Source organism: Kribbella sp. NPDC051718 (assembly GCF_040681515.1).
Classification (GTDB): domain Bacteria; phylum Actinomycetota; class Actinomycetes; order Propionibacteriales; family Kribbellaceae; genus Kribbella.
Genome location: NZ_JBFAYZ010000002.1, coordinates 903,319 through 1,012,951 on the forward strand (window position 1 = coordinate 903,319; position 109,633 = coordinate 1,012,951).

Annotated in this window: 115 protein-coding genes, 3 tRNA genes and 1 riboswitch (2 of these 119 running past the window's edge); of the genes, 52 read left to right on the top strand and 66 right to left on the bottom strand. The window is 67.7% G+C overall.

What is annotated here, in order from left to right:
* Positions 1-4, bottom strand: partial view of a helix-turn-helix domain-containing protein gene (locus AB0M15_RS10925; RefSeq protein ID WP_363816262.1) — the 5' portion only. 686 nt of this gene lie to the left of the window's left edge; 4 of the gene's 690 nt are visible here — the first part of the coding sequence; the start codon lies at positions 2-4; its stop codon lies off the left edge, out of view.
* 57 nt (positions 5-61) lie between these two features.
* Positions 62-400: a metalloregulator ArsR/SmtB family transcription factor gene (locus tag AB0M15_RS10930; protein ID WP_363816265.1), complete on the bottom strand. Its 339-nt coding sequence runs from the start codon at positions 398-400 to the stop codon at positions 62-64.
* Between the two features lie 80 nt (positions 401-480).
* On the opposite strand from AB0M15_RS10930, the gene AB0M15_RS10935 reads away from it, so the two are divergent.
* The gene (locus tag AB0M15_RS10935; RefSeq protein WP_363816267.1) at positions 481-1,908 is read left to right on the top strand and encodes an FAD-dependent oxidoreductase; all 1,428 of its coding nucleotides are present in this window, start codon (positions 481-483) and stop codon (positions 1,906-1,908) included.
* Positions 1,909-1,926: 18 nt separating this feature from the next.
* Here the strand turns inward: AB0M15_RS10935 and AB0M15_RS10940 are convergent, their stop codons facing one another.
* Positions 1,927-2,484 carry an N-acetyltransferase gene (locus AB0M15_RS10940; protein ID WP_363816269.1) on the bottom strand — a complete coding sequence of 186 codons (558 nt, stop codon included), beginning with the start codon at positions 2,482-2,484 and terminating at the stop codon, positions 1,927-1,929.
* Positions 2,485-2,635: 151 nt separating this feature from the next.
* Here AB0M15_RS10940 and AB0M15_RS10945 point away from each other — a divergent pair, with 151 nt between their 5' ends.
* The 3 genes from AB0M15_RS10945 to AB0M15_RS10955 all read left to right on the top strand — a co-directional run bounded on the left by AB0M15_RS10945 (position 2,636) and on the right by AB0M15_RS10955 (position 5,265).
* Positions 2,636-3,565 carry an ABC transporter ATP-binding protein gene (locus AB0M15_RS10945; RefSeq protein ID WP_363816272.1) on the top strand — a complete coding sequence of 310 codons (930 nt, stop codon included), beginning with the start codon at positions 2,636-2,638 and terminating at the stop codon, positions 3,563-3,565.
* On the top strand, positions 3,562-4,356 hold the full coding sequence (locus tag AB0M15_RS10950; protein WP_363816274.1) for a hypothetical protein: 795 nt from the start codon (positions 3,562-3,564) through the stop codon (positions 4,354-4,356). Before AB0M15_RS10945 ends, AB0M15_RS10950 begins: the two co-directional genes overlap by 4 nt.
* A 189-nt stretch (positions 4,357-4,545) precedes the next feature.
* Positions 4,546-5,265: a class I SAM-dependent methyltransferase gene (locus AB0M15_RS10955; protein ID WP_363816276.1), complete on the top strand. Its 720-nt coding sequence runs from the start codon at positions 4,546-4,548 to the stop codon at positions 5,263-5,265.
* Positions 5,266-5,635: 370 nt separating this feature from the next.
* On the opposite strand, the gene AB0M15_RS10960 is transcribed toward AB0M15_RS10955, so the two are convergent.
* From AB0M15_RS10960 to AB0M15_RS10970, 3 genes are all read right to left on the bottom strand, one after another.
* Positions 5,636-5,711: transfer RNA gene (locus AB0M15_RS10960), tRNA-Arg, on the bottom strand.
* Between the two features lie 73 nt (positions 5,712-5,784).
* Complete coding sequence (locus AB0M15_RS10965) at positions 5,785-6,339, bottom strand: hypothetical protein (protein WP_363816278.1); 555 nt, start codon at positions 6,337-6,339, stop codon at positions 5,785-5,787.
* A gap of 35 nt (positions 6,340-6,374) precedes the next feature.
* Complete coding sequence (locus tag AB0M15_RS10970) at positions 6,375-6,830, bottom strand: cupin domain-containing protein (RefSeq protein WP_363816280.1); 456 nt, start codon at positions 6,828-6,830, stop codon at positions 6,375-6,377.
* 81 nt (positions 6,831-6,911) lie between these two features.
* On the opposite strand from AB0M15_RS10970, the gene AB0M15_RS10975 reads away from it, so the two are divergent.
* From AB0M15_RS10975 to AB0M15_RS10990, 4 genes are all read left to right on the top strand, one after another.
* Positions 6,912-7,484: a hypothetical protein gene (locus AB0M15_RS10975; RefSeq protein WP_363816283.1), complete on the top strand. Its 573-nt coding sequence runs from the start codon at positions 6,912-6,914 to the stop codon at positions 7,482-7,484.
* Positions 7,481-8,152, top strand: a complete 672-nt coding sequence (locus tag AB0M15_RS10980; protein WP_363816285.1) for a hypothetical protein — start codon at positions 7,481-7,483, stop codon at positions 8,150-8,152. The genes AB0M15_RS10975 and AB0M15_RS10980 overlap by 4 nt, the downstream gene beginning before the upstream one ends.
* Before the next feature lie 359 nt (positions 8,153-8,511).
* Entirely contained in the window at positions 8,512-10,383 is a 1,872-nt protein-coding gene (locus AB0M15_RS10985; RefSeq protein ID WP_363816288.1) for a phosphoenolpyruvate carboxykinase (GTP), read from the top strand.
* Positions 10,384-10,528: 145 nt separating this feature from the next.
* Positions 10,529-10,942: a PPOX class F420-dependent oxidoreductase gene (locus AB0M15_RS10990; RefSeq protein WP_363816290.1), complete on the top strand. Its 414-nt coding sequence runs from the start codon at positions 10,529-10,531 to the stop codon at positions 10,940-10,942.
* Here AB0M15_RS10990 and AB0M15_RS10995 read toward each other — a convergent pair.
* On the bottom strand, positions 10,919-11,152 hold the full coding sequence (locus tag AB0M15_RS10995) for a hypothetical protein (protein ID WP_363816292.1): 234 nt from the start codon (positions 11,150-11,152) through the stop codon (positions 10,919-10,921). The genes AB0M15_RS10990 and AB0M15_RS10995 overlap by 24 nt on opposite strands.
* A 102-nt stretch (positions 11,153-11,254) precedes the next feature.
* Positions 11,255-12,241, bottom strand: coding sequence for a LacI family DNA-binding transcriptional regulator (locus tag AB0M15_RS11000; protein WP_363816294.1), 987 nt, complete (start codon positions 12,239-12,241; stop codon positions 11,255-11,257).
* Positions 12,242-12,368: 127 nt separating this feature from the next.
* Here AB0M15_RS11000 and AB0M15_RS11005 point away from each other — a divergent pair, with 127 nt between their 5' ends.
* The 3 genes from AB0M15_RS11005 to AB0M15_RS11015 are packed head-to-tail and all read left to right on the top strand — an operon-like array spanning position 12,369 to position 15,736.
* Entirely contained in the window at positions 12,369-14,783 is a 2,415-nt protein-coding gene (locus AB0M15_RS11005; RefSeq protein ID WP_363816296.1) for a beta-L-arabinofuranosidase domain-containing protein, read from the top strand.
* A 60-nt stretch (positions 14,784-14,843) separates the two neighbouring features.
* A complete protein-coding gene (locus AB0M15_RS11010; protein WP_363816299.1) occupies positions 14,844-15,473 on the top strand; it encodes an LLM class flavin-dependent oxidoreductase in 630 nt (209 codons plus the stop codon).
* Positions 15,474-15,478: 5 nt separating this feature from the next.
* A complete protein-coding gene (locus AB0M15_RS11015) occupies positions 15,479-15,736 on the top strand; it encodes a hypothetical protein (protein ID WP_363816301.1) in 258 nt (85 codons plus the stop codon).
* Between the two features lie 901 nt (positions 15,737-16,637).
* Here AB0M15_RS11015 and AB0M15_RS11020 read toward each other — a convergent pair.
* A tRNA-Ser gene (locus tag AB0M15_RS11020) sits at positions 16,638-16,727 on the bottom strand.
* A 236-nt stretch (positions 16,728-16,963) separates the two neighbouring features.
* Here AB0M15_RS11020 and AB0M15_RS11025 point away from each other — a divergent pair.
* The 3 genes from AB0M15_RS11025 to AB0M15_RS11035 are packed head-to-tail and all read left to right on the top strand — an operon-like array spanning position 16,964 to position 20,055.
* Entirely contained in the window at positions 16,964-18,541 is a 1,578-nt protein-coding gene (locus AB0M15_RS11025; protein ID WP_363816303.1) for an LCP family protein, read from the top strand.
* Between the two features lie 56 nt (positions 18,542-18,597).
* The gene (locus tag AB0M15_RS11030; RefSeq protein ID WP_363816305.1) at positions 18,598-19,056 is read left to right on the top strand and encodes a hypothetical protein; all 459 of its coding nucleotides are present in this window, start codon (positions 18,598-18,600) and stop codon (positions 19,054-19,056) included.
* Between the two features lie 39 nt (positions 19,057-19,095).
* Complete coding sequence (locus AB0M15_RS11035; protein ID WP_363816307.1) at positions 19,096-20,055, top strand: acetylxylan esterase; 960 nt, start codon at positions 19,096-19,098, stop codon at positions 20,053-20,055.
* A 66-nt stretch (positions 20,056-20,121) separates the two neighbouring features.
* On the opposite strand, the gene AB0M15_RS11040 is transcribed toward AB0M15_RS11035, so the two are convergent.
* On the bottom strand, positions 20,122-20,988 hold the full coding sequence (locus AB0M15_RS11040; RefSeq protein WP_363816309.1) for a hypothetical protein: 867 nt from the start codon (positions 20,986-20,988) through the stop codon (positions 20,122-20,124).
* A 230-nt stretch (positions 20,989-21,218) separates the two neighbouring features.
* Between AB0M15_RS11040 and ilvA the strand changes: the two genes are divergently transcribed.
* Positions 21,219-22,490, top strand: coding sequence for a threonine ammonia-lyase IlvA (gene ilvA / locus AB0M15_RS11045; protein WP_363816312.1), 1,272 nt, complete (start codon positions 21,219-21,221; stop codon positions 22,488-22,490).
* Here the strand turns inward: ilvA and AB0M15_RS11050 are convergent.
* The 11 genes from AB0M15_RS11050 to AB0M15_RS11100 form a co-directional block, all read right to left on the bottom strand.
* On the bottom strand, positions 22,487-26,419 hold the full coding sequence (locus AB0M15_RS11050; protein WP_363816314.1) for a family 78 glycoside hydrolase catalytic domain: 3,933 nt from the start codon (positions 26,417-26,419) through the stop codon (positions 22,487-22,489). The genes ilvA and AB0M15_RS11050 overlap by 4 nt on opposite strands.
* A 167-nt stretch (positions 26,420-26,586) precedes the next feature.
* A complete protein-coding gene (locus AB0M15_RS11055) occupies positions 26,587-27,054 on the bottom strand; it encodes a LuxR C-terminal-related transcriptional regulator (protein ID WP_363816316.1) in 468 nt (155 codons plus the stop codon).
* 6 nt (positions 27,055-27,060) lie between these two features.
* Complete coding sequence (locus AB0M15_RS11060; protein ID WP_363816318.1) at positions 27,061-28,506, bottom strand: rhamnulokinase family protein; 1,446 nt, start codon at positions 28,504-28,506, stop codon at positions 27,061-27,063.
* Between the two features lie 9 nt (positions 28,507-28,515).
* On the bottom strand, positions 28,516-29,976 hold the full coding sequence (locus tag AB0M15_RS11065) for an L-fucose/L-arabinose isomerase family protein (protein WP_363816320.1): 1,461 nt from the start codon (positions 29,974-29,976) through the stop codon (positions 28,516-28,518).
* An 11-nt stretch (positions 29,977-29,987) separates the two neighbouring features.
* Positions 29,988-32,030 carry a bifunctional aldolase/short-chain dehydrogenase gene (locus AB0M15_RS11070; protein WP_363816322.1) on the bottom strand — a complete coding sequence of 681 codons (2,043 nt, stop codon included), beginning with the start codon at positions 32,028-32,030 and terminating at the stop codon, positions 29,988-29,990.
* Positions 32,027-33,184 carry an L-rhamnose isomerase gene (gene rhaI / locus AB0M15_RS11075; RefSeq protein WP_363816324.1) on the bottom strand — a complete coding sequence of 386 codons (1,158 nt, stop codon included), beginning with the start codon at positions 33,182-33,184 and terminating at the stop codon, positions 32,027-32,029. Before rhaI ends, AB0M15_RS11070 begins: the two co-directional genes overlap by 4 nt.
* 1 nt (position 33,185) lies before the next feature.
* A complete protein-coding gene (locus tag AB0M15_RS11080) occupies positions 33,186-33,521 on the bottom strand; it encodes an L-rhamnose mutarotase (RefSeq protein ID WP_363816326.1) in 336 nt (111 codons plus the stop codon).
* 13 nt (positions 33,522-33,534) lie between these two features.
* The gene (rhaS, locus tag AB0M15_RS11085; RefSeq protein WP_363816328.1) at positions 33,535-34,626 is read right to left on the bottom strand and encodes a rhamnose ABC transporter substrate-binding protein; all 1,092 of its coding nucleotides are present in this window, start codon (positions 34,624-34,626) and stop codon (positions 33,535-33,537) included.
* Between the two features lie 26 nt (positions 34,627-34,652).
* Complete coding sequence (locus AB0M15_RS11090; RefSeq protein ID WP_363816330.1) at positions 34,653-35,711, bottom strand: ABC transporter permease; 1,059 nt, start codon at positions 35,709-35,711, stop codon at positions 34,653-34,655.
* Positions 35,701-36,837 carry an ABC transporter permease gene (locus tag AB0M15_RS11095; protein WP_363816332.1) on the bottom strand — a complete coding sequence of 379 codons (1,137 nt, stop codon included), beginning with the start codon at positions 36,835-36,837 and terminating at the stop codon, positions 35,701-35,703. Before AB0M15_RS11095 ends, AB0M15_RS11090 begins: the two co-directional genes overlap by 11 nt.
* Positions 36,834-38,339: a sugar ABC transporter ATP-binding protein gene (locus AB0M15_RS11100; protein ID WP_363816334.1), complete on the bottom strand. Its 1,506-nt coding sequence runs from the start codon at positions 38,337-38,339 to the stop codon at positions 36,834-36,836. The genes AB0M15_RS11095 and AB0M15_RS11100 overlap by 4 nt, the downstream gene beginning before the upstream one ends.
* A gap of 203 nt (positions 38,340-38,542) precedes the next feature.
* On the opposite strand from AB0M15_RS11100, the gene AB0M15_RS11105 reads away from it, so the two are divergent.
* Positions 38,543-39,736, top strand: a complete 1,194-nt coding sequence (locus tag AB0M15_RS11105; RefSeq protein ID WP_363816336.1) for a LacI family DNA-binding transcriptional regulator — start codon at positions 38,543-38,545, stop codon at positions 39,734-39,736.
* On the top strand, positions 39,729-40,247 hold the full coding sequence (locus AB0M15_RS11110) for a hypothetical protein (protein ID WP_363816338.1): 519 nt from the start codon (positions 39,729-39,731) through the stop codon (positions 40,245-40,247). Before AB0M15_RS11105 ends, AB0M15_RS11110 begins: the two co-directional genes overlap by 8 nt.
* A 95-nt stretch (positions 40,248-40,342) precedes the next feature.
* Here the strand turns inward: AB0M15_RS11110 and AB0M15_RS11115 are convergent, their stop codons facing one another.
* Positions 40,343-40,951, bottom strand: a complete 609-nt coding sequence (locus tag AB0M15_RS11115; protein ID WP_363816340.1) for a transglutaminase family protein — start codon at positions 40,949-40,951, stop codon at positions 40,343-40,345.
* A gap of 102 nt (positions 40,952-41,053) precedes the next feature.
* Here AB0M15_RS11115 and AB0M15_RS11120 point away from each other — a divergent pair, with 102 nt between their 5' ends.
* Positions 41,054-42,001 carry an aldo/keto reductase gene (locus tag AB0M15_RS11120; protein ID WP_363816342.1) on the top strand — a complete coding sequence of 316 codons (948 nt, stop codon included), beginning with the start codon at positions 41,054-41,056 and terminating at the stop codon, positions 41,999-42,001.
* 69 nt (positions 42,002-42,070) lie between these two features.
* Positions 42,071-42,619 (top strand): DUF4240 domain-containing protein, encoded by a 549-nt coding sequence (locus AB0M15_RS11125; RefSeq protein ID WP_363816344.1) that lies wholly within the window; start codon positions 42,071-42,073, stop codon positions 42,617-42,619.
* A 132-nt stretch (positions 42,620-42,751) separates the two neighbouring features.
* On the opposite strand, the gene AB0M15_RS11130 is transcribed toward AB0M15_RS11125, so the two are convergent.
* On the bottom strand, positions 42,752-43,447 hold the full coding sequence (locus AB0M15_RS11130) for a hypothetical protein (RefSeq protein WP_363816346.1): 696 nt from the start codon (positions 43,445-43,447) through the stop codon (positions 42,752-42,754).
* Between the two features lie 219 nt (positions 43,448-43,666).
* Between AB0M15_RS11130 and AB0M15_RS11135 the strand changes: the two genes are divergently transcribed.
* Positions 43,667-43,840, top strand: a complete 174-nt coding sequence (locus tag AB0M15_RS11135) for a CsbD family protein (protein WP_328332045.1) — start codon at positions 43,667-43,669, stop codon at positions 43,838-43,840.
* Between the two features lie 32 nt (positions 43,841-43,872).
* On the opposite strand, the gene AB0M15_RS11140 is transcribed toward AB0M15_RS11135, so the two are convergent.
* Together AB0M15_RS11140 and AB0M15_RS11145 are read right to left on the bottom strand one after the other, a co-directional pair.
* The gene (locus AB0M15_RS11140; protein WP_363816348.1) at positions 43,873-45,105 is read right to left on the bottom strand and encodes an RNA polymerase sigma factor; all 1,233 of its coding nucleotides are present in this window, start codon (positions 45,103-45,105) and stop codon (positions 43,873-43,875) included.
* On the bottom strand, positions 45,102-45,455 hold the full coding sequence (locus tag AB0M15_RS11145; RefSeq protein ID WP_363816597.1) for a YciI family protein: 354 nt from the start codon (positions 45,453-45,455) through the stop codon (positions 45,102-45,104). Before AB0M15_RS11145 ends, AB0M15_RS11140 begins: the two co-directional genes overlap by 4 nt.
* A gap of 185 nt (positions 45,456-45,640) precedes the next feature.
* Here AB0M15_RS11145 and AB0M15_RS11150 point away from each other — a divergent pair, with 185 nt between their 5' ends.
* Complete coding sequence (locus AB0M15_RS11150; protein WP_363816350.1) at positions 45,641-47,047, top strand: MFS transporter; 1,407 nt, start codon at positions 45,641-45,643, stop codon at positions 47,045-47,047.
* 15 nt (positions 47,048-47,062) lie between these two features.
* Here AB0M15_RS11150 and AB0M15_RS11155 read toward each other — a convergent pair whose 3' ends face one another.
* From AB0M15_RS11155 to AB0M15_RS11165, 3 genes are all read right to left on the bottom strand, one after another.
* Positions 47,063-47,404: a YciI family protein gene (locus AB0M15_RS11155; protein ID WP_363816352.1), complete on the bottom strand. Its 342-nt coding sequence runs from the start codon at positions 47,402-47,404 to the stop codon at positions 47,063-47,065.
* A 75-nt stretch (positions 47,405-47,479) separates the two neighbouring features.
* Positions 47,480-47,635 (bottom strand): DUF6131 family protein, encoded by a 156-nt coding sequence (locus AB0M15_RS11160; RefSeq protein WP_343966921.1) that lies wholly within the window; start codon positions 47,633-47,635, stop codon positions 47,480-47,482.
* A gap of 117 nt (positions 47,636-47,752) precedes the next feature.
* Entirely contained in the window at positions 47,753-48,532 is a 780-nt protein-coding gene (locus AB0M15_RS11165; protein ID WP_363816355.1) for an enoyl-CoA hydratase/isomerase family protein, read from the bottom strand.
* 270 nt (positions 48,533-48,802) lie between these two features.
* Between AB0M15_RS11165 and AB0M15_RS11170 the strand changes: the two genes are divergently transcribed.
* Positions 48,803-49,669 (top strand): SH3 domain-containing protein, encoded by an 867-nt coding sequence (locus tag AB0M15_RS11170; RefSeq protein WP_363816357.1) that lies wholly within the window; start codon positions 48,803-48,805, stop codon positions 49,667-49,669.
* Positions 49,670-49,724: 55 nt separating this feature from the next.
* Here the strand turns inward: AB0M15_RS11170 and AB0M15_RS11175 are convergent, their stop codons facing one another.
* Positions 49,725-50,999 (bottom strand): FAD-binding protein, encoded by a 1,275-nt coding sequence (locus AB0M15_RS11175; RefSeq protein WP_363816359.1) that lies wholly within the window; start codon positions 50,997-50,999, stop codon positions 49,725-49,727.
* 88 nt (positions 51,000-51,087) lie between these two features.
* Positions 51,088-51,957 (bottom strand): RNA polymerase sigma factor SigJ, encoded by an 870-nt coding sequence (gene sigJ / locus AB0M15_RS11180; protein WP_363816361.1) that lies wholly within the window; start codon positions 51,955-51,957, stop codon positions 51,088-51,090.
* An 87-nt stretch (positions 51,958-52,044) separates the two neighbouring features.
* Between sigJ and AB0M15_RS11185 the strand changes: the two genes are divergently transcribed.
* From AB0M15_RS11185 to AB0M15_RS11195, 3 genes are all read left to right on the top strand, one after another.
* Positions 52,045-52,797: a glycoside hydrolase family 16 protein gene (locus AB0M15_RS11185; protein ID WP_363816363.1), complete on the top strand. Its 753-nt coding sequence runs from the start codon at positions 52,045-52,047 to the stop codon at positions 52,795-52,797.
* A 154-nt stretch (positions 52,798-52,951) separates the two neighbouring features.
* Positions 52,952-53,983, top strand: coding sequence for an anthranilate phosphoribosyltransferase (gene trpD / locus AB0M15_RS11190; protein ID WP_363816365.1), 1,032 nt, complete (start codon positions 52,952-52,954; stop codon positions 53,981-53,983).
* On the top strand, positions 53,968-54,090 hold the full coding sequence (locus tag AB0M15_RS11195; RefSeq protein ID WP_363816367.1) for a hypothetical protein: 123 nt from the start codon (positions 53,968-53,970) through the stop codon (positions 54,088-54,090). The genes trpD and AB0M15_RS11195 overlap by 16 nt, the downstream gene beginning before the upstream one ends.
* Before the next feature lie 104 nt (positions 54,091-54,194).
* On the opposite strand, the gene AB0M15_RS11200 is transcribed toward AB0M15_RS11195, so the two are convergent.
* From AB0M15_RS11200 to AB0M15_RS11210, 3 genes are all read right to left on the bottom strand, one after another.
* Positions 54,195-54,689: an NUDIX domain-containing protein gene (locus AB0M15_RS11200; protein WP_363816369.1), complete on the bottom strand. Its 495-nt coding sequence runs from the start codon at positions 54,687-54,689 to the stop codon at positions 54,195-54,197.
* Between the two features lie 9 nt (positions 54,690-54,698).
* On the bottom strand, positions 54,699-55,151 hold the full coding sequence (locus AB0M15_RS11205) for a dihydrofolate reductase family protein (RefSeq protein ID WP_363816371.1): 453 nt from the start codon (positions 55,149-55,151) through the stop codon (positions 54,699-54,701).
* An 84-nt stretch (positions 55,152-55,235) separates the two neighbouring features.
* Positions 55,236-55,961, bottom strand: a complete 726-nt coding sequence (locus AB0M15_RS11210) for a class I SAM-dependent methyltransferase (protein WP_363816373.1) — start codon at positions 55,959-55,961, stop codon at positions 55,236-55,238.
* Positions 55,962-56,129: 168 nt separating this feature from the next.
* Between AB0M15_RS11210 and AB0M15_RS11215 the strand changes: the two genes are divergently transcribed.
* The gene (locus AB0M15_RS11215) at positions 56,130-56,954 is read left to right on the top strand and encodes an alpha/beta hydrolase (RefSeq protein WP_363816375.1); all 825 of its coding nucleotides are present in this window, start codon (positions 56,130-56,132) and stop codon (positions 56,952-56,954) included.
* Here AB0M15_RS11215 and AB0M15_RS11220 read toward each other — a convergent pair.
* Positions 56,951-57,613, bottom strand: a complete 663-nt coding sequence (locus tag AB0M15_RS11220) for a class I SAM-dependent methyltransferase (RefSeq protein WP_363816377.1) — start codon at positions 57,611-57,613, stop codon at positions 56,951-56,953. The genes AB0M15_RS11215 and AB0M15_RS11220 overlap by 4 nt on opposite strands.
* Before the next feature lie 86 nt (positions 57,614-57,699).
* Between AB0M15_RS11220 and AB0M15_RS11225 the strand changes: the two genes are divergently transcribed.
* A complete protein-coding gene (locus AB0M15_RS11225) occupies positions 57,700-58,116 on the top strand; it encodes a hypothetical protein (RefSeq protein WP_363816379.1) in 417 nt (138 codons plus the stop codon).
* Positions 58,117-58,138: 22 nt separating this feature from the next.
* Here the strand turns inward: AB0M15_RS11225 and AB0M15_RS11230 are convergent, their stop codons facing one another.
* Positions 58,139-58,945: a hypothetical protein gene (locus AB0M15_RS11230; RefSeq protein ID WP_363816381.1), complete on the bottom strand. Its 807-nt coding sequence runs from the start codon at positions 58,943-58,945 to the stop codon at positions 58,139-58,141.
* 126 nt (positions 58,946-59,071) lie between these two features.
* Between AB0M15_RS11230 and AB0M15_RS11235 the strand changes: the two genes are divergently transcribed.
* The 3 genes from AB0M15_RS11235 to AB0M15_RS11245 all read left to right on the top strand — a co-directional run bounded on the left by AB0M15_RS11235 (position 59,072) and on the right by AB0M15_RS11245 (position 60,605).
* The gene (locus tag AB0M15_RS11235) at positions 59,072-59,290 is read left to right on the top strand and encodes a hypothetical protein (protein ID WP_363816383.1); all 219 of its coding nucleotides are present in this window, start codon (positions 59,072-59,074) and stop codon (positions 59,288-59,290) included.
* Between the two features lie 167 nt (positions 59,291-59,457).
* Positions 59,458-60,135, top strand: coding sequence for a helix-turn-helix domain-containing protein (locus AB0M15_RS11240; RefSeq protein ID WP_363816385.1), 678 nt, complete (start codon positions 59,458-59,460; stop codon positions 60,133-60,135).
* Positions 60,063-60,605 carry an integrase core domain-containing protein gene (locus AB0M15_RS11245; RefSeq protein WP_363816387.1) on the top strand — a complete coding sequence of 181 codons (543 nt, stop codon included), beginning with the start codon at positions 60,063-60,065 and terminating at the stop codon, positions 60,603-60,605. Before AB0M15_RS11240 ends, AB0M15_RS11245 begins: the two co-directional genes overlap by 73 nt.
* A gap of 96 nt (positions 60,606-60,701) precedes the next feature.
* Here the strand turns inward: AB0M15_RS11245 and AB0M15_RS11250 are convergent.
* Positions 60,702-60,790, bottom strand: a tRNA-Ser gene (locus AB0M15_RS11250).
* Between the two features lie 168 nt (positions 60,791-60,958).
* On the opposite strand from AB0M15_RS11250, the gene AB0M15_RS11255 reads away from it, so the two are divergent.
* Both AB0M15_RS11255 and AB0M15_RS11260 read left to right on the top strand, forming a co-directional pair.
* Positions 60,959-62,179, top strand: coding sequence for an MFS transporter (locus AB0M15_RS11255; protein ID WP_363816389.1), 1,221 nt, complete (start codon positions 60,959-60,961; stop codon positions 62,177-62,179).
* A 276-nt stretch (positions 62,180-62,455) separates the two neighbouring features.
* The gene (locus AB0M15_RS11260) at positions 62,456-63,058 is read left to right on the top strand and encodes a gamma carbonic anhydrase family protein (protein ID WP_363816391.1); all 603 of its coding nucleotides are present in this window, start codon (positions 62,456-62,458) and stop codon (positions 63,056-63,058) included.
* A gap of 368 nt (positions 63,059-63,426) precedes the next feature.
* Here the strand turns inward: AB0M15_RS11260 and AB0M15_RS11265 are convergent, their stop codons facing one another.
* The 5 genes from AB0M15_RS11265 to AB0M15_RS11285 all read right to left on the bottom strand — a co-directional run bounded on the left by AB0M15_RS11265 (position 63,427) and on the right by AB0M15_RS11285 (position 68,751).
* The gene (locus AB0M15_RS11265) at positions 63,427-64,923 is read right to left on the bottom strand and encodes a sucrase ferredoxin (protein ID WP_363816393.1); all 1,497 of its coding nucleotides are present in this window, start codon (positions 64,921-64,923) and stop codon (positions 63,427-63,429) included.
* On the bottom strand, positions 64,910-66,160 hold the full coding sequence (locus tag AB0M15_RS11270; RefSeq protein WP_363816395.1) for a cupin domain-containing protein: 1,251 nt from the start codon (positions 66,158-66,160) through the stop codon (positions 64,910-64,912). The genes AB0M15_RS11265 and AB0M15_RS11270 overlap by 14 nt, the downstream gene beginning before the upstream one ends.
* Complete coding sequence (locus AB0M15_RS11275) at positions 66,160-66,750, bottom strand: BatC protein (protein ID WP_363816397.1); 591 nt, start codon at positions 66,748-66,750, stop codon at positions 66,160-66,162. Before AB0M15_RS11275 ends, AB0M15_RS11270 begins: the two co-directional genes overlap by 1 nt.
* A 119-nt stretch (positions 66,751-66,869) precedes the next feature.
* Positions 66,870-67,904 carry an Rv2231c family pyridoxal phosphate-dependent protein CobC gene (cobC, locus tag AB0M15_RS11280; protein WP_363816599.1) on the bottom strand — a complete coding sequence of 345 codons (1,035 nt, stop codon included), beginning with the start codon at positions 67,902-67,904 and terminating at the stop codon, positions 66,870-66,872.
* A gap of 55 nt (positions 67,905-67,959) precedes the next feature.
* The gene (locus tag AB0M15_RS11285) at positions 67,960-68,751 is read right to left on the bottom strand and encodes a carbon-nitrogen hydrolase family protein (protein WP_363816399.1); all 792 of its coding nucleotides are present in this window, start codon (positions 68,749-68,751) and stop codon (positions 67,960-67,962) included.
* Positions 68,752-68,813: 62 nt separating this feature from the next.
* Here AB0M15_RS11285 and AB0M15_RS11290 point away from each other — a divergent pair, with 62 nt between their 5' ends.
* The 4 genes from AB0M15_RS11290 (at position 68,814) to AB0M15_RS11305 (ending at position 72,418) form a co-directional block, all read left to right on the top strand.
* Positions 68,814-69,398 (top strand): MerR family transcriptional regulator, encoded by a 585-nt coding sequence (locus AB0M15_RS11290; protein ID WP_363816401.1) that lies wholly within the window; start codon positions 68,814-68,816, stop codon positions 69,396-69,398.
* A gap of 221 nt (positions 69,399-69,619) precedes the next feature.
* Positions 69,620-70,159 carry a molybdenum cofactor guanylyltransferase gene (locus AB0M15_RS11295; protein ID WP_363816403.1) on the top strand — a complete coding sequence of 180 codons (540 nt, stop codon included), beginning with the start codon at positions 69,620-69,622 and terminating at the stop codon, positions 70,157-70,159.
* A gap of 356 nt (positions 70,160-70,515) precedes the next feature.
* A complete protein-coding gene (locus AB0M15_RS11300; protein WP_363816405.1) occupies positions 70,516-71,397 on the top strand; it encodes an aminoglycoside phosphotransferase family protein in 882 nt (293 codons plus the stop codon).
* Between the two features lie 43 nt (positions 71,398-71,440).
* Complete coding sequence (locus AB0M15_RS11305; RefSeq protein WP_363816407.1) at positions 71,441-72,418, top strand: NAD(P)H-quinone oxidoreductase; 978 nt, start codon at positions 71,441-71,443, stop codon at positions 72,416-72,418.
* On the opposite strand, the gene AB0M15_RS11310 is transcribed toward AB0M15_RS11305, so the two are convergent.
* Positions 72,407-72,829: a VOC family protein gene (locus AB0M15_RS11310; protein WP_363816409.1), complete on the bottom strand. Its 423-nt coding sequence runs from the start codon at positions 72,827-72,829 to the stop codon at positions 72,407-72,409. The genes AB0M15_RS11305 and AB0M15_RS11310 overlap by 12 nt on opposite strands.
* A 113-nt stretch (positions 72,830-72,942) precedes the next feature.
* Here AB0M15_RS11310 and AB0M15_RS11315 point away from each other — a divergent pair, with 113 nt between their 5' ends.
* The 3 genes from AB0M15_RS11315 to AB0M15_RS11325 are packed head-to-tail and all read left to right on the top strand — an operon-like array spanning position 72,943 to position 76,873.
* Positions 72,943-73,518: a PadR family transcriptional regulator gene (locus tag AB0M15_RS11315; RefSeq protein ID WP_363816411.1), complete on the top strand. Its 576-nt coding sequence runs from the start codon at positions 72,943-72,945 to the stop codon at positions 73,516-73,518.
* The gene (locus tag AB0M15_RS11320) at positions 73,515-74,234 is read left to right on the top strand and encodes an ABC transporter ATP-binding protein (RefSeq protein ID WP_363816413.1); all 720 of its coding nucleotides are present in this window, start codon (positions 73,515-73,517) and stop codon (positions 74,232-74,234) included. Before AB0M15_RS11315 ends, AB0M15_RS11320 begins: the two co-directional genes overlap by 4 nt.
* Positions 74,234-76,873 (top strand): FtsX-like permease family protein, encoded by a 2,640-nt coding sequence (locus tag AB0M15_RS11325; protein ID WP_363816415.1) that lies wholly within the window; start codon positions 74,234-74,236, stop codon positions 76,871-76,873. The genes AB0M15_RS11320 and AB0M15_RS11325 overlap by 1 nt, the downstream gene beginning before the upstream one ends.
* 37 nt (positions 76,874-76,910) lie before the next feature.
* Here the strand turns inward: AB0M15_RS11325 and AB0M15_RS11330 are convergent, their stop codons facing one another.
* Entirely contained in the window at positions 76,911-77,078 is a 168-nt protein-coding gene (locus AB0M15_RS11330; RefSeq protein WP_363816417.1) for a hypothetical protein, read from the bottom strand.
* Positions 77,079-77,103: 25 nt separating this feature from the next.
* Between AB0M15_RS11330 and AB0M15_RS11335 the strand changes: the two genes are divergently transcribed.
* The gene (locus AB0M15_RS11335) at positions 77,104-77,634 is read left to right on the top strand and encodes a CGNR zinc finger domain-containing protein (protein ID WP_363816419.1); all 531 of its coding nucleotides are present in this window, start codon (positions 77,104-77,106) and stop codon (positions 77,632-77,634) included.
* 32 nt (positions 77,635-77,666) lie between these two features.
* Positions 77,667-78,287, top strand: coding sequence for a bacterial proteasome activator family protein (locus AB0M15_RS11340; RefSeq protein WP_363816421.1), 621 nt, complete (start codon positions 77,667-77,669; stop codon positions 78,285-78,287).
* Between the two features lie 4 nt (positions 78,288-78,291).
* Here AB0M15_RS11340 and AB0M15_RS11345 read toward each other — a convergent pair whose 3' ends face one another.
* Positions 78,292-79,104 carry an HAD family hydrolase gene (locus tag AB0M15_RS11345; RefSeq protein WP_363816423.1) on the bottom strand — a complete coding sequence of 271 codons (813 nt, stop codon included), beginning with the start codon at positions 79,102-79,104 and terminating at the stop codon, positions 78,292-78,294.
* Positions 79,105-79,570: 466 nt separating this feature from the next.
* Between AB0M15_RS11345 and AB0M15_RS11350 the strand changes: the two genes are divergently transcribed.
* Entirely contained in the window at positions 79,571-80,212 is a 642-nt protein-coding gene (locus AB0M15_RS11350) for a WhiB family transcriptional regulator (RefSeq protein WP_363816425.1), read from the top strand.
* A gap of 146 nt (positions 80,213-80,358) precedes the next feature.
* Here the strand turns inward: AB0M15_RS11350 and AB0M15_RS11355 are convergent, their stop codons facing one another.
* Both AB0M15_RS11355 and serS read right to left on the bottom strand, forming a co-directional pair.
* Positions 80,359-81,153, bottom strand: coding sequence for an HAD family hydrolase (locus AB0M15_RS11355; RefSeq protein WP_363816427.1), 795 nt, complete (start codon positions 81,151-81,153; stop codon positions 80,359-80,361).
* The gene (gene serS / locus AB0M15_RS11360; RefSeq protein ID WP_363816429.1) at positions 81,150-82,424 is read right to left on the bottom strand and encodes a serine--tRNA ligase; all 1,275 of its coding nucleotides are present in this window, start codon (positions 82,422-82,424) and stop codon (positions 81,150-81,152) included. Before serS ends, AB0M15_RS11355 begins: the two co-directional genes overlap by 4 nt.
* A 93-nt stretch (positions 82,425-82,517) precedes the next feature.
* Between serS and AB0M15_RS11365 the strand changes: the two genes are divergently transcribed.
* Complete coding sequence (locus AB0M15_RS11365; protein WP_363816431.1) at positions 82,518-84,113, top strand: diacylglycerol kinase family protein; 1,596 nt, start codon at positions 82,518-82,520, stop codon at positions 84,111-84,113.
* A 134-nt stretch (positions 84,114-84,247) separates the two neighbouring features.
* Here the strand turns inward: AB0M15_RS11365 and AB0M15_RS11370 are convergent, their stop codons facing one another.
* Positions 84,248-84,766 carry a DUF4446 family protein gene (locus AB0M15_RS11370; RefSeq protein ID WP_363816433.1) on the bottom strand — a complete coding sequence of 173 codons (519 nt, stop codon included), beginning with the start codon at positions 84,764-84,766 and terminating at the stop codon, positions 84,248-84,250.
* Positions 84,767-84,927: 161 nt separating this feature from the next.
* Between AB0M15_RS11370 and larB the strand changes: the two genes are divergently transcribed.
* On the top strand, positions 84,928-85,608 hold the full coding sequence (larB, locus tag AB0M15_RS11375; RefSeq protein WP_363816601.1) for a nickel pincer cofactor biosynthesis protein LarB: 681 nt from the start codon (positions 84,928-84,930) through the stop codon (positions 85,606-85,608).
* Positions 85,605-86,984 (top strand): nickel pincer cofactor biosynthesis protein LarC, encoded by a 1,380-nt coding sequence (gene larC / locus AB0M15_RS11380; RefSeq protein ID WP_363816435.1) that lies wholly within the window; start codon positions 85,605-85,607, stop codon positions 86,982-86,984. The genes larB and larC overlap by 4 nt, the downstream gene beginning before the upstream one ends.
* Before the next feature lie 239 nt (positions 86,985-87,223).
* Here larC and AB0M15_RS11385 read toward each other — a convergent pair whose 3' ends face one another.
* Genes AB0M15_RS11385 through AB0M15_RS11395 form a run of 3 tightly spaced genes read right to left on the bottom strand, consistent with a single transcriptional unit; the run spans position 87,224 to position 89,952 of the window.
* Complete coding sequence (locus AB0M15_RS11385) at positions 87,224-87,574, bottom strand: cupin domain-containing protein (protein ID WP_363816437.1); 351 nt, start codon at positions 87,572-87,574, stop codon at positions 87,224-87,226.
* Positions 87,575-87,607: 33 nt separating this feature from the next.
* The gene (locus AB0M15_RS11390; protein WP_363816439.1) at positions 87,608-89,176 is read right to left on the bottom strand and encodes a DUF2029 domain-containing protein; all 1,569 of its coding nucleotides are present in this window, start codon (positions 89,174-89,176) and stop codon (positions 87,608-87,610) included.
* Positions 89,173-89,952, bottom strand: coding sequence for a glycosyltransferase (locus AB0M15_RS11395; protein WP_363816441.1), 780 nt, complete (start codon positions 89,950-89,952; stop codon positions 89,173-89,175). Before AB0M15_RS11395 ends, AB0M15_RS11390 begins: the two co-directional genes overlap by 4 nt.
* A gap of 251 nt (positions 89,953-90,203) precedes the next feature.
* On the opposite strand from AB0M15_RS11395, the gene AB0M15_RS11400 reads away from it, so the two are divergent.
* Positions 90,204-91,406, top strand: a complete 1,203-nt coding sequence (locus tag AB0M15_RS11400) for an arginine deiminase (protein WP_363816443.1) — start codon at positions 90,204-90,206, stop codon at positions 91,404-91,406.
* A 232-nt stretch (positions 91,407-91,638) separates the two neighbouring features.
* Here AB0M15_RS11400 and AB0M15_RS11405 read toward each other — a convergent pair whose 3' ends face one another.
* From AB0M15_RS11405 to AB0M15_RS11420, 4 genes are all read right to left on the bottom strand, one after another.
* Complete coding sequence (locus tag AB0M15_RS11405) at positions 91,639-92,607, bottom strand: DUF5926 family protein (RefSeq protein ID WP_363816445.1); 969 nt, start codon at positions 92,605-92,607, stop codon at positions 91,639-91,641.
* A 45-nt stretch (positions 92,608-92,652) separates the two neighbouring features.
* Positions 92,653-93,069 carry an ATP-binding protein gene (locus AB0M15_RS11410; protein WP_363816447.1) on the bottom strand — a complete coding sequence of 139 codons (417 nt, stop codon included), beginning with the start codon at positions 93,067-93,069 and terminating at the stop codon, positions 92,653-92,655.
* Positions 93,070-93,321: 252 nt separating this feature from the next.
* A complete protein-coding gene (locus tag AB0M15_RS11415; RefSeq protein ID WP_363816449.1) occupies positions 93,322-94,203 on the bottom strand; it encodes a glycerophosphodiester phosphodiesterase family protein in 882 nt (293 codons plus the stop codon).
* 69 nt (positions 94,204-94,272) lie between these two features.
* Positions 94,273-94,617, bottom strand: a complete 345-nt coding sequence (locus AB0M15_RS11420; RefSeq protein WP_363816451.1) for a helix-turn-helix domain-containing protein — start codon at positions 94,615-94,617, stop codon at positions 94,273-94,275.
* 95 nt (positions 94,618-94,712) lie between these two features.
* Between AB0M15_RS11420 and AB0M15_RS11425 the strand changes: the two genes are divergently transcribed.
* The gene (locus AB0M15_RS11425; RefSeq protein WP_363816453.1) at positions 94,713-95,408 is read left to right on the top strand and encodes an NAD(P)-binding domain-containing protein; all 696 of its coding nucleotides are present in this window, start codon (positions 94,713-94,715) and stop codon (positions 95,406-95,408) included.
* Between the two features lie 23 nt (positions 95,409-95,431).
* A complete protein-coding gene (locus AB0M15_RS11430; protein WP_363816455.1) occupies positions 95,432-96,403 on the top strand; it encodes a zinc-binding alcohol dehydrogenase family protein in 972 nt (323 codons plus the stop codon).
* Here the strand turns inward: AB0M15_RS11430 and AB0M15_RS11435 are convergent.
* From AB0M15_RS11435 to AB0M15_RS11460, 6 genes are all read right to left on the bottom strand, one after another.
* On the bottom strand, positions 96,396-96,761 hold the full coding sequence (locus AB0M15_RS11435) for a hypothetical protein (RefSeq protein ID WP_363816457.1): 366 nt from the start codon (positions 96,759-96,761) through the stop codon (positions 96,396-96,398). The two genes, AB0M15_RS11430 and AB0M15_RS11435, sit on opposite strands and share 8 nt — an antisense overlap.
* A 67-nt stretch (positions 96,762-96,828) precedes the next feature.
* Entirely contained in the window at positions 96,829-98,166 is a 1,338-nt protein-coding gene (locus AB0M15_RS11440; RefSeq protein ID WP_363816459.1) for an LLM class flavin-dependent oxidoreductase, read from the bottom strand.
* Positions 98,163-98,885 carry an ABC transporter ATP-binding protein gene (locus AB0M15_RS11445; protein WP_363816461.1) on the bottom strand — a complete coding sequence of 241 codons (723 nt, stop codon included), beginning with the start codon at positions 98,883-98,885 and terminating at the stop codon, positions 98,163-98,165. Before AB0M15_RS11445 ends, AB0M15_RS11440 begins: the two co-directional genes overlap by 4 nt.
* Positions 98,861-99,712 (bottom strand): ABC transporter permease, encoded by an 852-nt coding sequence (locus AB0M15_RS11450; protein ID WP_363816463.1) that lies wholly within the window; start codon positions 99,710-99,712, stop codon positions 98,861-98,863. The genes AB0M15_RS11445 and AB0M15_RS11450 overlap by 25 nt, the downstream gene beginning before the upstream one ends.
* Positions 99,709-100,767, bottom strand: coding sequence for an ABC transporter substrate-binding protein (locus tag AB0M15_RS11455; RefSeq protein WP_363816465.1), 1,059 nt, complete (start codon positions 100,765-100,767; stop codon positions 99,709-99,711). The genes AB0M15_RS11450 and AB0M15_RS11455 overlap by 4 nt, the downstream gene beginning before the upstream one ends.
* Positions 100,768-100,788: 21 nt before the next feature.
* Complete coding sequence (locus AB0M15_RS11460; protein WP_363816467.1) at positions 100,789-101,352, bottom strand: flavin reductase family protein; 564 nt, start codon at positions 101,350-101,352, stop codon at positions 100,789-100,791.
* 307 nt (positions 101,353-101,659) lie between these two features.
* Between AB0M15_RS11460 and AB0M15_RS11465 the strand changes: the two genes are divergently transcribed.
* A complete protein-coding gene (locus AB0M15_RS11465; protein WP_363816469.1) occupies positions 101,660-102,160 on the top strand; it encodes a sigma-70 family RNA polymerase sigma factor in 501 nt (166 codons plus the stop codon).
* Positions 102,153-102,734, top strand: coding sequence for a methylated-DNA--[protein]-cysteine S-methyltransferase (locus tag AB0M15_RS11470; RefSeq protein ID WP_363816471.1), 582 nt, complete (start codon positions 102,153-102,155; stop codon positions 102,732-102,734). Before AB0M15_RS11465 ends, AB0M15_RS11470 begins: the two co-directional genes overlap by 8 nt.
* An 82-nt stretch (positions 102,735-102,816) precedes the next feature.
* Here the strand turns inward: AB0M15_RS11470 and AB0M15_RS11475 are convergent, their stop codons facing one another.
* Positions 102,817-103,497: a class I SAM-dependent methyltransferase gene (locus tag AB0M15_RS11475; protein WP_363816473.1), complete on the bottom strand. Its 681-nt coding sequence runs from the start codon at positions 103,495-103,497 to the stop codon at positions 102,817-102,819.
* Between the two features lie 153 nt (positions 103,498-103,650).
* Between AB0M15_RS11475 and AB0M15_RS11480 the strand changes: the two genes are divergently transcribed.
* The gene (locus tag AB0M15_RS11480) at positions 103,651-104,361 is read left to right on the top strand and encodes a flavodoxin family protein (protein WP_363816475.1); all 711 of its coding nucleotides are present in this window, start codon (positions 103,651-103,653) and stop codon (positions 104,359-104,361) included.
* On the opposite strand, the gene AB0M15_RS11485 is transcribed toward AB0M15_RS11480, so the two are convergent.
* The 5 genes from AB0M15_RS11485 to AB0M15_RS11505 all read right to left on the bottom strand — a co-directional run bounded on the left by AB0M15_RS11485 (position 104,358) and on the right by AB0M15_RS11505 (position 109,438).
* Positions 104,358-105,686: a cytosine permease gene (locus tag AB0M15_RS11485; RefSeq protein ID WP_363816477.1), complete on the bottom strand. Its 1,329-nt coding sequence runs from the start codon at positions 105,684-105,686 to the stop codon at positions 104,358-104,360. The two genes, AB0M15_RS11480 and AB0M15_RS11485, sit on opposite strands and share 4 nt — an antisense overlap.
* Positions 105,681-105,808: riboswitch (TPP riboswitch) on the bottom strand. It overlaps the preceding gene by 6 nt.
* A gap of 21 nt (positions 105,809-105,829) precedes the next feature.
* Complete coding sequence (locus tag AB0M15_RS11490; protein WP_363816479.1) at positions 105,830-106,495, bottom strand: alpha/beta hydrolase; 666 nt, start codon at positions 106,493-106,495, stop codon at positions 105,830-105,832.
* Entirely contained in the window at positions 106,486-107,274 is a 789-nt protein-coding gene (locus AB0M15_RS11495; RefSeq protein WP_363816481.1) for a hypothetical protein, read from the bottom strand. Before AB0M15_RS11495 ends, AB0M15_RS11490 begins: the two co-directional genes overlap by 10 nt.
* Before the next feature lie 61 nt (positions 107,275-107,335).
* Positions 107,336-108,154: a DUF3152 domain-containing protein gene (locus AB0M15_RS11500; RefSeq protein ID WP_363816483.1), complete on the bottom strand. Its 819-nt coding sequence runs from the start codon at positions 108,152-108,154 to the stop codon at positions 107,336-107,338.
* Between the two features lie 90 nt (positions 108,155-108,244).
* Positions 108,245-109,438 (bottom strand): ATP-binding protein, encoded by a 1,194-nt coding sequence (locus tag AB0M15_RS11505; protein WP_363816485.1) that lies wholly within the window; start codon positions 109,436-109,438, stop codon positions 108,245-108,247.
* Between the two features lie 166 nt (positions 109,439-109,604).
* Between AB0M15_RS11505 and AB0M15_RS11510 the strand changes: the two genes are divergently transcribed.
* Positions 109,605-109,633 carry the 5' portion of a (p)ppGpp synthetase gene (locus tag AB0M15_RS11510; RefSeq protein ID WP_363816487.1) on the top strand. The gene runs 1,000 nt beyond the window's last position, so only the first 29 of its 1,029 coding nucleotides appear in the window; it begins with the start codon at positions 109,605-109,607; the stop codon falls past the right edge of the window.

The window sequence follows — 109,633 nt, forward strand, 5'->3', positions numbered from 1 at the left end:
TCATTGACTCAATGATCACTGAGCTATAAACAGGAAGTCAACCCACACCCGGCGCCAGGGATCAGGCGAGCGCTTTCGCAGGCGCGGCAAGCAGAGCGGAGATCCATTGCAGCCGCTCACGTACGGGCCAGTAGTAGACCCAGGTGCCACGGCGCTCGCAGTCGACGAGGCCGGCCTCACGCAGTACGCGCAGATGATGCGAAATGGTCGGCCCGCTCACCTCGAACGACCCGGTCAGGTCGCAGACACAGATCTCGCCGTCCGCGGACGCGATCATCGACATCAGCCGGAGCCGGATCGGATCAGCGAGCGCCTTGAAGACCGCCGCCCCCTCCACCGCGCCCGCCGAATCGAGGGCAGCCTCGGAAATCGGCGTACAGCAGGCCTTCTGTTTCGACATACATCTATCTTGATTCCTATCGAATCAAGAGGCAAGGTGGTGACCACTGATTCGACAGACATCGAGATAGGAAGCTCATCATGAGCGAGCAGAACACTGCCGCTGTTGCGGCACCGGCGGGGCCGGTTGTGGTCATCGGGGCAGGCCCGGTCGGCTTGGCTGCAGCTGCCCACCTGGCCGAGCGCGGCCTGGACTTCCTGGTACTGGAGTCCGGCCCCGGCGTTGCCGCAGCGATCGAGGAATGGCGGCACGTGAAGCTGTTCAGCCCCTGGCGCTACGACATCGACAGCGTCGCCCGCCGCCTGCTCGAGCAGTCCGGCTGGATCGAACCGGACCTCAGCAAGCTCCCAACCGGCGGCGACCTGATCGACTCCTACCTCGCGCCACTGGCCAAGACGCCGCATCTCAACGACCGCATCCGCTACAACGCGCCCGTCGTTGCGGTCACTCGGGTCGGCTTCGACCGGGTCCGTACTGCGGGCCGCGAGCAAGCACCGTTCCTGATCCGCCTGGCCGACGGTACAGAGATCCTCGCCTCTGCAGTGATCGACGCCGCGGGCACCTGGCGCCGCCCGAACGTCCTCGGCGGCTCCGGCATCCCCGCCCGTGGCGAAGCCTCGGTTGCCGACGGCATCGCCCACGCCCTACCCGACGTACTCGGCCGCGACCGTGACCGCTTCGCAGGACGCCGTACCGCGGTAGTAGGCGCCGGCCACTCCGCCTCCACAACGCTCCTCGACCTAGGCGAGCTGGCCGAGCAAGTACCCGGCACCGAGATCGTCTGGGTAGTACGCGGCTCCGACCAGGCCCGTACCTACGGAGGCGGCGCCGCCGACGAACTCCCCGCCCGCGGCGCCCTAGGCAGCCGCCTGAAGAAGCTCGTGCACTCCGGACGAGTCGAGCTCATCAGCAACTTCCGCACCGAAGCCGCCTCCCGCACCCCCAACGGCCGCATCGAACTAACCGCCGGCGACCAACGCGTCATCGCCGACACAGTGGTCAACTCCACCGGCTTCCGCCCCGACCACGACATGGTCAGCGAACTACGACTAGACCTGGACCCCATCCTGGGCTCCACCCGAGCTCTGGCCCCACTCATCGACCCCAACCAGCACTCCTGCGGCACGGTCCCACCCCACGGAGTCGACGAACTGACTCACCCTGAACCCGGCTACTACGCGATCGGCGCGAAGTCATACGGCCGAGCGCCGACCTTCCTCCTTGCCACCGGGTACGAACAGGCCCGCTCGGTCGTCGCTGCACTGGCCGGTGACTGGGAAGCCGCGCGGGACGTCCAACTCGATCTCCCCGAAACCGGCGTCTGCTCCTCGAACCTCGCGTACGGAGACTCCAGCGGAGAAACCACCGGCGGATGCTGCGGCCCCACACCGCAAGCCGTCGAGATCTCCACACCTGCCGGACGCGGGCTGGCCACCGGCATCAGCGGCGGCCTGCTGACCATCATCGACGACGCCCCGACCACGAACCAGTCGACCTGCTGCAACTGATCACCATCAGCCGGGTCATCAAGACAAGGACGCATCCGGGTCACGCAGACCGACTGCATCATGCCGCCAGAACGGCTCCGGATAGACCAGCGTCCCCGTCATCCACGGCTCGTACTTCGGGAGCGTAAAGACCTGGAAAGCGTCCTCGGGAATGCGCAGCGACGGCCTCCGAAAGCTGCGACCGCCGCCGGGCGCGAACCCGAACCGCACGTAGTACCGCGGATCGCCCTCCAACCAGACAAGCGGAACCTCTCGCTCGGCAAGGATCCCCAGCCCGTGACGGACCAGAGCCGAACCGACACCCCGCCGCTGAAACTCAGGCAGCACGCCCAACGGACTCAGTACCTGCACCTCAACCAGCCGCCGAGGAGCATCCAGCAGACTGCCGCTGAACAAGACATGCCCAACAACTCGACCGTCCACCTCGGCAACCACCGATAGACGACTCGCGGCCGTACCACCCTCCCGCAGCGCGTCCGCCAGATCGGCGACCACAACACCATGCTCACCGAACGCCTGCAGATGAACGTCCCGCACAGCCCGCCCATCACCCGGAAGTTCCTCGCGAAGCTCCATCCCCGCAGGCTAAAGCCCCCTTCACCCCACCCGCACACGATTTAAGTTCGCTTCACATCGCACAGCTTCGCCGTGTCGACCGGCTCGATCTGCACAGAATCTTCGCAACTCGTCCGCACATCCTGCCCAGAGGAGCTTCTAGGGTCGCGTCATGATCCAGCTCCGTGGGCTGACCAAGCGGTACGGCGATGTGCTGGCCGTCGACGATCTGAGTTTCGACGTCGAGCCGGGCAAGGTGACCGGATTCCTCGGCCCGAACGGCGCGGGCAAATCGACGACGATGCGGATCATCCTCGGGCTCGATCGGCCCAGCTCCGGGGAGGTACTGGTGAACGGGCAACCGTTCGCGGCGTACTCCGAACCGCTGCGCGAGGTCGGGGCACTGCTGGATCCCGGCTCGGTCCACTCCGGCCGTACGGGGCGTAGTCACCTCCGAGTGGCGGCCCGGACGAACGGCCTCCCGCTCCGCCGGGTCGAGGAGGTGATCGAGCAGGTCGGACTCGACGGCGCGGCACGACGCCGGATCAAGGGCTACTCGCTCGGCATGCGCCAGCGACTCGGGATCGCGGCGGCACTGCTGGGAGATCCGTGGGTACTCCTCTTCGACGAGCCGATCAACGGGCTGGACCTCGACGGCGTCCGTTGGATCCGCGACCTACTGCGCCGGCTCGCCGACGACGGCCGTACCGTCCTGGTCTCCAGCCACTTGATGAGCGAGATGGAGCAGACAGCCGACCGCCTGGTCGTCATCGGCCGCGGCCGACTGATCGCCGACGCGACCACAGCGGAAATCCTCAGCGGCCTGGGGCGCCGGCAGGTACGCGTGCGCACCCCACAGCCGATCGAACTGCTCAGACATCTACAGGAGCGCGGTTTCACCGCTTCGCAACTCGATGGCCAGGACCTCCAGGTCGAGGACCGAACGGCCGAGGAGGTAGGCGAACTGGCCCACCACGTCGGCATCCCGCTCCATCACCTCTCCGACGTCCAGCAGTCCCTAGAGCAAGCATTCATAGAGCTAACCGACGACAGCGTCGACTACCACGGCCGCCTCGACGCGCCAACGGAGGTAGCACCGTGACAACCCAAGCCGTCCCAGTCCGGGTGACCGCCCTGCAGGTCTTCGCACGGACCTGCGGCGCCGAGTGGCTTCGACTCTGGACCGTCAAGGCCACCTGGTGGTTCGTCGCCGTAGCCGCCTCGATCATGATCGGCCTCGGCGCGGTCGCCGGCTTTGACGCAGGCGGCGATTCGCCCCCTCCCCCGGACGCAACGGCCTGGACCGCAGCGCACTTCACCGTACTACCGGCCTTGTTTCTCTTCCTTGCCCTAGTCCTCACCGCGGTGACCTCCGACTACGCCACCGGCGGCATCATCCCAACCCTCCAGTGGACACCCCGCAGAACGATCCTCTTCCTCGCCCGCACAATCGTCGCGGTCACAACCGCAACCGCCCTAGGCACAGCGCTAGCCCTAGCCTCCGCCCTAGCCGCCTTCACCGGCGCCCACCCAGCCCTCGACCTCCCGCTCCCCGAAGGCATCAACACCCTCACAACCATCGCCTTCGTCTTCGCCACAACAACCGCCCTAGCAGCCGGCCTAGGCTTCACACTCCGCAACACCGCAGGCGGCCTAGTAGCGATCTTCCTTCTGATCCTCCTACTCCCCCTCGTCCTCCCCCAGTTCGGCTACCACTGGCTGACCACCATCGCCGACCTACTCCCCGGCTCCCGCGCCGTCTACCTCCTCAACGGCGAACCAACCGACCGAGGCTTCACCCACACCTCCTCCGCAATCGTCCTGCTCACCTGGTCCACCCTCACCCTCCTCCTAGGCCACCTCCGCCTACACCACACTGACGCAAACCACTAACCGAGCACCGTACGCCGGAGGTCGCACGACCACAGGTCCTGATCGCGGGGGGCGCGCCAGCCCAGGCGCACGGCTCTACTCTCTCGGCTCGGCAGCACCCCGGACAGAAGCCGTGTTCTCCGTCGACTGATGCGCGACCCTCGTCCGCCTGGTTGGCGCGCGCATGCGCCCCCGGGGTAGAAACCTGTCATGCCCGATTCGGTGAGCAAGTCCGCTGCCCCTGTCGCTGACTACGACAGTTTCGCGGTCGCGTACTCGGCCAGCAACGAAACCAGCCTCTTCAACGCCTACTACGCGCGTCCGGAGATGATCCGTCTCGCCGGCGACGTCGCGGGCCTGGAGATTCTCGACGCCGGCTGCGGTTCAGGCCCCTTGATGGAAGCTCTGCGAGACAAGGATGCGTCCGTGTCCGGCTTCGACCTGAGCCCCGCCATGGTCGAACTCGCGCGCGAAAGGCTGGGCGAGGACGCGGACCTGAAGGTCGCCGACCTCGGTGCACCCCTTCCCTATCCCGACGACGCGTTCGACCGCGTCGTCGCATCACTGTCCTTGCACTACATCAAAGACTGGGCCTCGGCACTGGCCGAGCTGCGGCGTGTGCTCAGACCAGGCGGCCGACTCATCGTCTCGATCATCCATCCCACGGTCTACGCGATCGTGTACCCCGACGCCGACTACTTCGCCCTCACTCAGTACTCCGAGGACTACGACTTCGGCGAAGGAACCGTGTGGATGACGTATTGGCACCGCCCCCTGCAGGACGTCATCAACACGTTCATCGACGCGGGATTCGCCATCAAGGCGGTCACTGAGCCGCCACCCGCGGCCAACACCCCAGCAGAACTGCTCTCCAACGCGGAGGGCCGCTCATTCATCTGCTTCCTCTTCTTCGAGCTGGAAGCGCACTGACCAGGTCGCGGCGCTGCCCGTGACCTAGCCGGCCCTTCCGTGGAGGTTCGGCAGGACAGCTGCGTGCGGGGTCGGCACTTGTTCCGCTGGTCATGTGATGTTCCGACGGACGGCGGCGTGGTCTGGGCCCGGGTCGGGGTCGCCAGCTGTGCCAGCGGGAGTACTCGGCCGGGAGAATCGCTCACCGACTGCGAGATGACGGAGCCAGGGTGCTCTCAAATCAGCGGGCGAAGCACGCGTCGCAGGGTGGGTGGGAGCGGTCCGCGGAGCGGGCGACGGAGGAGCCCGCGTAGCCGGGCTGCGTGGGGGAGCAACAGCACCACGGAATGACAAAACCCCAGGTCATCCACCTGGTGACCTGGGGTTTTGCTGGCGCGCTCGGAGGGATTCGAACCCCCAACCTTCTGATCCGTAGTCAGATGCTCTATCCGTTGAGCTACGAGCGCCGGACAACGAAGGGTAACGATACACGCGGGATGGGGGTGGGTGCCAATCGGCTCCCGGGAGCGCTCAGTGGGGCTAGTTGAGGAGGGTTTTTACGGAGCCGCCGGACTCGGTCAGCTTGGTGCCCAGGCCGGCCAGGGCTTCGCCGACCGAGGCGAGGATGCCGGAGAGGTCGGTGAGGTTGCCGGCCAGGCTTTCGATTTCGGTGGCTACGTCGCCGATGTTGCCGCTGCCGTCGTTGAGGCGCTTGGCGGCGGCGTTGCCGATGCCGGGGATCTTGTCGAGTTCGCCGGCCAGGCCGGCCAGCATGCCGGCGGCGTCGTGGAGTCTGTCCTTGGCGGAGTTCATCGTGCTGGCGCTGCCGCTCAGGGCTTTGCGGGCCCCGCCTTCGCCGTCGTCGCCGACCAGGGCGCCGGCGGCTTTGGCTGCCTGCTCGCCGGCTTCGGCCAGGCCGGTACCGATCGTTTTCATCAGGTCCGGGAGGCGGCCGATGAAGCCGAGCGCGTCGTCGGGCAGGTCCTTGACCAGCTTCAGGAGTTTGTCGAAGTCGTCGGAGTTGTCCAGCACGAATCCGACGGCCTTTTTCACATCGCCGAGGTCACGTCCACCCAGCAAATCCCCAAGATCCATGCCCGGATGGTATTCCCCAAAGCACGCGTGCGGGGTCAGAACTCCGCAGGTGTCGTCTGCTGTTCGGCCCGCAAAGCATTCAGCAACGCGGGCGTGATCTCCACGCCGGATGCGGCAGCCGACGCAACCGCCCGGAAGTAGTTCTCATAACCCGCCGGCGTGAACAAGGTGGTCAACCGAGCCGGCTCAGAGCTCGCGTTCCGGTACCCATGCGCCTGCCCCCGCGGCACCGACACGGAACCACCCGCGCCAACAGTCAGTACGCCGTCCGCCGTGTCGAACGTGACCTCGCCGGCGACCACCAGGAAATACTCCTCATGACCGTGATGAATGTGCGGCGCAGCCCCCAGCGCACCGGCGGGAAGCACCGAGTCGACCACAGACAAGGCGCCACCGGTCTGCGAGCCGGAGATCCGCACGGTGAAGACGCCGAACGGCAACTCGAGTACTTCACCAGCAGTACCGACGACGATGTCCGGGAAGGAAGTCACCGTCGCAGCATAAGCAGGAACCAGGACCATCCCCCGAGCGTCAAAGGCGAGATCCGGGGGACAGAAGAGGAGAAACGCTGCGTGGCCAGTCCACTAGTTCGCGGTACTGCGATCGCCTGTGGCGTCGCTGCCGTCGCCGGCCTAGGGATCGGGGTCGCCGTCGGCAAACCCGTGCGGTCCGCAGATGTCGAGCAGGCACGACTGCTACCCAAGGATCTCTGCGCGAGACTCGGCGACATCTCACCTTTGTTGCCCAAGGCCACCAGCACGAAAGCATTCATCCAGACCGGTATCACCGATGTCACCTGCACGGTCGACGTCCCCGAGCAGACCCAGCCGACCTTCTCGGCCGCGTCGATCAAGATCAGAATCACCCCGTACGCCGGCCGCGAAGCGGGCCCAGGACAGCCACCCTCCACCCCAGCAGAGGTCGCCAAACAGGCCTTCACCCGCAAGCCATGGCCAACCGTCGGCGACCGCCCGTACCCCACCAAGGTGGACAGACACGCCGGCCAGGACCCGCGCGTCGCCGTACTCGTCTACCGAGCCGACCTGACCGTCCAGGTGGACTACGCCGCCCACCCGATCGACCCGGCGACGGCACAGCAGGCTGCCCAGGTACTGGCCGACCGAGCCATCTGGGAGAGTCAGTGAACCCCACGCCCGAGCTGAACGGCTACGAGCTCGACCAGCGACTACTGCAGCATCCCCTGGCCGAGATCTGGCGCGGACGCTCGTCCACCGGCATGGAGATCATCGCCCTCATCCTCAGCGACCAGGGCGCAGCAGACGCACAGGTCCGCGACAGGCTGACCGGAGCGAGCCCCACTGCCGCACTTGAGCCAAGAACCCAGCAGACACCGCTATGGGCCGCCAACCTCACCGCGGACCGCCCGTACGCGGTGACCCAGCTAGTGCCAGGCCAGTCAGGCGCCGAGCGACTCCTGGATCCATTGGACGGTCTACTGGGCAATGACGATGAGTCACTGGACGCAGTCCGCAGCCAACTGACGCAGCCGCTCCAAGCCGAGCCCATCACGAAGAACCAGCCCGTAGCGAAGAGCCAGCCCGGCGAGCTGGCTCAGGCGCTGGAGACCTGGGTAGCCGAGAGCACCGGGGGCAAGGCCAGCTGGAGGCCCCGCGGGCGAGGCTGGTGGCCGAAGCTGATCGCAGTGCTGGCCGTGCTGGCCGTGTTCTGCGTTCTCTACTCGGTGGGCAGCAGTATCGGAGCCAAGGACCAACCGCCAGGGCCGGCGACAGCGCCCCTGGTCAGCCCCAACCCCCTGCCATCGCCCGCGCTACTCCCCGGCAAGCCCAAGTAACAGAGCCCAAGTAACAAGAGCCCAAGTAACTCCGCCGCCCCAGACCACCGAAGCCGCAAACCGGCCGCGCGACCACCCCGCGGCCGGTCTTTTTTGCTGGGAAAGCCCTTGTCGGCGGAATTTTGTGACCGTCCTCACGTCCAGCCGGTTCTCAACACGCGGTCCGGTCGCGTACCGTTAGTACCACTTGCACACTGGTATACGCCCACTAGACGTACTGGTATGCGACAGATCACACCACCAAGCCAGCTGAATCGAACCGCCGGAGACCCCGGCGGCCGACGTCGTACCCGAACCTCAGCGTCGAGGGCCAGGAGTACCCGCCGGGACGATCGCGAGCGAGAGGGAATGAGCCGCCGATGACGACAACCGCCAGCCCTGCCCATACCGAGACTGCCCTCAGAGTCGAGAGCCCGCCGACCAGCGCCTACGACCTGAGCAACGCCCCGACTGAGCACCAGGGCCTGCTGGCCTGGGTTGCCGAGGTTGCCGAACTCACCCAGCCCGACCGGATCCACTGGGTCGACGGCTCGGACGCGGAGTACACCAAGCTCACCGACGAGCTGATCGCCGGGGGAACCCTGGTCCGGCTCAACGACGAGAAGAAGCCGAACTCGTTCTGGGCCCGCACCGACCCCTCCGACGTCGCCCGGGTCGAGCAGCGCACGTTCATCTGTTCGGTCGACGAGGCCGACGCCGGCCCGACCAACAACTGGATGGCGCCGGCCGAGATGAAGGCGCTGATGACGGAGCTGTACCGCGGCAGCATGCGCGGTCGCACCCTGTACGTCGTGCCGTTCTGCATGGGCCCGCTGACGGCCGAGGTGCCGATGTTCGGCGTCGAGATCACCGACTCGGCGTACGTCGTCGCATCGATGCGGATCATGGCCCGCACCGGTTCCGAAGTACTGGCGAAGATGGGCACCGACGCGAAGTACGTGCCCTGCCTGCACTCGGTCGGTGCGCCGCTCGAGAAAGGCCAGAAGGACGTCAGCTGGCCGTGCAACGACGAGAAGTACATCGTCCAGTTCCCCGAGGAGCGGACGATCTGGTCGTACGGCTCCGGCTACGGCGGCAACTCGCTGCTCGGCAAGAAGTGCTACTCGCTCCGGATCGCCTCCGCGATGGCCCGCGACGAGGGCTGGCTGGCCGAGCACATGCTGATCCTCAAGCTGATCTCGCCGGAGAAGAAGGTCCACTACATCGCGGCCGCGTTCCCGAGTGCGTGTGGCAAGACGAACCTGGCGATGCTCGACCCGACGCTGGAGGGCTGGGAGGTCGAGACGCTGGGCGACGACATCGCCTGGATGCGCTTCGGTGAGGACGGTCGGCTGTACGCCGTCAACCCCGAGTTCGGTCTGTTCGGCGTCGCCCCCGGTACCGGCTGGAAGACCAACCCGAACGCGATGCGCACGATCGAGAAGGGCAACTCGCTCTTCACCAACGTCGCGCTGACCGACGACGGTGACGTCTGGTGGGAGGGCTACTCGCAGACCCCGCCGAACCACCTGACCGACTGGAAGGGTCGCGAGTGGACGCCGGAGTCCGGCGAGCTCAGCAGCCACCCGAACAGCCGGTTCTGTACGCCGATCAAGCAGTGCCCGATCATCGCCGACGAGTACGAGGACCCCAACGGCGTACCGATCTCCGCGATCATCTTCGGCGGCCGCCGCGCGACCACCGTGCCGCTAGTGACCCAGTCCCGCGACTGGGACCACGGTGTCTTCATGGGCGCGACCCTGTCGTCCGAGACCACCGCCGCCGCGGTCGGCCAGGTCGGCGTCGTCCGGCGTGACCCGATGGCGATGCTGCCGTTCCTCGGCTACAACGCCGGTGACTACCTGAACCACTGGCTGACCGTCGGCAAGGAGCACGCTGCCGACAAGCTGCCGAAGATCTTCTACGTCAACTGGTTCCGCAAGGACGAGGCCGGCAAGTTCGTCTGGCCGGGCTTCAGCGAGAACGGCCGGGTGCTCGAGTGGATCATCGAGCGCCTGGACGGCACGGCTGACGCGGTCGAGACCCCGATCGGTCTCGTCCCGACCCCGGACGCGCTCGACGTCACCGGCCTGGACCTCAGCCTCGAGGCCCTGCAGGTCGCCCTGAACGTCGACGACGAGGAGTGGAAGGCCGAGCTCCCGCTGATCGAGGAATGGTTCACCAAGCTCGGCGACAAGGTCCCGGCGACCCTCAAGCTCGAGCTCGACAACCTCAAGGCCCGCCTCGGCTGACGTTGAGGCTGTAGTACCCCGTACTCCGACCAGCTGACCGGAAGCCAGCGCCGTCGGACTGCAAAGCGAAGCGCCCCGACCCACCGGCCGGGGCGCTTCGCTTTGCCCCTCGGCCACGGACCCGGCAGCGGTTAGGTTGAGCGGCATGGAGATTCCGGGGAGTGTTCGGGAGTTGCTGGAGTCGGACGCGCTGGCGCATCTGGTCACGATCAATCCGGACGGGAGTCCGCAGGTCTCGGTCGTCTGGGTCGGGGTGGACGGCGACGAGATCGTCGCCGCGCACGTGCCCAACAACCGCAAGGTGCAGAACATCCGGCGGGACGGCCGGGTCGCGCTGTCGATCGAGACGAATCGGCAGAACGAGATGGGCCTGACGGAGTATCTGGTGGTAAAGGGGACCGCGCGGATCACCGAAGGTGGTGCCGTCGAATTGCTCCGAAGACTGGCGAAGGTCTACCAGGGGCCGGATGCCGGCTTCCTGCCCGGTGACGACCTGCCAGGTGGGTACGTCACGCACATCACCGTCGACAAGATCTCAGGTGTCGGCCCGTGGGCCTAGCCGGTCGACGGGGATCCGGCAGGTGAGTTCGCGACCGTCGGCCGCCGTGTACTGGACCAGGGCCGTCCAGCCGTCGGCGTGATGCAGCCGGCCGATCAGCCAGGCGGGTCGCCAGGTGTCGTCGATCAGCGCGACGACATGCGCGGGAAGGGCGAGAGCGAGAATGATTCTCAGGTCGTACGCCGTCGGGCGTACCGCGAAATCCGTCATCAGCATCACAGCCTTTCGTGAGGGGCGCTGACCGCGCGTCCCAAATCGCCTCACGAACCGGAAGTGTCGACAGTACCCAATCACTCGTCCGGCAAGCGACTACTAATAGGACATTCCCAGCGTGGATTCTCTGGGAATCAGATGAGTCGGCAGTTCCAGTACGCCGTGATGCGGATCCCCAGCGATGGCGTCGAGCAGCAATGTCGCAGTACGGCGGCCGAGCTCCTCCAACTGGAGGTCGACCGTCGTGAGCGGCGGGCGGCTCGCCTCGGCCATGACCGACCAGTTGTCGTAGCCGGTCACCGCCACGTCGACCGGGATCGACTTTCCCAGCTCGCGGAGCCGGTCGCAGACGCCACGGGCGAGCTGGTCGCTGCCGCAGGTGATGGCGTCGGGGGCAGCGCGCAGCAGCTGGTCGACCGACTGGCGGCCCCAGCGCTCGCTCCACTCACCGTAGAGAGGCTCGCCGACAAAAGCGCTGCCCGCAGCCTCAGCCACCGCCTGGGCTCGCTCGGTGGCTGATCGATGGTTGGCCGGGCCGGTGACGTGGGCGATCCGCTCGCGCCCGAGCCCTTTCAGGTGCGTGACGACGGAAGCCGCGCCGCCGGCGTCGTCGACGATCACCGACGCGTCGTCCGGATCAGTGGACGCAGCAAGTGCGTAGACAACCGGCAGCGGTACGTCGATAGGCCCGCGCGGCTCAGTACGCCGGCCGGTCACCACGATCCCGTCGACCCGCCTCGCGATCAGCGACCGCAAGTAGTGCTGCTCCCGCAGCGGATCGTCCCTGGTGTCGCACAGAATCGTCGCCAGCTCACCGGCGCTCAGCACATCCTCGACCCCTCGCATGATCGGGATACTGAACCGCCCCGAGCTGTCCGTAGTCAGCAGCGCGACCGTGTACGTCCGCCCCGACGACAGCGCCCGCCCGCGCGTATCCGGCGTGAACCCCAGCTGCTCGGCCGCCCGCCGAACCCGCTCCCGCGTCGCCGGGCTCAGTTGGCCGGTGTTGTTGAGCGCCTTCGACGCGGTCCCCGCGGACACCCCCGCGAGCGCGGCCACGTCCACGATCCGCGCCTGCTGCCTCATCTTTTTCCTCCCGAGCCCTGCCACAACGCCTGAAGACAGCTTAGTATCGATTGCGGAAAACGTGTGCCGTTTTTCCGCAATCAGTGTGATGCAACCCGCCCCGAACCATCACGCGAAAGGCTTCACCATGGTCGAAGGGATCCACCGTCGTGACTTCCTGCTCGCAACCGGCGGCCTGGCTGTCGGCATGACCATCAACTCAACCGCTGCCCAGGCCGCTGGACCACCTGCTTCCACCGGCGGCCACTACGTCCCCAACCGGGCTCCCCTGCAACCAGTGCCGTTCCAGAAGCTTCCACCTGGCGCTATCGAGCCCCGCGGCTGGCTGGCGCAACAGCTCGACCTGCAGGTGAAGGGCCTCTGCGGCCGGTACGACGAGATCTCCGACTTCCTCCCCTACGAGGGCAACGGCTGGGTCGATCCGTCGCAGAGTGCCTGGGAGGAGCTGCCCTACTGGCTCAGGGGGTTCGGCGACCTCGGCTACGTCACCGGCAACGCCGGCGTACTGACCAGGGCCGAGCGCTGGCTCAACGGGATCATTGCTACCCAGGCGCCTGACGGCTGGTTCGGGCCTACGCGGTTGCGGACCTCGCTGGAGGGTGGGCCTGACTTCTGGCCGGGTATGCCGCTACTGGCCGCTTTCCGGTCTTGGTACGAGTACAGCGGGGATGAGCGGGTCATCCCGTTCATGACGCGCTATCTGCAGTTCCAGGACGCGCAGCCGGCTGAGGTCTTCAACCGGTCGTGGGGCGCGTACCGGTGGGGTGACAACATCGACAGCGCCTACTGGCTCTACAACCGCACGGGCGACGAGTGGTTGCTCGACCTGGTCGCCAAGATGCACTCGGGCTCGGCCGACTACGTCAATGGCATCCCCACCTGGCATAACGTCAACCTGGCGCAGGGCATCCGGGAGCCGCTGCAGTACGGGTTGCTCAGCGGCGATCCGAGTCACCGCGCAGCGACGTACCGGAACTACGAGACGATCATGGGGCTCTATGGGCAGTTCCCTGGTGGAGGTTTCGCTGGGGATGAGAACTCGCGACCTGGTTTCGGTGATCCGCGGCAGGGGTTCGAGACGTGCGGGATCGTCGAGCTGATGCATACGTTCGAGATGCTGACTCGCTTTACCGGTGATACCGACTGGACCGATCGGTGCGAGGAGCTCGCCTTCAACCTGCTGCCTGCGTCGTATGACGAGCAGCAGCGGGTACTGCACTACATCAGCTCTGCCAACAGCATTCAGCTGGACGACAGGGTGAAGCATGGGCAGTTCCAGAACGGCTTTGCCATGCAGGCTTACAAGTACGGGGTGCATCAGTACCGCTGCTGCCCGCACAACTACGGCATGGGCTGGCCGTACTACGCGCAGGAGCTGTGGCTGGCTACCACCGACAACGGGCTCGCCGCTTCTATGTATGCGGCTAGCAAGGTCACTGCGAAGGTAGGAGCGGCCGGTACTCCGGTCAGCATCGTCGCGGACACGGAATACCCGTTCGGGGACACGATCAACTTCACTGTTGCTGGGAGTGCCCGATTCCCCTTGTATCTAAGGGTTCCTGGTTGGGCGAGCGACTTCATTATCACCGTCAACTCAAGCCGGACGCCTGTGCGAGCCGAAGGTGGCTGGGTCAAGCTCGATCGCGCCTGGCGCTCCGGGGATCGCGTGAAGCTTGTCCTGCCGATGCGGACGACTACACGCGTCTGGCCGGACAACCAGGGAGCTGTGTCGGTCTCGCGTGGCCCACTGACGTATTCACTGGCTATCGACGAGCGCACCGAGGTCATCGGCGGTACTGCGGAGTGGCCGGAGCTAGCCGTCTATCCATCGTCGGCCTGGAACTACGGACTGGTCGCCGGCAGCGGGTTCGACCTGGTACGCCGTACCGTCCCGCGCGACGCCAATCCGTTCACCCACGCCGGTACGCCGGTGCTCTTGAAGGGCTCGGCTCGCCGCATCCCCCAGTGGGAGGCGGACTCTGAAGACGTGGTCGGGCTGCTGCAGGCCAGCCCGGCGCGGTCGACGCAGCCGGTGGAGCAGGTGACGCTGCTGCCGATGGGGGCGGCGCGACTGCGCGTCACCTCGTTCCCGTCAGTTGCTGCGAGCGGTACTGCGTGGCGCTACCGCACTCGGGTCACCGCCTCGCATGTGTTTGACGGCGACTCGCTAGAGGCTGTGGACGACGGCCGTAGCCCGTCATCGTCAGCGGACACCTCCATTCCGCGCTTCACCTGGTGGGACCGGCGCGGGACGACCGAGTGGATCCAGTACGACCTGCGGGCGGCTCGGCTCGTCTCGACGGCGTCGGCGTACTGGTTCGACGACACCGGGTTCGGGCAGTGCAGGGTGCCGGCCGCGTGGCGGGTGTTGTGGCTTGACGGTTCTACCTGGAGGGAGGTGGTGGGGGCATCGGCGTACGGGGTGGAGAGGGATCGGGCCAACTCGGTCGGCTTTACGCCGGTACGGGCTCAGGTGCTCCGGGTTGAGGCGGTACTGCGGCCGACCTTCTCCGGCGGGCTGCTGGAACTCGTCTTCAGCTGACCGGTCTGCCCGCCGCAGATTGGGGGCGCGGATCGGCGGCGGGCGGATTAGGTTGGCGAGATGAAAATCGGAGTGATGCTGCCGGTCGGTGGGAACGACGGACCGACCGGAGAGATGCCGACCTGGGCGGACACCAAGGCGATCGCGGTCGCGGCCGACGAGGCCGGGCTCGACTCGGTGTGGCTGGCCGATCACTACTTCTACAAGGCGCCCGACGAGACGATCTACGGGATGCACGAGTCGTGGACGCTGCTGAGCGCGGTCGCGGCGGTGACCTCGCGGGTGGAGCTGGGCAACATGGTGCTCTGCTCGTCGTTCCGGGATCCGGGGCTGACGGCGAAGATGGCGGCGACGCTCGACCTGGTCTCGGACGGGCGGCTGATCCTCGGGGTGGGCGCGGGCTGGCACGACCCGGAGTACGAAGGCTTCGGCCTGCCGACCGACCACCGGGTCGCCCGCTTCGAGGAATGGCTGGAAATCGTCGCCCGACTACTACGGCACGAGACGGTGACGTTCGACGGTACCTACCACCGCGTTCAGGACCTGGCCCTTCAACCACCGCCCGCCCGCCAGATCCCGATCCTCGTCGCAGCCCGCCGCCCCCGCATGCTCGACCTGACCGCCAATGGGCCGACCAATGGAACACCGCCTGGTTCGGCCAGGTCGACGACACCGTCAGGTCCCGCCTAGCTGACATGAAAGCCGCCGCCACCACCACCGACCGCCCAGCCGACGCCGTCGAACTAACAGTCGGCATCACCGTCACAGACCCAGACCAGCCCCCCGTCGCCGAGCCGGAGGCCAACACCATCAACGGCACCCTCAAGGACCTAGCCGAAGCCTTCAAAGAATACGAGTCCCTCGGCGTAACCCACCTGATAGCCGCCACCGAACCCCTCACCCCCCGCTCAGCAACCCGCCTAGCCGAAGCCAAACACCTAGCCTTCCCCTAACCAGCCGCCGCACCGGGCTCGTGGCGCTGGGCGCCACCTCGCCTCCGCCGGGATGCTGACGACATCGACCCCTTCGATGGCTATCAACCCTGCAGGTGGGCGGGCTCACCCTGGGCACACTCGGGACCAGAAGTGTCGATCGGGGCAGCGCGGGCGACGACCCGCCGGTGCCGCCTGCAGTCGGGACGTACAGCTCGTGCGGGAGTCGGGCCACGCCGCCCGGCTCGTGGCGCTGCGCGCCACCTCGCCATCCCTGGATGCTGACGACACCGAGCCCTTCGATGCCGATCAACCCTACGGACTGCGACCCGCTCCGAGCGACCTTTGCGCCTGCGGACAGGACATAGCGCTCGTCCCGAGCCAACAGCCGACTCCACGGCACTACCGCTAGCCGAACAATCACGTCATGCCCACAGCCCTCAACGCGACCAGCTCACCACCCTCCTCCGCCCGATACCGGCTCGTGGCGCTGGGCGCCACCTCGCCTTTGCCTGGATGCTGACGGCGTCGACTCCTTCGATGCCGATCACCCCATGGGCGGTGATTCATCTGTACCTATGGACAGGAAGTGGTGCTCGTCATGGGGTCGGCCGACGTCTGACCAAGCGTGCGGCTGTCTTCTACGACCGGCTACCTCCTGTCCGTAGGTACAAGAACCTGACCAACACCGCACGGCGTCAGCATCAGGTGAGGCCGAGGGGGCCAAGGGCCACGAGGGCGGGACGGGCGGCTGGGGGAGCTGGTTGGCTGGTGCGCCAGGGGCGTGTGGCGCCGCGAGGTAGCTGGCGGCACGAGGTCGGGCGGCACGAGGTCGGGCGGCACGACGTAGGGCCGGCGCGGCGGAGTAGAGGAAAAGCAGAGAGCCGCCTCGCCTTGCGGCTGGGCGGCTCTCGTAAACGTGCGGAGGCGGAGGGATTTGAACCCTCGAGAGGGGATTACCCTCAACCCGCTTAGCAGGCGGGCGCCATCGACCGGACTAGGCGACGCCTCCTCCGCGCATCCCACTGCGATGCGACGACGGCCAAGACTATCCGGACAACCGCCCCGGCAGCAAAGTGGGGCCGGATGGCCGTCTTGGGGGCGGGTTCCGTTCCCCTGTAACCTGGCGGAATCGACGGGGGTCGTAACGTGACGTCAACCAAGGAGGCCGTGTCGGCGTCTGATGTACAAAGGGACCTACTCTGACGGTCCCGCACGCCGCCACGTCGTCGATCAGGGAACGGAGCCATGACGCGGAGTACTCGCGCAGCTGGACGCAGGTCCGCGCCTCGCGCCAACCGTTCCCGGCAACCTGCCCAGCGGGCCTTCCGCACGCGGACCGTCTCGAAGGCGCTCGGCCTGACGCTGGTCAGTGCCCTGATCCCCGGCCTCGGCTTCGTCCTCGGCGGCCGGAAGAAGCTCGGCGCGTTCGTGATCACCCTGTACGCCGGCCTGCTGCTGATCGCCGCGTACGTCGCCCTCACCCAGCGTGGCGCCATCGTCGACCTGGCCGTGAACCCGAGCCGGCTGCTGCTGGCCACCGGCGGCGTCCTGGTGATGGGCTTCATCTGGATCTGCATCGTCGTCTCGTCGCACAAGCTGCTCCGCCCGATCAGCCTGACCTCGGTCGGCCGGTTCACCGGCTCGGCCTTCGTCGGGTTGCTCTGCTTCGGTATCGCGGTCCCGACCACCTTCGCCGCGCAGACCGTGATGGCCCAGCGCGACCTGGTCGGCAGCGTCTTCAAGTCCGAGAAGGACTCCAAGAGCGCCACCCGGCCGAACGTCGACAAGAAGGACCCGTGGGCCAAGAAGCCCCGGCTCAACATCGTCCTGCTCGGCGCCGACGACGGCGTCGGCCGCGAGGGCACCCGGACCGACACGGTGATCGTCGCGAGTATCGACACCAAGACCGGTGACACCGCGCTGATCTCGCTCAGCCGGAACTGGATGCGGATGCCGTTCCCCGAGGACTCCCCGCTGCACGAGAAGTACCCCGACGGGTACTACGACCCGAGCGGCCCGGCCGAGCAGCCGGAGTACTACCTCGACTCGATGTACGACAACATCCCGAAGAAGTACCCGGGCCTCCTGGGCGCGACCGACAACATGGGCGCGGACGTGCTCAAGCTGTCGGCCGGCGCGGCCCTCGGCCTCGACATCGACTACTACATGCAGGTCAACCTCAAGGGCTTCGAGCAGATCATCGATGCCCTCGGCGGGATCACCGTCAACATCAACTACCGGGTGCCGATCGGTGGCGACTACGGCGCCGGCCCGGGCTCGAACACGGCCCGCAAGCCGTCCGGCTACCTGGAGCCCGGCCCGAACCAGAAGCTCAACGGGCACGACGCCCTCTGGTTCGCCCGCGGCCGGTACGGCCTGAGCGACCCGTCCCGGCAGGAGCGGCAGCGCTGCACGATCCACGCCCTGGTGAACAGCGCGAGCCCGGCCGCCCTGGTGACGAGCTACAACCAGATCGCCGCCGCCGGCAAGCAGCTGCTGCGCACCGACATCCCGGGCGACATCCTGGGCGACTTCATCGAGCTCGGCCTCAAGGTGAAGAACGCGAACGTCACCAACGTCGACCTGGACAAGTCGAAGAACTTCCCGACCGGCCAGAACCCGAACTACGAGGCGATGCGCGAGCTGGTCCAGAAGGCGATCCAGCCGAAGACCAAGCCGGTCGCCTCGACCCCGTCGACCAAGCCGTCGACCTCGACCACGAAGAAGCCGGGCAAGAAGCCCACCACCGTGAAGCCCCCGGCCGGCCAGCCCCAGAACCTGGCCGACGCCTGCGCCTACGACCCGACCCAGACCGGCAACTGACGCACTCGACCGGCCCCGCCTGCTGAGTCAGGCGTGGTGGTTGAGATCCTTGACGGATGCGTACGACGTACCGGATGCGGCCGGGGCGGTTTCTCGGGGTGCCGGCTGCTGGGTTGATCCTGCTGGGTGTGGCGGCGGTGCTCTGGGGTATCGGGGTGCCAGCGGCCGCGGTCGCCGTGTTCGGCGTACTGGGCGGGCTCGTGGTGCTCGCCGGGCTGTGGATCCTCGCCCGGCCGCCGGTGCTGCTCAGGCTCGCCTCCGACGACGTCCAGGTACGTGGGCTGCGGACTGCCTGGAAGGACATCACCGAGGTCGGCCGGACCGGTACTACGCAAGGCCAGGCGATCGTCCTGCGAACCAAGCAGCAGGAGCATTCGGTCCTGATCCCCGTGCACTGGCTCGCGCCGGCGCGGGTGGACCAGCTCGAGACCGAGCTGCGGGAACGGCTCAACACAGCCAACGGCTACAAGATCTGGGACGGTACTGCCGCCGAACCGGCCGAACCCGCAGAATGAGGGTCGATCGTTTGACCTGACAAAGGGAGTCCGGAGACCGTGCTGTCGTTCGAGATGTCGTCCGAGGAACTGCTCGCCTACCAGGGGACGAATCCCCGGCCGGCCGATTTCGACGAGTTCTGGGAGAAGGGCCTGGCCGAGCTGGCCGGTACCGACCCGGAGACCGAGTTCGCCCCGGCGACCGACTTCCCGCTGCCGTTCGCGCAGGCCGAGCACCTGTACTTCACCGGCACCGGCGGCTACCGCGTACACGCCAAGGTGATCCGCCCGGCCAACCCCGAGGGCCCGGCCGTCCTGATGTTCCACGGGTACGGCGGTGAGCAGCCGAACTGGGTCGACCTCCTCCCGTACGCCGCGCGCGGGTTCACCGTCGCCGCTCTGGACGTACGCGAGCAGGTCGGCTACCGCAGCGACACCCAGCAGCCGAACAGCTTCTCGCTCCGCAACCACCTCGTCGAGGGCCTGGACGGCGGCCCCGAGGCGCTGCTGTACCGGCACGTCTTCCTGGACACCCGTCGCCTCGCCGACATCATCGGCGCCCTGCCCGGGGTCGATCCGGCCCGGATCGGCACGACCGGCTGGAGCCAGGGCGGCGGGCTCAGCCTGGTCACCGCGGCCCTGACGCCGACCATCAAGTACACGGCGTGCGTGTTCCCGTTCCTGGCCGACTACCAGCGCGCGTGGGAACTCAACCTCGACAAGGGTCCGTACAACGAGATCACCACCTGGTTCAAGAAGCGCGACCCCAGGCACCTGCGCGAGCAGGAGGTGTTCACGACGCTCGGCTACATCGACCTACAGCATCTGGCAGCCCGGATCCAGGCCGAAGTTACGCTCTACTCCGGCCTGGAGGACCAGACCTGCCCACCGTCGACGCAGTACGCGGTCTACAACAAGCTGAGCGGCCCGAAGCAGCACCGCACCTACCCTGACCTCGGTCACGACGACCTTCCGGGCGCCCACGACGAGATCTTCCAGCTGCTGAGTCAGAAGCTCTGAAGCCCTCGGTAGCCCCGCAGTACCCGCCTCCACCTTTTAGGTGAGTACTGCGCGGCCGCCTTGGCGTCAGTTCGCTTCTTTACCGACCCAGTAGTGCCAGGGTGGAGAAGCCACTGGAGACCGGGTCAGACCGTCCGGCCAGGTCGCCGGCAGATCATGACTCCGAGCTGCGTACAAAATCACCTCCGATGCGGTCCGGTCGCCGCGGACGGCGACTCTCGCGGCTGTCTCGGCACGCATGTCCGCCAGGTAGTGGATGGCGGGCAGGAACTCGGCACTCAGCCGGGGACTCAGCCGGCCGACGGGTTCGTCGTCCAGCCTGATCTCCACCACCAGCTGGTGCCGCTCCTGGAACCCGTCCACCTCCTCGACGGCGATCATCGTCCCGTACGCCCAGCACTCGCCTTCCGGCCGGAAGAACGGCGTGAGGACATCCGGATGGACTTCACTGCCCGGCACCACGATCCCGCTGCCCGGTGGCAGCAGGTGGTAGCTCCCGGGCGGTGGCAGGTTGACCGGGACCAGCATGTGCGGCTGGCCCAGGGCGACGGCGACGCTGGCGTGGAACTCGGTGCCGTTGTCCCCCTTGCCCTCCCAATCGGCGGGCTCCCATTCACTGACCCACAGGTGGCACGGCACCTGCGGTTGCAGGCCCTGCGCCACCAGTTCCGACAACACCGGGTGGTACCGGTGCGCATCGTCCCTCGGCAAGTAGCCGACCACACTTCCCTGCACCCGAACAGCGATCGAGCGAGGGTCGAAGCGGTTCCGCGGTTCTGGGACCAAGTCCGCGGTGGTGTCCAAATCTGCGCCGCGCGCCGGGATCGGATCAGGAAACAGGCGACGGATCGCCTGCTCGTGCGGAGCCTCCCGCACGACTTCCTGCCCACACCACAACGCATCTCCCCACAGACTGAACGGAATCGATTCCATCTCTGCCCTCCAGTCCCCGTTGACCGGTTTACTCGGCTCATCCCGTCCAGACCCCTGGCCGTTACACCGAGTGAGCGTATGAGAACTAGACTGCCCAGGCCAGACCCATTTCACTCCTGAAACAAGGACCTGTTGCGCAACAGTGTCCGACGGTCCGAACTCTGGACCTAGGGTGTCTTGTGGAGCGAGCAAATCGGAGAAGATCGTGCAAATGCACGGGAAGGAACGTCATGCAGGGGAGTCATTCAGTTGCTTCAAGCATGGTCGACGCGGCCCAGATCGAGGCTGCGGCCGAGCGGCTCGACGGGATCGCGGTCCGTACTCCGCTGCAGCGCAACCCGCGACTCTCCGCACGCACCGGCGCTGGCGTCTGGCTGAAGCGCGAGGACCTGCAGATCGGCCGCTCCTACAAGCTGCGCGGGGCATACAACCTGATCGCCCAGCTCGACGAGACCGCGAAGAAGGCCGGAGTCATCTGCGCGAGCGCCGGCAACCACGGCCAGGGCCTGGCGTACTCCTGCCACACCCTTGACGTCCACGGCCGCGTCTACGTTCCCCGTACTACGCCACGCCAGAAGCGGGACAGGATCGCGGCACTCGGCGGCGACCAGGTCGAGGTGATCGTGACAGGCGACACCTATGACGACGCGGCCGCTGCAGCGCTGGCCGAGGCAGAGACCACCGGCGCGACGCTGGTGCCAGCCTTCGACGACCCCAGAACCGTTGCAGGGCAGGGCACGGTCGCCATCGAGATCCTTGAGCAGCTCGGCCAGGCGCCGGACGTATTGGTTGTCCCGGTGGGAGGTGGCGGGCTGATCGCGGGGGTGGCGACCTGGCTCGCGCAGCGGCATCCCGGCGTACGGGTTGTCGGGGTGGAGCCTGGTGGGGCGGCGAGTATGGCTGCGGCGTTGGCTGCTGGCTCGCCTGTGACGCTGCCGCACTTGGACAGCTTCGTGGATGGCGCTGCGGTGCGCCGGGTCGGTGACGTGACGCTCCCGTTGGTTTCGGCCGCTGGGGTGGAGATGGTGTCTGTGCCCGAGGGGTTGGTCTGCTCGGAGATGCTCGAGCTGTACCAGACCGACGGGCTCATCGCTGAGCCCGCCGGCGCCTTGTCTGCGGCCGCTCTGGGCAACGGGGTCGAGGTCAAGCCGGGACAGACTGTCGTGTGCCTGCTGTCCGGCGGGAACAACGATGTCAGCCGATACGGCGAGATCCTCGAGCGATCCCTTGTCCACAAGGGACTCAAGCACTACTTCCTGGTGACCTTTCCCCAGGAGCCGGGCGCTTTGCGGCAGTTCCTGGACGGCGTCCTCGGGCCTGATGACGACATCACTCTGTTCGAGTACGTGAAGCGCAACAACCGGGAGACCGGTGTCGCCCTCGTCGGCATCGAGATCGGCCGCCCCACTGACCTCACCGGTCTGCTCGACCGGATGGAGGCGGCCCCTCTCGACATCGAACGCATCAAGCCCGATTCCGCCGAATTCCGCTATCTCATCTAGGTCGTGGGCAGGGACCAGACATCGGCGATCGACGGGTCATAGCCCGAGGCGGTCGCGTTGTGCTGGATCCGTACCCGGACGGTCGGATTGGTGAGCAGCGTCGGGTCGTCGACCACGAACTGGTAGGTCTGCAGCCCGGCGCCCGGACTGTTGATCACCCGATGCTTGACGACCTTGCCGTTGACCAGCACCTCGTAGTCCTTCGTCTGCGCCTTGTCGTAGGTCTCCACCAGCCGCATCACGAACGGCTGGCCGGTCTTGATGCCGAGGTTGAACTCGAACCAGGCACCCGGCACGAACATCCCCGCGTACCGTCGCGTCCGCCCGGCCTCAACGGTCGTCCCCGACGACGGCGCGGCCGTCAACGAGTGCGCCGACTCCGACGCCATCACGCCGAGATCCACGTAATCGATGGCGTTCGCCGGCTCCAGCGACTCGTTCACCGTGAAGCCGACCGGTGGCGCCACCGCATCGAGGAACTTCACCCCGAATGCCACTGGACCAGCATTCACAGCGACCGGTACTGCGATCCGCGCCGTCACAGTGGTCTGCGTGCCCGGCGCCAAGGTCACGGGCTCCGTCGTCGGCGCCGTCCACCCCTCGGGCACGGTCACCTCGAGCTTGCCGGTGACCGGAGCCGTCGAACGGTTCTTCACGACGGCCGCCAGGGTGGCGGTCGTACCGGGCTCCCCGGCACTCGGCGAACCGGTCACGCTGAGCCGGACCGGCGCCGGCTCGACCACGAACTGATAGGTGCCAGAGGCAACCGTCATCGCGACGGTCGATCCCTCGTCGACCACGTTGCTCACGTGGTCCGCTCCGGCCAGCTGAGTCCCGCTCTCGGTGATCGCTTGGGCGTTCGGCGCGGGGATCCGTACGGTCGCCGTTGTATTGGCCGGCACGGTCACATCCAGCGTCAGACCGTATTCGGCCGTGCCCTTCCAGCGGCTGGCGATCTCGCCGTACGGGGTCTGGTACTTGTAGTCGGACGAGTCGACGCCGTTGCCCGGCGTCGGGGCGATCAGCGCCTTGCGGTATCCCGGCTCGGCGGCCGAGACGCCGGCCAGCGTGCGATACATCCACTCGCCGACGGCGCCGTACGCGTAGTGGTTGAAGGAGTTCATCCCGACGTCGTTGAAGGTGCCGTCCGGGTTGATCGAGTTCCAGCGCTCCCAGACCGTGGTCGCGCCCTTGCCGATCTCATAACCCCAGGACGGGTAGGAGGTGTTCTGCAACAGCTTGTACGCCAGGTCGGAGCGGCCGATCTTGGTGAGCACCGGCAATAGCCCGTCGACACCGAGGAAACCGGTCGACAGGTGGGTGTCGCGGCGGAGGATCGTGGTGGCGAAGTGCTCCCCAGCAGCGGCGATCTTGTCGGTCGAGACCAGGTCGTTGGTGAAGGCGAGGATGTACCCGGTCTGGCTGTCCGTGCCGACCGTGCCGTCAGCCGCGACGAACCTCGACTGGAAGGCGGCCTTGGTGTCTTCGTAGACCTTCTGGTACTTCGCTGCGTCGGCCTGGTTGCCGATCGCGGCCGCCATCTGGCTCAACTGGCGAGACCCCTTGGCGATGAACGACGTACCGATCAGGTCGCCCGGCGTCGGGTCGTCGAGGTTCAGCCAGTCACCGTAGTCACCGCCGCCGCGGATCAGCCCGTTGGAGCTGGCGACGAGGTAGTCGACGTACCGGCGCATCGAGTCGTAGTGCTGGCTGATGACGGAGGTGTCGCCGTACGCCTGCCAGAGAGTCCACGGGACGTTGACGCCCGCGTCGGCCCAGCCGGCATTGCCCAGACCGCCGTCGAAAGAGTTGGGCACGGTCGGCGCGACGCTGGCGTAGGCGCCGTTCGCTGCCTGGCTGTCGCGGAGATCCTGCAGCCACTTGGTGAGGAACGCCTGCGAATCCAGGTTGTAGACGGCGGTACGGGCGAACACGTTGATGTCACCCGTCCACCCCATCCGCTCGTCGCGGGCCGGGGTGTCGGTCGGGATCGAGAGGAAGTTGCCGCGCTGTCCCCAGACGATGTTGCTGTGCAGCTTGTTCACCAGGGCGGAGTTGGTGATGAAGCTGCTCGTCCTGGCTCCATCGGTGCCCATCACGACGCCGGTGATGGCGCTGGCCGGTGGGGCGGTCGGGAGGCCGCTGATCTCGACGTACCGGAAGCCGTGGAAGGTGAAGCGTGGCTGGTAGGTCTCCGGGCCGCTGGTGGCGAACGTGTAGCGGTCGGTGGCCTTCGCGCTGCGCAGGTTGTCGGTGTAGAGGGTGCCGTCGGGGTTGAGCACCTCGCCGTACCGGATCTTGACGGTCTGGCCGGGCGTACCGGTCAGCTTGAAGTTGCCGACGCCGACCATGTTCTGGCCGAGGTCGTAGAGGTACACGCTGGGGGTCGGCGACGCGATCGCCTTTGCTGCGAGCTCTCCCGTGACCCGGACGGGCTGGTCGGTTTGCTGGGCCAGCTTGGACGTTGCGCTCGCCCTGACCTGTACCGGAGTCCAGTCGGTGGGGGTCTTGCGGGCGTCGTAGGTCTCACCGTTGAGCAGATCAGCAGCCTGTACTGCGCCTGGCGCCGTCTCCCAAGTCGGGTCGGTGGCGAAGACGTCGGTCGTGCCGTCGGTGTAGGTCACCCGGAGCTGGGCGGAGAGTGCGGTCTGGCTGCCGTACTTGTTGGAGCCGAACATCGCCACGTTGCCGGCGAACCAGCCGTTGGCCAGCTCGGCACCGATCGTGTTGCTGCCCTTGGTGATCAGCTTGGTGACGTCGTAGCTCTGGGACTGGATCCGGTGCGCGTAGTCGGTCCAGCCGGGGGCGAGGTGCTGGTCGCCGACCTTCTGGCCGTTGAGGCTCAGCTCGTAGATGCCTTGCGCGGCGGCGTACATCCGGGCCTTGGCGATCTTCTTGGGCAGGGTGATGTTCTTGCGGAAGACGGGGACGGCCTTGCCGGGGAGCCAGAGGTCGGTGTTGCCCTTGACCTCGAGGCCGCCGGTGGTGCGCACGGTACCGTCCGGGAAAGTCTGGTCGCCGCTGGGGAATGCCGTGTCGACGAGGGTCTTGCCGGCGGCGTTGGTGACCTTGAGGGTGTGGACGATGCCGGCTTCGACGCCGTTGGTGCGGAAGCCGACGAGGCCGGGTGCGTCGTGGTCGGAGCGGTCACGCTGGTCGACCTGGGTGTTGTTGATCCAGGTGGTGATCGTGTGGCCGGCGACGGTGATCTTGAGGTGGTTGCGCTGCTTGAGGTTGACGCCGTCGAGCGGGATCTCACCGAGCAGGCTGTAGCCGGTGGCGAGCTTCACGTGGGGGCGCAGGAGGGGGCGGGCGTCGTTCTCCTGGTTGAGCTGCCACATGTAGCCGTTGCCACCACGGCCACGGAAGAAGAAGCCGAGCGCGTCCTTGGTGAGGGTGACGTCGGCGTCGATCGTGTAGTCGGTCCACTCCGCGCCCGGCTGGCTGTCCGCGCCGATCCAGTCCCCTTGCCAGTCCGCGGGCTTCAGGTTCGCCGTCTCGAAGGTGGCGACCGAGGACCACGCGGTTGGAGTGCCGGTGTCGTCCCAGACCCGTACCTGCCAGAAGTACTGGGTGTACGGGGTCAGGGCCGGGCCGGCGTACGCGACGTCGACCGAGCGGTCGGAGCTGACGACGCCGCTACTCCAGATGTCCGGATCTGCTGTCTTGGCCGCACTGGAGGCGACGCGGACCTCGTACTTCGTCTGCGCGGCTCCACGGCGGCTGGAGTCGAGCTGCCAGCTCAGCCGAGGTGCACCCGGGGCGATACCGAGTGGGTTGGTGAGGCTGTTGGTCCGCAGACTGCCCACGCTGGTGGGCGCTGCGGCTGCTTGGGCGGCGGTTGGCGGCGGGGCGGCTGTCGCGGGCAGGAGCGGGCTGATCAGGACGGCGGCAGCCACCAGGCTGCCGAGACGTAAACGGAGAGACATCTGGACGGACTCCTCGAGAGATTCGGGCGGGATCTTCAGGACGGAGCACGACCTCGGTAGAGGCGAGGCCGTAACTGGACAGCGAAAACAGACCCGTCGGCTGTGCAGCCGATAGGCGGGAAGCTTCTGAGTTGTGGTCGACCGGCGGAGAGACGGTCGGGGTGGAGTTAGAGGAGGCCGCGGCGGGCGGCCCAGACGATGGCTTCTACGGCGGTACCGAAGCCGAGACGGTCACAGGCGGCGCGGGTGCGCCGGCGTACGGTGCGTTCGGACAGATCTAGGCGGCGGGCGACGGAGTCCATCGGCAGACCGGTCGCAAGTAGTCGGAGCAGTTGCAGGTCGTCGTGGCTGATCTCGCGATGCGCTCCCGTGCCGACCCGGGCGAATGCTTCCCGAGCCCGCACATCCCGTCCAAGCGGCTCGTGCCCCGTCCCGTCCCGGGCCACCAGGTCCCGGGCGAGCGGATCACGCATCCGCGCTTCCCGTGCGTAGGCCTCCCGGGCAAACGCCTCCCGAGTCAGCGTGTCCCGCGGCTCGGGGTCGTGGTGGGGTGGGTCGTGGGTTACAGCTCGGAGGTGGGGTTGGTGGTGGGTTCGGTTCTCTGGGGCCAGGGGGTCGTTCTGGAGGGTGGTCATGGGGGGTCACCTTGTTCCGAACACCCGGGACTCGGCGGCGTCCCAGTCGGCCGGTTTGCCCTGCGGCCGGTAGGGCCGCAGCTTGTGGGTTGCGCGGACCAGCGCGCGCATCGCGGTCAGATCGGGGAGTGGTTCTCCTAGGGCTCGCGCCTGGACCAGTACGTTGCCGACGGCGGATGCCTCGACTGGGCCTGCCAGGACGGGTAGACCGCAGGCATCCGCGGTGAGCTGGCAGAGCAACTCGTTTTGAGAACCGCCACCGATCACGTGGACTACGTCGATCTCCCGCCCGGCGACTTCCTGCGCCAGCCGAAGCGTCCGGCGGTAGGCGAGCGCGAGACTCTCCAACACACACCGCACGACAGCTGCTCGCGACCTAGGCGCTTCCTGCCCCGAGCGTGCGCAGAACTCCTCGATCCTCCCCGGCATGTTGCCGGGGGCAAGGAAACTCGGATCGTCAGGATCTATCAGTACTGCGAACGCCGGCGCCTCGGCGGCCGCGCGCAGCAGTCCCGGCAGATCGTCATCCCCCCACACCCGCAGGCACTCCTGCAGAATCCACAGCCCCATCACGTTCCGCAGGAACCTGATCCGGCCGTCGACACCCCCTTCGTTGGTGAAGTTCGCCGCTTGCGCCTCGGCGGTCAGTACCGGCTCGTCGAGCTCCAGCCCGACCAGCGACCACGTCCCCGACGAGATGTAGGCGAACCGCTCCTCCTCCGCGGCCGGCACCGCAACCACCGACGACGCGGTGTCATGCGACCCCACCGCGATCACCGGAGTAGCCGGATCAAGCCCCGTCTCCTCAGCAACCGCCGGCAGCAACCCCCCGATCACCTGCCCAGCTTCCCGAATCCCCGGCAACAACCCTTCCGGTACTCCGATCCGCCCCGCCAGCTCCGCGCTCCACCCCCGAGCCCGCACGTCGTACAACTGCGTAGTCGAAGCGTTCGTCGCCTCGGCCCCCACCTCGCCGGTCAGCCAATACCCCAGCAGATCCGGAATCATCAGCAACGTCGCAGCCCGCTCAAGCCCCCGCTCAGCCGCCAATTGATAGATCGTGTTGAACGGCAACTGCTGCAACCCGGTCACCGCATACAACTCATCCGCCGAGATGCTCCGCAGAACCCGCTCCATCGCCCCATCGGTCCGCCCATCCCGGTAATGCACAGGATTCCCGAGCAACCTGCCATCAGCATCAAGTAGCCCGTAGTCGACAGCCCAGGAGTCGATACCCACCCCGTCCACCGAGCGCGCCTGCCTCAACCCGACGAGCATCTCGCGGTACAGAGCAAGAACGTCCCAGTGGAGCGTGTCCCCCAGTCGCACCGGGCCGTTCCAGAACCGGTGCACCTCGTCCAGATTCAGTTGACTGGCACCACCGTCGACGTGGGCCAGCATGACTCGGCCACTGGAGGCGCCTAGGTCTACGGCTGCGAGGTTGACGGGCATGGGCGGGCCTCAGACCTTGACGACGCGGAGGTCTAGGTGGAGGAGGTCGGCTACTGCTTTCAGCTCGGCTACGCGGTGGCCGGTGCCCAGGGCCCAGTGGTGGGCTATGCCGGATGCTGACCAGGCGTCGGTCCATTCGCCGGGGTCGCAGCCGAAGTCGACGCGGGAGGTGGTGTTGCCGATCTGGAGGAGAGGACCAGGGACGACCTCGCCCTCGGAGGCGATCAGGCGGAAGGAGCCGTCGCGGAGTTGGCCGAGGCCGAGCGCAGTAACCGGGCCGTGCTTGACGTCGAACTCGACGGAGACGCCCCAACCGCGCTTACCGTGGTAGACGCCAAGCCCACGGAGCAACGGCTTGGCAGCGCTGATCGCCAGGTGGGCTGGACCGTCATGACCCATCTCCACCACGTTGTCGTGGAAGTTCAGCGCCTGTAGCTCGGTGAACGAACCGCCCGCGCCCAGCTTGTCCATCACCAGCATCGCCAGCGACGTCCGCAGCTCGTACTCGCCCGCCGCAGGCACACCCCTTGCCGTGAGCAACGATGCGCCGAGGATCATCCCCGCAGCGACACGTTCGTGCGTCTCGCCGTCGAGCCCCCGGTGGTAGTACGCCAGCGTATCCAGCTGGAAGTCCTCGACCAGCCGATCCAGCGCGACCGACACCGTCGCACCCCACCGGAAGTCGTCCTCGTTGACCGAATCGTCCAGCGTGAAGATCTCCCGGGCGACCTTCATCCGCAGCGCCGTCTCCGCCTCGGTCACCTTCTCGACCCGGACCCGCAGATCGTCGATCTCCAGAATCTCGACATGCCCGCCGAGCTGCGCCGAGACCAGCGTCGGATCGGTGATCACATCCATCATCCCGGGGTAGAGATGCCCCAGCAGGCCATGCCGCCCGTGCCGGAACGCCGCCCGGACCCCAGCCGCCTTCAGCCACCGCTCGATCCGGGCCCACGCACGCTCGTCCTCCACGTACCCCGAGACCGACCGGAAGTCGATCCCGCAGCGCTCGAAGGCGTTCGCCATCTCGGGCAACGGACAAGCACCGCAGTACGCGAGCCAGGCACCGGTATCGAACGAAGCGTGATCCATCGACTCCGTCGGCTGCAGGTTGAGCAGCAGCACCGGCGCCCCACTGCGCTGCGCGATCGGCACCAGCATCGACGCGGTCATGTAAGTCGTGAGAAACCCGACGATCAGATCGCAATCCGCGAGCCTCAGCTTCTCGGCCGCCGCCGCGCCTTCCGTGGCATCGGAGATGAAGCCGACATCGATCACCTCGCAGTCAAGCGCGGAGAACCTCTCCGACACGCGTCGCGCCGACACCTGCAGTTGCGGCAGCAACTCGGGGAACTGCGGCCAGTACGCGCCCAGCCCACCCGCCACCAGCCCGATCCGCGTCTTCCGCGGTTCGACCCATGGCAGCACGCCATGCCCGTCCACCGAGCGGCTCGGATCACTGCTCCACATGGCGAAACTCCTCAGCGTAGGAAGGCGGCAGCAACGCCGGCGTCGACGGGTACATGCAGGCCAGTCGTCTGGGACAGATCCCCAGCGGCGAGAGCGAAGACGGCTGCGGCCACGTGCTCCGGCAGCACCTCGCGCTTGAGCAGCGTGCGCTGCGCGTAGAACGCCCCCAACTCAGATTCCGGTACGCCGTAGACCGCGGCGCGTTGCGCACCCCACCCCTTGGCAAAGATCCCGGAGCCACGAACGACCCCATCAGGGTTCACGCCGTTGACGCGGATGCCGTACTCACCCAGCTCGGCCGCCAGCAGCCGGACCTGGTGTGCTTGGTCGGCCTTGGCTGCGCCATACGCGACGTTGTTGGGGCCTGCGAAGACAGCGTTCTTGCTGGAGATGTAGACGATGTCGCCGCCGATGCCTTGGTCGATCAGCACCTTCGCAGCGGCGCGAGAGACCAGGAAGGATCCCTTGGCCATTACGTCGTGCTGCAGATCCCAGTCCTTCTCGGTGGTCTCCAGCAGCGGCTTCGAGATCGAGAGACCGGCATTGTTGACGACCAGGTCGACGCCACCAAAAGCGAGCACGGCGTCTTGCATCGCCCGCTCGACGGCCGCGCCATCCGACACATCCGCACCGACGGCGACCGCGCGGTCGGTAGTACCGATCTCCTTCGCGACTGCCTCGGCAGCGGCCAGGTCGAGATCCGCGACGACGACGCAGGCACCCTCGTCGGCCAGTCGCTGGGCGATCGCCTTGCCGATGCCGGAACCGCCACCGGTCACGAAGGCGACCCGGGTGGCGAGCGGCTTCGGCTTGGGCATCCGCTGCAGCTTCGCCTCCTCGAGCGCCCAGTACTCGATCCGGAACTTCTCGCTCTCGTCGATCGGCGAGTAGGTCGAGACTGCCTCCGCGCCACGCATCACGTTGATCGCGTTCAGGTAGAACTCGCCGGCCACCCGAGCGGTCTGCTTGTCCTTGCCGAAGCTGAACATCCCGACACCGGGCACCAACACGATCGCCGGGTCGGCACCGCGCATCGGCGGGCTGTCCGGCGTCGCATGGCGGTCGTAGTACGCCGCGTAGTCCTCGCGATACCGCAGATGCAGCTCCCTGAGCCGGAGCGTCGCCTCCTCGACCGAAGCTGTCGGAGGTAGATCGAGAACGAGCGGCCGGACCTTCGTACGCAGGAAGTGGTCAGGGCACGACGTCCCCAGCGCGGCCAGCTCGCCCAACCGTTCCCGAGCAGTGAACTCCAGCACGCCCTCGGAGTCGTTGTAGTGCCCCACCTGCGGATTGTCGGTCGAAGCCAGCCCACGGATCACCGGCGCCAACGCCGCCGCCCGCTGCCGCCGCTCGGCCTCAGGCAGAGCCTCATACCCCGGTACGACGCTCCCGAACGGCTCAGCCTTGCCCCGCTCCGTGAGGAAGCGCTCCGCCGTCCGGATGATGTCGAGTGAGTTTGCCTCGCACTCGGCAGAGGTATTGCCCCAGGCGGTGATGCCGTGGCCGCCCAGAATCACTCCGATCGCCTGCGGGTTGTCCTTCTTGACCTGCGCGATGTCGAGTCCGAGCTGGAACCCGGGTCGCCGCCACGGCACCCACACGACGCGGTCGCCGAAGCACTCCGCGGTCAGCTTCTCGCCGTCGGCCGCTGTCGCCAACGCGATCCCCGAGTCAGGGTGCAGGTGGTCGACGTGCGGCGCGTCCACGAGCCCGTGCATGGCGGTGTCGATCGACGGTGCGGCTCCACCCTTGCCGTGGAGGCAGTAGTCGAAGGCAGCGACCATCTCGTCTTCGCGGTCCACGCCGGGGTAGACCTCGACGAGGGCGTTCAGCCGGTCTTGCCGCAGTACCGCAAGTCCGGCGGCGGTCAGCGTGCCGAGATCGCCGCCGGAACCCTTCACCCAGACGAGGTCGACAGGTTGCTGTGTCACGGGGTCCGTCGCAGTGCCCTTCGCAGACGTGTTGCCGCCCGCGTAGTTCGTGTTGCGCGGGTCGGCGCCCAATCTGTTGCTTCGCGCAACAAGTTCGGCGGCGGCTGGTTCAGACACGTTCATGCTCCCCATCCGGCCTGCTGGCCGTCGGCTCGGTCTTTGGTGATCTGTTCGAAGTAGCCGCTGCGGTGATAGGCAGCGACCGGGTCCGGGTCGAGGCCCTGGGCGATCCGTAGGTCGGCGAGCAGCGGACGGACGTCGGTGTTGAAGGCGTCCATGATCGCGGCGTTCGCAGCCAGTACGTCACCGTCCTGTTGGGCCTTGCGCAACGCGTCGCGGTCGACCAGCAGCGCCTTGGCGGTCGCCTCCTGGACGTTCATCACCGAGCGGATGATGGCCGGGATCTTGGCCTCGATGTTGTGGCACTGGTCGAGCATGAAGGCGATCCCGCGATCCGGGTCGAGGGCGTCGCCGCGGACGATCTCGTTCATGATCCGGAACAACTGGAACGGGTCGGCCGCACCGACCATCAGGTCGTCGTCGGCGTAGAACCGGCTGTTGAAGTCGAACGCGCCGAGCTTCTTCGCCCGCAGCAGGAACGCCACGATGAACTCGATGTTCGTCCCCGGCGCGTGGTGCCCGGTGTCGATGCACACCACGGCCTTCGGTCCGAGCTCGAGACAGTGCGCATACGACGTACCCCAGTCGGGCACGTCGGTCGCATAGAAGGCCGGCTCGAACAGCTTGTACTCCAGGAGCATCCGCTGGTCGTCGCCGAGCCGGTCGTAGACCTCCTTGAGCGCCTTGGCCAGCCGGTCCTGCCGATCCCAGAGGTCGTCCTGGCCCGGGTAGTTCGTGCCGTCGGAGAACCACAGCTTCAGGTCCCGCGAACCGGTGGCGTCCATGATGTCGATGCACTCGAGCAGGTGGTCGGTCGCCTTGCGCCGGATCCGTGGATCCGGGTTGGTGACACTGCCCAGCTTGTAGTCGTCGTCCTGGAAGACATTGCTGTTGATGGCGCCGAGCCGGACGCCCTGCTCCTTGGCGTATGCCCCGAGCGCCGCGTAGTCGTCGACCTTGTCCCACGGGATGTGCAGCGCGACACTCGGCGCCACCCCGGTGTACTTGTGGACGACGGCCGCGTCCGCGATCTTCTCCTCCGGCGACCTCGGCACCCCGGGCTGGCTGAACACCTTGAACCTGGTCCCCGAGTTGCCGAACGCCCACGAGGGCAGCTCGATCTCCTGACGGCTCAGTGCATCGCTCACGGTGGTCATATCAGTCCTCGGTACTCGGAGTCAGATGGAAGATCTCGGGCAGCAACACGAACGACTCGTCCGGCGGCCGCCCGTCGATGCCTGTGAAGAACGCGCTCATCTCCGCTTGCCAGCGGGTGTTCACCTCGGTCGCGGCCATCGCCTTCTGCGCCGCCTCCAGGTCCTCGGCCTCGACGTACCCGACCAGCAGGCCGTCGTCGCGGAGGAAGAGCGAGTAGTTGTGCCAGCCGGAGTCGCACAGCGCGGCTTGCATGTCGGGCCACACGTGCCGGTGGCGCTCGACGTACTCGTCCAGCCGGTCCGGCCGGACCTGGAGGCAGAAGCAGTAGCGGTTCATGACGACAACGTGCTCAGAAGTCGAACTTGTCGATGTTGGCGGCGGTGAACTCGGTCGGGGGGCCGAGCACGATCTCACCGTCCGCGCCGACGGTGTAGTCGCCGAGCTTGCCCGCCTTGAACTTCTCGCCCTCGGCGCCGGTGATCTGGCCGGACTTGAGCGCGGCGCCGGCGTACGCGGCGAGGTAGCCGATGTCGGCCGGGTTCCAGAGCGCGAACTTCTTGACCGTGCCGTCCTTGACGAACTTGCGCATCTGGTTCGGCAGGCCGAGGCCGGTGATCGCGACCTTGCCCTTGTAGTTGGAGGCGCTGACGTAGCGCGAGGCGGCGGCGATGCCGACCGTGGTCGGCGACACGATCACCTTGAGGTTCGGGAACGACTGCAGCAGACCCTGCGCCTCGGTGAACGACTTCTGGTCGTCATCGTTGCCGTAGGCAACCTTGACCAGCTTGAGCTTGGCGTTCTCCGGCTTGGCCAGCTCGGTCTTCATCACCTCGATCCAGGAGTTCTGGTTGGTCGCGTTCGGGGTGGCGGACAGGACGGCGATCTCACCAGAGCCGCCGGCCAGCTCACTGGCCATCTTCACCAGGCTCTCGCCGATGCCCTGGGTGGTGGCCTGGTTGATGAACGCGTCCCGGCAGTTCTTCGAGGCGTCGGAGTCGAACGAGACGACCTTGATGCCGGCCTTGCGGGCCTGGTTCAGCGACGGGCAGACCGCGTTCGGGTCGTTGGCCGCGACCACGATCACGTCCTGGGTCTGCTGGATCAGCGTGTTGATGTAGCTGACCTGCGAGGACGCGCTGGCGTCGTTCGGACCGACCAGCTTGTACTCACCCTTGAGCTCACCGACCGCGACCTTGCCGCCGCCCACCTCGACGTCGGTGTACGGGTTGTTGAGCTGTTTGGGCAGGTAGGCGATCTTGAGGCCTTCCTTCAGCGGCGCGTTCGGGTCGGCCGCTGCCGAGGTGGTGCTGCTGGGGGCGCTGCCGGCGTCGTTCGCGGTGTTCGACTTGGTGGTGCCGCCGCCGCACGCGGTGAGCGCGAGGGAGGCGACGGCCACCGTCGACAGCGGCACCGCGAGGCGGCGAGAGATGCGGAAAGACATGAGCTGTCCTTTCTGGACAAGTGGCCTTACAGGGGATTGGTGGTCCGGTGCCGGCGGCGCTGGACAGAACTGCGGACGGCGTTGGCAAGATTCGGGGCGAGCACGGAGACGATCAGCAGGACACCAGTGACGACGTTGAGCGCTTCGTTCGAGACGTCGGACAGTCGCAAGGCGTTCTGCAGTGAGGCGAGGAGGACGACACCGGCGATCACGCCGGGCAGTGCGCCCTTGCCGCCGAAGATGGAGACACCGCCGAGCAGGACGGCCGCGACGACCGCCAGCTCGAGTCCGGCGCCGTTGTCCGCCCGCGCGCTGGAGTACCGCAGGGTCCAGAGCACTCCGGCGAGACCGGACACCAGGCCGCTGACGACATACAGCCAGAACTTGAGGCGGCCGGGGCGGACGCCGGCGAAGCGGGCAGCCTGCTCACTCGCGCCGACCGCGAAGACAGCCCGGCCGATCGGCGTCGCGTGGAGCAAGATGCCGAACACGACGGCCAAGACGACGATGATGAGCAGCACGTTCGGGATCGACGTACCGCCGATGTTGCCGGTCACCCAGTCGGTGTATTGAACCGGGAAGTCGGCCACGGCGCTGTCGCCCAGTACTACGAATGCCAGGCCGCGGTACAGGGCGAGGGTGCCGATGGTGACGGCCAGGGACGGCAGACCGAGCACGGTGACGAAGAAGCCGTTCACCGCTCCCAGGACCGCGCCGAGGAGGAGGCAGAGCGGGATGATCGTCTCGATCGGCTGGTTCGAGTTCCACAGGGAGCCCATCACCGCGCTGCAGAGACCGAGCGTGCTCGCCACCGACAGATCGATCTCGCCGGTCACGATCACCAGCGTCATCGGCAAAGCGACGAGTGCGATCGGCAGCAGATCGAGGACGAGGAAGCCGAAGTTCTGCGAGGTGCCGAAGTTTTCCACGGTCGCCGAGGCGACGATCAGCACGACGATGGTGACTGCGATGATCGCCACGTTCCAGTTCGCGAGCCGCCCGGCCAGGCCGGCCGTGGCAGCGCGGCCGCCACCGCCGCCGGAGGCCGGCGTGCGGTCGGGAGCGATGCTGGTGTCAGCTGACATGGGAGCCTCGCTTCTTCAGAGACGCGGCCATTCGGGCGGCGACCAGGCGGTCGGCGCCGATAGCTAGCAGGATCAGGCCGCCCACGATCGCCTGCTGCCAGAACTGGTTGATCTCCAGCACCGCGAGCGAGCTGCCGATCGTGGTCAGCAGCAGAGCGCCGAGCGCTGCGCCCCACACCGAACCGCTGCCGCCGAAGACGGCGACCCCGCCGACCACGACCGCGGCGACGACATTCAGCTCATATCCGGTGCCGGCTGCGGCGTCGATGGTTCCGAACCGGGCCGCAAAGAGAACCCCGGCCAGGCCGGCCAGTGCCCCACTGACTCCGAAGGCGCCGATCGTGCGTCGCCCGACCGAGATGCCGGCCAGTCTCGCGGCCTGCGGGCTCGAGCCCATCGCGTACAGCTCGCGACCGACGCGGTAGTTCCGCAGGACGACGCCGGTGACGACGAGGACCAGCAGCGCGATCAGAACGAGGTAGGGAACGCCCAGCAAGGTCGCGTTGCCGAAGTCGAGGAAGCCCGACGGCAGCTCGTCCGCGTTGATCTGCTGGCCGCCGGCCCAGAAGTAGGTGATGCCGCGGACGACATACAAGGTGCCGAGCGTGACGACCAGAGCGGGGACGTTGCCGTAGCGGACGAGTACGCCGTTGACCGCGCCGCAGACACCGCCGACCGCGGCGCCGATCAGCAGAGCCAGCACGACAGGTAGTCCTGGGTGATCCCGCAGCAGCGTGCCGACGGTGAACGCGCTCAGGCCGAGCACGGATCCCACCGAGAGGTCGATGTTGCGGGTGATCACCACCACGGCCTGGCCGACCGCCAGAACGGCCAGGATCGCGGTGCCGAGCAGGATGTCGCGGATGCTCTGGCCGGACAGGAACCGCGGGTTGGAGATCGTGGTCACCGCGACCAGCACGGCGAGCGCCAGCACGATGCCCAGCTCGCGAGCCCGCAACACCAGATCGAGCGAGAACCGCGGAGCGGTGGCTGCCGGACCGTCAGCGGCACCCGCTCGGCTCGACGCCGCGCTGGACCTGGGGTCCGGACCGGCGCCGGCGGCGGTGCTCTCGGCCCCCGGCGCTGGGCTCGAACCGGAATTGGCTCGGGTCGGTGCGGGGGTCATACCGAGGCCTCCTGTCCCATTGCGGCGAACATGACCGACTCCTCGGTGGCCCGCTCGCGGTCGAGCTCGGCGACCAACCGGCCCTCGCGCATCACGAGCACCCGATCGGCCATCCCGAGCACCTCGGGCAGCTCCGACGACACCATCAGGACGGCGACTCCTTCCGCGGCGAGGCTGGACATCAACCGGTGCACCTCCGCCTTCGTACCGACGTCGATGCCGCGGGTCGGCTCGTCGACGATCAGCAGCTTCGGCGCCGTCGCCAGCCACTTGGCCAGCACGACCTTCTGCTGGTTGCCACCCGACAAGGTGCCGACCTCGTCCGACAGCCGGCCGTACTTCGTCTTCAGCCGCTGGGTCCACTCCTTGGCCGAGCGACGCTCACTGCTGCCGGTGAGAAAACCCAGCTGGGAGAGCGCCCGCGACCTGGGCAGCGTCACGTTGCGCTCGATCGACAGCTCCATCACCAGGCCTTGCTGGCGACGGTCCTCCGGCACCAGCGCGACCCCGGCAGCCATCGCGGCGCGGGGCGACGCCGCCTTCAAAGTCTTGCCGCCGACCTTGACCGTGCCGGCGTCGCGCGGGTCGACGCCGAAGATCGACTGGACCACCTCGGACCGGCCCGAACCGACCAGCCCGGCCAGCGCGACGATCTCGCCGGCCCGGACCTCGAAGGAGACGTCGGCGAAGACGGGATCGCGGGTCAATCCGGCCACGCTCAGCACCACCGCGCCCGGCGTCACGTCCTGCTTGGGGAACAGCGCGCCCAGCTCGCGGCCGACCATCCGGCGGACCATCTCGTCGACGCTGACCTCGCTGACCAGGTCGGTCGAGACGTGCTTGCCGTCGCGCATGATCGTCACCCGCTCGCACAGGGCGGTGATCTCCTCGAACCGGTGCGAGATGAAGACCAGCGCGGCGCCGTCGTCGCGCAGCGATCGCGCCACCGCGAACAACCGCTCGACCTCGACACCGGTCAGCGCCGCGGTCGGCTCGTCCATCACCACGACCCGGGCGTCGGCGGACAAGGCCTTCGCGATCTCGACCAGTTGCTGGTCGGCGATCGACAGACCGCGCGCCGGACGGCTCGGCTCGATCGCCACACCGAGCCTGCTGAAGAGCTGCTCGGCCTGCTTGATCATCGCCGCGCGGTCGATGGTTTTGAAACGACCCAGTGGCTGCCGGCCCATCGCGATGTTCTCCGCGACGGACAGATCGGGGAACAGCGTCGGCTCCTGGTAGATCACCGCGATCCCGGCTGCTTTGGCGTCGGCCGGGCTGGTCAGCTCGATCGGCGCGCCGTCCAGCTCGAGGGTGCCGGCGTCCGGGCGATGCACGCCCGCCAGCATTTTCACGATGGTGGACTTGCCCGCACCGTTCTCACCGACCAACGCGTGCGCCTCTCCTCCGTACAGGTCGAAGGAGACGCCCTGGACGGCGGCGACGGCGCCGAACGACTTCGACACCTCACGCACCCGCAGTACTGGGGCTTCGGTCGGCATGCTCACCTCCGGCGGGTTCTGGTGGTCGTTGAAAGGTCGTTGCTGAAAGGTTTCAAGAAGATTGCACGAAGGTAATGGCGGGTCGCTCGGGCCGTCAAGGGGCTGGGCGGAGTCTGTGGACAACCGCTGGGAAACACTGAGGTTTTCCACCGGAAAACAGGTACGCTTCGTCCGCTATCACGTTTCAACCCCGGGGAGGCCGCGTGGCACCGAGTGGCGCTGCGGACCGCGCACGCCGTACGCCGGACCCGGCCGCCACGCCGAATCCACCCCGTACGCCGAGCCCGCCCCGCACCCCGAACGCAGCCCGGGATCAGGCGCGGCTGGCGAAGGCCGGCGCTCGACGGCAGGCCCGTCGCTTGCGGCCTGGTGGCGCGACCCGATCCGCGGCCGGCGTGAAGGACGTCGCGGCCGCGGCCGGCGTCTCACTCGGTACCGTCTCGAACGTCCTGAACCGGCCGGAAATGGTCAGCCCGACGACCCGCGCCAAGGTCGAATCCGCGATGGAGTCGCTCGGCTTCGTCCGCAACGAATCGGCACGACAACTGCGGGCCGGCTCGAGCCGGATCATCGCCTACCTGATGCTCGACGCGGGCAACCCGTTCTTCACCGACGTCGCGCGCGGCGTCGAGGAGGCGGCGGAGAAGGCCGGCCTGTCGGTCTTTCTCTGCAACAGCAACGAGGACGCGGGGCGCGAGGCGGACTACCTCGACCTGCTCGAGCAGCAACGCGTTCAAGGCGTGCTGATCACGCCGCTCGACCCCGACTCGTCCCGCCTCAGCACACTGCCCAACCGCGGTACGCCGGTCGTCGTGGTCGACCGCGCGATCGACGACGGCGAACACTGCTCGGTGGCGGTCGACGACGTGCTGGGCGGCGAGGTCGCGCTGACGCACCTGATCGAGCTCGGGCATCGGCGGGTCGCCTTCGTCGGCGGGCCGAACACGATCGGCCAGGTCCGTGATCGGCGCGAGGGCGCGCACGAGGCGTTGCGGAAGGCGGGCCTGCCGCCGGAGAGCCTGGTCGACGTGCTGACCGGTGCGCTGACGGTCGCCGAAGGTAGGGGCGCTGGGCAACGACTTGCCGGGCTGCCCGCGGATCGGCGACCGACGGCGGCGTTCTGCGCAAACGACCTGCTGGCGTTGGGGTTGCTGCAGCAATGCGTGAGCCTCGGGCTTCGAGTACCGGAGGATCTCGCCATCGTGGGGTATGACGACATCGAGTTCGCGGCGGCTGCCGCAGTACCGCTGACCTCGGTGCGACAACCGCGTCAGCTGCTCGGTCGGACGGCGGCGGAGTTGCTGCTGGACGAGTCTTCGAACCCGGATCACGAGCATCAACGGGTGACCTTCACGCCGGAGCTCGTGGTCAGGACGTCGACGCGGGGCAATGCGTAGTACGGCTGCGCTCGTACTGTCCGGGGCGCCGGGCGTCGGGAAGACGACCGTGGGGTGGCGGGTCTGGGATCGGTGCATCGATCTGGGGCAGGCTCCTGCCTTCGCCGACCTCGATTTGCTGGGGGCGGTTTGGCCGGCTCCGGCCGACGATCCGTACAACGCGCGGTTGAAGGCGACCAATCTGTCTGCCGTGTGGGCGAACTACCAGAAGGCCGGGAGTCAGCGGCTCATCGTGGCGGGGGTCGTCGAGAGCGTGGAAGAACGGCGGCTGCTGGAGGAGGCGACGGGCGGGCCGGTGCTGATCTGCCGGCTGGACGCGTCCGACGGCGAGTTGGCTCTCCGGATCGAGCGGCGCGGGCGCGAGGAGGGTGACGACCTTGCCAGGCTGGCGGCGCGTGCCGCCGAGTTGTCGGCGCAATTGACCGCTGACGACCCCAGTGATTTCTCGGTGGCGACGGGCGGCCGGAGTACGGACGAGGTCGCAGCTGAGGTGTTCGCGCGCTGGTCTTGACGGTTGTTTGCCTCGGTCCCGGGCCGGTTGTCTGACCGCCGTACCCCTGCGGACGCCGGTAAGTTCAGCCGGCCCGGGGCCGAAGAAAACAAACCCTACCCGGGTGGTGCAGTACGCGGGAGGTCGTCGCGGGTTGCGAGATCGGCGGGAAGGCCGTCCTGCAGGACCAGCTCGATGGTGTTGTCGGCGTTCCGAAGCGCTGCGACCAGGCCTGGATCAGGGCTGGCCAGGATGGGCTCGAGGTCGGCTTCGCCCAGCTCGTCGCGCGGGTGATAGGCGAGGCGCTCGTCGGTCAGGGAGAACTCGGTGGTCACGCCCGGCTTGTCGCCGCGCGGGTCCTGGCGGTGCCACTCACCGTCGAGGTAGACCGCGACCATGCCGTGCAGGAAGTGGCCGCCACGGCCGTTGGAGAGCTTCTGGTAGCAGAGTCCGGCCGGCACGCCCTCGGCCCGGAGCAGCGCGGTGAGCAGGTGCGACTTGGCGAAGCAGAGGCCGGTGCCTTGCTCGAGTACCTCGGACGCCGTCACCGTGACCACCGGATCGGCGACGTCCATCGAGTGCTTCACCTCGTCGCGGGTGATGTCGAAGGCGGCGCGGGCGAAGTCCGTAGTACCGGGGTTTTCGGCGCGGAGCCGGGCGGCCAGAGAGGTGATCGCGGGATGCGAATGATCGATCACATCGTCCTCGGCCAGGTACTCGCTCATGGCTGTAGTTTTGCATGAATGTCCGACATTCGACATCAATCGTCTCATCTACTGGTCGATACTGTTGACCTAGAGAGAACTCCAGCATCGAGGGTTCTGGGTATGACTGAGCTGAACATCGCCCTCGGGGCCATGGAGTACGGCACCCGGATCGACGAGAAGACCTCCTTCGCTCTGCTGGACGCGTACGTCGATGCCGGTGGCGTCTGGATCGACACGGCCAACTGCTACGCCTTCTGGCAGCACGAGAGCGGCCATGGCGGACAGAGCGAGGAGCTGCTCGGCCGCTGGTTCGCCAGTCGGCCAGGGGTCCGCGACCGGGTCAAGCTCGCCACCAAGGTCGGCTGCGAGCCGCTGTGGCCGGGGAGCTATCCGGAGAAGTCCGAGGGACTGAGCACCAAGGCGATCGACGCGGCCCTGGAGACATCACTGCGCCGCCTCGGCATCGACCACATCGACCTGTACTTCGCGCATCGCGACGACCGCGAGACGCCCTTGGAGGAGACCGTCGGCGCGTTCGGCAAGCACGTCGCCGCCGGCAAGGTCGGCCGGATCGGACTCTCGAACTACGCACTCTGGCGCGTGGAGCGGATGCGCGGGCTGGCCGAGCAGCAGGGCGTGGAGGCACCGACTGCGCTGCAACTGCGCTACTCGTATGTACAGCCGAGGCCGTTCGTCCGCGACCACGCCCACGACCACCGCTTCGGCTGGATCACCGACGAGGTCCTCGACTACGCCGAGCTCAACCCGGACCAGCAACTCTTCGCCTACAGCCCCCTGATGTCCGGCGGCTACGAGCGCGACGACCGTCCCTTCCACGAGGCCTTCGACCACCCCGGCACCACCCGCCGCCTGGAGGCCCTCACCAAGGTCGCCACCGAACTGGGCGTCACCCTCAGCGAAGCAGTCATCGCCTGGCTCACCGGCGGCACCCCCGCCATCACCCCCATCATCGGCATCTCCACCCCCACCTACCTCACCACCGCCCTCGCCGGCGCCCACCTAACCCTCCCCACCGACCTCCGATCCCTCCTCGATCAGCCCTGGTAACCACCCGTCCGAATCAAAACTTCAGCTGACCGCGTGCTTGTGGACCGGGTTTCGTGACACGATTTCGGGGTGGACAGGGATGGGTTCTGGGAGCTTGTCGAGGCGGCTCGGGTTGAGGTGGATGACACCGTCGCGGATCCGGATGGAGTCGCTGACGCGTTGACCAAGGCGCTGGGTGAGTTGGCGCTGGAGGAGATCGCCGGGTTCGGCGTCGAGTGGGAGCGGTTGCAGGCGGAGTCGTACCGGCAGGATCTGTGGGGTGCGGCGTACCTGATCAACGGCGGTGCCTCCGACGACGGGTTCGACTACTTCCGCGGCTGGCTGGTCGCGCAGGGCCGGGAGACCTGGGAGGCCGCGCTGGCCGATCCGGACTCGCTGGCCGATGTGGTCGACGAGGATCTCGGCGAGGGGTTCGAGGGGTTCAACGGCGAAGGCATGCTGAGCGTGGCTCAGCATGCCTACGAGGCGGCGGGCGGCTCCAGCGCGGAGTACTGGGAGGTCGTCGAGGCGGCCGGTATCGACAGTCCGGACATCCCGGCGGGCGAGAACTTCGACTTCGACGACGACTCCGAGATGGAATCGCGCTACCCCCTGCTCGCTGGTCTCCAGGACAGCTGACTTCGGTTTCGGTACCGAATAACAGGCAGTAGTCCCGTCCGCGCCGGCCACCCACGCTCACGAGCGGCCGGCTCCGTCGGTATTCCCGCAGGACGTCCTGTTCGTCGGTACATGGGCGCCGCCGGTGGGGTGTTAGGCGGGTTCGCCGCTGAGGCGTTCTATGAAGGTGCGGAGGGAGCGGCGCCAGCCGGCGGGTTGGCTGGTGTCTTCGTCGGCTACCGCGAGGCTGACCAGGTGCTGGGTCATTTCGAAGCCGGCCACTGCCTCGCGGAGGGCGGTCAGGGTTTCGTCGGGGATCGCGTGGCGGCCGTGGTCGGGCTCGTCGTGGTCCTGGCCTACCGGGTGGCTGATCCAGCCTGCGCCGAAGCTGCTCGGGACCAGGAGTTCGGGGACGAGTGACTCGTGCGAGAGGGACGCCAGATCCTTGTTGCCGTTGTCGATACTGAAGATCGTCGTACCGCGCCGGCGTACGTCGTCGATGCGCTCCAGCAGTGTGTCGGCCGGAGTCTGCTCGGTGACGACGAGGAGCGACTCGCCACGGCCCGATTCGCGGAGACGGTCGAGGCCGATCGACAGGTGCGGGGGCGCGTCCGGCGGTGGGGCCCAGCGGACCAGCGACGGGCGGATGTCCTCGATGCCGGCGCGGTGCAGCTCGTCGTCCAGGTGGGCGGTGAGGTGCCAGGGCTCGTCCTCGGCCGGGCCGAACAGCATCAGGCCGCCCGTCCGGGTGGTGAACCTGCGCAGCGAGTGGGCGAACTCGGTCGTACGGCTGCCGAGCTCCGTCCCGGTCAGCATCTCGCGCAGGAGCGATGCCTTGGTGAGATCCACCCTCCCAAACTGACACACCACCGGCGGCGGCGCGACTCGGCCTCCGGTGTTGCGGCTTCACGGTCGGGGGTGACTTGGGTCACGAGGGCGTGACGAAGTACCGGCTGGGTCCGACTCACCCACTGTCGGCGCTTCGGACGGGGGGCGCCGCGGCCGGGCCACCGGTTGCTGCAGGGGGCAGTCGGTGGGCCGGTTCACCCACTAGGGAAGGAAAATCAGATGAGCTTCGCAGACAAGGCCAAGAACGCGGCAGAGGACCTGGCGGGCAAGGCCAAGGAGGTCGTCGGCAAGGTCACGGGTGACGACAGCCTGGAGACCGAAGGCAAGACGGACCAGGGCGTCAGCGACCTCAAGCAGGCCGGCGAGAAGGCCAAGGACGCCTTCAAGCACTGACGGCCGTGGCTGAGCTGGCCGTTCTCGAGCGGCTAGCTCAGCCGGTCTGCCTTGGATTGCAGGTAGTTGCGTTCGGGGATCGACGTCGTACGCCGGGCCGCCTGCAGGTAGCTGGCACGAGCTCCGTCGAGATCACCCGACATCTCCAGCAGATGCGCGCGAACAGCCTCCAGCCGATGGTGCTCGGTGATCCGGTTGTCGGAATCGAGCGGTTCCAAAACAGCCAGCCCTTCCTTAGGTCCAGTCGCCATCGCCACCGCCACCGCATGGTTCAGCGTCACCATCGGATTGTCCGAGATCTGCTCCAGTACCTGATAAAGCGCGACGATCTGCGGCCAGTCAGTGTCCTCCGACCGCTCCGCAGTCCCATGCACGGCAGCAATCGCAGCCTGCACCTGGTACGGACCGAGCTGGGTCCGCGACAACGCGTCGGTGACGAGCGCCTCGCCCTCGACGATCGCCGCCTTGTTCCACTTCGACCGATCCTGATCGGCCAGCGGAACCAGCCCGCCGTCGGCATCGGTCCGGGCCGGCCGCCGCGCATCGGTGAGCAACATCAACGCCAGCAGCCCTTGCACTTCACCGTCATCCGGCAGCAACCGGCGCACCCCGCGTACCAACCGGATCGCCTCCGTCGTCAGCTCCGCGCTGTGCAACGACGTCCCCGACGACGCGGTGTAACCCTCGTTGAAGATCAAGTACAGAACATGCAGCACAGCACCCATCCGGGCATCCCGCTCAGCCTCGGGCGGCATCTCGAAAGTACTGCCCGCCTGCTTGATACTGCGCTTGGCCCTGCTGATGCGCTGCGCCATAGTTGCCTCAGGCACCAAAAACGCGGCGGCGATCTGCGCGGTGGTCAAACCGCCGACAGCCCTTAGGGTCAAGGCGATCTGCGACGCAGCCGATACCGCCGGATGGCAACACAGGAACAGCAAGGTCAACGTGTCGTCCCGCCCGGCCATGTCGTCGACATCCGGAGCCGAGGCAACGAACTCCTCGGGAGCGGCGAGGTTGGCCGCGTTCTCCTCCCGCCGGCGCCGGGCCGACTCGCTCCGGAGCAGGTCGGTCAACCGCCGCGAGCCGACCCTGATCAGCCAGCCGCGCGGATTGTCCGGCACGCCCTCCTCCGGCCACTGCTGGGCAGCAGCGAGCAGGGCCTCCTGCACAGCCTCCTCGGCCAGGTCGAAGTGCCCGTAGTGCCGGACGAGCGCACTGAGTACCTGCGGCGTCTCCTCCCGTAGCAGGAGCTCGAAGTCGCTCACATCTCCAGCCCGGAGCTGTCCATCACAGGTCGCACCTCCACGGCGAGGTACTTCGCGTCCGGCATCCGGGCGGCGTAGTCGATCGCCTGGTCGATGTCGTCGCACTCCACCAGGTAGAAGCCCGCCAGGTGCTCCTTGGCTTCGGCGTACGGTCCGTCGGTCGTGGTCAGGGTGTCGCCGCGGACGGAGACGGTCCGGGTGGTGATCGGATCGGCCAGTCCGGCGGCACTGACCAGCATGCCCTGTTCGGTCAGCTCGTGCATCAGCTCCGCGTGCGACCGGGCCAGGCCGTCGCGCTGCTCGGCCGTCAGTCCGGCCCAGCTCTCCTCGTTGCTGTAGATCAGCAGCATGTACTTCACAGGCACCATCCTGACGGTTGCGGAGGTCCCGGTGACCCCCTCTCACCCGGTACGTCGTAGCCGCACCGGCTGATCTCGACATGGCGAGCCAAAATGTCGAGCCGTCGACCAGGGGTCCGACGTACCGGGCAAGAGGCGCCCAGCCCGGGTGTCCGGAGTACTGGAGGCACCGCATCATGGAGAACAGTCCCGATCCGAAGCGCTGGTTCGCGCTGGCCCTGCTGTGCCTGGCTGGGTTCATGATCATTCTGGACGCGTCGATCGTGCTGGTCGCGGTGCCGTCGATCGAGCGTGAGCTGACCTTCTCCACTGGTGGCGTGCAGTGGGTGCCCAGTGGCTATGCATTGATGTTCGGCGGCCTACTGCTCCTCGGTGGGCGGGTGTCGGACCTGTTGGGCCGTCGGCGCGTACTGATCGCCGGGCTGCTGCTGTTCGCGGCCTCCTCACTCCTGTGCGGCTTCGCGTGGTCAGGAGATGCACTGGTCTTCGCACGCGGTCTGCAGGGGATCGCTGCCGCAGTACTGGCTCCTAGTGCGCTCTCTATCGTGATGACGACGTTCCCGGACGGTGCTGAGCGGAACAAGGCGCTGGGTATCTGGGGAGCGACCAGTGGCGTCGGCGGTACGGCCGGATCGCTCATCGGCGGACCAGTGACGGACGGGCTCGGCTGGCAGTGGATCTTCTTCATCAACGTGCCCGTATGCCTGCTCGTGGTCGCCCTGGCTCCGGTACTACTCAAGGACAGCCGTGGACCCGGCCGCCGCGGCTTCGACGTCGCCGGTGCCGTCACAGTGACGGCTGCGTTGATCGTCCTCGTGTACGCCGTAATCGAAGCACCCACCTCATCAGCCGGCCGGCCCACGTTGCTGGCCCTGGTGTCAGCCGCCCTGTTCGCGTTGTTCGTCCTGGTGGAGCAGCGGTCGGCAGCACCGCTCGTCCCGCTCCGGATCTTCCGGTCGCGCGCGGTGGTCGGCGGCAACCTGATCGGGATGACTTGGGGGCTGACCGCCTTCGGGTTGAACTTCGTCTACACGCAGTACGCCCAGCTCGCCCTCGGCACGTCGGCTATCCGCTACGGGTTGATGTCCTCGGTGCTGGCGGCCGCGGCGGTCGGCGGATCGATTGTCGGGCAGAACCTGGTCACCCGGATCGGGCCGCGTCCGATCGCTGCCGCATCGCTCATCGTGGCCGGCATCGGAAGTACCGTGATGAGCCTGCTGTCCGTGTCGTCCGGGTACTTCGAGGTCGCGTTCTGGGGGCTGACCATCTTCGGGGCGGGACTCGGCGCGGGGTCTGTGGCCGGGGCGATCGCAGCACTGAGCGAGGTGGCCGAGAAGGACTCCGGGATGGCGTCGGGGCTGCAGAACGCGACGTTCCAGATCGGTGGAGCGGTGGGGATCGCGGTCCTGTCCGCGGTCGCGGTCGGCAACACGCATGGGTCCACGCCGACCGCCCTCGTGTCGGGCTACCGGGTCGCGTTCGCGGCGTGCTGGGCATTCATCGCGGTCGGCTTGGTCGGTACAGGCCTGCTGGTCGGCAAGAAGCGCGCAGCTGACCGCGAAGCAGCAACTGTCGCCGCTTAAGGCCCAGCGGACGGGCTAGGTGCTGAGCACTGTCGGGCGGAGCTCGACGCGGTCGCCGATGATGGTGGAGACATGGCCCGCTACCTGTTGAGCGCGGTCGTCGTCCGCGACATCGACCAGGAAGTAGCCCGCGAGTTGCTCCTTGGCCTCACCGTACGGCCCGTCGGTGACCACCTTGGCGCCGTCGCGGACCTGGACGACCCGGCCGTCGCTCGGCAACGACAGCCCCTCGGAGCTGACCAGCTCACCACTCACGGCCAGCTCGCCCTTGAACTTCGTCAGCGCACGCACAGCCGCGAGATCGGCCGGAGAGCCGCTCGGCCTGTCGCCGCCGTAGATCAGTACGAGGTACTTCATACCGTCGGATCGTACGACCCGCACAGACAAAACCCCGCGAGCCGACGGCTCGCGGGGTTCGTCCACCTCCGCAGATCAGAACCAGTGGCGGCGTCCCCCGACAGCACGACCGGTCGATCCCAGCAGGAACAGCACAGCTCCGATCACGAGCAGCACGATTCCGATCGTCCACAGGACCGGAATACTCAACACGAATCCCAGAATCAACAGGATCAGTCCGAGGATGAGCATGAAGCCTCCCTTATCTCCTCTGGCCACCAGTGCGGGGGTTGGCGGCACCCAACTCAAGTGCCCATCCGTAATCCCCGCTAATCGGTCAACGCGATGTACCGGTGCGATCACCCCGAGTCACCCTCGCCAAGGGAACTTCGGCGCTCGCTTCTCCTGAAAGGCAGTGATGCCTTCGACCAGCTCACTATCGCCGATCGTCTCCTGGTACCGCCGGAACGCAAGCGAATCCGCGTCCCTCCCGGCCAGCAGCGCATTGACCGTCTCCTTCGCCGAGCGAATGGTCAGCTGCGACCGCGAGATCAGCGTCTCCGCGAACTCGGCCGCCCCCGCATCGAGCGCATCCTCGGCGAAGATCCGATCGACCAGACCCTTCGCATACGCCTCCTCCGCCGTCAGCAGCTCACCGCTGAACAGCAGGTACTTCGCAGTCGCAGGCCCCACCAGATCGAGCAGAACCTTGATCGCCGCCGGCGGATACACCACGCCGATCCGTGCGGGCGTCACGCCGTACGTCGACCCGCTCGCCGCGAACCGGAAGTCGCAGTTGACCGCGATCTCCAGCCCACCGCCGATGCAGTGACCCCGGATCACGGCGACCGTCGGCTTCGGGAACTCACGCAGCGCCGCCTGCGCCCTCAAGTTGTGAGCCCGGAGTTCAGCCATCGGATCGGCCGGATCAGCTCCGGAGACCAACTCGCCGATGTCAGCGCCGGCCGAGAAGCTCGGACCCGCGCCGGTAACCAGCAAGACCTTCACCTCGGGATCCGCGGCCAACCCGGCCAGCAGTCCCGGCAATGCCTCCCACATGGCCCGCGTGAGCGCGTTCCGTTTGGGTACCCGGTCGATCACGATCCGGGCCACCGCGCCCGGTTCGACCCTGAACCCGAGATCAGCCATGACCGGCAGTCAACCAGACACCACACCCCGCCGCCGCGCGGTAAATCACAACCGCTGAGCGTGCGGCATGTACGTAATTCGTTAAAACGCCGCGCCAGTTGGTGGTCACGTCAGGAAGTGTGCTTGACTCCTCCGGTCGATAACGTTTTGATCTCGGCAGATTGGGTGAACGCAGTGGCTGAAGGACGGCATAGACAGGCGCGGCACCGTCAACCGCGCCCCAAGGTGATCGGCCCCGGCATCGTGAAGGTTGCGATTCCAGGCGCCGCGGTGGCTCTACTGGCCACCGGCTCCGCAGTCGCATTCCCCGACGAAGCCCCGAAGCACGACGTGACTACCGCCAGCTCGCCCCTGCAGCTGAAGCGTGAGGCACCGACCAGCCGGGATGCCAATCGTCCGTCGTTGGACCTCACTCCGACGCAGGCGCCCTCGAAGGCGCCGGTCGCAAAGCACCTGAAGAAGCAGGCTCCGATCCCGAAGCCCGGCTCGGTCAAGACCCGGGCAGCGGAGAGCGTGAAGACCGTGGCTCCGCCGAAGATCATCGGCAGCAAGTTCACCACCACCGACCTCAACGTCTGGTCGGCCCCGGTCACCGGCAACCTGCTGACCGTCCTGGAAAAGGGCAGCAAGGTCTCCGTCACCGGCAAGGTCCAGGGCGTCTGGGCCGAGATCGTCCGCGACGGCGTCTCCCGCTGGGTCAAGGCGCAGTACCTGGCCGCGACCAAGCCGGTCGAGGAGTCCGTCGAGGGCACCGCGTCGCAGGCAGCCTGCAAGTCCGGCTCCAGCGTCGAGGAAGGCCTGACCGCGGACGCCATCCGGGTGCACCGCGCGATCTGCCACCTGTTCCCCTCCGTCACGTCGTACGGCGGTCTCCGCAGTGGCGACAGCGGCAGCGAGCACTCCAGCGGTCACGCGCTCGACATCATGGTCAGCGGCGAGACCGGCCAGGAGATCGCCGACTGGCTCAAGGCCAACCGCAAGGCGATGGGCGTCAGCCAGCTGATCTGGCAGCAGCACATCTGGACGGTCCAGCGCAGCAGCGAAGGCTGGCGCGCGATGGAGGACCGTGGCGGCGCCACGGCCAACCACTACGACCACGTGCACGTCACCGTCTACGGCAACTCCGGCACCGCCTGAGGTTCCGCACAGACCGGCCCGGCTCCCCTCTCGTGGGGAGCCGGGCCGTTCCATGTCAGGGCTTGAGGTTGTGGTTGAGGTGGAAGAAGTTGTCCGGGTCGTAGGCGCGCTTGACCGCGCGGAGACGGGCCAGATCGGCTTCGCAGTACGCCGAGGTCGCGCGAGCCGGGTCGGCCAGGAAGTTCAGGAACGTCCGGCCGGTGCTGGGTAGCTCAGGCATCTCCTGGTCGATGATCAGCGAGTACGCCGCTTCGCGGTGGCCGACCGGGCCGGCGCCGGGACCGGGGTGCGCCATCGCGCCACCCCAGTGGCGGATCTCGACGGTCGCACTGGGCAGCTCGGCAAGTTGGTCGAGCAGTTCGTCGTCGAGGGTGTCGAGCAGGTCGAGGTAGCGGGCCGGGGTGCCACCCATCGACGATTCGGCGTACGGGGTGGTCTTGAGTTCACCGGCCAGTCGTCGGCCCGCGACCTCGAAGAGGGGCTTGAGGAGGTGTTCGGCCAGCTCGGGCTCACCGGAGTACGAGGCCTTGATCGCGAGGGCGCGGGTGCCGTCGGGGGTGCGGGTCAGGAGGACGGCCGTGCTGAGCTCGTTGGGGATGGTGGCGGACCAGTCACGGTAGAACTTGAGCGTCTCAGCCGCGTTGTCGATCGTGAAGTACACGATGCCGGAGTGGACCTGCGGCACGGAGTACAGGCGGAACTCGAGTGAGGTGACGATCCCGAAGTTGCCGCTGCCGCCGCGGATCGCCCAGAACAGGTCCGGGTGCTCGTCGGCGCTCGCGGTGACGAAACGGCCGTCTGCGGTTACCACCTCGGCACGGATCACGCTGTCGGCTGCGAACCCGTACTTCCGGGCGAGCCAGCCGACACCGCCGCCGAGCGTGTAGCCGGTGACTCCGACGTCGCGTGACGATCCAGCCAGCGGTGCCAGCCCGAACTGCCCGGCGGCGTCGATCACTGCGCCCCAGCGGGTTCCCGGGCCGACCTTGGCGACCATGCGCTGCGGGTCGACCAGTACTGACGTCATGGCCGAGGTCTTGAGCAGGATGCCCCCGTCGGCCGGTACCCGAGTGCCGTGCCCAGTGGCCTGCACTGCGATCGGCAGCCCGAGTTGCCGGGCGGTGCGTACCGCTGCCTGCACGTCTGTGCGGCTGCTGGCCTCTGCGACCACCAGCGGGCGGGAGTCGAAGGTGGGGACGATCGACTGGCGCAGTGCGTCGTACTGCTCGTCTCCTGGCCGGTGGATCGACCCGTTGAAGCCGGAACCGAGCAGTGCCGCGACAACGTCACTACCAGTCGTCTCTACCGAATAGATCGCCTGCGTGCTCATCCTGCTGCTCCCTCGCGTGTGCCTGGCTCTTACACACACGTCGAAGCGGCTGGGCCCAGATAGACACGGCCGGTCGAACTATTTCGGGTCAGGCGGGGATCGAGAGGGATTCGAGGCGCGGGAGGTCGGCGAGGATGTTGATCTCGGTGATCTTGCCGTTGTGGAGAGTCATGTCCATGACGCCCAGCAGGGTGTCCCCGACGACGGTGATGGCGCCGGGATAGCCGTTGACGAGGGCCAGGCGGCCGTGCGGGGCCAGCCTGCCGAACATGACCGCTTGCTCGACGACGGCGAGGGCGCCTCGCATCAGCTTGGAGACGGCGGGGCCGCCTACCGCAGTACCGGCGTCGGCGCGGAGTACGACGTCTGGGTCGAGGAGGGATAGCAGCGCCTCGAAGTCGCCGCTGCGGGATGCGGCGAGGAAGGCCTCGACGACCTCGCGCTGCCGGCTCAGGTCGCTGTCGGTGGCCGGGGCGCCCTGGACCCGGCGGCGGGCGCGGGAGGCGAGCTGCCGGGCGGCGGCCGGAGTCTTGCCGACGATCTCGGCGACCTCGTCGAAGCTGAGTCCGAACATGTCGTGCAGCACGAAGGCGAGCCGCTCGGCGGGCGACAGCTTCTCGAGTACGACCATCATCGCCAGCCCGACCGCGTCCGCCTGGACAGCCTCTTCCGCCGGGTCGAGCGGGCTGAGGATCGGGTCGGGCACGAACACGTCGAGCGAGTCCTCGCGGCGCGTCTTGCGGCTGCGCAACTGGTCGAGGCAGACCCGCGACACCACGGTGGTCAGCCAGCCGCCGAGGTTCTGGATCTCGCTCGCGTCGGACCGGCTCAGCCGCAGCCAGGCCTCCTGGACCGCGTCCTCCGCCTCGCTCACCGAACCGAGCATCCGGTACGCCACCGAGCGCAGCTGGGCACGGTGCTGCTCGAACCGGCCGGCCAGTTGGTTGAAATCATCCACAGGTCACAGTCTCCCGTCGTCGTTGCTTTGACGATCGCCGAGGACATCATGTGACAGCTCGGGGTTGCAGCGCTGATCATTACCGCCATGGCCGACCGTGAACTCGTCTTCGAGGACCACTTCGACGGACCGACCCTGGATCCCGCCGTCTGGCTGCCGAATTACCTTCCCCAGTGGAGTTCCCGGGCCGCGACGGCGGCGCAGTACGAGCTGGCGGACTCCTGTCTGCGGCTGTTCATCCCGCCGGATCAGGGGCTGTGGTGTGAGGACGACCACACCCCACCGATGCGCGTCTCGGGCATCCAGTCGGGCAACTTCTCAGGGCCGGTCGGCAGTACGGTCGGCCAGCAGCCGTATCGCGACGGGCTGGTCGTCCGCGAGGAGCAGCCGGCGTTCTGGGGCTGGACACCTAGTGGCGGCTACATCGAGCTACGCGCCCGCGCCGTCGTCTCCCCGCGCTCGATGGTCGCCCTGTGGATGGTCGGCCTGGAAGACAGCCCCGAACGCTGCGCCGAGATCTGCATCACCGAGATGTTCGGCAAGTCGGTGCTACCCGGCTCCGTCGAGGTAGGCATGGGCCTGCACACCTTCCGCGACCCATCCGTCCCCGAGGACTTCGAGGCAGTCCGGCTGGATCTGGACCTCACCGACTTCCACCTGTACGCCATCGACTGGACACCCGACCGCGCCGACTTCTACGTCGACGGTGCTCTGATTCGCACTTGCCCGAGCCCGCCGGCGTACCCGATGCAACTGATGCTCGCCGTCTTCGACTTCCCCGACGAATCTGCCGAAGCGGTGCCTGAGTTCGTCGTCGACTACATCCGCGGCTACAAGTGATTTGCTATCGTCCACACCGTGATCACGCGTCTGAGTAGCTGGTGGCCCGCCGACTAGGCGGCCCACCTACCTTTGCGCGAACCCAACCGGCCGCCTCGATGAGGCGGCCGTTGTGATGTCTCCTCGTCGGGCGGCCTGACCCCGAGGACTGACCATGCCCACTGTGAATCGCACCTGGTCCGAGCTGATCTCCGACCTGCTTGCCGGCCGTGAGCTCACGCCGGAGGACGTCTGGTGGGCGATGGACGGCGTAGTCAGCGGCTCCGTGACGTCGGCGCAGGCTTCGGGATTTCTGGTCGCCTTGCGGGCGAAGGGCGAGACGCCCGACGAGATCACCGCGATGGCTTCGGCGCTCCGGCAGCACGCTACCTCTGTCACCATCCCGGGGAGCTTTGTCGACATCGTCGGGACAGGTGGCGACGGGACGGGTGCGATCAACGTCTCGACCATGGCGGCGATCGTGGCCGCATCCACTGGTGTGACGGTGGTCAAGCACGGTGGCCGGGCCGCCTCTTCGCAGGCCGGCGGTTCGGCCGACCTGGTCGAGCACTTGGGCATTCCGCTCGACCTGTCCCCCGCTGATGCCGTCCGAGTCGCCAAGACGGCTGGGATCACCTACCTGTTCGCACCCCGGTTCAACCCCGCTCTGCGGCACGTAGCGGCGGTACGCCGGGAGCTGGGCGTCCCGACCGCATTCAACGTGCTCGGGCCACTCCTCAACCCCGCTGACCCGGTTTACCAATTGGTGGGGGTGGCCGACGCACGCATGCAGCCGGTACTAGCCGCAGCGCTCGCTAGTCGCGGCAGCACTGCCCTAGTCGTCCGAGGCGATGACGGACTCGACAAGCTGACGACCACTACGACGTCCCGCGTCTGGGTGGTCCGCAATGGTCGGGTAACGCCTTCTTCCTTGGATCCAGGCGCGCTAGGCCTTGCCCGGTCGCCACTCGCTGCGCTGCGAGGCGGTACTTCGGCGGCCAACGCTGAGGTGCTCCGCTCGGTCCTGGCCGGCGACCCCGGCCCCGCGCGGGACGTAGTACTCCTGAACGCGGCAGCAGCTGTGGCCGTGGTGCGGCTGACGGATGAGCCGCTGGTGGAGCAGTTGGCGGTCGCGTTGGAGCACTGTGCGGAAGCGGTCGACAGCGGTCGGGCGGCTGCAACACTGGGCCGATGGATCGCCGGATAGAGCTTGCTCAGGCAGGGGACGAGGTCGCGTTCGCTGAGCTGGTCGGGCCGTTGCAGGGCGAGCTACGTCCGAAGTACGGGATCTGCAGGCTGAGTGGTCGGAGTTGACTGCTGCCAAGGACGCAGTACGGGCGATGTGCGCCGAGGGCCTCGAGGCATTCGAGTCGATCAGCTTCTTGACTGATCCACCAGCACCTGTCGTTCCCGTCCAACTAGCGCGCTTGGAAGAGGCCGGTGGCGCGGTAGGCGGCGTACATGTCCCACACCACCTGCGTCTGCGGCTGCAACGTCTGCGGTGTCTCGCCGGCCTCGAAGAACCGCGCCTGGATCACCTCATCCGCACCAGGGTTGAGGTGACCCGTCCACTGCCTCGCCTCGAAGAGCAGAGCGAAGCACTGGAGGCGGTCGCCGTTGGGGTAGGTGATGGTGTGCAGCGCGCCCTCCGACAGGGAGCCGAACGGGATCAGGTCATCGGGGTCTACCTGCAGGCCGGACTCCTCTAGTAGCTCTTGCGCCGCTGTCTCGCGGAAACTCATCCCTGGTTCGGCGGCGCCGCCGGGGAGGTCCCAGAGGCCGGAGTCGGTGCGCTGCTGGAAGAGCACCCGGTCCTGGTCGTCCACGACCACTACCTGCGCCCCAGGCATCAGCAGGAGACGGTCGCCGACTACTTGGCGGAGCTGCCAGGTGTACGAGCCTTCGAAAGCCATCCGTGGAGACTACGTGCGGTAGCGGAGCAGGGTGACGCCGGAGCGGAAAGGCTGGGTCTCGTCGACCAGACCGGCGGTCGCTAGCGAGTGCACGAGGCTGATACTGCCGGTGGCGACGATGTCTTTGCCCGCGGTGGCCTTCAGGGCCTCCACCTCGTCCAGCCCGCGCAGTACCGTGCTGTGCTCCCACTGCGGGTCCTGCAGAGTCGTGGAGACCACGTACTTGGACACTGCGTTGAGGTAATCGGAGATACCGGTCGGGTCATCGGTCTGGTGCGGCCAGTAGCCGCGCATGTCCTCGAAGGTCTGCCGCCCGACCAGGAACGCATCAGCAGCCTCCCGCTGCACCTCCAGCGCACCCAGTACGTCCGACAGGTCCGCGTCGCCGGGGTTGAACCACCCCTCGCTCGCGTCGATCACCCCGTCGAGCGTGATGTTCTCGGTCACCACCAGACCCCGCATGGCCGGGCCTCCTCCGTCGTTTCGGAGTACGTCGGAACCACGTACCCACTCTCGACAAGGAGTCAGCGAAGCTTCTTGCTCGTACTACTTGGTCGCCCGTACTACGAACAGCCGGGAGTCGTCGGCGAGCGGCTGCTCGTGCCAGCCGGCGTACACCTCGACCTTGCCGAAGCCGGCCTTCTCCAGCCCGACGCGGAGCTCATCGGCGGTACGGAAGTACAGGGTGGTGGTGAGGACCGTGTCGACGCCGTCCTCGAACACGTTGTGGGCGTCGAAGACCACGCGGCCGTTGTCGACCTCGGTGACCTCCATCCACTCCTTCAGGTGACCGATCGGCGTATCGCGTTCGCCGTAGGTGGCGTCCGGCCCCCACTGCTCCCAGGCCCGCGCCGCCGGGTTGCGGCTCTCGAAGCTCAGCACCCCGCCAGGCTTCAGCGCGGCCGCCAGCGTCTCGAGCACCCACGGAAGGTCGTCCGTACTGATGTGCATCATCGTGTTGCCGCTGCTGACGACCAGGTCCGCGTCACCGGCGGGCTCGACCGCTGCCGCGTCACCGTCGATCCAGGTGACGGCCTCAGCGCCCGGTTGGCGACGCGCGTAGCCGAGCATCGTCGCGCTCGGATCGACCCCGATCACCACGCGTCCGGGCTGCACGAAGGCGCGCGTCAACAGGCCGGTACCGCAGCCGAAGTCGACGACCTTGGTGGCTCCGTCCGCGAGCTTCAGGAAGTACTCGTGATCCGCCCCCGGCTCGTTGTCCTCGTCGTACAGTTCGACCAGACGCTCGTCCCCGTACGGATCCATAGTCATACGCGCACGCTACGTAGTGCCTGTTGTGGCGCGCAAAGTGTTATCCGTGGACTCCTCAGGAACTTGTTGCCAGGCTAGGGTGTCGTGGGGGTGACGAGGACACAGAATCCCTTGCTGACAAAGGGATTCTCCTATCTGAAGTTTGTTGTTCTTGAGGGAGGCATCACCGTGGGAACCATCACCACCAGCGACGGCACCGAGATCTTCTACAAGGACTGGGGCAGCGGTCAGCCGATCGTCTTCAGCCACGGCTGGCCGTTGTCGGCCGACGACTGGGACGCCCAGATGCTGTTCTTCCTGCAGCAGGGGTACCGGGTCGTCGCCCACGACCGTCGCGGCCACGGCCGGTCCAGCCAGACCAGCGACGGCCACGACATGGACCACTACGCCGACGACCTGGCAGCCGTCGTCGAGCATCTCGATCTGCACGATGCCATCCACGTCGGCCACTCGACCGGCGGTGGCGAGGTCGCGCACTACCTGGCCCGGCATGGTGAGGGGCGGGCGGCGAAGGCGGCGCTGCTGTGCGCAGTACCGCCGCTGATGCTGAAGACCGACGCGAACCCGGACGGCCTGCCCAAGGAGGTCTTCGACGGTCTCCAGGCGCAGCTGTTCGCGAACCGCTCGGAGTTCTACCGCGCGCTCCCGTCGGGACCGTTCTACGGCTTCAACCGGCCGGGCGCCGAGTCGTCCGAAGCGGTCATCGCCAACTGGTGGCGCCAGGGCATGATGGGCGGCGCGAAGGCGCACTACGACGGCATCGTCGCCTTCTCCCAGACCGACTTCACCGAGGACCTGCAGCAGATCACCATCCCGGTCCTCGTCATGCACAGCGAAGACGACCAGATCGTCCCGTACGTCGTCTCCGGCCCCCGCTCAGCAGAACTCCTCAAGAACGGCGTCCTCAAGACGTACAAGGACTACCCCCACGGCATGCCCACCACCCACGCCGACGTCATCAACGCCGACCTCCTCGAATTCCTCCGCTCCTAGCCCCCAGCCACCGCCGCGGGCTTGCGGACCAGGAGATACCCCTGGTCGGTCTTCTCCCATTCCGCACGCCCGCGCACGGCAGTCGCCCACACCTCGAACCCGCCTTCCACCAGCAGCTCGGCAACCTCGTCCGGCCGCTGCCGATAGAAGTCGAGCTCGATCGCCGTACCGTCGTAGTCGGTCCGCCGCGCCCGCTCATCACCAACCTGGAAGACGAGCATCAGTACTCCGCCGGGCGCGAGCACCCGGTGGAACTCCGCGAACAACTGCGCCCGTTGCTCCCAGGGGATGTGGATGATCGAGTAGTAGGCGAGCACTCCGCCCAGCGACCCGTCCGGCAGGTCGAGCGCCAGCATCGACCCTTCGTCGAACCTCAACTCCGGGTAGGTCTGCCGAGCCAACTTCAACATCCCCGGCGACAGGTCGATGCCGAACGCATCCAGCCCCAGCCTGGCCAGCAAGTCGGTCACTCGCCCCGGCCCACACCCCACGTCGGCGACCGGGCCGCCGCCACCCGATTGCACGAGCTCGGCGAAGGTCGCGAACAGCGCCCGGTCGAGCGGCCTGTCCTCCAGACCCGACAGCACGACATCCGCATGCTCGGCCGCCAGTGCGTCATACGAGTCCCGCGTGCTCACCAGGAAGCTGTCCGTCACCATGCTGACGGACCTTAGGCGGTCGCACCGACAGGTTTCTGGGCGTGATTGAATTCCGTGGTTCAAACGTTCGAACCTGAGGAGTTCGCGTGAAGAGGTTTGTCCGTGGGTTGGCTGCGGTTTCCGCTGTTACGGTCGTCATCCTGGCCGGGACGACCATCCCGGCGTCGGCGACGGACGGCAGCCCGAGTGGCGCTCCGCCCGAGGGAAGAATCGGGGTCTGGTGCGTGTCGGTCACCGGCGCGAAGGCGTGCTTCGGCGAGTACGGCGACAAGGTCTGGGTGAAGGACACCAAGGCCAACGGCGAGCCCGCCGCCGGCACGATCTCGGACACCGAGTCCGACGTCAGCTGGCACCGCGAGTGCTTCAACCGCCGCGGCGCCGACGGCGGCTGGGTCATGTGCGACTTCGACGTACCGGAAAACGACGAGGGTCTCCTGTGGGCCGCCAACAACCCCTTCGTAGGCGCAGAAGCCAGCACCAAAATCTGGACCACCATCATCTGACCCGCACGAAGTCACAGGGGACTCATACCGGTTTGGTATACACCGGAGCAGGTGCGAAGGGTGTGTCCCGGGTTGCGGCCGCGTCATCGCCGAACCAACTGACTCTCACCTCTGCCACGCCGTCCTTTTCTACGGTCAGCCGGGCGACGAGTCGATTGTCGGCCAGATGGGTGGAAAGGTCCCACGAAGGCCAGATCGGCATAGCCCACTGGACGCGGACCGACGCCATCGGTTCGTAGCCTCCGACCGTTGGATCCAGCGGGACGTCGGCGATGCGCTCCTGGGCCTCCAGGTAGCCGGCGAAGCTCCCGGGACCTTTCACGTCGAAGGCAAGGTTCTCAACACGCTGGTCGTTGACGTAGACCCGGGGCCGTCGCCAAGCGCTGTCTTCCTGCACATGGATCGTCAACCAGGGGATCAAGACCGGGCCATCTTGGAAAACGAAGAACTGAGCCAGCGGCCGGTCGTACGTGAGGGCGTCGCGAAGCATCTTCGCGAGCTTCTTCGCTCCCCGGTCGGATCTCCGCAGCGCCGTTCTCTCGTCGACATGGAACTTGGCGGCATATTTCTTCAGTCGCGTGTCGAGCGTGTCCCCTGAGGTCTGCCAGCCAGATGAGGCGAAGAACGCGAACACGTCGCCGGCCGGATCGCTCGCGCTCTGCTCGACCAGTCGCATGATGATGTTCCACGTCTGGTCGAGATCGCCTTCACCAACCCACTCCTGCAGCGTGTCATCTGCGGCGACACGTTCCCGGCCGAGGTCTCCCGAGGCTCGGCGAAACCGCCGGAGGGCGTCGACCAGGACGTCTCGCGTGGGGTCATCCGCCATGGAACCGCCTGTCAGTTTCGTGTCAGTGACGACTGGAGCTCCTGCCGCGCACGATGAAAGGGCCGGATCGACCGGGCCGCGACAGCGGCGAGCAGCAGACCATACCGCCCTTGGATGGAGCCAGCAATGAGCAGGGACGTTGAGGTATCGAGCGACGCCAACAACACATCCGACCCCTCTGGTGGCGGCCGGAACGGTGGGAACGGGATGGGCGCCTTGCTCGCCACAGTTCTCAGTGGCGTCGGGTCGCTGTATCTCGCAACCGAGTCCATTTCGGTGACGATCATCGGTGCTGTAGTCGCCCTGATCGCAGCCGTCCTCTACCTCGCATACGGACGGAAATAGGCGGTGACGGTCCCGAACCCGACGGGGTTCGAACCTCAAATTCTGAGCGGAGGGCGTGGTGTTGTGGTTCAACACATCCCGGACAGGTGTCTCACGACATACCGGACTGATGTCGCAGGTCATGGCGGACGGGTTGTTGATGCTCGGGCATGTCGAAGGCGCGGTTGGTGATCACTGCGATCACGGTGGAGAAGCGGTCTGTTGCTGAGGTGGTTGCCGAGTACGGCGTGGCGCGGTCGTGGTTGTACGAGCTGCTGGCGCGCTACCGGTCCGAGGGTGAGGCGGCGTTCGAACCACGCAGCCGGCGGCTGAAGACCTCACCGCGTGCCACGCCGGCGCTCACGGTCGAGTTGGTGCTGGCGCTGCGCAAACAGTTGACTGAGCAGGGCCTGGACGCGGGCGCGGACACGATCGGCTGGCACCTGCAGCGCCACCACCAGACCAAGTTGTCGCGGGCGACGATCCACCGGATCCTGACCCGGCACTCCGCGGTCGTCGCGGAGCCGGGCAAGCGGCCCAGGTCGTCGTACCTGCGGTTCGCCGCCGAGCAACCCAACGAGTGCTGGCAGTCCGACTTCACCCACTACCGCCTCACCACCCGCGCCGGGCGCCCCGGGGCTGATGTGGAGATCATCAGCTGGCTGGACGACCACTCCCGCTACGCCCTCAGGTCACCGCACACCCGCGGATCACCGGACCGATCGTGGTCGCGACCTTCCGCGAAACCGTTGCGCAGCACGGGATCCCGGCCTCCACCCTCACCGACAACGGGATGGTCTGCACCACCCGCCTGTCCGGCGGGAAAGGCGGCCGCAACGGCCTCGAAACCGAACTACGGCGCCTGAACATCATCCAGAAGAACTCCCGACCGAACCATCCGACCACCTGCGGAAAGGTCGAGCGGTTCCAGCAGACGATGAAGAAGTGGCTGCGCGCCCAACCCGTCCAGCCCACCACTCTCGCCGAGCTACAGACGCTGCTCGACACCTTCGTCGACGAGTACAACCACCGTCGGCCGCACCGCTCGCTGCCGCACAGAGCCACCCCAGCCACCGCCTACACCGCCCGCCCCAAAGCCACCCCCAGCACCGACCGGACCGGCCAGATCCACCACCGGGTCCGCACCGACAAGGTCGACCACACCGGCGTGGTCACGCTCAGGGTCAACGGACGGCTCCATCACATCGGCATCGGGCGAACCCACGCCCGAACCCACGTCCTCATCCTCGCCCAGGACTTGCACATCCGCGTCGTCGACGCCGCAACCGGCGAGCTTCTGCGGGACCTGGTCCTCGACCCCACCAAGGACTACTAACCCACCGGCAGACCACCCGGACCCGTCCCCAAAAGAAACAGGTGAACCCACGTTTCGTGGGTTCACCTGTCCGGGATGTCTTGAGACATCACAAGGCGGAGGGCGTGGGATTCGAACCCACGATGACGGTCACCCGCCATACCGGTTTTCAAGACCAGCGCACTCGGCCACTATGCGAGCCCTCCAGGCGGTCACCCGGAGGTGGCGCCGAAGGTTGAGGATACCGGTACGGGTTGGTGGGTGGCGGGCGGAGGGGACGCTGCGCCCGCACGGGGGCGTAAAGAGTTGGAGTCTCTTCGGCGGACGTTGTTACTCTCCGAGGTTGAGAGTCCGACTGGAGCCAGGGGAATGTCATGCCTACCGCAGTGTCCCTCGGACTGCCCAATATGCGGGGGCGTGCGCCGTTGCTGGCTGGGTTGGCGATTGACTCGTTCGGCGGTGGTTGCGCTGGGCCACTGTTGTTGCTGTACTTCGTTCGCGTCGCGGACATCCCGCTCGGTACTGCGGGATTGATGCTGACCGTGGCGACCATGTTCTCGATCGCCGCGCCGGCCGTCGTCGGGGTGGCGATCGATCGGGTCGGGCCGCGGAACCTGGTGATCGGGGCGCAGTTCGCGCAGGGGCTGGCGTTCACCGGGTTCTTCTTCGGGCGGTCGTTGTGGCTGTTATTCCTGTGTGCATTGGTGACGACGACCGGGCAGCGGGTCTTCTGGTCGGCGATCTTCAGTCTGTTGGCAGACATCGCGGATCCGGGTGATCGGGACCGCTGGTTCGGGTTGGGTGGGATGATGCAGGCGGCCGGGTTCGGGCTCGGGGCGCTGGCTGCCGGCGTACTGCTGAGCATCGGCGGGGATATGCCATTCCTGGTCGGCATGGCAGTGAATGCGGTGACGTTCTTCATCGCCGGCGTGCTGCTGCTCGGGTTGCGAGCCCGGCATGAGGCGCAGGCCGCTCAGGACAGTGGGCCTGCTCCGCAGCTGCGGAAGGACAAGGCGTTCCTGGTACTGATCGCTGCGAACACCATCCTGGCGCTGTGCACGCTGATGATCGGGGTGGCGCTGCCGGTGTATGTGACCGAGGCCCTGCCCGAGGCGCCCAAGTGGATCGTGGGGGTGCTGCTAGCGGCGACATCGGTCGTGCTGGCGACCGGGCAGACGCTAGTGGTGCGGCATACCGAGCGGCGGCGGCGTACTTCCGTACTGGTACTCGCTGGGGTGCTGTGGGCGGTGTGGGGCGTACTGATGGCAGGGCTGCTGCATGTGCCGGCTGGGCTGGTGGTGCCGGGGTTGGTGCTGGCGACTGTGGTGTTTGCCGGGGCTGATGTGCTGCATGCGGCCACTGGAAACGCGCTGGCTGCTGCGGTTGCGCCGACTGTCGGACGTGGCAAGTACCTTTCGTACTGGCAGTACTCGTTCACCTTCGCGAGTGTGCTGGTGCCGGCGTTTTTCGCGCAGCTCTTCGAGGTGCGGGAGGAGCTGCCCTGGGTGACGCTGTCGGTGCTGGCGCTGGTCGCGGCGGCCACGATCGTGGTGCTTGAGCGGGTGCTGCCGGATGAGGCGACGCGGCGTAGTTGAGCTTCGGCCGGGCTCGACTCGCGGCTCTGCGATTGACGGGTCAGGCATTCTTGCACTCTTCGAACAGGTGTTCTAATGTCCTTCTCGTAGCTCGCGGATTTCACTCCCACCCCAAACCTTCGCTCGCGACGGCTGAGCCTCCCACCTCCGATGTGGACAGCCGGGACCGAGCGCTGGCCGCCCGGGCAGTGAGGGCCCGGGCTGTGGAGAGCCGCCCGCTGCCAAGTACAACTGCTATCGGAAGACCGAGGTGATGCACGACGAGAGGATCCACCCATGTTGCTGGAACACCATGGCCGGAGACCGGTCGTCCCTGAGTCCGCGTACGTGGCGCCATCAGCCGTGCTGTGTGGAGCCGTCGTGCTGGGTGAGGGCAGCCGGGTGCTGCATGGCGCAGTACTGACGGCGGAGGACGGTGAGGTCCACCTCGGAGAGAACAGCGTGGTGATGGAGAACGCCCTGGTTCGCGGCCGGGCGAGTCATCCCGCGATGATGGGCGCTGCGGTCATGGTCGGACCGCACGCCCACGTGAACGGCGCCACGGTCGAAGCTGAAGTCTTCATCGCCACGGGCGCCTCCTTGTTCCCAGGCTCGTACGCCGGTGCCGGCGCCGAACTGCGGATCAACAGCGTGCTCCAGGTCAACTCCCGCCTGGCCGCCGGAACCGTCCTGCCGATCGGCTGGGTCGCGGTCGGTGACCCCGCTCAGCTCTTCTCCCCCGACCGCCACGACGACATCTGGGCGATCCAGCAAACCCTCAACTTCCCCGGCACCGTCTACGGCGCAGACCGCAACACCACGATGCGCGACATCATGGCCGGCCAATCCGCCTACTACGGCACCCACCACGACGACCGCCAACTCCCCAACCCCAACTAACCCCACCCGAGCCGCCACTGCCACACGGAGCTGCCGCTGCCGCACGGAGTACGAGTCTGCTACTCCTGCACGGAGTACGGGTCCGCCGCTCCCGCACGGAGTACGGGTCCGCCGCTCCCGCACGGAGTACGGGTCCGCCGCTCCCGCACGGAGTACGAGTCTGCTGCTCCCGCACGGAGTACGAGGCCGTCGCTGCCGGACGGGCAGGAGGTCGCTGCTGGGCAGGTCAAGCAGGGAGCAGCAACTGCGTGGGGTCGCGCCCGTCCGGCCTGCGCCGCTCGGCGCTGGTGCGCCTCGGTGGGCGCGCACCCTCGGCGGAACTGGAGCGCGGCTAGTGACGCGCGAGCAGTTCGCCTTAGTCGGAGTGGCTATTGGTACGTCTGCTCGATCGAGGTGAGGGTGTACGTCGTGACGTGTCCCGGAGGCTGTGAGGCGCAGGTCATGGCGGCGTCGATGGTGGTCCTCCCGACCGTCAACGTCACCACGTAGCTGCCGGCGTGGGCGTTGTCGCTGACGCTCGCGCCGTCATCGATGCTCGCACTGTCGCGCCCGTTCTCGCTGGCATCGGCGTTGTCGATGACGCTGTCGCGGTCGCTCGCGCTGTCAGTGGCGCTCGAGTTGTTGCGGCTGTTTCCGCCGACGTTCATGCTCTCGTTGGCGCTTGAGTTGTCGCGATCGCTTTCGTTGGCGGTGGTGCTCGCGCTGGCGTTGGTACCGGCGAGTCCGCTGGTGCTCGGACTGGCGCTGGCGTTGGTGTTCGCGATGGCGTTGGTACCGGCCGCGTCGCTGACACTGGCGCTCGGGGCGGCGTTGGCGTTGGTGCTCGCGCTGGCGTTGGTATTGGCCGTGTCGCTGACGCTGGCACTCGGGCTGGCGCCGTTGCTGGTGCTTGTGTTGGGGTTGGGGTTGGTGCTGGCGCCGGCGTTTGCCTGGGTGGTGTCGGTGGCGTCTGTGCTGGCGTGTGTCGTGGTGCTGGGGATGGCATTTGTCGCGGCGGCGTTGGGGTTGAGCGTGGGGATGGTGGGGGCGGCGGTGTTGGTTGGGTTGGGGGTGGTGGATAGGTGGATTTGCCAGGTGGTGGAGGTTGGGGTGGTTTGGTGGGTTGGGTGTAGGGCGTTGATCGAGAGGGGGGCGCCGGCGGCTCGGGCGAAGTGCTGGGCTGCTTGGACTGGGGGTGGGTGGGCGCCTGAGCCTCGGAGGTACTTCGGTACGAGTAAGCCCTCGTTGTACTGGGTGGCTAGTTCGACGGCTTCGGTGCTGGGGACGTGGCCGTAGAAGAGGCTGTGGGGGAGGAAGACCAGGTTGGCGGCGAAGCGGTCGCCGCCTACGTGGCTGCATTCCCAGGTGCGGTCGGGGAAGGCAGTGGAGAGGGCGGCGGCGGCTGGGCGGCCGCGGATGGCGCAGCAGGCGTCGTGGCGGCCGTGGGTGCAGATCAGGTAGATCGGGTCTGTGCTGGGAGTGCCTGGGTCGCGGCCGGACAGGACGTTCAGGAGGTGGTCGTCTGTGGGGAGGTCGCCCCAGCGGACGGATTCTTGGCCGGGGCGGCTGTCTACCAAGGCCCAGCGCCGGGCGATGCTGCGGTCCTGGCGGCCGTGGCGGCGGATTAGTACCGGTCGGATTCCTGCTGCCGCACACAATCGCGCAACCTCGGCAGCCAGATCAGCCACACGTGGGTCCTCAGAGGGCTGGTGGGTTGGCGTGGGGGCTAGGGCGGTTAGGGCTTTGCGTGGCCAGGCTGCTCTGTGTTCTATGAGGAGCCACCGGGAGGCGGGTGGGGCTGTGGCTGTGAGGGTGTCGCCGCGGTGTTCGGCGGTGGCGGCGCATCTGAGGCCTAGGGCTTCGGCTAGGTCCTCAGCTGTCTTCATGGGGGTTCTGTACTACGAGGACTGCTTCGGTGAGGAGGCGGCGGACCAGGACCAGTTGGTCTGAGGCGTCCATCGGGAGGTCGGCTACTTTGACGTCGGCGCCTGAGCACAACGTCACCAGCGCGGGATATGTTGCCTTGGGCAAGGAGATGGTGCGGTCGGCCAGGTGGAGGCGGACTGGGTCGGCTTCGACTAGGTGGAAGCGCAGGCCGGGGCGTAGGCGGACCGTCGTACTAGGGTCCAGGGCGGCTATAGCGGCGGCGTGGGCCAGCGGGGGTAGTGGGGCTGGGCGGTTGCCGGACCAGGTGCGGCGGCGTAGGCGGGGGGCCAGGTCGTCGGGGGTGGTTTGCTCGATCCGCTTGGTGAGGAGGGCGGTGACCTCTTCGAGGACTCCGGCTAGTTGTGACGGGTCGCCGGGGTCGAAGCCGAGCGGGAGGGCGGCGCGTAGGGCGGGTTCGTCGGCTGCTAGGGCTGCTAGTTCCTGGACTAGTAGGTAGCGCGTCATGGTGTGTAGGCCGACGGTTAGGTGGGCGCTGACGCCGCCTAGTGCTTTGGCCGAGTGGAGGAAGCCGCGGGGGACGTACAGGGCGTCGCCGGGGCGCAGTACGTCGTCGATGACCGGGGCGCGGTCGCGGGCTGCTGCTGCGACTGCTTGGGAGTGGTCGGTCCAGGGCTGGTTGCGGAGCGGGTCGATGTGGACTGGCTCGTGTACGGTCCAGTGCTTTTCGCCTGCTACCTGCAGTACGAAGACGTCGTGGACGTCGTAGTGGGCGGAGAAGCCCTGCGACTCCGCCGGGGTGATGTAGGCGTTGATCTGCACTGGGTGCTTGGCGTCTGACGACAGCTGGGTTGCGAAGTCGACCAGGGCCGGCCAGGTGCGGTGCAGAGCCTGCAGTACTACGGTGTGGCCGCTCGCGAAGAGCGCCGCCACCTTGTCGTCTCGGATCTGGTCGCCGATCTCCGCGCCGACACCTCCGGGCCCGGTGAACTGGCTGTCGCCGACGACGGCGCCGTTCTTGGCTATGCGCAGGAAGGGGGTGCGGAGGCCGCGGCGGGAGAGGAGTTCGTCGGCGGCTTGCAGGCTGAACAGGTCGCTGTAGTCGCCGCCGTGCGAGAGCAGTGCGCGGGCACCCCAGTACGAGCGGCCGAACTCGTCAAGGTCGAGTTCGCCGCCCACACAGCGCCGGAGAGCCGGTTGCCCTTCCGGACGCCACCCGCTCTCCGGCACTGGGCTCATCAACTGGAGAAGTTCCCGTCGGCACCGCCGTCTGCGCCACCATCGGTCGCGCCCGGCGAAGCGCCGCCGTCAGCCGGGCCTTCAGCGCCGCTGTCGGCACCACCGTCAGCGCCGCCATCACTAACGCCCGAGGAAGCGCCACCATCTGCAGGCCCCTCGGCACCACCGTCTGCGCCGCCGTCCGTCGCACCCGGCGAAGCACCACCGTCAGCAGGTCCCTCAGCGCCGCTGTCGGCACCACCGTCAGCGCCGCCGTCGCTAACCCCGGACGACGCGCCACCATCGGCAGGTCCCTCGGCACCGCCATCGGCGCCACCGTCCGTACCGCCGCCTACAGCTCCACCGTCCGCAGGGCCTTCGCCAGCACCAACATCGGCGCCGCCGTCAGCACCACCGTCTTGGCCGCCGAGGGTTGCGCCGCCGTCGGCGAAGCCTTCGCCTTCGGCGTTTCCGGGCAGCCCGGAGCCGCTCGATGAGGTGTTGCCGCCACCGTCAGCGCCGCCATCGGTTGCGCCACTGGACGCACCACCGTCGGCCGGCCCCTCGCTGTCGGCCGACGAGGTCGTCATGTCGTCGTCGCTCAAACCCATGATGCTGCTCCCTTCGAAGTACCCGGAGTGTCCTGTCGCCCATCTTGTGCGCAAAGTAGACCGGGACTAAACCCTTGAGCGCGTTACAACGAGCACTCGGTTCCACAGCGATCAGCTGATCAACCGAGCACGTCCTGCCAGACCTTCAGAAAAGCATCCGTGACCGCCTCCGGCCGCACCGCGATCCGCAGCCAGTCCGGACCCAACCCAGGGAACGTGTCGCCCCGCCTTACGGCGAAACCACGATCCCGCAACTGCTCCCGTACTACCGCAGCCCCGGCCACATGCACCAGCACGAACGGCCCCCGCGCAACCCCGTACGTCGAAACAGCAGCCGTACACCTCAGCCCGGCCAGCAGATGAGCCCGCTGCCGATCCAGATCAGCGGCCGCCTGCGCCGACTCGGCCAAGGCGCGCTCGTTGCTGCAAGCAATCGCAGCAGCCAGCGCAGGAGTGGACACCGGCCATTGCGACTGTACCGACGCCAGCTGCTCGATCAGCCCGGGCGCCGCCACGACGTACCCGACCCGAAGCCCGGCCAGCCCCCAGGTCTTGGTCAGACTCCGCACCACCACGAGGCCGGGAATCGACGCCCCCACCAGCGACTCCGGCTCACCCGGAACCGCGTCCATGAAGGCCTCGTCGACGACCAGGATGCGGTCGGGCCGGGCGAGTTCGCGCAGCTCATCGGCACCGTGCAGGATCGACGTCGGGTTGGTCGGGTTGCCGATGACGACCAGGTCCGCGTCGGACGGCACCGCGCGGGGATCCAGGGCGAACCCCGTCTCCGGCCCCAGGATCACCCGGTCGACCAGATGACCGGCCGACCTCAAAGCAGCCTCGGGCTCGGTGAATTGTGGATGAACGACGACCGGGTGCCGTGGCCGGAAGGCACGAGCGATCAGTACGAACGCCTCGGCTGCACCCGCAGTGAGCAGGATCTGTGACGGGTCACGACGATGCCGCGCCGCCACCGCCGCGAGCGCAGCGTCCTGGCGTGGGTACGCGGCGAGGTCGGTCAGGCTCGCGCCGACCTCGTCGAGCAGCCAGCCCGGCGGCGTACCGGCCCGGACGTTGACCGCGAGATCGACCAGGCCATGCCCGACCTCGAGATCGCCATGGTGGTCGAGGTCGAAATCATCGGGCCGCAGCATCACAGCAGGAGGCTAACTCGCTTGTCCGGACTTTGGGCGGTCGATCTCAGGAAACCTAACGCGAAGACACCGTGAAGCGTCGGTTCTGCAGCGACGGATTACGTCGTCGGGTCTCGGCCAGCCGGTCCGCGGAGATCTCCGCCACCCCGATCCCGTCCGCCTCGCCGACGGCGGCGACAGCCACGCCCTGCGGGTCGATGATCTGGCTCAGCCCGCAGTACTTCTTCCCGTTCTGCGCGGCCGCGGCGACATAACAGGTGTTCTCGATCGCGCGGGCCGTCAGCAGCGTGGTCCAGTGGTGCTCCTTGAGCGGGCCGCGCACCCAAGCCGCCGGTACTACGAACACCTCCGCCCCCGCGTCGACCAGTGCCCGCGACAACTCGGGGAAGCGCAGGTCGTAGCAGGTCATCAGCCCAAGCTTCTGCCCGGCGACCTGGACGACGACAGGCGCGACGTCGCCCGGGGTCAGCTGGTCGGACTCGCGATAGCCGAACGCGTCGTACAGGTGGATCTTGCGGTAAGCGCCGAGCAGGTCACCGTCCGCGCCGACCGCGAGCAGTGTGTTGTACGGCCGGGCCTCGTCGCAGCTCCGCTCGAACATGCCGGCCACGATCGCGACACCATGCTCGGCGGCGGCCTTGCGCAGCGTACCGACGAACTCGCCGTCGAGCGCCTCGGCCAGATCGCCGACCGAACCGCCCTCGCTCGCGAAGTCCGCCATCATCGCCTCGGGCAGCACGACGAGATCAGGCCGGCCTGTCGCCGCGTCGGCGACGAGTCGCGTCACCAGGTCGCGGTTGGCGGCCTTGTCGTGCGAGCTGGCGGTCTGCACCACGGCGATCTTCACCTCTCCATGGTGCCAGGAGTCGGCTTGATCCTCACCCGACGTGAGGTCCTACCGTCGTTTCCATGAACACCGAAAGCAGGACCTGGCGGGTCGGCGAGCTCGCGACGGCGACCGAGCTGAGCGTCCGGGCGCTGCACCACTACGACGAGATCGGGCTCCTCCAGTCGGTACGCCGTACTGCTGCCGGCCATCGCCTGTACGACGAAGCCGACGTCAGCCGGTTGCACCGGATCCTCGCGCTGCGCGGATTCGGGCTGTCGCTGGGTGAGGTCGGTCAGGTGCTCGACGGGGAACTCGACGACCCTCGCGAGCTGGTCCGGCGGCAGCTGGAGCAGGTGGAGCAGCAGTTCGTGGCGGCCGAACGGCTGCGCACCGAGCTGCGGGAGGTGCTGGGTGGGCTCGAGCGCGAGCAGGAACCGTCGGCGGAGAAGTTGATCGAGTTGATGGAAGGGATGACGGCGATGACGAAGGTCTTCACAGCAGAAGAGATCGAGGAACTGACCGAGCGCCGGCGTGAGGCGCTGGCGGCGATGTCCGAGGAGGAGCTCGCCGAGCTACAGCAAGCCCGCGATCGCTGGCGAGCCAGCCTGTCGGAGCAGGAGCTAGCCGAAGCAACGGCCCGCCGCCAGGCGATGATGCCGAAGTAACAAGAGCGCGCTGCGCGCGGGGTCGGGGCGCGGAGCGCGGAGCGCGGGGCGCGGAGCGCGGAGCGCGGGGGTCGGAGCGCGGAGCGCGGGGCGCGGGGGTCGGAGCGCGGAGCGCGGGGGGCGGAGCGCGGGGGGCGGAGCGCGCGGAGCGTGAGGAGCGTGAGGCGCGAGGCGTGGCGGGGTGGGGGTGGGGGTGGGGGGGTTCGGGGCAGACTGGTGGGGTGGCGTTTGATGTGGTGGTGCTGGCCGGCGGTGGGTCTACTCGGTTTGGTGGGGTGGATAAGGCGTTGCTGGTGCTGGATGGGGTTTCGTTGCTGGATCGGGTGCTGACGGCAACGACTGGGGCGGTGTCGACGGTTGTCGTGGGGCCGGAGCGTGGGGTGTGTCGGGCGGTGGAGTGGGCCCGGGAGGAGCCGGTGGGGGGTGGGCCGGTGGCGGGGATCGCGGCTGGGCTCGAGATCGGACGAGCGCCAACAGTTGTCCTGTTGTCGTGTGATCTGCCGTGGATCACTGGAGATGAGGTCGAGCTGTTGGTCGACGGGGTTGGGGAGCGTGACGGGTTCGGGTTGCTGGATACGGATGGTCGGGAGCAATGGCTGGCGGCGGCGTACCGGCGTACGGCGTTGGTCGAGGCGTTGAAGCGGGTCGGCGATCCGCAGAACAAGTCGGTCAGGCGGCTCTTCCTCGGGTTGGACCTCGCCTGGTCGGCACCCACCAGGGCCGGCGACGACGTCGACTCCTGGGCCGACCTCGACGACTGAACCGCCTCACCCACTGCACAACTGTCCCGCGCCGCGGACAGTTGCGGCGACCTTGAACATCATCCGGTGGGCTAGGACAAGTAATAACTTGTTCACGGTCGCCGTTGGGTGTCCGAACCCACCATTTGTCCACCGATCAAGCTCGGGTCGGGCGCGTTGCGAGGGCGGCCGCGCCGGTGGACAGGAGGTGCTGCCGATTCACTGGCGAGTGACGGGGACGTTGAGCGGGGAGGCGGGTGTCGGAGGGTCAGTACCTCCTGTCGGCAGGGACGGCAGAGCGCCTGGTCTCGCGTGCGGCGGATGGCGCGGCGTAATTCCTTCGACACCCGGTAAACGCACGCCCTAGCTTGGCGGCAATGGATATCGCCGCGATGGTTGAGAAGGCCTGCCCGGGTAGTTCCATCGAAGAGGTGGTCGAGAGGTCCGGTGGCCAGCTGAGTAAGGTCTTCGAGGTACGCCGAACCGCCGCCGAACCCGTGATCGTGAAGATCTACGAGCCGGAGTGGGCCTGGAAGCAGGCCAAGGAAGTCCATGTCTACGGGCTGCTGCGGGATCACCTGGGCGACTCGGTACCAACGGTTCTGCACGCCGAGCCGGGCGAGCCGGCCTTCACGGTACTGACGAAGATCGACGGCGTACCGCTGTCGGAGGCGGAGCCGCCGGACTGGAAGAGCGTCTACGTCCAGCTCGGCGAGTTGCTGGCCAAGGTCCATCGGATTCCGCAACCGGCGTACGGGTATCTCACCGACGAGGTGCTCGAACCGCTCGACACCAACGACGCCTACCTGCGCCGCCAGTTCACCAAGAAGCTCAAGGAGTTCGACGAGCTCGGAGGCGATCCGCAGCTGAGCGAACAGATCGGCCGGTACGTCGGGCGGCACGGGCAACTCTTCAGCAACAACACCTCGCCGGTCCTCTGCCACAACGACTTCCACGAGGGCAACGTGCTCGTCGACCCGGAGACCTGGCAGGTGCAGGGGTTCATCGACGTCGAGAACGCGATCGCCGCCGACCCGTTGATGGATCTCGCCAAGACCGAGTGCTACTCGATCTGGGGCAACGCCGACAAGCTCGCCGGCCTCCTCGAGGGGTACGGCGAACTCCCCGCCGACTGGCGCCCGCGGATGACGCTCTACCGCCTCTACCATTCGCTGGAACTCTGGGACTGGTTCAAGTCGATAGGCACCGTCGATCCACTCGACAGCATCGCCGGCGACATGGCCAAGGTCGTGAACTAGCCGACGACGGCGAGCCGCCGAAAGACGCAGTACGGTGGCAGGCATGCGAGCTGTCGTTTGTGAGGGTGCTGGTGGCGTCGAGGTCCTGACGATCGGTGAGATCGAGGATCCGACCCCTGCCGTCGACGAGGTCGTCATCAACGTGGCCGCCGCCGGGGTGAACCGGGCGGACCTGCTCCAGCGGCAGGGTCACTACCCGCCGCCTCCGGGCGCACCCGGCACGATCGGGCTCGAGGTGTCCGGCACGATCGCCGCGGTGGGCGCCGAGGTCGAGGGCTGGTCGGTCGGCGACGAGTGCTGCGCGCTGCTCGCCGGAGGTGGGTACGCCGAAAAGGTCGTCGTACCGGCTCCGCAGGTGATGCCCGTACCCGAGGGCGTCGATCTGGTGAGCGCGGCCGCGCTGCCCGAGGTGGTCGCGACGGTCTGGTCGAACGTGTTCATGACCGCGCACCTCAAGGAGGGCGAGACCCTGCTCGTGCACGGCGGCTCGTCCGGGATCGGCACGATGGCGATCCAGCTCGGGGTCGCCCACGGCGCGCGGGTGCTCTGCACGGTCGGCAGCAAGGACAAGATGGACTTCTGCCACCGGCTCGGTGCCGAGGTCGCGATCAACTACAAAGAAGCCGAGTGGGCGTCGGTGGTCAACGAGGCCACCGGCAGACAAGGCGCCGACGTGATCCTCGACATCATGGGCGCGAAGTACCTGCAGGACAACGTGAAGACCCTCGCGTACGACGGCCGGCTGGTCGTGATCGGGATGCAGGGCGGCACCAAGGGCGAGCTGGACCTCGGGCGGCTGATGTCGAGGCGCGGCTCCGTCACCGGTACCGGCCTGCGGGTCCGCTCGGTGGTCGAGAAGGGGCAGATCCTCGCCGAGGTGGTCGGGCACGTCTGGCCGCTCGTCGCGGCCAAGAAGGTGCGCCCAGTGATCCAGCGCACTTATCCCCTGGAGGCGGTCGCGCAGGCGCACCAGGCGCTCGAGCAGTCCAACCACATCGGCAAGATCCTGCTAACTGTCTGAAGCCGGGAAGTTGGCGGCCAGCCATTCAGGGTCCGGGGCGACTAGCTGGATCACATCGATCCAGGTGCCCTCGGGGTCGCGGACGAAGAAGTGCCGTTGACCCCAGACCTCGGTGACCACCTCGGTCTCCAGCGAGACGCCGCCCTCGACCAGCGACGCCGCCAACGCGTCGGCGTCGTCGACGATGAAGCCGAAGACGTTGCTGCTCTCGGTCAGCGCCGACACCGCGGCCGGGACCGACTCGTGGCCGCGTTCGGTGATGGCCAGCTCCCAGTCGGCATCCCCGCGTCGCAGGGTGATGAACCAGCCGATGTCGAGGGCGATCTTCAGGTCGAAGTGCCGCTCGTAGAACGCGGCGACCTCGGCCGGGCGCGCGGTGACCACCGTCGCGCCGAATGCTGCGGGCTGCATCTGTCTCCTCATCGATGTCCGTCGATTACCGGCTGAACGGTAGTACCGGCGACGGACCACCCCGCCGGCAAAGGCGTTGACCGCAGGATACTGAGTATGCATACTCAGTATCTATGTCGATCAAACACGGTCTGCTGGCGTTGCTCCGGACGGAACCGAAGTACGGCTACCAGCTGCGCGGGGAGTTCGAGGCGGCAACCAACTCGACCTGGCCGCTGAACATCGGGCAGGTCTACACGACCCTCACCCGGCTCGAGCGCGACGGCCTGGTGCAGGCCAGCCAGACCGGCAAGGACGCCGACGGCCGGTCGCTGTACGAGATCACCCAGGCCGGCCGGGACGAGCTGGCGAAGTGGTTCGAGACGCCGGTGACCCGGGAGTCGCGGCCGCGGGACGAGTTGGCGATCAAGCTCGCGCTGGCGCTCGCCGTACCGGGGATCGACGTGACGGCGGTGCTGCAGCGGCAGCGCGCGGCGACCATGCAGTCGATGCAGGAGCTGACCCGGCTCAAGCGGGGCAGCCGCGACGGCGAGATCTCCTGGCTGCTGGTGCTGGAGTCGATGATCTTCGGCGCCGAGGCGGAGATCCGCTGGCTGGATCACTGCGAGGCGATGCTGTCGCGCCATCGAAGGTCCAGCACGCCGGTGATTCATTCCGAGGAAGACCAAGAGGCGGGGGCCCACTCATGAGCACGATCCTCGACATTCGCAATCTCTCCCGGGTGCACGGCACCGGTGAGCAGGCCGTGCACGCGCTGCGCGGCGTCGACCTGGCGGTGGCCTCCGGTGAGCTCGTCGCGGTGATGGGTCCGTCCGGCTCGGGCAAGTCCACGCTGCTGACCTGCGCCGGCGGACTCGACCGGCCGACCAGCGGCGAGATCCTGGTCGACGGCAACGACCTGGCCACCTTGAGCAACAAGGCGGTCGCCGCCCTGCGCCGACGCCGGATCGGGTACGTCTTCCAGGACTTCAACCTGATCCCGGCCCTGACCGCCGCCGAGAACGTGATGCTGCCGCTCGAGCTGGACGGCACCCGCGCCCGTACTGCCCGCAAGTACGCCGATGCCGCGCTGGCGGAGGTGGGCATCGCGGAGCTGGCCGACCGATTTCCCGATGCCATGTCCGGCGGACAGCGGCAGCGCGTCGCGATCGCCCGCGCCATCGTCGGTGACCGGCGCATCCTGCTCGCCGACGAACCCACCGGCGCCCTCGACTCCGAGACCGGCGAGGCCGTCCTCCAGCTCCTCCGTGACCGCTGCGATCAGCACGGCATCGCCGGCATCCTCGTCACCCACGACGCCAGGCACGCCGCCTGGGCCGATCGCGTCGTCTACCTGCGTGATGGTGTCCTGGTAGGCCAGGCGGGTCCGCTCCCCGAGGTCGACGTCCTGCTGGAAACGCACTGATGGCCGGCTGGGGACCACCACTCCGGATCGCCCGGCGGACCGCCCGGCGTTCGCTGGGGAGGACTCTGCTCGTCGCCGCGCTGATCGGCGTACCGGTGTTCGCGGCGTCCTGGATCGGGTTGATGGACAAGGCGCAGACACCGACCGGCGAGACGCTCGCCCGGACCACGATCGGCCCGGCGGACGCCCAGCTCACGGTCACGGCGTACGCGAAGCTGAATCCGTGGCCCCAGCGACCGAGCCTGATGACAAGCGACCCGGGGATGCTGGCGGGCACCGATCAGCAGCCACGTGACACGAGCAAGGTCGATCCGCTGCCACTCCTGCCGGCGGGGAGTACGACCGCCCGCGCCCTGCAGGAGATCGGGCAGGTCGACGTCCGTGGACCGGGAGCCGACACCTCGGTCGGCCTGATCACCGGCGACGGGCTGAGCAAGCTGACCGCGGGCACCTTCAGGCTCGACAGCGGACGACCGCCCGGCAAGTCCACCGAGGTCGCGGTCTCTCCCTCACTGGCGAAGTACCTCGGGCTCCTGGACGGCGGCAAGCTGAAGGCCGGTGCCACGCTGACTGCGGCGAGCGGCCAGCAGTACCAGGTCGTCGGACTGGCCCGCACCTTCACCAACCCCAAGCTGCGCACGATCCTCGGTACTCCGGACACGCCGCTCGCGACCCGGGATCCGAACGCTCCGATCGTCTACCTCGCCGATCTCCCGGACGGCACCGACGCGGACGCCCTCAGCGACCGGCTGCTGGGCAACGGCCTAGCCTTGTTGCCGAGGGCAAACATCGTCGACCCGCCACCCGATCCGTACGGCGGCTCGACCGACGCCGGCTCGGTCGCGGTGATGGCACTGGTGATCGGCTTCGGCATCCTGGAGATCGTCCTGCTCGCCGGTACTGCGTTCGCCGTCATCGCCCGTCGGCAGACCCGCGACCTCGGCCTGGTCACCGCGGCCGGCGGGACACCCCGCGACATCCGCCGGATCGTGTTGGCGCAAGGCCTTTTCATGGGGGCGATCGGCGCCGGTGGCGGACTGCTGCTCGCGATCCTGGCAGCTTTCGCGGGACGGCCGCTGTGGGAGCAGATGCTGTCGACGCTGATCGTCAGCAACGAGATTCCGTGGCTCAGCCTGGTACCGATCGCTGCTCTGGGATTGCTGGCCGGCCTCGCCGCGGCGATCGTGCCTGCGATCAGCGCTGGGCGGCAGACGCCACTGGCCGCACTCAGCGGGCGGTTCGCCGCGGCCGGCGGCGTGGTCAGACTGCGCAGGCCGGCGATCGGGCTGGTCGTCCTCGGTGTGGTCAGCACGATCCTCGGCAGCATCTGGATGTCGAGGGCGCTTGTCGAGGCGCAGCGCCAGATCGCTGCTCAGGGCGAGCACTACCGGGCGACCACCACCCCGACCGGGCCGATCTCGCTGGTGTTGCTGGGCATCACCGCCACGATCGTCGGCCTGGTCTGGATGCTGCCGAACCTGGTGGCCAAGCTGGCCGGGTTCGCCCGATTCCTGCCATTGAGTGGACGGCTCGCACTGCGCGACGCGGCCCGCCACCGGCACCGCACCGGGCCTGCCGCGGCCGCCATCATGATGTCGGTCGGGGCGACCGCCGCGATCGCCTTCGCGATCTCCAACTCGATCGCGGCCGACGCCGAGGACTACATCCCGGAAAGCCTGCCCGGTGATGCCATCGTGCGCTTCTCGCCAGGTGGTGTCACCTACTCGCCGGTGACCGTGCAGCGAGTGGCCGACGTGCTGCCGGTCGAGAAGTCCTATGAGATCGGTCAGATCATCCAGTCGGGCGAGCAACGCAACGGTCCCTTCACCCCGACGCTCGCCGTCGTCACCCCGCCGACGGCGGCGCAGTCCGGCTACACCTTGATGGCCGTCGATCCGGAGTACATCGCACGGTTCCCGGGCTACGGCCCGCGGGCGGTAGCGGCCCTGCGCGCCGGCAAGATCGTGCTTCCCTCGCCGGCGGGGATCAAGGACGGAACTGTCCCGTTGAGTTCGGATGGCGACCCGGAGAGCAAGTCCGCCGTCACCATGCCGGCGACCTCGATTTCGTCCGCCCCGAAGGCCGGCCAGCTGTCGACCTCGGCGTTGATCAGCAAGGAGGCCGCCAAGAAGCTCGGCACCGTCGATCCGTACCTGGTGATGTACCAGCTCAAGCGCGAGCCCACCGGCGCCGAGCTCGATGCCGTGGCGAGGCTGCTCGGGCACGACGACTACCTGCACGTGGAGAAGGGCTATGAGAGTCCGGCGCGGCTGTGGTTCCTCGGATTGATGGGCGCGGCGACCATCGTCACGCTGCTCGGGGTGGCCATCTCGGTCTCGTTGTCTGCGGCGGAGGGGCGCGCAGACCTCGCGACACTGGCCGCGATCGGTGCACCGCCACGGCGTCGGCGCAGTCTGGCCGCCGCGCAGGCGTGGCTGCTGGGTGAGCTGGGATGTCTGCTGGGCGTGGGTGTCGGCGCTCTGTACGGCTACACGGCTCATGCGGCCTTCGGGTCACCGCACTTCATCATCCCCTGGCGGGAGATCGGGGGCATCGTGATCGTGGTGCCGTTGTTCGCGGGGTTGCTGGCCTGGTTGCTGACCAGGTCCCGGCTGCCGATGGTCAGCCGGGTCGACTAGTACGCCGTACGCTGCCGCACCTCGTTGCCCTGAGCCCCTATCTGGCGAACCTGGCCAGCTCGGGATGGGCGACCGGGTGCAGCGGCGTACTCGTGACCCGCCACTGGCCGCATGAGCAGCGTTGATAGCTGAGCAATCCCTCGCTGACGGGATGCGACGACTCGACCTGCCAACGGTGCCGGTGGATTTCATCTGTGGTGGTCATGGGTCCATCGTGCTGTAATGGCATTGTGCATCTCAACCCTTACGGCGCCGACGCGGTTCTGCTGGCCGTGAATCTGGTGACCAATCCGGCACACACCGCGGCCGAGCTGGCCGAACGCTGCGAGGAGAGCGGCGTCGAGAGCCGGCTCGTGCGAGCGAGACGAGTGACGTCTGCCGACCTGGCCGCAGTGCGGGTCGCCTTGGACGAGTGGCTCGCGGTCGTCGATGCCCCCGACGAGGACAGCCGGGTGCAGTTGATGAACGCGATGCTGGCGAAGTACACGGAGCATCCCCGGCTGACCAATCACGCGGGCGACGGTTGGCACATGCATTACCGGCCTGACGGCGTACCGGTCGGACGACTGGTCGCGACGCTGATCAGCACCGGTACCGCCCTGCACCTAGCCGGCCGTGGCGTGTCCAGGCTCGGCCGGTGCGCCGCGAACGGCTGCGACAACGTGTACGCCGACCTGTCGCGCGGCGGCCGTCAGCGCTATTGCAGCCCTGCGTGTGCGAACCGTGACGCGGTGCGCAGGCATCGCTCGAAGGCCTCCTGAAGCCTTGGAACCCGCCCACCTAGGATGGGTTCATGAGCGAGAGCAGCGGCGAGAACCAGGGCGAGCGGGAAGTTCAGATGACCGGCGCCCAGACCGAGGACGGCAAGATCCTGATCGTCGGTCCGGACGGCATGGCCGTCGAAGGGCCGCCGCGTGACCGCAGTGAGGAGCACAACGACGAACCGCGGTCGGTGACCGAGCTGGTCGAGCAGCCGGCCAAGGTGATGCGGGTCGCGAACATGATCCGGCAGCTGCTCGACGAGGTGAAGGCGGCCCCGCTCGACGAAGCGTCACGCAACCAGCTGCGGGCGATCCACGAGGCGTCGATCAAGGAGCTGGAGAGTGGCCTGGCGCCGGAGCTGGTCGAGGAGCTCGAGCGGCTGAGCCTCGACTTCACCGAGGACAGCACCCCCACCGAGGCGGAACTGCGGATCGCGCAGGCCCAGCTGGTGGGATGGCTGGAGGGTTTGTTCCACGGAATCCAGACCGCGCTGTTCGCCCAGCAGATGGCGGCCCGCCAGCAGTTGGAGCAGATGCGCCGCGCCCTCCCCGGCGGCCAGCAGATGCCTTCCCCCGAAGACGGTTCGCCGTTCCCTGGCCCGCCTCAGCCCGGCACCACGGACGGCCCGGGCAGCGGCGGGATGTACCTCTAGCCAACTAGAGGTTGAAGAGTTCTTCGAGGACGGTGGCGACACCGTCCTCGTCGTTTGTGCGGCAGACGACGTCGACCATCGCCAGTACGTCGGGGTGCGCATTGGCCATCCCGTACGACGTGCCGGCCCAGGCGAGCATCGGCAGGTCGTTCAGCGAGTCGCCGAACGCGATCGACTCCTCGGCCGTGATTCCCAGCCCGGCAGCGAATTCGGCCAGCATCGCCGCCTTCGAGACCCCGCTCGCCGAGATCTCCACCAGGCTGGTGCCACCGCTGTGGCTGGCCGTCACGCGCGTTCCGACCAGCGGATCGATGATGGCCAGCAGATCGTCGGAATGCCTGCTGGGATGGCGAACCAGCAGCTTCGCGGCCGGTTCGGACAGCAGTTCGTCGAGCTGTGCGACCAACGTGTCGTCGGGTTTCGGCCACCGATTGAGATAGTGCGGTTCCTGTCCGTAACGATCGGTCCGCTCGATCGCGAACTCGACGTCCGGCAGCTCGGCCCGGATCGCCAGCGCGACCTCCAGAGCGACCGCCGGATCGATCAGCGCGGTCCGGATCGCCTTACGGCCAACGACGTCGTACAGAATGGCGCCGTTGGCAACGATCGCGACGCCGTGCGCGCCGACCAGGTCGGACAGGTCGTGCAGCCAGCGCGGCGGCCGCGCGGTGACCATCACGAACTGGGCGCCCGCTTCCTGCACCGCGAGCACCGCCGCCTTGGTGCGTGCAGAGATCGAACGATCACTGTGTACTAAGGTTCCGTCAAGATCGGTCGCGACCAGACGGGGTGGGCGGACTGCTGCGGGGATCGGCACCGGACCACCGTATCTTCCTGCGACCGAGTCGCCTATACCTCTTCGAGCAGGCCGGGCGCAACCGTTTGGACAGCGCTAAACGTGCAATCTGATTGACCGTTGAACAACGTCATCAGACCGTTACGGCAGGAAGCTGCAAAGGCAGCCAGTTCCCATGCACAGCAGGGTTTCCGCGTGATTTCATGCGGTGGCGAGCGGGGAACCGGGGGCGATTCAACCGCGTCCCAGTCCTGTTCCGGATCACCGTCCGGTGCAGCCCCACCCTGGTAAAGACCGTCGACATATCGATGTGGAATTGGGTGCAACCAAATCCGCAGCCACAGCGTCAACAGTTATGGATCGGTGCGTCCCGCGCCGGGACGACAGGGGTGGGTCGGCAACAGATCGGTCCATCAGCTAGTGGGCTCGGATGTTCGAACGTCATTCATCGTTCGTTCACCCGGGTCCTGGAACTTGGGGAGCCACGATGATCGTCAACAGCGCCAAGATAGCGGGGCAAGGGAGCAGCGGCTCTCGTGCGGCTGTCGACACATCTTCCATTCTGGAAGGGACGATGACCGGCTGCACCGCACGCACGGACATCTTCCAGCACCGCCTGATGGAAGAGCCGCCGCCCGCATCGGCGACCCGGCGGACACGGGAACGCTATGACCAGTTGGTCCGTGAGGCCAAGGCCGTCTGCGCGTCCTGCCCGTTGTTCACCGACTGCCTGTTCAGTGCCGTCGCCCAGCACGATGTCAGCGGCTTCGTCGCGGGCACCACGGCTGCGCAGCGCCGCTCGATGCGAAACCTGCTGGACGTCGAGGTCCAGGCAGACGATTTCGACCAGCTGGCCGGAGCGCGGGGCACGCGCCGGCCGGTCAGCCACGAAGAGGTCCTGCGGCTACGGACGCAGTACCCCAACGACAGCCTGGAATCGCTGGCCATGCGGCTGGGATGCTCGCTGTCGACCGTCAAGCGCCACCTGCGCAGGGCCCGCCGGGGACAGAGCCCGGCGACCAAGGCTCCGCGCGCCCGCCCGGAGCTGAGCGCCGTCCTGGACGCGTTCGACGCCGTGGTGGACCGGCCTTGCCAGTCACCGCGTCCTGGCACCACCCGCGTTGCGTGATCTGATACTCGGCCCGCCAGCGGACTATCAGTCATTTCAAAAGGCCGTGGCCCCTGCAACAGCAGGGGCCACGGCCTTTTTGGTTGCCCTGTGAAACTATCTCCGACGGCTATTTCATTCAGGTCGAACAGTTCCTCAAGTGAGCCTCAGAAATATCGATTGAGCACCGCGGCGACGCCATCGTCACTGACCGACTTGGTGACTTCGTCGGCTTTCACTTTCACCTCGTCGGGCGCGGAACCCATCGCAATCCCGAGACCGGCGAAGACGAGCATCTCGATGTCGTTGCGGCCGTCGCCCAGCGCGAGCAGATCGTCGGCTTCCAGCCCGTACTGCGCCAGCGCGACCTTCAGTCCGGTGCTCTTGTCGACGCCCTCCGGCGCGATGTCGAGCCACGCGGTCCAGCCGACGGCGTAGCTGACCCCGTGCAGGCCGAGCCGCTCGGCCAGCTTGATGAAGTCGCCCTCGGACTGCTCCGGATCCCTGATGATCAACCGGGTCACGTGCTCCGGCGCTAGCTCGGCATCGGAGACGACCCTGATCGCGACGTCGTCCGAGCCCAGGTCACCGGGCGGGAACGGCGCGGTCACCCGGTAGCCGGTGTCGTTCTCCTCGACCGCCATCCGGGCGTTCGGCGCGTACTTGCGGACCGAGGCGATCACCGTGGTCGGATCGAAGGTCCGCTCGTCCACCACCTCGCCGGACGGCTGCCGCAGGGTCCGCGCACCGTTGCTACAGACAACGAATCCTGGCGGCAGGCCGAGCAGCTCGGCCACCGGCCGGGTGGTCTGCCAAGAACGTCCGGTGGCCAGGATGATCGGCACCTCGGCAGCGGCCCGGCGGACCGCGTCGACCACGGCGGGCGAGAGCCGCTCGTCGTGGTCGATCAGGGTGCCGTCGATGTCGAGGGCAACGGCCTTCGGCCGCCAGCCGTCCGTCATTTGCCCACCGGTTCGAGGACCTCGCGGCCACCGACGTACGGGCGGAGGGCTGCCGGAACCCGGACCGAGCCGTCCGCGAGCTGGTGCGTCTCGAGGATCGCGACCAGCCAGCGGGTGGTGGCCAGCGTGCCGTTCAGCGTCGCGACCGGACGCGGCCGGCCGTCCGCGTCGCGGTGCCGGATGTTCAGCCGGCGGGCCTGGAAGTCGGTGCAGTTCGAGGTGGAGGTGAGCTCCCGGTACGCGCCCTGGGTCGGCACCCAGGCCTCGCAGTCGAACTTCCGGTACGCCGATGCGCCCAGATCACCCGTCGCGGTGTCGATCACCCGGTAGGCCAGTTCCATCTTGTCGAGCATCTCCTTCTCCCAGCCGAGCAGCCGCTGGTGCTCGGCGGCAGCGTCTTCCAGGCTGCAGTAGGAGAACATCTCGACCTTGTCGAACTGGTGGACACGGATGATCCCGCGGGTGTCCTTCCCGTAAGAACCCGCCTCCCGGCGGTAGCACGACGACCAGCCGGCGTACCGGATCGGGCCGGCGGAGACGTCGAGGATCTCGTCCATGTGGTACCCGGCCAGCGGGACCTCCGACGTACCGACCAGGTAGAGCTCGGGCTCCTCCAGGCGGTAGACGTCGTCGTGGGCGTTCAGGTAGCCGGTGCCGCCCATGATCTCGGGCTTGACCAGGCTCGGCGTGATCATCGGGGTGAAGCCGTTCTCCACCGCCTGGGCGATGGCCAGCTGGAGCATGCCGAGCTGGAGCAGCGCGCCGACCCCCTTGAGGAAGTAGAACCGGGCGCCGGACACCTTCGCGCCGCGCTCCATGTCGATCGCGCCGAGCAACTCGCCCAGCTCGAGGTGGTCCTTCGGCTCGAAGCCCTCGGCGGCGAAGTCGCGCGGCTTGCCGATCTCCTCGACGACGGTGAAGTCCTTCTCGCCGCCGACCGGGGCCTCGTCGGAGACCAGGTTCGGGAGCTTGCCGGCCAGTTCGTCGAAGCGCGCCTCCGCCTCGGCGGCGGCGGCCTCGTTGGCCTTCACCTCGGCGGCGAGCGCCTTGGTGCGCTCGAGCAGGGCGGTCCGCTCGTCGCCCTTGGCCTGGGCGACCTCCTTGCCGAGGCCCTTCTGCTCCGAGCGCAACGACTCGAACGCCGCGATGGACGATCGACGATCACCGTCGGCCGCCAGGACCTGGTCGACCAGGTCGGTACTCTCGCCACGCTTGGTCAGGGACGCGCGGACGACATCGGGGTTCTCACGGAGCAATTTGGCATCGATCACAGGTGCAGGGTATCGGGGCGTGTCAGCGGCGGCGAAGTGTATTCGGGATGATGAGCTGAGACCAGCAGGTCACCTAGGGGGAAAACAGCCGGTATGAAGCATCACCACCCACCAACTCACGTCGGCCGGGCGCTGACGGTTGTCCTGGGTGCGTTGCCGTTCATCGTGGTGACCCTGCTGGTCTTCCAGGACTGGCCGCCGCTGCGGCGCTGGGACGAGTCCGTCGCGTCCCGGGTAGCGACCTACGGGGCGGCGCACGAGAACATGGTGGACGTCTGGCAGGTGATCGGGGCGGTGATCCTGCCGTGGACCTCGCGAGCCGTGATCCTGGTCGTCGCCGTCTACCTGTGGCACCGCCGCGCCCGGCTGCTGACCGTGTGGCTGATCGTGTCCGCCGGCGCCGAACTGGGCCTGGTTCAAGCGACCGAGCACATCTTCGAGCGGCCGCGGCCGGCTCAGATGCTGGTCGAGTCCGGCGGCTGGTCGTACGTCTCCGGGCACGCCACCGCCGCCTTCGTGATGGCCGGTGCGCTCGGGGTGGTGCTGCCGTCGGTCCGCGGCTGGCGCCGGCGCTTCCGGCTGCTGGTGACGCTGCCGACGATCGCGGTGGTCTGGATCGCGTCCGTGGACCGGGTCGCGCTGAACCTGCACTGGGTCTCGGACGTGCTCGGCGGCTGGGCGCTCGGGCTGGCGATCCTGACGGCGACGTCGATCGGGTTCGGGCTGAGGCCGGGGCTGCGGCGACGCCGGCGCCGGCTTCCTTCGGACGAGAACGGTTCGTCGGTACCGCCGCGGGCCGCCGTCATCGTCAACCCGATCAAGGTCGGCGACGGGGTGGCGTTCCGGCGCAAGGTGACCCGGGCGCTCGCGGTCCGGGGGTTCGACGACCCGCTGTGGCTGGAGACGCGGGAGGACGACCCGGGCAACGCGATGGCCAAGCGGGCGATCGAGAACGAGTCGGATCTCATCCTGGTCGCGGGCGGCGACGGTACGGTCCGGGTCGTTTGCGCGGCGTTGTCAGGTACCGGGATCCCGGTGGGGGTGATTCCGGCCGGCACGGGGAACCTGCTGGCCCGGAATCTGCATATCCCGCTTGATCTGGATGATGCGTTGGAGCGGATTCTGGACGGGCGGGATCGGCGGATCGATCTGGTGAAGGTGTCTGGTGATGGGCTGGATACGGATCACTTCGCGGTGATGGCGGGGCTTGGACTGGATGCCGCGATCATCACGGGGGCGCCGCCGATCCTCAAGGCGCAGATCGGCTGGACGGCGTACCTGGTCTCGGCGGCGAAGAACATCAACCATCCGTCGGTGAAGGTCCGGATCGTGCTCGACGACGAGGAGGCGGTGGAGCGTCGGGTGCGGACGGTCGTGGTCGGCAACGTGGGGATGCTGCAGGCGAACATCCCGCTGCTGCCGGACGCGCGGCCGGACGACGGGCTGATCGACGTGGTGGTGATCGCGCCGCGGCGGGTGACGCAGTGGCCGCTGGTCTTCTGGCGGGTGATGACGCGGACCAAGCGCACGGAGATGTACCTGGAGCGCTTCACCGGCCGCAAGGTGGAAATCACCGCCGCGGTCGACGTCCAACGCCAACTGGACGGCGACGGCATCGGCCCCGGCCGAACCCTCACCGCCGAAGTAGAACCCGGCTCCCTCGTCGTCCGGGTTCCGAAACGCCGCTAACCCTCGCCCCGCCCCGCCCCGCCCCGCCCCGCCCACGGCACATCTCAGGGGTTGACCCCTGAGTTGGTGGGTTGCCCCCTCGGATTCTCGCTGGGCAACCCACCAACTGAGGGGTCAACCCCTCAGATGGTGGCTCATTGGGGGGCTGGGAGGTCGCGGGGTTGGGCGGCCTCTTTGCGGAGGGTTTCCAGGGCTTCTTCTTCTTCGGGCGAGAGTTTGGCGTCGCTTTCGAAGGATTTGACCTCTTTGGCGTACGAGCGGGCGTCGTTGCGGCTGTTGATCGAGGTGACGACGACGCCGTCGCCCTTGTCGTCGAGCAGCGCCATCGACCAGGAGAGCCGGCCGCCCATGTCGCCGTACGCGTCGTACCGGACGACCGCGAGGTGCTGGAGCGTCTCGCGGAGCTCGCTGCGGGCGTCCTCCAGCTCCTTGCTCAGCCGGCGGAGCTCGGACTTGACCGTGCCCGGCTTGGCCTCGGGCTGGGGTTCTGGCTGGGACTGGGTTTGAGGCTGCGGTTGCGGGGTGGCGGGCAGCTTCGCGGCGGTCTTGGGCGTGCCGGACTGCGCCCTCAGCGCCTGGATGGCGAACACGAGGGCGAGCACCGCCACGAACAGAGCGGCGATCCCGAAGGCAGCGGCTAACGTCGAAGACACGCACCGCAGCCTAATGGCTGCGTGGTCAAGTGGCTGCGCTGAGTGGCTCCGCGGGGTCCGAATCGGGCTAATCGTGGTCGGGCACGTAGATTCGCGGGGTGACACATTCGCCTGACCCCAGCAGCCACAGCACCAGCGCCGGCGGCGGCCCGCTGCCCGGAGTGCACGACCTCGGGTACGCACGCCTCGACACGGACCGTCTGGATCGCACGGGTGACGCCGAGGTGGTCTACGGCGCCGGGAAGACGCCTGAGCAGGTTGTAGAGCTCCTGCGGACCCTGCACGAGACCCACCCGGGCCACGCCGTCCTGGCGACCCGTCTGACCGCCGAGGCCCAGGATGCCGTCACCTCCGCCCTTCCGGAGGCAGTAGTCGACCCGGTGGGCCGTACTGCGGTACTGGGCTCTGCGCCCGTACTGCGGGGGACGGTGGCGGTCGTAGCAGCCGGTACTTCGGATGCGCCGGTGGCGGCCGAGGCAGCCACGACTGTTGGGGTGTTCGGGGCCAACGTGGACCTGATCACGGATGTCGGCGTGGCCGGGCTGCACCGGATCATGAGCGCTCGTGAGCGGCTGGATGCGGCCGACTGCCTCATCGTGGTCGCCGGGATGGAAGGCGCGCTGCCGAGTGTCGTCGGCGGGCTGGTGGGGGTGCCGCTGGTCGCAGTACCGACATCTGTTGGGTATGGCGCTTCGTTCGGTGGGGTCGCCGCGTTGCTGGGGATGTTGAACTCGTGTGCGCCTGGGGTGACCGTGGTGAACATCGACAACGGCTTCGGCGCTGGAGTCTTCGCCGCCCGGGTCGCGCGTCGCGCTGCGCCCGCTGAGGTGAAGTCGCAGTGAGAATCGCCTGGATCGACTGCGCAGCCGGCGCCTCCGGCGACATGCTCCTAGGCGCCTTCTTGTCCGCCGGCGCCGACCTGGAGGTAGTCAACGCAGCAGTAGCCGCGGTCGACGCCTCGTTGTCCGTGACGGTAGAACAAACCACCCGCCACCAAATAGCCGCCACCAAAGCCTCCGTCCGCGTCTCAGGAGAACTCCACCCCGAGAACTTCCCCGACGGCCTGGCGCCGGCTAACGCCGGCGCTTCGGATCCGGCGGACGCCGAGGCCGGGCACGGCCACGGGCACGGGCACGCCGAGGCCGGGCACGGCGGTGCCGGCCAGGGGCATGGGCACGCTGGCGATGCGGCCGGGCATGAGCATGGCGAGGCCGGGCATGGGCACGGGCATGCCGGGGGCGGGGGGCATACGCGGACTTGGGGTGAGGTTCGGCGGTTGATCGAGGCTGCCGGGTTGGCCGACGCTGTGCGGGATCGGGCGTTGGATGTGTTTGCTCGGTTGGCTCGGGCTGAGGGGGCTGCTCATGGGGTGGAGCCGGATGAGGTGCACTTCCATGAAGTTGGGGCGTTGGATGCTATTGCGGACATCGTCGGGGTGGCGGCGGCGTCCGTTGCGCTCGAGTTGGATCGGGTAGTTGTTTCGACCATCGCGTTGGGGGGTGGGCGGCAGGTTCGTGGGCAGCATGGGGGGATTCCGGTGCCGGGGCCTGCGGTGCTGGCGTTGTTGAGTGAGGCGGATGCGCCGGTTGTCGGCGGCACAGCGCCGTACGAGATGACTACGCCGACCGGGGCGGCGCTGCTCGCCTCGCTGGCGGATGAGTTCGGGCTGTTGCCGCCGATGCGGATCCAGCAGACCGGCATCGGCGCGGGCGGGCGCGATCCGGTCGAAGTACCGAACATCGTCCGGGTGATCGTCGGCGACGCGCTCGAGCGGCCGGCCACCGAACTCGTCTACGAGACCAACGTCGACGACCTCGACCCGCGGATCTGGCCGCAGGTGCTCGCCCGGCTGATGGAGGCCGGCGCGGCGGACGCCTGGCTGACCCCGATCCTGATGAAGAAGGGTCGCCCGGCGCACACCCTGTCGGTCCTGGTCGGCGGCGCGAACGCCGAGGAGGTCCGCTCGGTGATCCTGTCCGAGACGTCCGCGATCGGCCTGCGCGAGTCGTCGGTCCGCAAGCACGCGGCCGACCGCGAGTTCGCCAGCGTCGAGGTCGACGGCCAGCGCATCCACGTCAAGATCGCCCGGTACGGCGGCCAGGTGGTCAACGTGCAACCCGAGTACGACGATGTCGCCGCGGCGGCCTCCGTACTGAAGAAGCCAATCAAATCCGTCCTGGCCAAAGCCATCGCCGCCGGCCACGAACTCTGGAGCTAGCACCGAGCATCGCCGGGCGGCGCGGACACCGGGGCGCCGGGCGGCGCGGACACCGGGGCGCCGGGCGGCGCGGACGCCGGACGCCGGGCGGCGCGGACGCCGGACGCCGGGCGGCGCGGACGCCGGACGCCGGGCGGCGCGGACGCCGGACGCTAGGGGCACGGACGCTAGGGGGCGCGGACGCCGGGCGCTGGGGGCACGAGGGCGCGGTCGTTTGTGTGGAGGCCAGGGCGGTGGCGCTAGGAGGCGTCGTCGGGGTGGGTGAGGTTGGCGTGGCGGCCGGTGTAGGGCGGGGCGAAGAAGACGAGTAGGGCGAGGTCTTCGGTGATGTCGACGAAGCGGTGTGGTTCTTCGGCTGGGACGAAGAGCACATCGCCCGGCCCGATCAGCTCGGTCCGTGACGGAGTGACCAGCGTGGCCCGCCCGGTGGTGACGACATAGATCTCGTCCTCCCGGTGCGGCTGCTGGTCGTCGACCCCACCGACCGGGATCGAGTACGTGCCCACCGACAGCGACTCGGTCACCAGTTGATCGGCGTAATGACTCGGCAGCGCATGCTGGAACTCGCCCGCCCCTGAAATCTTCTGCACCGGCTGAGACTAGGGCACGCGGACGGCCAGACCCTAGGGCGTAGACACCTTCTGTGCTTCTGGTTTTGCCTTGCGCTTCGGCCAGTCGTAGGGCCACCACTGGGCGCCGCCTCGGCGGGCCCAGACGATCAGGCCGATCAGGACGGCGAGCTCGATCGCGGGGCAGACGGTGTCGCGGAGGCGGGTGCTGAACCATTCGAGGGAGTCGGACAGGAACGGTGCTACCTGACGGGCGTTCGGGTCGCGGCCGGGGACGTAGGCGATCGCGATCATGGTGGTGCGAATGACCATCCATTTGTCGACCTTCGACGCCGCCACGGCGGCCAGGGCAACCCAGGCGATCACGTCGTACCAGGGCAAGGAGTACATCGCTGTGACGATCCAGGCGATCCCGTAGATGGCGGTGTAGCGGATCGCCTCGGGGGTGTGGTCGTCCGGGTGGGTGCGCGGGACGAGCGACTTCGGGAAGACCTGGGAGAGCAGGATCGCCAGCACGATCAGGCCGACCCAGGCGGCGATCGCGAGCACCGTGCGGACCAGTCCGTTCGGCAGGAACAGGGTGAAGAAGCTGAGCAGCACCTTGTGCGGAGTACCGGTGGAGATGAAGGAGCTGTTCGAGCGGGCTTGTTGCAGTGCTTCGAGGCCGACCACGGCGTACAGGCCGGCCATCGAGATCGCGCCGCCGATGCAGAACATGATCGCCTTGCGGCGGTCCGCGCGCAGTGACCAGAGCATGGCGACGCCGACCAGGCCGATCGACAGCTTGGTGCAGCCCGCAATGCCGAGCATGATGCCGGCCAGCAGGATGTGCCGCCGGAAGAGCACAAGGGCGATGACCGCGAACATGACCGCGATCGCGTCGTTGTGGGCGCCGGCGAGGACGGTCCAGAGCAACAGCGGGTTGCCGAGGGCGAGCATCGCGACCCGACGCTTGGCGGAGAGGCTGGGGCCGACGAGCTTCATCAGCAGCAAGCCGGAGACGATCAGGCTGACCGCGACGGACAGTTGCAGCATCCAGACGGTGAGCTGCATCGAGTCGCCGCCGACCCAGGACGAGAACCACTGGACCCAGGTCGCGATCGGACCGTAGACGCTCTTCGCGCCCTGCCACGGACGCTCGGTCGCGGCGATGACCGGGTCGTAGCCGAGACGGATGGTGTCGGCCGGCGCTGTCGTGTACGGATTGCCGCCGAGGGACATGATCCGGCCGTACGCCGCGTAGATGAGGACGTCGCCGGATGCCATCGGCGGTACCAGCGTGACGGCGGCCGTCGTACCGATGCCTAAGGCAACCAATCGGCTGACACGCGGGGCCCAGCCGTTCTTGATCGCCTTTGCGGCAAGGAAAACGCCGTAGCCGCCGAGCAGGATCGCGACGTAGATCATCATCGTCACGAGCCAGTCGTTCGGCTTGGTGTTGAACCAGTACGACGGCAGCCAGGCGTGCCGGTTCGTCAACGTCAGCACCACAACCGACGGCCCGAGCAACCCCGCAGCAACAATCAACGCCGTCGACGCGAGGTAGAGCGCCACAGCACGCTTGCCATCACGATCGGCAGTCGGAGAGGCGACAACCACCTCTTCAGAGTTTTCAGTACTCATTTGCTGGGTCCGCGGGAGGGGAGGGCGTTGCGGGCCTTCAGAGCTCGGCGGAGGTGGAGGTACTGGCGCGCTCGGTGGAGCTGGCCGCGGAGGTCTGTGCCGCTGGCTCGGTGGCGGACGTCGATGGGGATCTCGAGGATGCGGAAGCCCTTGCGGCCGAGGTCGATGCTCAGGGCTGCTTCCACGCCGAAGCCGGGGGCCAGGGGAAGGGCTGCTTCGAGGGCGACTCGGGTCAGGCAGCGCTGGCCGGAGAGGGGCTGCTCGGGCGCCCAGCCGGTGGCCTGCTCGATGCCGGCGCGGGCCAGGCGTACGACGAAGCCGTGGCCGCCGGGTTTGCTGCCGTCGGGACGGACCTGCGCGGGCAGGGTGCCGATCGTCATGTCGGCGCGGCCCGAAAGTACGGGCTCGATCAGCGGCTCGGCGCCGGTCGCGGACTCGGCAAGGTCCGCGTCGAGGAACAGCAGGTGCCGCGGTTGCGTCGCCGCTCCAGCACCGGCAGCGCCGCCAGAACCGGCAGCGGCACCGGGGGCAGGTGCGGCGTCTAGCTTGGCGACGGCGGCGGCGCCGGTCTCCATCGCGGCGGCTTTGCCGCGGTTTCGCGGGTGCCGTACGACGGTCGCGCCGGCCCGCTCGGCGGCCTCGGCCGTGCCGTCGGTGGAGCCGTCGTCGACGACCACGATCAGGTCGACGCCGGTGATCTTGCGGACCGCGTCGATGGTCGCGACGATCCGCTCGACCTCGTCCTTGGCCGGGATCACGCACGCGACGGATCCCACCGTGGGCTCGACGGGAGGCAGATCAGTACCGGACACAGCACCGCAGCCTAGTTGTTCCGCAGCCGATCCCCCGCCTCGTCCCCGCGCCTTGTGGATATCTCGTCCTTTCGACCGATCCCCGGCGCCCTCCCGGTCAAGTTGGAAATCCGCAGAAATTGTCGGACAATCAGACAGAATCACCACGGCCCGCCCGCTCCGGACGGCGCTGCCGTAGCTTGGTGGGGACGGGATCCGGACGAGAGGGCAGGCAGATGACTGAGGCGTATGGCGTCGACAGCGAGGTCGGGCCGCTGCGGACCGTGATGCTGCACCGGCCGGGCAACGAGCTCCGCCGGCTGACACCACGGAACAACGACAAGCTGCTGTTCGACGGCCTCCCCTGGGTCGGCCGCGCACAGGACGAGCACGACGCGTTCGCGCAGGTGCTCCGCGACCGCGGTGTCGAGGTGCTCTACCTCCACAAGCTGCTCGCCGAGTCGCTCAGCGACCCGGCCGCCCGCGCTGTGGCGGTCAGCGGCGCAACCGAAGATCTGCGACTCGGCGACACGCTGCGCACCTACCTGCAGGCGAGCCTGACCGCCCTCGACCCGGAGCAACTGGCCGAGGCGCTGATGGCCGGCGTGCGCAACGACGAGGTACGGGCCGGAGGTGGGCTCGTGACCTCGTTGCTGGCCCACGAGGACTTCCTGATCGACCCGCTGCCGAACCTGCTGTTCACCCGCGACTCGAGCGTCTGGATCCGTGACAACGTCGCCGTCACGTCGCTGGCGATGCCGGCCCGCGTCCGCGAGTCGCAGCTGACCGAGCTGATCTACACGTACCACCCGCGCTTCGCCGGAGCGGAGAAGGTGTACGACCACAGCCTCGAGCATGTCGAGGGCGGTGACGTGCTCGCGCTCGGGCCCGGAGTACTGGCCGTAGGCGTCGGCGAGCGGACAACGCCGGCCGGGGTCGAGCGACTCGCTCGCCGGGTGTTCGCGAAGGGCTTGGCGCACACCGTGCTCGCCGTACCGATCGCGCAGCAGCGGGCGACGATGCACCTCGACACCGTCTGCACGATGGTCGACGTCGACGCCGTGCTGATGTATCCGAACATGGCCGAGGAGATGCGCGCCCTCGCCGTCACCGCCGAGGGCGACGAGCTGCACGTCGCGGAGTCCGAGCCGTTCCTGGTCGCCGCGGCCAAGGCGCTCGGCATCGACACCCTGCGCCGGATCGATACCGGTCTGGATCCGGTCACCGCCGAGCGCGAGCAATGGGACGACGGCAACAACACCCTCGCGCTGGCACCGCGCGTCTGCATCGCGTACGAACGTACCGTCGAGACGAACCAGCGGCTGGAGGAGTCCGGCGTCGAGGTCATCCGCATCGCCGGCTCCGAGCTGGGGTCGGGTCGAGGCGGCCCGCGCTGCATGTCCTGCCCGGTACTGCGTGACCCGGTGACCGTCGCCTGACGCGGGCGACCGAGCTCCGGATGTGGCAGCGATGCCGCATCCGGAGAGGTACCTGACAACGCAAGTACGAGGGACGACACGCGGAGCGAAATCGGGGGTTGTCGACCGGGCCGGTTATGAGTACTCTTCATGCCTAGGCCCAGGCCCTGTTGCTCCCCCGTCAGCAGGACTTGGGCCGTCCACGTGAAAGGGCCCCCGCACTCATCGAGTGCGGGGGCCCTTTTGTTCTGTCCTAACGGATCGTCAACTGACGGCTGGCCAGACCGGCGCGGGCGGCCCGCTCTTCGGTGGTCAGCGGGGCGTCGGTGGCGAGTGCCTTGTCGAGCGCGACAGCGAACCCACCGGCCGGCTTCTCCAGGTCAGCGGCCTCGGCGTCGGCCGGCAGCTCCCACACCGGCGCGAGCACGCCGAGCGCGCGGAAGGAACCGATCAGGCGGCTGCCCTCGGTCAGCGCGGACGAGCCCGCCGCGTGCAGCCGGGCCAGCGCGTCGAGCAGGGTGTCCTCCGCGTGCGGCAGCACCCAGCGCAGGTACCGGCGGTCGCCGATCTGCGTCCAGTACGCCGCTTCGACCGACTCCAGCCGTACGGTCGGAGCAGCCGCCGCGTTGGCGCGCTCGAGCCCCGCCGCGACCTCACCGGTCGGGTCGTCGACGTTCTCGCCGACCCAGTAGTCGAAGCCCTCGTGCACCTTGACGGTGATCGGCTTGGAGGTGTCGATCAGGTCCTGCAGCCGCGGACCGTCCTTGAGCAGGTCGCCGAGCTGGATCGGGTTGCCCGGCTCGGTCGCCAGCGCCGCCGTGATCGCGTGCGCGACGTCGCGACTCGGGTCACCGGACGAGGCGTGCGTCTGCAGCCCGATCCAGATCGTCTCGTCGTCGCGGACCAGCCCGGGCATCGCCATCGGCAGCAGGGTGACCAGGTTGACGGTCTTGCCCTTGTGCTCGCCGGCCAGCGTGACCTCCGCCGTACCGGCCGGGACGATCTCGCGGAAGGCGATCAGGTCGCATTCGGACGGCAGGCCCTCGAACGGGCGGACCACGAAGCTGTCAGCCGCTTGCGCCTTCTCCCGGCCGTGGCACTGCTTGAACCGCTTGCCGGAGCCACACGGGCAGGGTTCGCGCGGGCCGACGTCGACCAGGTCGGCCGGGTCCAGCGTGACGGTCGTGGTGTTGTTGGCGCGGTTGCGCGACTTCTTTCCCATACCCCGCAGTCTTGCAGTACCTGGCTACCCGCCACCAACCCGCGGTCAGCGCGGTACGAGGGCGTAGACGGTCCGCCGGGCCTGGGCGGTCCGGACGCCCCATTCGGACGTCAGCACGTCCACGATCGCCAGGCCCCGGCCACCGACCGCGTCGGGGTGGGCGTCGGCGATCCGCCGCGGCTCGGTCTCGCCACAGCCGTCGACGACCTCGAGGTGGATTCCGGCCTTGTCGATCCACCAGGCGGCACGCACCTCACCGCCCGGCAGCGGCGGCGCGTACCGGATCGCGTTGGAGAGCAGCTCCGAGAGGACCAGCTGCGCGTCGTCGCAAGCGTGCTCTGTCACCCGGTGCCGCTTCAGATAGCCGGCCAGACGGCGGCGGGCATCTGCTACCGCAGACACTTCGTGCGGCAGTACGACGTCCACAACACTCACGTCGGCGGGCAAGGTCGCAGAGGACAAGCAGGGTCTCCTCAGGTCGGAACAACACTCCCACTTCTGCCCCCGATCGGGCGTCCGAAAACACCCTTGTGTATTCCGTTACATAGCGACGCCGAAGTTCACCTGTTTAGCAGAGAAACCGAGACAATTCGGACGGAATTGAACGTCCAAATAACAGCTCGCATTCGGCCCGTCACGCAGAAGGACAAAGTGAGACGCACTCCACAAACCCTCCGCAACCATGGTGCTCGAATGAGCGGGGGCCGAAGCGCGTCAGTCGGGGCGGTGGGAGCGGCGGAGCGGGAGGTGGAGCTTGCGCCGGGAGGGCTGGGCCGGGAGGGCCGGTGAGGTCTGCGGAGGGGTCGCGAGGGTCTGGATGGCCAGCTCCGGGCGGTCGCTGATCAGGGCGTCGACGCCGATGTCCTGGCAGTGCCGGACGTCCTGCTCGGTGTTCACGGTCCAGACGTGCACCTGGTGACCGTGCTTGTGGGCACGATCGACGTACTCCGGGTGGGCCGTGACGATCTCCAGGCTCGGGCCGGCGTACGAGACCCCGGTGGGTAGGGAGCCGTCGCGGAAGCGGAGTGGGACGCGATCCATCAGCAGTACCGTGCGGAGGCCGGGCGCCAGGACGCGCATCCGGCGGAGCGAGAGCCAGGAGAAGCTCATCACCCGGATGGGCGACTCGGTGCCGATCTTCGGGTGGGCCCAGCCGAAGCGGTCGAGCATCTCGATCAGGCGGCGCTCCACCAGCCCGGCGTACCGGGTGGGGTGTTTGGTCTCGATCGCCAGCTCCAGCGGGCGGCCGGCGTCTCGTACTGTCTCCAGGAGCCGCTCGAGGGTGAGCACCTTGGTGAGGTCGGGGTCGGGCAGCTCGGCCTCGTCGTCGAGCTCGGCCCAGGGGTTCTTCCACGAGCCCCAGTCGAAGCCGTCCAGCTCCTCCAGGCTCATCGTGGACAGCACCCCACGCCCGTTGGAGGTCCGGTCGATCCGCCGGTCGTGGACGCAGACCAGGTGCCCGTCCGCGGTCAGCCGGACGTCACACTCCAGCCCGTCCGCTCCGGCCTCGACGGCCCGGCGGTACGCCGCCAGCGTGTGCTCGGGACTGACTTCGCTGGCGCCACGATGGGCCACCACGCTGGGGCGTTTCGCCATGAGGCAACTCTGACACGCTCACTTGTCAACAACTCCGGCAGGCGCGCCCAACGCCGACCGGCTCAGTGCTCAGGTGGGCAGGATCGCTTCGCCGTGGTCAGCGGCCCACTGCGCCAGCGCTGCGAGCGGTCCGGCGGCTAGCGAGGAGCCGGTGGGGGTTAGCTCGTAGGCGACCCCGCGATGGTCCGCCGGCACGGCCGTACGGGTGATCAGGCCGTGCTTGGTGAGTCGGGTGAGGGCCTGGCTGAGCACCTTGTCACTGACCCCGCCGATGGAGTTGAGGAGGTCGCGGCGGCGCGTAGTACCGCGCCTGAGCGCCATCAGGACGAGCGGATCCCAGGTGTGGGCGATCAGCTCGGTCGCTTGCCGGAGTCTGCAGTCCGCCACGAAGGTCTCACAGCCGCCGTCGTCCACGCCTTCGATTGTCGCAGGAAGTTCCCTACCGATCGGTCGGAGAACGGTGCCTAGCGTGAATTGCAGAAAACTGGACAAGTGGAGGATTTGATCAAATGAAGATTGCCTTTCTGGGGACCGGGAACCTGGCCGTTGCACTCGGCAAGGTGTGGGCGGCGGCCGGGCACGAGATCTTTGTCGCGGGGCGATCGTCGGACAATTCGGCAAAGGCCGCGGCGGCCTTCTCCGGTACGCCCGTCGAGCCGGCCCGGCTGGCCGCGGTCGCCGACGTGATCGTGGTCGCGGTCGCGTGGGAAGGGTTGGCGCCGATGCTGTCGATGGCGGGTGCTCCGGAGGGCGCTTTCGCGGGCAAGACGGTGATCGACTGCACCAACGCCGTCGACTACGCGACTGGCCGGTTGAAGCCCGAGAGCGGGTCGGCTGCGGAGCTGGTCGCTGCGCTCGCGCCGGGCGCGCACGTGGTGAAGGCACTGCACCTCTTCGGCGGAACGTCCTGGCCGGGACGGGACAGCGGAGCGCCGGGCGCAGCGGCGGGCGCAGCGGGGGATGCGGGGGATGCGCATGCAGCGCCGGCTGCTGGGGGCGGGCGGGCGACGGTGGCGATCTGCGGGGACGACGAAGGCGCTCTCGAGGTGGTCGGGACGCTCATCGGCGACCTCGGGGGCGAGGCGGCGGTGGTCGGTGATTTGGGTAGCGCCCGGCAGTTGGAGGAGGCGGCTGGGTTTGTGATGCGGGTGGTGGCCGCGGGCTACAACCCGCGGTTTGCTGTGCCTGATGTGCGGGTGGGGTGAGTAAGACTAGGCGGGTGACGAAGATGCGAGCAGTTGTCTTGACTGAGCCGGGGCCGCCGGAGTCGTTGAAGGTCAGCAGCATTGAGCGCCCGGAGCCGCGGGAAGGGTGGGTGCGGATCAAGGTCGAGGCGTTCGGGCTGAACCGGTCCGAGTACCACCTTCGGGCGGGGATGGCGACGAACGCGAAGTTCCCGATCATCCCGGGGATCGAGGCGACCGGGACAGTGGATCTGGCGCCCGGTGGCGAGTTCGCGGTCGGGCAGCAGGTGGTCGCGATGATGGGCGGGATGGGGCGCGAGTTCGACGGCGGGTACGCGGAGTACACCGTCGTACCGGCCGGCTCGGTCGTTCCCGTGACGACCGACCTGGACTGGGCGACGCTCGGCGCCTTGCCGGAGATGCTCCAGACGGCCCACGGCTCGCTGCACACCGGACTCGCGATCCAGGCGGGGCAGTCGATCCTGGTCCGCGGCGGTACGTCGTCAGTCGGCGTGGCTGCCGCCGTGCTGGCCAAGGAGCAGGGGCTGACGGTCTTCTCGACGACCCGGAACCCGCAGCGACTGGAGATGCTGCGGGAGCTCGGGGTGGATCACCCGCTGGTCGACGACGGCAACGTCGCGGCGCAGGTCCGCGAAATCCTTCCCGAGGGCGTCAACGCGGCGCTCGAACTGGTCGGTACCAACGTCCTGCCCGACACCCTCAAAGCCACCGCCGTCCACGGGACCGTCTGCTTCACCGGCATGCTGAGCGACGCCTGGACGATCCCGGACTTCTACCCGATCGGCTACCTCCCGAACGGCGTCCGGCTGACCGCCTACGGCGGCGAATCCAGCGACCTCCCCGCCGCCGCCCTGCAGCGCTACGTCGACTTGGTTGCTGCAGGCAACCTCCCGATCCGGATCGACCGCGTCTTCACCCTCGAAGAGATCGCCGAGGCCCACCGGATCATGGAGGCCGGCCAAGCAGTAGGCAAACTGGTAGTCCGAATCAACTGACCGAACCCAAGACTCGTTTGTGGTAGTTGGCGAGGTCGCGGATCTCCACGGTGAGCTGGATGGTCAGCTCTGGGGTGGGCTTGAGGTGATCGGTCAGCAACGTGAGGATCAGCTCGCCCAGGCGATCCTTGGTCTCCTCGTCGCGACCGGGCAGGATCGCCACCTCAAGATGGATCATCGCCTGACTGGGGTCACCGTCAGCGATGACGGTCTCCCCAGTCGTCCGAAACCGGGTCTTGAAGGCAGGCACGCTACTACCGATCACCTCCGCCGCCGCAGGATGCAGCGCCAGCGCGAACCCCTGCCGATCGAACGCGTCCGCCAACGACTCCGAGTACTCAACCCTGATCTGAGGCATGTCAGCCAGTATCCAGGCTGGTTGCCCACCGCGTTCTGGAGGAGACGCGGTGGGCAAGCTTGTTGGGCTAGCCGACTGCTTCCTGGAGGGATTTGGTTCGGCCGGCTGGGCGAGCGAGTCCGTAGTGGTCGCGGAGGGTTGTGCCGGTGTAGTCGGTACGGAAGAGGTCGCGGGACTGGAGGATCGGGACTACTTGGTCGGTGAAGACCTCCAGGCCGGAGGGGAGGACGGCGGGCATGATGTTGAAGCCGTCCGCGGCGCCGGCGTCGAACCATTCCTGGATGGCGTCGGCGACCTGTTCGGGGGTGCCGCTGAAGGTTCGGTGGCCTCGGCCTCCGCCGAGACGGCCGATCAACTGGCGGACGGTGAGCTTCTCGCGCCGGGCCAGGGTCACGATGAGCGTGTAGCGGCTCTTGGCGCCTTCGATCTCGTCTTCGTCCGGTAGGTCGGCCGGGAGCTGCTGGTCGAGCGGGAGGTCCTCCGGCTTGACCCGCAGGGTTTTGGCGAGTTGCTGGCGGGCGTACTCGGGCTTGATCAGGTCGTCCAGCTCACGTTCCAGGCGGATGGCCTCGGCTTCGGTGTCGGCGATGACGGGGACGATGCCGGGAAGGATCTTCAGGGTGGACGGGTCGCGCCCGAGGGCCGCAGTACGGGCCTTGAGGTCGGAGTAGAAGGCTTGGGCGTCTTCGAGGGTTTGCTGGGCGGTGAAGACCGCTTCGGCGTACCGGGCGGCGAGGCCCTTGCCGTCCTCGGAGGAGCCGGCCTGGACGATCAGCGGGTGGCCCTGCGGGGAGCGCGGCAGGTTGAGGGCGCCGTGGACCTGGAAGTGGCGGCCGACGTGTTCGATCGGCTGGACCTTGGCGTTGTCGCCCCAGACGCCGGATTCCTTGTCAGCAAGGGTTGCGTCGTCCTCCCAGGAGTCCCACAGCTTGTAGGCGACCTCGAGGAACTCGGCCGCACGGTCGTACCTCTCCGCGTGCGCGGGCTGGTCGGCCAGGTTGAAGTTCTTGGCCGCGTCGGGGCCGGCCGTCGTGACGACGTTCCAGCCCGCGCGCCCGCCGCTCACGTGATCGACGCTCGCGAACCGCCGCGCCAGGTTGTACGGATCGTTGTACGTCGTACTGGCCGTAGCGATCAGCCCGATCCGTGAAGTGGCCGCCGCGATCGCGGTCAACAGCACGGTCGGCTCCAACGCGCCGGCCGGACGGCGCCCGATGTCGCCGATCAGCTGCGGCGAATCGGCGAAGAAGACCGAGTCGAACTTGCCGCGCTCCGCGATCCGGGCGAGGTTCTGGTAGTGCGCGACGTCCGTGTTGGCGACCGGGTTGCTCTCGGGCAACCGCCACGAGGCCTCATGATGCCCGGTGCTCATCAAGAACGCGTTCAAGTGCAGATGACGGCTCACAGCGATACTCCCAACGCGTCAAGAAGTCTGGTACGAACGGCAGCGAACCCGGGATCCGCCGGACTGCGCGGCTCGGCGAGCTCGATCGACTCCTCCGCGACGATCCGGCCCTCGTCGAGCACGATCACCCGGTCGGCGAGCACGATCGACTCGTCCACGTCATGGGTGACGAGCAGGACGGCCGGCTGATGCGCCGCGCAGAGTTTCCTCAACAAAACATGCATCTTCAGCCGGGTCAGCGCATCCAGCGCACCGAACGGCTCGTCGGCCAGCAGCAAGGCAGGCTCGCGCACCAGCGACCGCGCCAACGCGACCCGCTGCTGCTCGCCACCGGACAGTTCGTTCGGCCACGCCTTCTCGCGCCCCGCCAACCCCACCTCGGCAAGGCTTTCGCGTCCCCGCTCGTCGGCGCCGCGCAGACCGAGTACGACGTTGTCGAGAACCCGGGCCCAAGGCAACAATCGCGAGTCCTGGAAGACGACCGAGACATTCCCGGGTACGACGAGTTCACCGGAACCCGCGACGTCGTAGTCCAGCCCGGCCAGCGCCCGCAGCAAGGTGCTCTTGCCCGAGCCGCTCTTTCCCAGCAGGGCAACGAACTCGCCCGGCTTGATGCTCAGGTCGAGATCATCGAGCACCGCGCGATCGTCGTACCGCCGGGTCAGTCCGCGGACCTCGACGGCGTGATCCAGCGTCAGTCCGCCAGTGTGCGTCGCCATGACAGCGTCCTCCTCTGGACGAGTCGGACCGCGCCATCGGAGAGCAGACCCAGCGCGCCGTACAGGACCAGGCCGACGATGATGATGTCGGTCTGTCCGTACGTCCGGGCCAGCTCCATCATGTAGCCGATGCCGCTGGTCGAGTTGATCTGCTCGACGACCACCAGCGACAGCCAGGCGGCCGTCACCGCGAAGCGCAGGCCGAGCAGGAAGCCGGGCGACGCGCCGGGCAGTACCACCCGGCGGATGAACTCCCAGCGGGACAGTCCTACCGTCTCGGCGAGTTCGACGTACCGGCTGTCGATCGTGCGCAGGCCGTTGTGGGTGTGGATGTAGATCGGCACGAAGACGCCGAGCGTGATGGTGGTGATCTTCATCGACTCGCCGATGCCGAGCCAGAGGATCAGCAGCGGCAGCAGGGCGAGCGACGGGATCGCGCGCTTGATCTGGATCGGCCCGTCGAGGATCGCCTCGCCCAGGCGGCTCAGGCCCGAGAGCAACGCCAGGACCGTACCGAGCAGCACGCCGATGCCGAGGCCGGCGAAGGCTCGCTGGGCGGACGTCAGCAGGTTCGACTGGAGCCGGCCGTCCGCGATCAGATCGCCGGTCGTGGTGACGACGGTCCACGGCGCCGACAGGACGCGCGGATCGAGTAGGCCGGTCGCGGACCCGATCGACCAGAGCACCAGCAAGAGGATCGGGCCGAGCGCTGCGCCGAACTTGATCTGCTGACCCGGTCCGAGCCGGCGGCGCCGACGGAGCGGTTGAGCGATCGCGCGTTGCTCCCGCTCCCCCGTCCGGATGCCGGGAATCGCCAGCTGCGTCATTTGGACGCCGCCTTGATCGCATCGGAGGCGACGGTCTGGAAGCGCAGGTCGTACAGATCCTTGGCCTGGATCACCGGCTTGCCGGTCTCCTTGGCGAGCAGTTCGATCGTCTCCTGGTGCCGCTTGATCGCGTCGCTCCAGTCACCGCTGATGTCGGGGTGCCCGGCGTTGTCGACCAGCCACTGGCCATCCGCCTCGGTGAGTCCCTGGTCCTTCACGTAGTACCCCTCGATCCACTCCTTGGGGTGCTTGTCGATCCAGTCCTGGGCGACTCCCCAGGCTGCGACGTACGCCCTGATCGCGGCCGCCTTGCCGGCATCCTCCAGCGACTCGGTCGGTCCGTAGAGGTGGCCGGCGTCATCGCGGAACCCGTGCAGGATCGTGGTCCCGCCGTCCTTGCCGTACTTCGACAGGTACCGCTTGATCGAGACGCCGCCGATCGGCGCGACATCGACCTGCTTCGCGGCAAGCGCGTTCGGGTAGATGTCCCCCGTGCTCGGCAGCTCGACGAGCTTGACGTCCTCCTTGGTCAGGCCGGCCTTCTTCAGCACCTTGAGCACGAGCGCACCCTGCGCCTGACCCGGGCTGTACGCGATCTTCTTGCCGCGCAGGTCGGCCAGCGTCTTCACCTGTACGCCGGGAGCGACGCCGAGCTCGTAGATCGGGTGATTGATCGGGTCCTGCCGGAACTTGGAGGCGACGATCTTGACGTGCAGCCCGGTCCAGGTGGCATGGATCGACGGGATCTCCGCGACCGAGCCGAGGTCCAGCGCATGCGCGCGGAACGCCTCGGTGGTCTGTGGACCACCGCTGAGGTTGGCGAACGTGGTGTACTTCGAGACCTTGTCGAGCTGACCCGACAGCTTGAACGCCACCTGGGTGGCCGGATCGCCGACGACGATCTTGACGCCGTCCGGTACCTCGGTGGGCAGCGGGGCGTCGAGCGCGAGCTTGGCGCCGGTACCGCCGGCCTGGGCGTCACCGCCGCAACCGGAGAGCAGGGTGACGGCGGCCAGTGCCGCGGCGGCAATTACAGCAAGGGATTTCTTAGGCATGAGATTCATCCAGACAGGGGTTCAGGAGGGCCGGTCGGTGGTCGCGTAGCGGCCGTCGTGGTACAGCAACGGCTCGTGTTCGCGGCGTTCGGCGTGGGTGGCGAGCCGGGCCACGACGATGTGGTGATCGGCCACTGCGAAGCGGTGTTCGACGAGTCCCCGCAGGTAGCTCGGGGCCTCGTCCAATACGGGTTCCCCGGTCCGCAGCCGGGACCAGCGGGTCGGTTCGGCGAACCGGTCGACACCGCTGGTGGCGAACCGGCCGGCGATCTCGTGCTGACCGGCGTCGAGGAAGTTGATCACCAGGCTGTCGGCCCGGTGCACGGTCGGCCAGCTGGACGCGGTGGTGGCGATCGAGAACGACACCAGCGGCGGCAGCAGGCTGACCGAGACGAGCGAGGTCGCGGTGAAGCCGACCGGGCCGTTGCCCGCGTCCGCGGTGATCACCACCACGCCGGCCGCGTGCCGGCGGAACACCGAGCGGAAGATGTCGGCGTCGACGGTGCGCTCCACATCTTCTGGATCCGGTACGACGGTGAGGCCGGGGCGGCTGGGCAGGGCAGGGTTGAACGCATGGACGGACATGTCTCTCCCTCGGGACGGGGCAGGGACGACCGGCAGCGGACAGGCAGGGGCAACCGCGACCGGGCGGTGGGATTTGCAGCTGGCTCTCAGGCCAGAACTCGTCTACGCCGCCGACAGGACAGGCGGTGGAACGGTGTGACTATCGACAGGTCGCGCTGGCTGTGCGCATCATGTCGATGGCACGGCGCCGGGTGAGCAGACAACTTGTCATGTCAACGAGCTTCTCATCAAAGTGCACTGGAAAACTAGACAATCTCGTCATTCGATACGACTGTCCACCGGACGCCCCTCACACCTTCGTTGGTGTATGCGTTCTACTGACGTGATGCTTCTACTGCCGCCGTTCCAGGCGCTCATCGACGACCACTGGCGCGACGTCGCCAGGCTCGCCCGGGCGTTGGCCGGCCCGGTCGACGGCGACGACGTGGCCCAGCGCGCCTGGGAGAAGGCCTTCGCCGCCTATCCGAACCTCACCTCGGCACGGAATCTGCGCGGCTGGCTGCTGACCATCACCGCCCGCTGCGCGACCGACGTGCATCGAGCCCGCAAACCACAAACCCCCCTCGACGACGCGCCACCGATCGCCGTCGACGGCCCCGAGGCCGCCGACTTCCCCGATCCGGAGCTCTGGCAGGCCGTGAAGGACCTGCCCGAGCGCCAACGCGTCGCCGTCACGCTCAAATACGTCGGCGACCTGGACCACCATGGCGTGGCCGCCGCTCTGGACACCACGCCCGCCGCATCCCGCCGACTCGTCAGCGATGCGCTCGCGACCTTGCGTACCAAACTCGGAGTGGATCATGACTGACCTCACAGCATCTGATCTTGAGGCCCGGCTGAGCCGGCTCACCCCCGGAGGCGCCCGCCCGCCGGTCCTGCCGACCGCCGACGTCTCCTACACCCTGCACGACACCCCCATCGGCACCCTGCTGCTCGCGGTCGCCGGCGACCGGGTGGTGGCCAGCTCCTTCGGCGACGAGGAGACGCTGACCGAGCGGCTGGCCCGGGCGATCTCCCCGCGCGTACTACGCCAGCCCGGGCCACTCGACGACGTCCGGCGACAATTGGACGAATACCTGACCGGTCAACGAAAGGCGTTTGAATTAAATGTTGACCTGACCCTGGCGACGCCATTCCAGCGGCTCGTACTGACCGACCTGCCGGATCACACCAGCTACGGCACGACGACGACGTACGGGCAGGTTGCCGGTGAGATCGACCGGCCGAAGGCAGCCCGGGCAGTCGGTACTGCGCTGGGCGCGAACCCCTTGTGCGTCGTGATTCCGTGCCATCGCGTGATCGGCGCGAGCGGGGCGCTCACCGGGTACGCCGGCGGACTGGACGCGAAGCGGTTCCTGCTGAATCTTGAATCGAAAAGTTAACTTTTCCGGCGCTCGATCGTTTTCTTTATACTCGGGTGAAAGCAGCAGGTCCCCAATGTGGAGTGGGGACCTGCTGTTCTTTTTATTCGTTGCCGGGTTGGTGGATTTCCAGGATGAGCCGGCGGCGACCGCCCCATTCGCGCTTGTAGACCTTGTAGTCCTTGATCCCCGCGGCGGCACAGAGCCGGCCGTAGCTGGCCTCGTCGTGGATGTAGTGGACGCTGCTGGTGCCGAAGTGCTCGGTGGTGACAATCCGGTGCTCGGGGCCCTGCCGCAGTCCGTTCGCGATCTCCGACGCGGTCGCCGGGCCCCAGACCGGCCCCTCGATCACGGCGAGCCCGCCGGGGCGTAGTACTCGGGAGATCTCCCAGATCGTCGACAGCTGCTCGTCCTCGGCGAACAGCTCGTGGAACGCCGTCCACAGGCAGATCACCGCGTCGAAGGAGTCCGACTTGTACGGCAGGTCGGTCATCGACCCGATCGCCCAGTCGATCGACAGCTCTTCTTCTCGCGCCTTGGCCTGGCCGGCCTCGACCAGGTTCGGGGAGATGTCCAGGGCTCGCACGGTCTTGCCCGCCCGCCGCAACGGCAGGCTGATCCGGCCATAGCCGCAGCACAGGTCCAGTACGGACTCCCGGCCCTCCAGGAGTTCTTCGACGGCCTGGACGATGGCGGCGTCACTTTCCGGCGTGGTGCGACTGGCCAGCCCCTCGACCCCGAGTTCTTCGTACTCGGCCCGGCTGCGCAGTGCAGAGTTCAGCATTGCGCCAGTATCCCGGCCACGCTGGTCACTGTCAGTATCGGGAACCGGATCGAGACCTTCCGAAGTCGGCGAACGGTAACCGCGGCCCTCTCGTGCGGCACCCCTGACCGCCGCAACACTGAGCCACAGCAACGACTTCGCCGAAGGAGAGCCATGTCCACCACCAGCTACGACGATCTGCGCGCGCTGTTCATCAACTGCACGCTGAAGCGGTCGCCCGAGCGCAGCAACACCGAGGGGCTCATCGACGTGAGCAAGCACATCCTGGAGAAGCAGGGGGTGGCGGTCGAGGTGATCCGGGCGATCGACCACGACATCGCCACCGGCGTCTGGCCGGACATGACCGAGCACGGCTGGGCGACCGACGAGTGGCCGGCCCTGCAGGAGAAGGTGATGGCGGCCGACATCCTGGTGATCGCCGGGCCGATCTGGCTGGGCGACAACAGCTCGGTGACCAAGAAGGTGATCGAGCGGCTGTACGCGAACTCGTCGATTCTCAACGCTGCTGGGCAGTACGCGTACTACGGCAGGGTCGGCGGCTGTGTCATCACCGGCAACGAGGACGGCGTCAAGCACTGCGCGATGAACGTGCTCTACAGCCTGCAGCACCTCGGCTACACGATACCGCCGCAGGCCGACGCTGGCTGGATCGGCGAGGCCGGCCCGGGTCCGTCGTACCTGGACGAGGGATCCGGCGGGCCGGCCAACGACTTCACCAACCGGAACACGACCTTCATGACCTGGAACCTGTTGCACCTGGCAAGGATGCTCAAGGACGCCGGCGGCATCCCTGCCTATGGCAACCAACGCTCCGAGTGGGACGCCGGCTCCCGCTTCGACTTCGAGAATCCGGAGTACCGCTAGGCGGCCTGCCGGGTACGTCCCAGGCGGCCGAACAGGATCGCCGCGAGCATCGAGACGATGATGGAGGTGTAGGTGGCGCCGAGCCAGCCTGGTACCGGGTTATTGTCGAAGAGGGACTGCTGGAGGTCGAGCCAGAACGGGGACCAGCCCTCGACCGTGCCGGGGTTGACGAGTTGGTAGGCGACGAAGCCGAAGACCCAGGCCAGCGTCGGTTGCCAGCGGAACCTGGCGGTGTCGGAGACGTCCCAGTTCATCTTGCTGACCACGAAGAAGTCGGCGATCGCGACCGCGAACAACGGGATGAAGACCGAGCCGATCAGGTAGAGGAACTGGGTGTAGTTGCCTAGGTCAACGAACAGCGCAAGCACGGTGGCGAGGATGCCGATGGCAACGGAGATCCAGCGCCGGTCGAGGTGCCCGATCAGGTTGTGCGCGGCCATCGTGGTCGAGTAGACGTTCGCGTACGCCTCGTCGACCTCGTCCACGAGCAGGACGAACAAAGCGATCGCACCGGCCGGCAGGGTGACGAGGGCGGTGATGACGTCGGTGCTGTTGGTCTGCAGGGTGGCTACGGCGATCACACCGAGTGCGTAGTACAGGATTGCGGCGAGGCCGTAGCCGAGGGCTGAACCGGCGAACGCGGCCTTGTTGGTGCGCGAGTGCCTGGTGTAGTCGGCGGCGAGCGGCGCGAAGGAGACGACGCCGGCCGCGGCAAGGTCGACGCCGGGCCAGAAGCCGAAGACGCTGTCCTGCGGCAGGTCGTGGACCGGCTTGCTGAGCACCTGGATGAACAGGTAGACCGAGGCCAGCAGGACCAGCCAGACCATGAACTTGCGGAGCAGTTTCACGCTGCCGAGCGGCCGGACGGCCATCGCGGTCGCGATGAAGCCGGCGATCAGGACGAACAGCCAGCGCCAGCGCTCACTCGTGACGGCGACGGCCGCCTGCGAGATCACGATGATCTCCATCGTGGCCCAGCCGATGTTCTGCGCGATGTTGAGCACCGTCGGCGCCATCGACCCGCGGCGGCCGAACAGCCCGCGCAGGCTGGCCATCGCGGGTGCGCCGGTGTGCGAGCCGAAGACAGCGGCACCGCCCAGTACCAGCGCGCCGATCCCGCAGCCGACGACGACGGCGATCAGGCCCTTCACCAGCGAGCCCGTGTACGCCGCGACGAGCGCGCCGGTCACCGGGCCGAACAGCGAGATGCCGAAGTTGCCCCAGAGCGTGAACTGGTCGAGGAACCCCAAGGTGCGGGGCGCGTCCGTGGTCAGGACGAGCGGGGCCTCGGTGGCGGTGGACGTGCGTGCAGCGGTAGTGGTCATGGCTGACCTGCTCCCTACGCCGGCATTACCCGGTCAGGTTCAGGCGGTCGGCGACCCGGCTGCTTGTGCAGCTCGTCACCCTCTCAGCCCGCCAATCGGCGCGAGCTCCCGCGGAGGTTTGTTACTTCGTCAACGATAGCTCGTCATTGCCCGTTGTATACACCGACCGCCTGCTTGATGAACGTCACAACCTCTTCGCCGTTCGTCAGCACCGGCATGTGGGCGCCGGTCGGCAGCGTCCAGGCCTGCGCGCCGGCCAGGTCGGCGATTCGCTGGGCCCAGTCGGCCGGTGACAGGCTGTCGTGCTCGCTGCGGACGACCGCTGTCGGGCAGGTGACCCCGCGAATCGCTGCCGCGAGGTCGTACCGCCTGGCGACCTCCATCGCCCGTGCCATCGACACCAGACCGGTGCGGGCGTACTGCGGAGCCAGGATGGGCACCACACTCGGCGACTCCCACACTGCCGAGCGGAGCCATCTGGCGGCGAGAGTCGGCCAGTCCGATGCAGTGACGTCCCCCGTGGGGCCGATCAGAACGAGGGCCTTCACCAGGTCGGGCTGGGCCAGGGCGGCGGCGACCACTATCTGGCAGCTGGCCGAGTGGCCGACCAGGACTGCTGGTCCGTTGACATGCTCAAGCACGCGGGCGGCCAGGGCTTCGGTGTGGAGGTCGTCATCGGGGTCAGCGGGATCGCCGTACCCGGGGAGGGTGATGATCTCGTACGGCGTGGTGAGGTGCTCGACCGTCGGGGCGTAGGACTCCGGCCCGAGGCCCAGCCCGGGGACCAGTACGACCTGGGTCACTCCCACGGCGGGCGGTCGGGGGCTTGCTGGACCACGGGGTTGCGGATCTCCGGCTTGAGTTCGCGGTAGCCGAGGGCTAGTCCGATGGTGAGGATGAGCAGGCCGGTACCGCCCCAGGCGTACGCCGTGGGGAGGCGGTGCAGGGAGTCGTCGATGGCGCCCATGCCGGTGGTCAGGACCATCACGAACCAGATCAGGATTGGGATGAGAGACAGGGCGACCAGGCCTAGGCCGGTCAGCTCGATCGGGCCCGGCTGGCGGTCGGCCTTGCGCCGGTTGAGCACGTCGCGCAGCCACATGCCCAGGGCGGCCACACCGACTATGAGGGTCAGGAGCTGGCCGATGGTGTCGATGGCGTCCGTGCGGAGCGGGTGGTTCAGCGGAGAGCCGGGGAGCTGGGAGATCTCCCGGAGCGAGATGCGCTGGACGGAGACGACCAGGAGTCCGTAGATGCCGGCGATGACCGCGGCGAGGAGAACTACCCGGGCTGCGCGTGGGTCGCGCGGGGCTGGGCGGCCGTAGGTGGGTATCTCGTGCGGCTGCGGGTTCGCGGGTGGGCCGTAGGGGTGGCCGGGGCGGTAGGCAGGTGGCTGGTTGTAGGCGGCCGGCGGTGGCTGCTCGACGTACTGGTTCGGTACGCCGTACTGCGGCGGCCCTGGTTGTGGTTGCCCCGGCTGGCCGTACTGCGGCTGGCCGTACGGTACTGGCTTGGCGTAGTGGTCGTCCTCGCGGGACTCGTCGGGGCTGTCGCCCCGGCCATAGGTGGGGAAGTCCTGTGACGACATTCGCTACACCCTCCCGCTCACTCGGACCGTCTTCGGACAGGTTCTCACGGGTGGGGGCGTTCTAGGTCGCTTTGATCGTCGGCCAAGCGTTGGGGAGACAGCCGGCCAGGCCCTTGGTCTGCTGCATCATCACCGGGGCAGGGGTGTTCGGCTTGGTGCAGGTCGAGTGGCCGTGGCCGAGGGCGTGACCCACCTCGTGGTTGACCAGGTAGCTGCGGTAGAGGTCGACCTTCCCGGCGTACGCCGGTACCGCATACATCCAGCGCTTGGCGTTGAGCACCACCCGGTTCTCGACCCGGCAGGAGACCTCGCCGCCGGTGTCGAGCGGCAGGCACAGCTTGTCGGTCAGCGTCGGCGTCGCGACGATCACGCGCAGGTCGGCGTCGACCTTGTCGGTCCGCTCGAACCGCACCGGCCCGAGCGCCTGCCAGCCGCGCGGATCGGTGAGCGTCTTGTGGATCTCGGCCGCGACCTTCTCCCCGTTGAGGGACAGCCCGTCCTCGATCTCGACCCGGTAAGTGAGCTTGTTCTGCGGCTCGGTGGCCCGCGCGAACCCGGACACCACCAGCAACCGCCCGGTCGACACGGTGACATTCGGCTTGGACCCCTTGGGTCGCCGGGTCAAAGTCGGTGCCGGCCGCAACGGCGTGGTGAACGTTGCCGTCGGCGTCGGCACATGCGTCGGCTTCCCCACCGGTGCCTGCGTCGGCTCGCTCTTCGCGACGACACTGCCACTGAACTGCGCCGCCAGATTGCGCTCCTGGGCGGCATCGGGATGCACGACCATCACCACCCCGAGCACCGCCAGCGCGGTCACCGAGAACCACTGCGCCTTGTACGACTTCCGCCGGCTGTGCCGTCCTGACTTCCCTCGGCGCACACGACTCCCCGAACGCCGCTCACTTCGCCCGGTAGCCATCTCGACTTACCCTATCGACTCCCAGTTACATCACAAAAGGGCAACTTCCGGCTAGGCCGTGCGGGTGCGGAGGAATTTGCCGAAGTGGGGGACGGTGAAGGCGACCGTGCCTCGTTCGGCGGAGAAGACCAGGCCTTTTTTGATCAGGCCGTCTCGGGCTGGGGAGAGGGACTGGGGTTTGCGGTTGAGGGTGGTAGCGACCTCGGAGGTGGGGACCGGGCCGTCGTCGGCGGTGATGCCCAGCTCGGCCATGGCGCGCATGTATTCGCGTTCGGCGGGGGTCGCTCGTTCGTAGCGGGAGCCGAAGAAGCCGACGGTCAGTTCGGCGGAGGCTTCGGGGCCGGCGACCGCGACGTCCTTGATGGTGATCGGGCTGGTCGGTGCGTGGTCCCAGGTGGCGTGGGCGAAGGCCTGGACGAAGTACGGGTAGCCGTCGGTCTGGGCGTAGAGCTCGTCGAGGGCTTCCTCGTCGAAGGTGACGCCCTCGGTTTCGGCGGGGATCATCAGCGCCCGGTCGCAGGCTTCGCGGGACAGGCGGTCGACGCGGACGTAGCGGAAGAGGCGTTCGGAGTACGACTTGCTTGCCGACAGTACGGCGGGCAGATGCGGGAGCCCTGCTCCTACGACGACCAGGGCGGCGCTCTGCTGGCTGATCTCGTGGCAGGCGGCGCACAGCGCGGACAGGTCGTCGGCGCTGATGTCCTGCATCTCGTCGATGAACAGGCCGACCCCCACCGACAGATCGCCGGCCAGGTCGGCCGCGTCGGCGAACAACTCGATCAGGTCCATCTCAAGGTCGCCCGAGTCGGCCCGGCCCTTGGCTGCGACCACGTCGACCGGCGGCTGCCAGCGGATGCCCTTGCGGTCGTTCATCCCGGTACGCAGCGCAAAGGCCTTCAGTACCGCGCTGAACTCGTCGACCCGGTCCGAGTCGCGATGCCGGTGCCCGAGCTCCCGCATGGCGGTGTGGAGTGCCTGGGCGATCGGCAGCCGGATGCTCTGGTCGGGCCGGGCCTCGATCTTGCCGGTACCCCAGGCGCGCTTGATCGCCTGGCTCCGCAGCGTGTTGAGCAGGACCGTCTTACCGACCCCGCGCAGCCCCGACAGCACCAGGCTGCGCTCCGGCCGTCCCGCCGCGACGCGTTCGAGCACCACCTCGAACTGCCGCACCTCGGTGTCGCGTCCGGCCAGCTCGGGCGGGCGCTGGCCGGCGCCGGGCGCATAGGGATTCCGGATCGGATCCATGCATTTCACTCTATGAGGCTGTCTAGCGTTTTCCTTAGATTTCGCTAGTCAACCCGATCGCGTGTCGCTGATCTGTCAGTTTCCACCGCTGTCTAGCAAAAACACTAGAAAAGACTAGACAGCCGTAGCGCTGCCTAGGGAGCGGCTGGAGCACTATGGTCTGCGCATGGGTGGGGCTGAACTGCAGGACTGGAC

Bases quoted from the DNA above. Each gene is read 5' to 3' on its own strand.
- AB0M15_RS10930 (WP_363816265.1), bottom strand. From the start codon at position 400: ATGTCGAAACAGAAGGCCTGCTGTACGCCGATTTCCGAGGCTGCCCTC.
- AB0M15_RS10935 (WP_363816267.1), top strand. From the start codon at position 481: ATGAGCGAGCAGAACACTGCCGCTGTTGCGGCACCGGCGGGGCCGGTT.
- AB0M15_RS10940 (WP_363816269.1), bottom strand. From the start codon at position 2,484: ATGGAGCTTCGCGAGGAACTTCCGGGTGATGGGCGGGCTGTGCGGGAC.
- AB0M15_RS10945 (WP_363816272.1), top strand. From the start codon at position 2,636: ATGATCCAGCTCCGTGGGCTGACCAAGCGGTACGGCGATGTGCTGGCC.
- AB0M15_RS10955 (WP_363816276.1), top strand. From the start codon at position 4,546: ATGCCCGATTCGGTGAGCAAGTCCGCTGCCCCTGTCGCTGACTACGAC.
- AB0M15_RS10965 (WP_363816278.1), bottom strand. From the start codon at position 6,339: ATGGATCTTGGGGATTTGCTGGGTGGACGTGACCTCGGCGATGTGAAA.
- AB0M15_RS10985 (WP_363816288.1), top strand. From the start codon at position 8,512: ATGACGACAACCGCCAGCCCTGCCCATACCGAGACTGCCCTCAGAGTC.
- AB0M15_RS10990 (WP_363816290.1), top strand. From the start codon at position 10,529: ATGGAGATTCCGGGGAGTGTTCGGGAGTTGCTGGAGTCGGACGCGCTG.
- AB0M15_RS10995 (WP_363816292.1), bottom strand. From the start codon at position 11,152: ATGACGGATTTCGCGGTACGCCCGACGGCGTACGACCTGAGAATCATT.
- AB0M15_RS11000 (WP_363816294.1), bottom strand. From the start codon at position 12,241: ATGAGGCAGCAGGCGCGGATCGTGGACGTGGCCGCGCTCGCGGGGGTG.
- AB0M15_RS11005 (WP_363816296.1), top strand. From the start codon at position 12,369: ATGGTCGAAGGGATCCACCGTCGTGACTTCCTGCTCGCAACCGGCGGC.
- AB0M15_RS11010 (WP_363816299.1), top strand. From the start codon at position 14,844: ATGAAAATCGGAGTGATGCTGCCGGTCGGTGGGAACGACGGACCGACC.
- AB0M15_RS11015 (WP_363816301.1), top strand. From the start codon at position 15,479: ATGAAAGCCGCCGCCACCACCACCGACCGCCCAGCCGACGCCGTCGAA.
- AB0M15_RS11025 (WP_363816303.1), top strand. From the start codon at position 16,964: ATGACGCGGAGTACTCGCGCAGCTGGACGCAGGTCCGCGCCTCGCGCC.
- AB0M15_RS11030 (WP_363816305.1), top strand. From the start codon at position 18,598: ATGCGTACGACGTACCGGATGCGGCCGGGGCGGTTTCTCGGGGTGCCG.
- AB0M15_RS11040 (WP_363816309.1), bottom strand. From the start codon at position 20,988: ATGGAATCGATTCCGTTCAGTCTGTGGGGAGATGCGTTGTGGTGTGGG.
- ilvA (WP_363816312.1), top strand. From the start codon at position 21,219: ATGCAGGGGAGTCATTCAGTTGCTTCAAGCATGGTCGACGCGGCCCAG.
- AB0M15_RS11050 (WP_363816314.1), bottom strand. From the start codon at position 26,419: ATGTCTCTCCGTTTACGTCTCGGCAGCCTGGTGGCTGCCGCCGTCCTG.
- AB0M15_RS11055 (WP_363816316.1), bottom strand. From the start codon at position 27,054: ATGACCACCCTCCAGAACGACCCCCTGGCCCCAGAGAACCGAACCCAC.
- AB0M15_RS11060 (WP_363816318.1), bottom strand. From the start codon at position 28,506: ATGCCCGTCAACCTCGCAGCCGTAGACCTAGGCGCCTCCAGTGGCCGA.
- AB0M15_RS11065 (WP_363816320.1), bottom strand. From the start codon at position 29,976: ATGTGGAGCAGTGATCCGAGCCGCTCGGTGGACGGGCATGGCGTGCTG.
- AB0M15_RS11070 (WP_363816322.1), bottom strand. From the start codon at position 32,030: ATGAACGTGTCTGAACCAGCCGCCGCCGAACTTGTTGCGCGAAGCAAC.
- rhaI (WP_363816324.1), bottom strand. From the start codon at position 33,184: ATGACCACCGTGAGCGATGCACTGAGCCGTCAGGAGATCGAGCTGCCC.
- AB0M15_RS11080 (WP_363816326.1), bottom strand. From the start codon at position 33,521: ATGAACCGCTACTGCTTCTGCCTCCAGGTCCGGCCGGACCGGCTGGAC.
- rhaS (WP_363816328.1), bottom strand. From the start codon at position 34,626: ATGTCTTTCCGCATCTCTCGCCGCCTCGCGGTGCCGCTGTCGACGGTG.
- AB0M15_RS11090 (WP_363816330.1), bottom strand. From the start codon at position 35,711: ATGTCAGCTGACACCAGCATCGCTCCCGACCGCACGCCGGCCTCCGGC.
- AB0M15_RS11095 (WP_363816332.1), bottom strand. From the start codon at position 36,837: ATGACCCCCGCACCGACCCGAGCCAATTCCGGTTCGAGCCCAGCGCCG.
- AB0M15_RS11100 (WP_363816334.1), bottom strand. From the start codon at position 38,339: ATGCCGACCGAAGCCCCAGTACTGCGGGTGCGTGAGGTGTCGAAGTCG.
- AB0M15_RS11110 (WP_363816338.1), top strand. From the start codon at position 39,729: ATGCGTAGTACGGCTGCGCTCGTACTGTCCGGGGCGCCGGGCGTCGGG.
- AB0M15_RS11115 (WP_363816340.1), bottom strand. From the start codon at position 40,951: ATGAGCGAGTACCTGGCCGAGGACGATGTGATCGATCATTCGCATCCC.
- AB0M15_RS11120 (WP_363816342.1), top strand. From the start codon at position 41,054: ATGACTGAGCTGAACATCGCCCTCGGGGCCATGGAGTACGGCACCCGG.
- AB0M15_RS11135 (WP_328332045.1), top strand. From the start codon at position 43,667: ATGAGCTTCGCAGACAAGGCCAAGAACGCGGCAGAGGACCTGGCGGGC.
- AB0M15_RS11145 (WP_363816597.1), bottom strand. From the start codon at position 45,455: ATGCTGCTGATCTACAGCAACGAGGAGAGCTGGGCCGGACTGACGGCC.
- AB0M15_RS11150 (WP_363816350.1), top strand. From the start codon at position 45,641: ATGGAGAACAGTCCCGATCCGAAGCGCTGGTTCGCGCTGGCCCTGCTG.
- AB0M15_RS11155 (WP_363816352.1), bottom strand. From the start codon at position 47,404: ATGAAGTACCTCGTACTGATCTACGGCGGCGACAGGCCGAGCGGCTCT.
- AB0M15_RS11160 (WP_343966921.1), bottom strand. From the start codon at position 47,635: ATGCTCATCCTCGGACTGATCCTGTTGATTCTGGGATTCGTGTTGAGT.
- AB0M15_RS11165 (WP_363816355.1), bottom strand. From the start codon at position 48,532: ATGGCTGATCTCGGGTTCAGGGTCGAACCGGGCGCGGTGGCCCGGATC.
- AB0M15_RS11175 (WP_363816359.1), bottom strand. From the start codon at position 50,999: ATGAGCACGCAGGCGATCTATTCGGTAGAGACGACTGGTAGTGACGTT.
- AB0M15_RS11185 (WP_363816363.1), top strand. From the start codon at position 52,045: ATGGCCGACCGTGAACTCGTCTTCGAGGACCACTTCGACGGACCGACC.
- trpD (WP_363816365.1), top strand. From the start codon at position 52,952: ATGCCCACTGTGAATCGCACCTGGTCCGAGCTGATCTCCGACCTGCTT.
- AB0M15_RS11195 (WP_363816367.1), top strand. From the start codon at position 53,968: ATGGATCGCCGGATAGAGCTTGCTCAGGCAGGGGACGAGGTCGCGTTC.
- AB0M15_RS11200 (WP_363816369.1), bottom strand. From the start codon at position 54,689: ATGGCTTTCGAAGGCTCGTACACCTGGCAGCTCCGCCAAGTAGTCGGC.
- AB0M15_RS11205 (WP_363816371.1), bottom strand. From the start codon at position 55,151: ATGCGGGGTCTGGTGGTGACCGAGAACATCACGCTCGACGGGGTGATC.
- AB0M15_RS11210 (WP_363816373.1), bottom strand. From the start codon at position 55,961: ATGACTATGGATCCGTACGGGGACGAGCGTCTGGTCGAACTGTACGAC.
- AB0M15_RS11220 (WP_363816377.1), bottom strand. From the start codon at position 57,613: ATGGTGACGGACAGCTTCCTGGTGAGCACGCGGGACTCGTATGACGCA.
- AB0M15_RS11230 (WP_363816381.1), bottom strand. From the start codon at position 58,945: ATGGCGGATGACCCCACGCGAGACGTCCTGGTCGACGCCCTCCGGCGG.
- AB0M15_RS11235 (WP_363816383.1), top strand. From the start codon at position 59,072: ATGAGCAGGGACGTTGAGGTATCGAGCGACGCCAACAACACATCCGAC.
- AB0M15_RS11245 (WP_363816387.1), top strand. From the start codon at position 60,063: ATGGTCTGCACCACCCGCCTGTCCGGCGGGAAAGGCGGCCGCAACGGC.
- AB0M15_RS11255 (WP_363816389.1), top strand. From the start codon at position 60,959: ATGCCTACCGCAGTGTCCCTCGGACTGCCCAATATGCGGGGGCGTGCG.
- AB0M15_RS11260 (WP_363816391.1), top strand. From the start codon at position 62,456: ATGTTGCTGGAACACCATGGCCGGAGACCGGTCGTCCCTGAGTCCGCG.
- AB0M15_RS11265 (WP_363816393.1), bottom strand. From the start codon at position 64,923: ATGAAGACAGCTGAGGACCTAGCCGAAGCCCTAGGCCTCAGATGCGCC.
- AB0M15_RS11270 (WP_363816395.1), bottom strand. From the start codon at position 66,160: ATGAGCCCAGTGCCGGAGAGCGGGTGGCGTCCGGAAGGGCAACCGGCT.
- AB0M15_RS11275 (WP_363816397.1), bottom strand. From the start codon at position 66,750: ATGGGTTTGAGCGACGACGACATGACGACCTCGTCGGCCGACAGCGAG.
- cobC (WP_363816599.1), bottom strand. From the start codon at position 67,904: ATGCTGCGGCCCGATGATTTCGACCTCGACCACCATGGCGATCTCGAG.
- AB0M15_RS11290 (WP_363816401.1), top strand. From the start codon at position 68,814: ATGAACACCGAAAGCAGGACCTGGCGGGTCGGCGAGCTCGCGACGGCG.
- AB0M15_RS11300 (WP_363816405.1), top strand. From the start codon at position 70,516: ATGGATATCGCCGCGATGGTTGAGAAGGCCTGCCCGGGTAGTTCCATC.
- AB0M15_RS11305 (WP_363816407.1), top strand. From the start codon at position 71,441: ATGCGAGCTGTCGTTTGTGAGGGTGCTGGTGGCGTCGAGGTCCTGACG.
- AB0M15_RS11310 (WP_363816409.1), bottom strand. From the start codon at position 72,829: ATGCAGCCCGCAGCATTCGGCGCGACGGTGGTCACCGCGCGCCCGGCC.
- AB0M15_RS11315 (WP_363816411.1), top strand. From the start codon at position 72,943: ATGTCGATCAAACACGGTCTGCTGGCGTTGCTCCGGACGGAACCGAAG.
- AB0M15_RS11320 (WP_363816413.1), top strand. From the start codon at position 73,515: ATGAGCACGATCCTCGACATTCGCAATCTCTCCCGGGTGCACGGCACC.
- AB0M15_RS11325 (WP_363816415.1), top strand. From the start codon at position 74,234: ATGGCCGGCTGGGGACCACCACTCCGGATCGCCCGGCGGACCGCCCGG.
- AB0M15_RS11330 (WP_363816417.1), bottom strand. From the start codon at position 77,078: ATGACCACCACAGATGAAATCCACCGGCACCGTTGGCAGGTCGAGTCG.
- AB0M15_RS11340 (WP_363816421.1), top strand. From the start codon at position 77,667: ATGAGCGAGAGCAGCGGCGAGAACCAGGGCGAGCGGGAAGTTCAGATG.
- AB0M15_RS11350 (WP_363816425.1), top strand. From the start codon at position 79,571: ATGATCGTCAACAGCGCCAAGATAGCGGGGCAAGGGAGCAGCGGCTCT.
- AB0M15_RS11355 (WP_363816427.1), bottom strand. From the start codon at position 81,153: ATGACGGACGGCTGGCGGCCGAAGGCCGTTGCCCTCGACATCGACGGC.
- AB0M15_RS11365 (WP_363816431.1), top strand. From the start codon at position 82,518: ATGAAGCATCACCACCCACCAACTCACGTCGGCCGGGCGCTGACGGTT.
- AB0M15_RS11390 (WP_363816439.1), bottom strand. From the start codon at position 89,176: ATGAGTACTGAAAACTCTGAAGAGGTGGTTGTCGCCTCTCCGACTGCC.
- AB0M15_RS11400 (WP_363816443.1), top strand. From the start codon at position 90,204: ATGACTGAGGCGTATGGCGTCGACAGCGAGGTCGGGCCGCTGCGGACC.
- AB0M15_RS11405 (WP_363816445.1), bottom strand. From the start codon at position 92,607: ATGGGAAAGAAGTCGCGCAACCGCGCCAACAACACCACGACCGTCACG.
- AB0M15_RS11415 (WP_363816449.1), bottom strand. From the start codon at position 94,203: ATGGCGAAACGCCCCAGCGTGGTGGCCCATCGTGGCGCCAGCGAAGTC.
- AB0M15_RS11425 (WP_363816453.1), top strand. From the start codon at position 94,713: ATGAAGATTGCCTTTCTGGGGACCGGGAACCTGGCCGTTGCACTCGGC.
- AB0M15_RS11430 (WP_363816455.1), top strand. From the start codon at position 95,432: ATGCGAGCAGTTGTCTTGACTGAGCCGGGGCCGCCGGAGTCGTTGAAG.
- AB0M15_RS11435 (WP_363816457.1), bottom strand. From the start codon at position 96,761: ATGCCTCAGATCAGGGTTGAGTACTCGGAGTCGTTGGCGGACGCGTTC.
- AB0M15_RS11445 (WP_363816461.1), bottom strand. From the start codon at position 98,885: ATGGCGACGCACACTGGCGGACTGACGCTGGATCACGCCGTCGAGGTC.
- AB0M15_RS11450 (WP_363816463.1), bottom strand. From the start codon at position 99,712: ATGACGCAGCTGGCGATTCCCGGCATCCGGACGGGGGAGCGGGAGCAA.
- AB0M15_RS11455 (WP_363816465.1), bottom strand. From the start codon at position 100,767: ATGCCTAAGAAATCCCTTGCTGTAATTGCCGCCGCGGCACTGGCCGCC.
- AB0M15_RS11460 (WP_363816467.1), bottom strand. From the start codon at position 101,352: ATGTCCGTCCATGCGTTCAACCCTGCCCTGCCCAGCCGCCCCGGCCTC.
- AB0M15_RS11465 (WP_363816469.1), top strand. From the start codon at position 101,660: ATGCGTTCTACTGACGTGATGCTTCTACTGCCGCCGTTCCAGGCGCTC.
- AB0M15_RS11470 (WP_363816471.1), top strand. From the start codon at position 102,153: ATGACTGACCTCACAGCATCTGATCTTGAGGCCCGGCTGAGCCGGCTC.
- AB0M15_RS11475 (WP_363816473.1), bottom strand. From the start codon at position 103,497: ATGCTGAACTCTGCACTGCGCAGCCGGGCCGAGTACGAAGAACTCGGG.
- AB0M15_RS11480 (WP_363816475.1), top strand. From the start codon at position 103,651: ATGTCCACCACCAGCTACGACGATCTGCGCGCGCTGTTCATCAACTGC.
- AB0M15_RS11485 (WP_363816477.1), bottom strand. From the start codon at position 105,686: ATGACCACTACCGCTGCACGCACGTCCACCGCCACCGAGGCCCCGCTC.
- AB0M15_RS11495 (WP_363816481.1), bottom strand. From the start codon at position 107,274: ATGTCGTCACAGGACTTCCCCACCTATGGCCGGGGCGACAGCCCCGAC.
- AB0M15_RS11505 (WP_363816485.1), bottom strand. From the start codon at position 109,438: ATGGATCCGATCCGGAATCCCTATGCGCCCGGCGCCGGCCAGCGCCCG.